Genomic DNA, 111,842 nt, shown 5'->3' on the forward strand with positions numbered 1-111,842 from the left:
TATGGCGGCCTGCGCTGGGAACAGATCAGCCAGCGCAGCGAGGGCGGCACGGCCTCGCTCGACAGTCGCAGCGCGGTATGGAGCCCGACCCTGCAGGGCGTGTGGCGCCTTGATGAAGGCAAGAAGGACCAGCTGCGCCTCGGCCTGTCGCGCACCTATCGCGCGCCGCGCCCGGCCGATCTGCTCGACCGGGTGGTGCTGGCAGAGAACAACGATGAATTCAGCCCCGATGTACGCGGCAACCCGGCCCTCAAGCCCGAGCTGTCCTGGGGCCTGGAGATGGCCTATGAACGCTATCTGAGCCAGAGCGGCATGCTGTCGGCCAATCTGTTTGCGCGCCAGATCGAGGACGTGATCCGTCGCGTCAAGCGCCTGGGCGCCGATGGACGCTGGCTCAGCCAGCCGATCAACCTCGATAGCGCGCGCGCCTATGGCGTGGAGCTGGAAGCCAAGTTCCAGCTGGCTGAGCTGATGGACGATGCGCCGCCGCTCGACTTCCGCGCCAATGTTGGCCGCTACTGGTCGGAAGTTAGCGGCGTGCCGGGGCCGGATAACCGCCTGGATGGACAGGCCGAGCTGAGCCTGAACCTGGGTGTCGATTACCGCCTGCGTGCGCTGCCGCTGACCGTGGGCGGGAATGTGAACTGGGTGCCCGAGTATGCAGTGCAGAGCACGGCCGAGGAGCGCAAACAGACCGGGCGCAAGCGGGTGATCGATCTGTATGCCTTGTGGCGCTTCAGCCCGGATGCGCGCCTGCGTGTGTCGGCCGGCAACCTAGGCCATCTGGACAGCTATTCGGCCAGCGAAAGCCGTTACAACGGCCGCGTGTCGAGCAGCGAAAGCTGGCAGCGCAGCTGGACCAGCTGGACCGCCACGCTGGAGCTCAAGTACTGATGAGTGTGCCCTCGCCCTGTGTAGGGCGCTGCGCACTGCGCCCCGACCGGCCCGAGTGCAGCGGCTGTGCACGCAGCCTCGATGAAATCAGCCGCTGGTCAGGCATGAGCGAGGCCGAGCAACTGGCGGTTTGGCGGCGCCTGGGGCGCGAGCCGGTTCAGCCCGCACCGCTTCCACCTGCTAATTGACCAGCTTGCCGTCGGCCGAGATCACCGCCATATCGCCATAGCGCGAGGCGCGCCGATTATCGCCATCCAGGCGTAGCGGCAGGCCGCCCAGATCGGTGCGCAGTTTTTCCAGCGCCGCGCGCAGGCCGCCTGGGCTGATGTCGCCCGCCTGCTCCAACGCGCTGACCAGCAGCTTGGCGGCGGCAAAGCCTTCCAGCGAGCTATGGCTGGGTGGTTCGTCGCGGTATTGCTTGAGCGTGGCGACGAATTCGCGCGCCAGCGGCGTGGTCGGGTTGTAGGGCGAGGGCACCAGCGCGCTGACCGCTACCCAGCGTGCTGCCTCGCCACCAAGGAATTCACGCAGGGTCTGCGGGTTGATACCGGCGACCGCATAGAAGGCGGTGCCCGGTTGCTGGCGCTGGTAGGCCTGAACGAAGGCGGCCGAGGCAATGGTGGGTGCGGCCAGCAGCACTGCCTGTGGCTGGGTGCGCAATAGGGTGGCAGCGGCCTGTTCCACATTGCTCGCCTCGCTATTCAGCACCGCCGTGCCGCTCAGGACCAGCTGATTGCTGCGCAGTCCGGTGGCAATCGCCTGTGCGGCTGCGCTGCCCTGTGCGTCGTCGCCCACTACCAGGGCGATGCGCTTGAAGCCGCTGCCGGCGGCGAAGCGAGCAATGCGTGCCATCTCGTCGGCCAGGCTGGCGCGCAGGTAAAAGACTGGGTCGGCATTCGCCAGCTCCACCCCCACCAGCGGCGCCACCATGGGCAGGCCCTCGCGGCGCAGGCTGGCGTCGGCCAGCACCGCACGCACATTCTCGGCACCGAAATAGGCAAACATCGCCACGGGTTTATGCTCGGTCACCAGCTTGCGACTCAGCGCCACGGTATTGGCCGGCTTGCCGGCATCGTCCGCCACGATCAGCTTGAGCGGACGGCCCCTTAGTCCACCGCGGCTATTGAGCTTGTCGAAATAGACCTGGGCGCCGGTCAGGAAGTCCTTGCCGGTATCGCCATTCGGGCCGGAGAGATCGAGCACCTGCACGATGGGAATCGGGGCGCCGGCCGCCAAGGTCAGCAAGGTGGCGGCGGCCAGGCCCAGGGAGGCCAGCCAGGAAGCAGTACGCATGATGTAGACCGCGGTCAGTTCAGAAGACCGCCAGCCTAGCGTTGGATTGTTATATGCGAATGAAGGCCGGTTCGAGGCTGCTCCGACGCGCCAGCCGGCGGCGCAGATAGCGATTGGCCGGCGTACCGATATGGCGCGCCACCAGCGCGGCCAAGAGGCAGCTGGCAAGCAGGAAGGCGAGCAGCAGACCAAGCTTGGCCTCCGGCGCCACCGTGCTGCGCGGCAAGGCTTCGCGCAGCAGGCCCAGCACGATGCAGTGGAATAAATAGAGCTCGTAGCTATGCCGGCCCAGCCAGCGCAGCGCACGCCCCGGCCAGCTGGCCAGACAGATGCCGGGCTGAGCCGCAACGGGCTTGAGCACCAGTAAGGCCGCGCAGGCCAGCGCCACCTGGCTGAAGCCGAACACTTCGTGTCCGCCTATGCCTATCAGGAAGCTGAACAGCAGCAGGGCGGCCGCCAGCCATTGCAGCAGCACGCGCGCCGTGCCGGACAGCCGGATATGCGGCGCCAGAATGGCGGCGGCCACTCCCAGGGCGATCGCATCGAAGCAGGCCCAGTAGCCATACATGAAGTAGAGCTCGCTATCGAGATGCTGGGCGCGATACCAGGGGCCGATGGCGATCAGCGCTGCGCAGGCCAGCAGCAGCCAGCGTCGTCGGCGCAAGAGCAGGCAGGCCAGCGGCAGGCACAGGTAGAACACCTCCTCGACCGACAGCGACCAGTACACATTGAGCGCGTAATTGAAGTAACCGAGCTGCTGCATCAGCACGTTGTGCCAGAAGCTGAGCACCGAGAAGGCGGCCCACCAGCTGAAGCTGGCCGGTAGGTCATGGCCGCCATCCACATTGGCGAAACTCGGGTGCCCGCTGTAGCCGAGCGCGATGATCAGCGCCAGGGCCAGTAGCAAGGGCGGCAGGATGCGGGCGAAGCGGCGCAGATAGAAGTCGCCCAGCGCCAGCTGTGCCAGCGGGCCGGGCTTTGCTAGCAGCGGGCCTGCAATCAGGAAGCCGGACAGGGTAAAGAACAGCGTGACCCCGTAATTGCCATTCCACAGCACGGCGTCGAGCAGCATGGGCGGCAGCCAGTTGGCCAGCGGGCTCTTGTGCAGGCCATAGCTGATGCTGAAGTGCAGCACCAGCACCAGCAGGATGGCCAGGCCACGCAGGGCATCGATGCGCGCATCGCGCGCGGGCAGGGTCTCAGGCAATCTGGAAATCCTCGGCCTGGCTGCGCAAGCGACGGTAATGATCGAGCAGGGCGCCGCGTTCGGGGCGGATCGTTTCATGCGCGAGTGCGCCGCTGCTGCGCAGCGCATCGAAATTGCCCTGCAGCGCGTTCAACATCCAGTCGCAACGGGCCAGCGTGCGCGGCGTGCAGGTCTGGCCACGGATATCGTCGTCGAGGTCGAGCCGATGCGAGCGCCAGCCTTCCTGCCAGTACAGCGCCTCGCCATCGCCACGCAAGGCCTGGCGCCACTGCTGGCCCAGTCCATCCAGCCAGCCCAGCACATCGCCATTGGCCCCATCGGCGCCCAGCTCGAGGCGCAGCTTGCGATAGGCCTCGATGGCGATCTCTTTCTCGAGGCGGAAGGCAGCCAGCGCAGAGTCCTGGCCGCGCGTCTGCTCCTGTTCCAGCAGCCAGGCAAAGTAGGCGCGCGTCTCGATGCGTTCGGCCAGATGGTGCTCGGGGACATCATTGCCCTGGCCGGCCGAGTTGAACTGCGTGAGCGGGTCGAAGCGGTACATATAGCCGAAGTCGAACAGCCAGAGCTGGCGGCCGTCATCGATCAGATTACCGGGACAGAAATCCCATTCGAACAGGCCGTGCCGACACAGCTCGGCCCCGCTGGCGAACAGCTGGATCAGCTTGCGCTCGTCCCAGTCCTGGAGGGTGCCGCCGCTGAGCCAGGGCGACAGGATGATGCCCTGGGCGAGCGAGCCGTACAGCGTGGGCACGATGCCGCTGAAGCCGCCATGCCGCTGGCGCAGTGCGTCAATCTCGGCACGTCTTTGCAGCTCGTTCAGGAAAGAGGTCTGCCCATCCAGGTTCTGCACCAGGCAGTTCGGGCGCGCCTTCTTCAGCGCATAGTCCGCGCCCGCCAGCTTGAGCTGGAATACCCGGGCGGTCAGCCCCGATTCGAGTACTGCGGTCACTTCGCTGGCGTGTTCGTCCAACTCGGCCAAGTGTTCGGGCGGCAGGGGGCAGGCATGCGCGTGACCGATGCGCAGCTCGGTTTTTTGGGCCAGGAAGGCGAGTTGCTGTTGCTGGCGTAGGTCATTCAGGCTAGGCGTGCTGGGCATGGGCGGTTGGCAATATCTTGGGGGTAAATAATTGTCAGTTTTCTGTAAGCGGCCTGGGCTGCGGCTTGGCACGCCTTCGCATTGCTATCTCATTCATTACTAACGGTTTCCCACAGTACTCAATCCATCTGGAATAAGGATAATCGCGCCCTTTTTCTTGGGGATATTCCAATGGAATGGATGCATTTGCGCGGCTGCGCCGTCTTGCTGGCGGGCCTGCTGAGTGTAACGGCAGCGGCCGATGGTGAGCCACTGTGCATGGCCGTTGCTGAGGGTAGCTCCGGTCAGTCCGATCTGGGCAAGGTGCGTGATAAATACCGTCCGCTGGCCGACGAGATTGCGCGCAGCGCCGGCCGTCCGGTCAAGATCAAGGTGCTGAGCTTCGGCGCGCTGCTGCAGACCATCAAGCAGGGCGACTGCGAGCTGGTGTACACGCGTACCAGCTATATCGCCGGCTGGGCGATCCGCGATATGCAATACAAGCTGCTGGCGGCCAACGAGGGCACCAAGCAGGTGGTATTCATCGCGCCCAGCGGCCGTCAGTACGGTTCGGTGCGCGATCTGCGCGGCCTGCGCCTGGCTATTCCCGAGCCACAGAGCGATCTGACCAAGGTGGCCTATGCCATGCTGCGCGACGCGGGCGTGAAGCCGGAAGAGCTGAAGCTGCAGCCGACCTCGCTGCAGGATTCGATCGTATTCGGTGTGGAAAGCCAGCTGAGCGACGCCGGCCTGTTGACCTCGAACTCGAAGGCGGCCAAGGAGTGGGAAAAGAAGGGCGGCGCCTGGGCGATCAAGAGCCGTCCGCTGCCGAACTGGTCCTTCCTGGCCAGCCCCAAGCTGGCCGCCAGCGAGGCAAACCGCCTGCAGAGCGCGCTGCTGGCCATCAGCCAGAGCAGTGTGGGCAAGAAGGCGCTGCAGGATGTGAACCTGGCCAATCTGGTCGCCGCCAAGCCGGCCGATTACACAGCCATCGTCGACTGGGTCGGCCCGCCGCAGGGCAGCTGATTCGGCTGGATGCCGCAATGCAAAACACCGCCCCTGGGCGGTGTTTTTTTATGCGTTTGAGTCAGCTGGCGTTACTCAGGGCTGCAGCTCGCGCAGATAAGCCTGTACCGCCGCCTCCCTGGCGACCTCGTCCAGCTCGACGCCCTGTTCCTTGGCAGCCTTGTCGATGGCAGCGCGCACCAGCGCCTCCTGCTTGACCGGGTCGGGCGAGGTCTCGATCTGCAGCGGCGCCTGCAGCCGTCCCGGTGCCTTGACGCTACTCGCCTCGGCCTCCTCCGGCTGCTCGGCCAGCAGGGTGGCGAGACTTAAGAGCGCATACAGCACGGCGCCAGCGATGATCCAGCCATGGTTCGGCCCATTGGGTGCGCCATGCTCATTCTCCCGCGCCTGGCCCGGCCACAGGCAGAGCAGCAGGCTGAGCAGGCTGATCAGGATATTCACCGCCATCTTCATACCCGGCAGTGGCACGGCCATCAACAGGCCGAGCAGTACCAGCAACCACAGCCAGTGGCCGCTCAGGCCAAGATCGTGCAGACGCAGCACCAGCACGCGCAGCAGCAGCCACACGCTGGCCGCACCGCCCACCAAGCCGATCACCCAGGCGGCCGCCACCGCGCCCAGCGAGACACTGAGGCTGACCAGCAGGACCAGGGCAAAGATAGGCAGCATGGCGAGCAGGCCATAGGCCATATAGCGCAGTCGATTCAGCCGACCTGTGTAGTCCCAGCCAAAGGGGGCGGGGTTGTGCGCGGGTTCGCTATCGGTATACCAGTGGCGCTGCTCGGGCTGCGGAACCTTGGCCGGGGTGGCGGACTCGGCCACCATCCTGGCTTCGGTCGGTACGCTGAACTGGGCCGCATCGGCGCTGTCGAGCATGCTAGCGGGCTTGAGCTCGGCCGGGGCCGGCTCGATAGCGGGCTGCGTTGGCGCATCTGGCCCCTGCACGCGTGTGCCGGCGCCTAGGCGGGCCAATGTCTGCTGGTATTGCGCGAGCTGGGCCAGGGGCAGGCTGCGCTTGATCAGGGTTTCCTGCCCGGCCAGCATGGCCTGGGCCTGGGTCTCGCTAATCTTGAGCAGACGCGCCAGTGCGATCGCGACCTCACCCGGCGCAAAGCCAGGCAGCACCTGGCCGCTGAGAAAGAGTTGAACCGTGTCGGACATGGGTGGGCCGGGGTGGAAAATGCAGCATCATCGCGCCCGCCACCGCCTGCTGCAAGCGGGCTGACGCACTGCAGCATGCGCCGAGCGGTGCTGGACAATCAATGCAAATGGCATATCATCGTCGACTTGTGCTGCTTGGCAGCCCAGCCCAGCTCGCCCTATAGTCGGGCTAGGCAAGATAAAACAAGCGCAGAGCGCTGACGGCAAGATAGCCGCTGCAGGAGGAAAACCCATGGATCAAACAGTTGCCTGGCCGCGTGCCAGCTGGCTTAGTCGCGTGCGGCTGCCTTGGCGGCTGGGCATTTTGCTGGCCTTGCTAAGCTTTCTGGTGCTGCACAGCATGGCCGCACTGCCACTGCCTACCTCGCGCGGGGTGGACAATCTCTCTTCCTATCTGATCGCCCAATTATTCGGTGGCCTGGCCAGCTGGCTGCAATATGTGCTGCCGCTGGCCCTGCTGGCGCTGACCGCCTTCACCTTCTGGCGTGAGCGCAGGCTGGGCCTGAATGCCCAGGCAGCCAACCCCACGCTGCACGCACTGGAAGGCATAGGCTGGGAGGAGTTCGAGCTGCTGATCGCCGCCGCCTTCCAGAAACTTGGCTATACCGTGCGCTCGCGCGGCGGACGCAATAGCGAGGGCGGCGTGGATGTGGTGCTGACCAAGGGGCGCGAAGTGTTCCTGGTACAGGGGCGGCAATGGCGCAAGGCCGTGGTCGGGGTGGAGTCGCTGCGCGAGCTGCATGCGGTGATGGCGGCGGCGCGTGCTGCGGGTGGCTTTGTGCTCAGTGCTGGCCAGTTCAGCCGCGAAGCGCAGTCGTTTGCCCAGGCCAGCGGCATCCAGTTGATCGCCGGCCCTGATCTGCTTGGCCTGATCCGCGGCCTGGATAACACCACCTGCATGCCCAGCCGCCTGCCGCCGCTCAAGCGCGCCAGTAGCCGCGCCACCGAGCGTGGCTGAGTGATTGTCGCACTTAGCCCACTATTACCGCTGGCGATGATTTATGCCTTTAGCATGGTCTCGCCGCGCGCCTAGCCCCCTAGGATCAGCGCCTTGGCGCGTCGTTCGCGGCACCCTGTCGCGCTAGCCCGTTTTATCCACAATCTGCACGCCACCACTGTGATCAACTGCATTGGCGCAGTGCTTTTTCCTCCCTATAGTCCGGCCATTCGGGTCATCCAGACCCTTGGGGCAGCATAGCCCGCTACCGGGAGGACGGCGATGGATCGCCGACGTAAACATCATGTCCAGGCTGCCTGGCGCAGCCTGATCGCCATGCCAGTCTGGCCGGCGCCAATGCTGGCCGCGCTGAGCTTCTTGCTCTGCAATGCGCTGGCCGACAGCCCCATGCTGGCTGCCTTGCCCGCCGCTCACTGGTTTGCCTGGCTGCAGTATCTGCTGCCAGCGCTATGGCTGGGTCTGGGCGGCTTGCTGCTGCTAGCTCGTCGGCGCGGCCTGGCGGCTTCGCAGCGTCAGCGCCGCCTGTTCGATGGCATGCGCCGTAGCCAGTTCGATGCGCTGCTGGTGGAGGCGCTGCGTCTGCGCGGCTATCAGCTGCTCGACCAGCGGCCGGCTGGCGAGCTACGGGTTGAGAAGGCTGGCCGTGTCTGGCTCGTGCATAGCCAGGCCTGGCGCAGCAACCGGGTGGGGCTGGCCAGCGTGCGCGATCTGTACTGGCTGATGCAGGCCGAGGGCGTGACGCAGGGCATGCTGGTCACTGCGGGTATGTTCTCCGCCCGAGCCGAGCAATTCGCGCTGGCGCGTGGCATCCGCCTGATCGACGGACCCGTGCTGCGTCGTCTGCTGCAGGGCGTCAGCCTGCCCAGCATCTCGGCCGAGCAGAGCCCACCGCCTGCCCCAGCTTGCCCGGGTTGCGGCGGGGATATGGTCTGGCGCGTGGCCCGCCAGGGCCAGCATGCCGGCAAGGCCTTTTGGGGCTGCATGGCTTATCCCGCCTGCTGCGGCGTGCAGGTGGCGGCCAAGGCCGACTAGATGCTGAACCGCGCGCAGTCTGAGGCCTGAAGCCGATCTCGATTTGCGCCAGATCAAAGCCTGCTACTGAACAAAAAAATCCGCCCGGTTGGCGGCGTACACTGATTACTCCGCTTCCCTATCGGAGTTCCGTCATGCATTCCCGTCGCCGTTTCCTTATCCAACTTGTCCCCGCCGCCGGCCTGCTGGCTGTTTCGCCCCGTCTGTTGGCTGCGGCAGAAAAAGCCAGTGAAAAAGACCCGACCGCCGCCGCGCTCGGCTACAAGCTCGACACCAGCAAGGTCGACAAGGCCAAGTTCCCCAAGCATGCGGCCACCCAGCAGTGCAGCAACTGCATGCTCTACCAGGGCAAGCCGGCCGATGCCTTTGCGCCTTGTCCGGCGCTGGGCAATAAGCTGGTGGCCGGCAAGGGCTGGTGCAGTGCCTGGGTGAAGAAGGCCTAAGCCAGCATGCCCAACCGGCTGCAGCCCAAGAAGTTGCTGCTTAGCAAATGGACGGCCGTCCAACCGCAACAGCGTGAAAAGCACTTCCTGGTCAGCAAGGTGATCCAGCCAGAGGACCCGCTCGCCGCGATCGAGTGGATAGCGCTGGAAGCCGTACTGACCAAGCGCGTGCAAATCCTGCGCTGGCAGGCGCTTAAAGATGAGGCGGTCTGGCGTACCGGCTGGCACTGAATGTCGCCCGGTATTGGCAAAACGGCACCTACGGGTGCCGTTTTTTCGTCTTGGGCCGGCAATTGGCAGCATTTGGTTTCTTGCCTGGCGGGCTTCGTGCTAAAAGAGCGCCTTGCTGCCGGCCAGGCCGGTGGCGCTGAAAACCATATTGATAAGCACCAAAGGGGAAAACGCCGTGGCCGGCAGCAGCTTGTTAACTCTGATTGATGACATCGCCACCATCCTGGATGACGTGGCGGTAATGACCAAGGTGGCGGCCAAGAAGACGGCGGGCGTGCTCGGCGATGATCTGGCGCTGAATGCCCAGCAGGTGTCCGGCGTGAAGGCCGAGCGTGAGCTGCCGGTGGTGTGGGCGGTGGCGGTCGGTTCGCTGAAGAACAAGGCCATCCTGGTGCCTGCCGCGCTCTTAATCAGCGCGCTGCTGCCCTGGGCGATCACCCCCTTGCTAATGTTGGGCGGCGCCTTTCTGTGCTTCGAAGGTTTCGAGAAGCTCGCGCATAAATTCCTGCACAGCGCGGCCGAGGACGAGGCGCATCATCAGGAACATCTGCAGGCCTTGGCCAACCCAGATGTGGACCTGGTGGCCATGGAGCAGGAAAAGATCAAGGGCGCCATCCGTACCGACTTCATCCTGTCGGCCGAGATCATCGTGATCTCGCTCGGCACAGTGGCCGCGGCCAGCTTTGCCAAGCAGGTGTCGGTGCTGGTTGGCATCGCCGCCATCATGACCGTGGGCGTGTATGGCCTGGTGGCCGGCATCGTCAAGCTTGATGACGCCGGGCTCTATCTGAGCCAGCGCGCCAGCCGTGCTGCCCAGGGTCTGGGCCGCCTGCTGCAGCTCGGCGCGCCGCATCTGATGAAGGCGCTGTCGGTGATCGGCACCGCCGCCATGTTCATGGTCGGCGGCGGCATCCTCAGCCACGGCATCCCGCCTCTGCACCACGGTATCGAGCAACTGGCGCAGGGCGTGGCCAGCGTGCCGGCCGTCGGTGGGGTGCTGGCTGTGCTGCTGCCGACCTTGCTCGATGCGCTGGTCGGCATCGTGGCTGGCGCGCTGGTGCTGGCCGGTCTGAAACTGATCTCGCCCCTGCTGCCCAAAAAAGCAGCCGATGCCTGATGCGGCCTAGACGGTAAGCATGAGATTCAATGGCATGGGCACTCGCGGCGCATGCCATTTTCTTTATCTGCGGGGTCGGCGCCCTGAGCCGGAAATCGGCTGCCAGCGCGGTCTTACGCCTATGTTAGGATTTATTCGCCCGGACGACGATCCGGGGACGAAATCCATTCTTGGGGGAGCAGGGTTGTGTCATTCAAAGACTTTTTGATCAAGGCCAAGCTGGTGGAACCGGACCCGGTCGAGGCCGAACTCGAGGGCGCATCCTCGGGGCCGGGCGAACTGATTATCGAGACCGTAGCCTTGTCGCCGAATGCGGATGCGGCCACTGAATCGGGTGGCATTGCCGAGAACACGCCGCTCGAGACCATCTATGCCGGCGCAGGCCTGCCGGCCAGCAATTTTCCTGCCGAACGTCTGCTCAAGGTGCTCGATGGCTTGCGCGCCATGGACGCCGTGCACCAGCGCGCGGCGGTGGCCGCCATGGATGCGGCCGACGATAGCTGGCAGATCGAGGATGTGCTGGCCGATGCCGCACGCAAGGTGAAGGCGCTGCATGTCCATGTCAGCCGCCTGGGCACGGCGCTCGCGGCGGTGCAAGAGCAGGAAAAGCGCCAGAAGGCCAAGCTCAACCAGGATTACGAGGCGCTGCGTCAGTCGATTGCCGAACAGATGGCGCAGCTGCAGGAAGCCGCCCAGCTGGCGGCCGGCGAGCACGCCAATGCGCTGAATGCGCTGGAGGCGAAGACCCTGGCCGCAGTGGGCGCCAGCCAGCGCGAGCAGCGCCGCCTGCAGCAGGAGATCGAGCGCCTGGAGGCGCTCGGTCGTCAGCTCGGCCAAGACCAACAAGCATAAACACAACCATTTGCGAAGGAGCAGGAAGAAATGAAGCTAACCCCGCTGTCCAAGGGCATCTTGTCGCTGATCGTGCTGGCCGGTGTCGGCTCGGTGGGCTGGAATCTGTACAAGCAGCAGGCGGCTGCACCCGCCGCCGATCCGGTCAACGTCGAGGCGCCAGCGCTGACCAATGGCAATCCGGTTGCGGCCCAGCCTGCCACGCCGGCCGCTGCTGCCCCAGTCAACGCCGCCCAGAGCGGTTTCAACAGCTATCAGAGCATCGTGGAGAAAGGCGTGGTGCGCGTCAGCGTACAGGCGCCGGCCAAGCCCTTCTACTGGCTGGAAGGCGGCGCGCCCAAGGGCTTCAATGTCGAGTTCATGAAGCTGCTGTTTGCCCAGTCCGAATTCACCCAGACCCATCCGAAGATCGTGCTCGACACCGAGCATGCAGTCGATACCTATCCGGCCGTACCCGAGCAGCTTTTGAAGACCGATAGCCGCGGCAAGCCGGTGGTCGATATCGCCATCGACGGCCTGACCTTCACCGACGAAGACCTGCCCGGCGTGGTCTACACCACGCCCTATGTGAGCGACTTTGGCTATGCCTTGATTACTGGCCCGAACAGCGCGGTGCGCGGCGTGGCCGATATGGCCGGCAAGAAGCTCGGTGTGCTGCAGGGCGACCCGGATGTGCAGGCCTATGCACGCCAGCAGTTCCCGAACAGCCAGTTCGTCGAGCTTAGCGATGCCAGCAGCACCGGTGAGCGCGACTGGATCAAGCGCGCGCTGCAGGCCGGCCAGGTCGACGCGATCATCTATGACTACCCGTTTGGCGTGGCCGAAATCGCCGGCAGCAATCTGGTGTTCGCGGTGGCTAAGCTGCCGCAGTCCGATGTGCGCTACAAGATCGGCGTGCGCAAGGGCGATACCCAGCTGCTGCAAAGCTTGAATGTGGCGATCAGCAAGGTGAAGGAAAGCCCGGCCTATCTGGATTTGCTGAAGAAATACTTCATCAGCAACAATCTGGCCCGCGTGACGGCCGCCAGCGGCAGCGAGACCGTGTATGTGGTCAAGACCGGCGATACGCTGTCCATCATCGCCACCCGCCTGCTCGGCAATAAGGCGCGCTATGCCGAGATCGAGGCACGCAACAACCTGCCCAACCCCGACCTGATCCAGGTTGGCCAGAAGCTGGTTATTCCCAAGGCCTGATGCACGTTATGGAAGATACTCAGCCTAATTACCTGACGGAATTCATCACTAGTCCACGCAATGTTTGGGTCATGCTGGCCGGTGCTGCATCCGCTTGGGTGCTTTACTCCTACCACGGTTTGCTCGGAGCTGCATTTCCCTTGCTTGCCATGGTGGGGGTCGAGTTGATTGCCTGCCTGTTCGTACCTGATATGCCGCGTTTTCGGCGCTGGGCAGATCATGAGCGCGCTAAGCGTGCCCATGAGAAACAGGGCAAGCGTTTACTCAGTGAAATCCAATCGCGCTGCGCTGGGGTGGAGCAGTTGAGAGAGTATCTGGTACAGCATCGCGCCCTGGTTAGACAGGTGGATAGTCTGAGTGAGCATGCGCGTGGCCGTATTGATATGCTGGACTTGGAAGACCGTGACCGCATCGCCGACGTGCCGAACGAGTTCCTGCGCCTGCATTTGTCGCTGATGGTGATGGAGGAGCGCGCCAGATCACTCGATCTGCGCGATGTGCAGCGCAAGCTGGCGCAGATCAACAGCCAGATCAGCCGGCCGCAGGACGGTATGGATCTGCCTCAGCTCGAGCGCGCGCGTGATGAATACGAGGCGCTGCTGGCGCGTCACCAGCGCATGCTCAGTAAGCGCACCGCCATCGAGGCGGCGATTCTGGCCTTGCCCGACCAGCTGGCCGAGGTCTACCAAATCATTATGGGCGAAGGCACCCAGGGCGATGGCGCGAGGTTGAGTGGTGCGATCGCCAATCTGCGCCAGCGCCAGGACATTGAATCGGAAATTGCCGAGGACCTCGCTGACGAGCTGCCGCTGGCGCCCCCGCGCGAGCAAGCCGCCCGACGCGCCCGTACCCGTAGCGCCAATTAAACCGTCAGCCCGTACCCATTCATACGAAGGAAAATCATGTCGGACATCAGTTTCTTCTCGCGCGTTGGCAATCTGTTCAAGGGCTTCATGTCGCTGTGGATTCAGGACGTGGAGAAAGAGCATCCGGAAATCGCCTACCAGAACCGCATCGATGCGATGGTCAGCAAGTACGCCAAACTCAAGGATGTGACCGCGGCCGTACTGCGCCGGCGCGAGGATATCGATGCGCGCCTCAATAAGCAGGGCGAAGAGCTCAAGCGCATCAGCGCCGATCTGGACGCAGCGATTGCCAGCAATCAGGACGATCTGGCCGTGGTGCTGATCCAAAAGAAGGAGGCGCTGGAAGCCTCGATTGCCAGCCTGTCGGTCGAGTTCGAACAGTCGCGCCGCGATGCCGAGGAGGCCAAGTCCTCGCTCAATAGCATCAAGGCCGAGATCGGCAAGCTCAAGGATGAGCGCGATGCGATGCTGGCCAAGTTGCACAGCGCCCAGGCGCGCATCCAGATCCAGGACCAGCTGGAAGGCTTGTCGGTGGAGGCCGATGTGCGTGCGCTGGACAATGTGCGCGAACACATCAATAACACCGCCGCGCGTGCCAAGCTGGGCGCCGAGCTGGCCGATTCCGACCTCGACAACAAGCTGGCCAAGCTGCGCGAAAGCAGCGGTGCGATCTCGGCGCGCGCCACGCTGGAGAAGCTCAAGCAAGCCCAGGCGGCCAAGGCTGCCGGCACGAAGACGCTGTGATGAGCGCGCCCACTGCAAGCAGCGAGGCCGCGGCACTGCCCGATTGGGCCGCGCAGCTGCGCGAGCGCTATCTGGCCGGTGAGGCGAATGTCTTCATCCTGCATGGCAATGTGTTCGACAGCTATCCGCTCGGCGATCAATACGCACAGCTGCCCGAGGTGCTGGCCGCGCTGCTGGCCAAGAAGGACTGCGTATTCGAGCTGAGCCTGGCGCAAGGTGTGCGCGTACAGCGCGATCAGGCGGCCCAGCCGCTGCCAGCCGGCCTGCAGGAAAAAGGCCTGGGCGGTGCGCTACAGTTTCTGGAAGGGCAGCTGCGCAGCCGCAGCAATACCGCCGTGCTGGTACCCTATGCCGAGACGATCTTCCCGGCTGCGGAAACCCATTTTCTGTCCTTTGAAGAGCGCGCCGCGGTCGCCACCCTGCATCGCTGGTCGCTCGACCAAGCCTTGCACCGTACTGATGCCATCATCGTGCTGGTGGCGGAAACCCTGAGCGCGCTGGCGCCTTCGCTGCTTAGCAACCCGAGCGTGGTGGCGATCGAGCTGCGCCTGCCTGACGCGGCCACGCGCCGCGCGGCTGTCGGCCAGTTTGCCAAGGGCATGGCCGATACGCAGCTGGCGCGTATTGCCGAGCAGACCGCCGGCCTGCGTCTGATCCAGATCGCCAGCATCGTCAGCGATAGCGGCCGGGCCGACAGCCTGGGCGAGGCTGAGCGCAGCCGTTTCATCCTGGGCCTATTGGGTAATGCGCCCGATGCCGCGGCCCGCGCCGAAGCATTTGCCCGTGTGACGGCCGGCATGAGCCAGGCCGCCATTCAGGCCTTGATCGCGCCCGAGCGCAGCCTGCCCGAAACCGAGGGGGACGAGGCGGTGCTGGCCATCATCCGCCAGCGCAAGCGCGAGATACTCGAGAAGGAATGCGCGGGGCTGATCGAATTCATCGAACCCAAGCATGGCCTGGCCGTAGTGGGCGGCAATGCGGCGATCAAGACCGAGTTGATGCGCGTGGCCCGTGCGCTGCGCGAAGGCGATGTACGCCGCGCGCCGATGGGCTTGCTGGCGGTTGGGCCGATGGGCTCGGGCAAGACCTTTGTGATCAAGGCCTTTCTGAAGGAGGCTGGCCTCAATGGCGTGATGCTGAAGAACTTCCGCTCGCAATGGGTGGGGGCGACCGAGTCCAATCTCGAGCGCGTGCTGGCCATGGTCAAGGTGATGGGGCCGGTGGCCCTGGTCATCGACGAGGGCGACCGCAGCTTTGGTTCGCGCAGCGAGGACAATGACGGCGGCACCAGCTCGCGGGTGATCGCGCGCCTGAAGGCCTTTATGTCCGAGCCGGAAAACCGCGGCCAGGTGCTGTTCACCATGATGACCAACCGCCCGGACAAGCTGGACATCGATATCAAGCGCCCCGGCCGGCTGGATGTGAAGCTGCCGTTCTTCTATGCGCAGAGTGCCGAGGAGCGGCTGGACATCGTGCGCGCGCTGTTCGGCCGCCACAGCCTGCAGTGGGAAGGCAGCGAGGACCAGCATCTGCTGGCCTGCGAGGCCCTGCATGGCTATTCGAATGCCGATCTGGAAGCGCTGGTGCTGCTGGCCGCGGCCAGCCAGAGCGAGCCAGGCAGCACGATCAGCGCGGCGCTGTTCGAGCAGGCGATTACCGATTTCATGCCACCGCAGGACCGCAATATGGTGCGCTATATGGAGCTGCTGGCGGCGCTGGAGTGCTCGCGCCGCTCCTGGTTGCCGCTGCATCTGCGCGAACTGAGTACCCAAGCACTGCAGGAGCAATTGCTGCAGTTACAACAAGTGATCGATTGAGGAGCTAGCCATGTTTGCCGATACCACCCTGTCCGCCTTCAGTGCCGAGCAGATCAAATCCGCCTGCTTCGCCATGCTGGAAGTGGCGCGCGCCCACGGCATCAGCGCGGCCGAGCATGCGCTGATCCAGACCTTCTGGCAGCAGGCCGAGCCCGCGCTGGGCGCTTTCGATGCCCATAGCCAGGAACGCTGCGCGACCGCGCTATTCGTGGAGGCTGGTCAGCAGCAGCTGCTGCTCGACCTGTGCCTAGCCTGTGCATTTGCTGATGGCCACTACAGCAGCGAGGAGAAGGCGGTGATTGCCGATCTCGCCACCCGCCTAGGCTTGGCCGAATCCGTGCTGGCTGAACGCACCGCCGAGGTACGCTCGGCCTTTCTCGGCGCCTTGGCCCATCTGCCCGATGCGGCCTCGGTGGCGGCGCTGGGCAAGCAGCTTGCCTAGCACAGGGCGCTGACCGCCCTCTGCGCTACTCAAGTCACGCCGCAAGGCGTGGCTTTTTGTTGGGCTGGCGCGCAAACATTCGTCACAAATCCGCCATCTGGCCTATACCGTGAGCAGACCCGGCCTGGCACCGGGCGGGAGACGTGGCATGGAAGCGCAACGCATTGCCATCATCGGCCTGGGGCGGGTCGGCGGGGCATTTCTGGAACAGTTGCTGGAGAAGCAGGCGCGCGGCATTGACCTGCTGGCGGTGGCAGAGCTACAGGACACGGCAGGGCGGCGGCGCGCCGAGGCGGCGGGGCTCAGGCTGTGCAGCCTGGACGAGATCGTGGCCCTGCGTGAGACAGTCGATACGATTTTCGAGCTGACCGGCCTGAAGAGCGTGCGGCGCGAGCTGCGTGAAAAGCTCAAGCTCAGCCACAATCTGCATACCGTAGTAGCGCCGGAGAGTACGGTGCGCATCATCTGGGCGCTGATGAGTGATGCTGAGCTGCCACCGGCCAGCGGGCCGGCGGTGGGTTATTAAGGACTCACTGGGGCAGCGAAGCCTGCGGCATGCGCTCGGGCAGCCAGCGCGCCAGCAGCTTGAACAACTCCTGCGGCTCGATCGGCTTGGCGATATGGTCGCTGATGCCGGCCGCCAGGCAGCGCTCCTTGTCACCAGCCATGGCATTCGCGGTCAGTGCCACCACTGGTAGGTGGGCGAAGCGGGGCTGGGCGCGGATCAGGCGGGTGGCGGTCAGCCCATCCATGACGGGCATCTGCAGGTCCATCAATACCAGCTGGTAATCGCGGTGCTTGAGCATATCCAGCGCCATCTGGCCATCGTTGGCCAGGTCCACCTCAATGCCGGCACGGCGCAGCAAATGGGCGCCGATTTCCTGATTGATTTCGTTATCGTCCACCAGCAGCACGCGCGTGCCTTGCAGCGCACCCAGCTCGGCCGGATTGGCCGGTCGAGTCTCGCTCTGGGCCGGGTTAGGCAGGCCAAAGCGGGCACTGAACCAGAAGGTGCTGCCCACGCCGGGAATGCTGCGCACGCCCACCTCGCCGCCCATCAGCCCGACCAGTTCCTTGGCAATCGCCAGCCCGAGGCCGGTGCCGCCGTAGCGGCGCGTGGTGGTTGCATCGGCCTGCTGGAAGCTCTGAAACAGCTGGGCCTGCTGGGCCGGGGTCATGCCGATGCCGCTGTCTTCTACCTCGAAATGCGCAAGCAGACCTTGCGCATCCTGGCTGGCCAGCCGTGCGCGCAGCACGATATCGCCATGCTCGGTGAACTTCACCGCGTTATTGGCGAAATTGATCAGCACCTGGCTCAGGCGTAGCGGATCGCCGGCCAGCTTGGCGGGCAGGGCGGGGTCGATCTCGAAATGCAGGCGCAGGCCCTTCTTCTGGCACGGCTCCTCGAGCAGATCGGCCAGGCTGTCCAGCACGGTGGCCAGCTCGAATTCCACGCTGTCCATCTGCAGCTTGCCGGCCTCCACCTTGGAGAAGTCGAGGATGTCATTGATGATGCCCAAGAGGTGCTTGGCCGAGCGCTGGATCTTCTGCACATAGTCGTGCTGCTTGGGATTGAGCTCGGTCTGCAGCGCCAGATGCGCCATGCCCAGAATGGCATTCATCGGGGTGCGGATCTCATGGCTCATATTGGCCAGGAAGAGCGATTTCATCTGCGAGGCCTGTTCGGCCTGGGCACGTGCGCTATCGAGTTCTCGCTCGTGCGCGAGCAGGGTGCTGTTCAGCGCGGCCAGTTCCTGGGTGCGGCTTTGCACACGCGCTTCCAGCACTTCCTCATTGCGCGCCAGCTCTTCCAATAGGCGCGCGTTTTGGCGTTCGCGCTCGGCCAGGGCGGCATTCATGGCATTGAAGGCCTGGGCCAATCGGGCGAATTCATCATTGCCGGCCACCTGCAGCTGGGCATGGTAGTCGCCCTGGCGCACGCGTTCGACCGCATCAGCCAGCCTGTGCACCGGGCGCGACAGCATGCGTGCCAGCCAGATGCTGCCCAACACGCCGAGCAGGAAGAAGGCGCCGCCGATGGCCAGTGACTGCTGCAGGGCCTTGGCCAGCTCGGTGCGCACGAAGCGGATGTCCACATCGGCCCCGACCACCATGTATTGGCCGGGCGCAGCTTCAATGCGCTGGAAGGCGGAGCGGAAGTAGCCGAAGCGGTCGCGATACTCGGCGAAGTTGCGCCGGCCCGTATGCAGGGTGTCCAGAATGGCCGGGTGGGGGGTGGTTTCGTACAGCTGGAAGTGGTGGCCGTAGTTCTGCGCGGCGATCTCGCGTTCATCGGCCGCATCGGCCACATAGACAAGCTTGCCCTCGGACTCGATGAACACATACAGATAGCGCACACCGGTCTGCTGGCTGTACTCGTTCAGCGAACGCACCAGGCGCAGATATTCGCCCTTGTCGATGGTGCCGGGCTGGCTGGCGCGGCGCAGGTAATCGTCGCCTATCATCTTCGGCGCTGCGCTCACGCCGGCGATCAGCCGCGCATCGATGGCCTCGCGCGCGCTGCTGGATTTCAGTTCCCAGACATAGAAGGTGTAGGCGGCCGCGGCGAGCAGATTGATGCCCAGCAGCACCCAGAGAATCTTGGTGCGCGCGGTCTTGGGCTGGAGCAGGGCGAACAGCTGTTTCACGACACTTTCCTCGGAGTGTGGCGAGTGACCGGCCTGGGTCCGGTCGGCTTGTTGATTAGAAAATTATGATTAGGCAAATCAACAAGTTTGGCGAATTGGCGGCGATTATGCATCAAGCCGCCAGCCGCGCGTTCGCTTCTTGCTCGGTGGCAGGCACAAGTAAAACGGCAGCCTAGGCTGCCGTGGGGTTTTTACTCAGTGATGTACTGTCAGCCATCCAGCTGCTGCAACAGATACAGGCGCTGGTAAATGCCGCCCTCCAAGGCCATCAGCGCCTCATGGTCGCCCAGCTCGGCAATCCGACCGTGATTGAGCACCACGATCTGGTCGGCCGCGCGGATGGTGGATAGGCGGTGCGCAATCGCCACCAAGGTGACCTTGCCGCGTAGCTCGTTCAGTGCCTGCTGCACGATCTGCTCAGTCTCCGAATCGATATGAGCGGTGGCCTCATCCAGAAACAGGATGCGCGGCTGCCCGGCCAGCGCGCGCGCAATCGCGATCAGCTGCTTCTGCCCGGTCGAGAGGCGCGCGCCGCCTTCGCCCAGCGGCGTGGCATAGCCTTGCTCGAGCGCCTGGATGAAGTCGTGGCAGCGCGCGGCGCGCGCGGCGGTTTCGATCTGCGCATCGCTCAAGTCACGCCCCATGGCGATGTTCTCGCGTGCGCTGGCCGCCAAGAGAAAGGGGTCTTGCGGCACCAGGCCAACGTCGGCGCGGAAATTGTCATCGCTGAACTGCGCCAAGGGCACGCCATCGATCTCGATACGGCCGGCCTGGGCGGTGTAAAAGCGCAGCAGCAGGCTGAGCAGGGTGGATTTGCCGCTGCCGGTGTGGCCGACGATGCCGAAGAAAGCGCCAGCCGGGATGTTCAGGCTCAGATCGTGGATGACCGGATTGTCGGCCGCATAGCCAAAGCTCAGGTCGCGGATGGCGATCTGGCCGTGGGCAATACGCCGTGCCGGCGCCTCCTCGCCCACATAGCGCGCGCCCTCCTCCTGCAGCAGCGTATTCACGCGTGCGGCCGAGACGACGGCCTGCTGCAGTTGGCTGAACTGCAGGGTGATCTGGATCAGCGGGTCGACTACCCGGCCGATATAGCTGACGAACGCATACAGGATGCCCACCTCGATGCCGCTTAGCTCGCGCAGACCGAAGCTGTAGATGACCACCACCAGCAGGATCACATTCAAGAGATCGAGCATGGGTCGCAGCAACCAGGCATTGGCGCGCAGCTCCATCAGGCGCGCGCCGTAATGCTGCTGATTGGTGGCCTTGAAGCGCGCGGCGAAGCGTGCCTCGGCATTGCTGGCCTGCAGCACCGCCATGCCGGCAATGCTCTCGGCCATCTGGGCATTGATCTCGCTGCGCAACTCGCGCGCGCGCGCCACCGCCGGGCCGCTCCAACGCTGGTAGAACCAGACGATGATGATGACGGCCGGCAGCATGACCGCCACGATCAGCATCAGGCGCCAATCCAGCCAGGCCATGGCCAGCATGGCGCCGAGTACCACGATGCTGCTGTCTAGCATCACGAACAGCACCTGCACATACAGGTTCTTCACCTGCTCGGTGTCATTGGTCACCCGGCTGACCAATTGGCCGGTGATCGCCTTGTCGAAGAAGGCCATCGGCAGGCGCATCACATGCCCATACACCTGCTCGCGCAGGCGTTTGACCGAGCGCATGGCCACGCCCGACAGGCGTGCCAGCTGCAGATAGCGCAGCAGGCTGGCTGCCCAGCCCACCAGCAGCACGCCGCCCAGCAGCATCACGATGGCGTTGAGGTCCAGCGTGCGCGGCAACAGGTATTGGTCGATGAAATGCTTGCCCAGCAAGGGGCCAAGCGCTTCCAGGCCGGCGGCGATCACCAGCCAGAACGTGCCCCACCACAGATGGCGGTGCTCGGGGGCGGCGGCGCTGCGCAGCAGGGCGATGGCCTGCGCGGTGTTCAGGCGCGCGGGCGGGGTCTTAGAGGGCGTCAAGGCTGGCCTCCAGTTGTTGGTAGCGCCATTGGCTGGCATACCAGCCATCGCGCGCCAGCAGTGCGGCGTGCTGGCCGGATTCCACGATGCGGCCTTCGCGCAGCACCAGGATCTGGTCGGCGTCCATCACCGCGCTGAGTCTATGGCTGACGATGATCACGGTGCGGTTCAGGCGCTGCTCGCGCAGATGGCTGAGGATGTCGGTTTCGGTCTGGGTATCGACGGCGGATAGCGCATCGTCGAGCAGCAGCAACGGCGCATCGGCCAGCAGCGCGCGCGCGATGGCCACGCGCTGGCGCTGGCCGCCCGACAAGGCCACGCCTTTCTCGCCCACCGGCGTCGCGTAGCCGAGCGGGAAGCGCAGGATGTCCTCGTGGATGGCCGCCAGCCTCGCGGCCTGCTCGATCTCGGCCGGCGTGGCATCGGCGCGGCTGAGGGCAATGTTCTCGGCAATGCTGGCCGAGAACAGGAAGGGTTCCTGCGGCACCCAGCTGATTGCGCCATGCAAGGCTTCCAGCTGGTAGTCGGACAGCGGCGTGTCGCCCCAGCGTATCTGCCCGTGCTGCTGTGCATACTGGCGCAGGATCAGCCGCACGATGCTGGACTTGCCGGCGCCGGTCGGGCCGACCAGGCCCAGGGTCTGGCCTTCGGGCAGGGTGAAACCGATGTCCTGCAGCGCCGCACTGCCCTGGTTCGGATAGCGCAAGCTGACCGCGTCGAAGTGCAGGGGCGCGGCGCGGATCGCGGTCACTGTGCCATGGTCGTCGATTGACAGCGGCGTGTTCAGCACCGGCCACAGGCGGCCCCAGGCGGCGCGGCCGCGCTCGATCAGGCTCATCACCCAGCCGGCGGCAAACATCGGCCAGATCAGCTGGCCCAGATACATGCTAAAGGCGGTCAGCGCACCGATGGTCAGTTGATCGTGCCAGACCAGATAGCCGCCCAGCGACAGGGTCAGCACGCTGGCGGCCACCAGGGTCAGGCCCACGGCCGGCTCGTAGGCGGCCTCCCAGCGCTGCGCGCGCAGGCTGGCTGCGGCCGCTTTTTCCGCCAGCTCGGAAAACTGCGCGGCCGAACGCGCTTCCAGGCCCAGCGCCCGCACGGTGCGCACCCCGGCCAGGGTTTCCTGCACATGGTCATTCAGGTCGCCAAAGCGGTCGAGCGAATCCTTGGAGGCGGCGTGAATCTGGTTCGAGATATACCAGAAGGCCAGCGCCATCAGCGGGAAGGGCGCCAGCGCAGCCAGGGCCAGATGCCAGTCGATGCCGATGGTCATCATCGCGATCACCAGCACCAGGGTCAGCGTGCCGTCAAAGCCGGCCAGCATCGCTTCGCCAGCGGCCATTTCCACCGCATCCACATCATTGGTGGCCAGTGCCATCAGGTCGCCGGTGCGCTGGCCCTGGTAGAAGCTCGGCCCCTGCAGGCTCAGGCGCTGGTAGAGCTGCGTGCGCAGCTGCACACCCAGCCGGTAGCTGGCCGCAAACAGCTGCAGGCGCCAGCCCACGCGCAAAAAATAGATGCCGAGGCCCGCCAGCAAAAGGCTGCCCAGCTGCCAGAACAGCGTGGTGCCACCGAGCTGGCCCGCCACCATCGCATCGACGATATGGCCGACCTGGCGCGGAATGAAGACGGTAAGCACCGCCACACCGGCCAGCATTAGGGCGGAGAGGAAGTAGGGGCGCCAATGTTGGCGTACGAAGCTGCCGATCAGGCCGGATAGGGTCATGCCAGTGCCTTACACCTTGTCAGTGCACGCCAGCGCCCGGGTAGGGCGCTGGCGCGGGAAGGGCACGATTCTACGGTGAAGCGGGCCAGCTGGCTTGTGGCTGCGATAGGCTGGTCTGTGTCGCGACGGATGGCGCACGGCGCAGCCGAACGGCAAAACGCCACCGCACTGAGTTGGGCGGTGGCGTTGGGGCTGGGGCGAGCAGCGGCTTAGCCTTGGTGGCCGCGCAGCGGCTTGCCGGCTTGTGCCTGCTTGGCGGCGGGCTGGGTGGCGGTACTGGTCTGGCTGTCGGCCGGGCGTTGTTCGCTGCTCACCGGGGTATTGAAACTGACCCGCTCGCGGGCAGTGCGGCTATTGGCGGGCTGATCGGCCATGACCGCGGTGGACAGCAGGGCCAGGCTGGTGGCGAGCAGGGTCGAGAAGCGGATAGCGGTGTTCATGTGGGTAGTCCTTGGCAGTGGGAACGCCGGATTGCGTTCAGTGCCGCCACTGTATTGCTAAGCAGTCTGTTGATAAATTGGCCTTTCCTTGATGGTTTATTGCATATTGGTACGTAATGAGACGGGAGGGCTGGGCATGGATACCTTGATCAGCATGCGGGTGTTTCGGCGCGTGGTGGAGCTGGGCAGCTTTGTCGCGGCGGCCGAGCAGCTGGGCCTGTCGGCCGCCATGGCCAGCCGGCATGTTGCACATCTGGAGCGCCATCTGGGTGTGCGCCTGCTCAATCGCAGCACGCGCCATCTGAGCCTGACCGATGGCGGCGCCCAGTATTTCGAACGCTGCCGCAGCCTGCTGGATGAGTTGCACGAGGCCGAGGCAGCCGTCAGCCAGAGCGCGCTGGCGCCGCAGGGCACTTTGCGCATCAGCGCGCCGGTGCCGTTTGGTGTGCGCCATCTGGGCCCGGCCATTGGCGACTATCTGGCTCGCTACCCGCAGGTGCTGCTCGATCTGAGTCTGAACGATCGCACCGTGGACCTCGCTGAGGAGGGCTTCGATCTGGCCATCCGGGTTGGCCAGAACCCGAACCCGGCCCTGATTGCACGTCGGCTCTGTTGCGTGCGGCTGGCCCTGGTCTGCTCGCCCGGCTATGCCGCACGCTATGGCCTGCCGCGTACGCCGGCCGATTTAAGCCAGCACCGCACGATTGCCTATGCCTATTCGGCCGAGGGCGAGCACTGGACCTTGCGTGGGCCGGACGGCTTGCACAGCTATCCGATCAAGCCGGTGCTGCGCGTGAACAATGGCGATCTGGCTGCGGCAGCGGCCATGGCCGATGTGGGCATTGGTTCTGAGCCGACCTTCCTAGTGGGCGATGATCTGCGCGCCGGGCGACTGATCAGCGTGCTGCCCGACTATCCGCAACCCGAGCTGACCCTGTATGCGGTCTACCTGAGCCGGCGCTTTCTCTCCGCTAAGGTGCGTACCTTCATCGACTTCCTGGCCGAGCGCTTTGGCCCCGAGCCCTACTGGGACCGCGACCTTTAAGCGCCGCCAAGCAGCCACGCTCGCGTCAGGCCGCGATGGCCAGCTCCAGCGTCGCCACATAGCCCTGGTTGGCGTTGCCGCTGACCGTGCACATCTGCAGGCTGGTGCCATCGCTGAACACATTGTCGCTGGCGAAGCTGATACGGCCGAGATTGCTCACGCTGCTGGCATAGCCACTGGCCGTATAGGCCTCGTTAATGCTGGCGAGCGGGAAAGTTAGCTGCGAGGTCTTGATCTGGTTGGCCGCGCTGCTGGCCTGCGCGAGGCTGGGGTAGATTTCGAAATGCACATGCGGCATGCGTCCGTCGTAGCAGCCGGGGAAGATGGTGTCGAAGCTCAGCTCGCCATTCGCATCGCTCTCCTGCACGCCGCGCAGGAAGTTCTCGTTCAGCACGCTGCTCGAATACATCGAGTACAGGCCCTCGCGCGTGCAATGCCATAGATAGACCGCGAAGCCCGCCAGGTTCGCGCAGCTGTTGGTGTTATTGCGCAGCTTGAGTGTGATGGTCAGTGGCACGCCCTCGGCCACGCCACTGGCGCCACCAACACTGCTGCGGATATCGCGCCGTACGATGCCGGACAGCTGCAGGGCATTGACAATACCGTTGCCATTGCTGTTCGAGCCATCACCCGGATAGGGGCCGGCCGTCTCTTCGGGTATCACCGCGCAGCTACCACTGGTGCCACTGCTGCCGCCGTCGCTGACGCTACCGGTGCTGCCCGAGTTATTGCCGCTGCTGGTCGCGCCACCATCGCAGCCGAGCAGCGGCAACGGCGCCATGCTGGCCACGGCCATCCAGCGCAAAGCCTGACGGCGCCCGGCCGTGCTGTGCAGCAAGCGCGCCAGATCGATGTGCAAACCCTGATCCTGTTCCTGCATGGTGCTCTCCTGTTCTTTGCCGCGGGCGGGAAGCGAACGCGTGGGCAAGTGTGTGAAACAGAAGCAAAGATAAGGGCGCAGGCTGGCTGAATGATGTCGAAACGGTAAAGGCCTGCGCCAAGGTGTAACTGAGTGGTAAATCCCGCCGCGCCAGGCACGGCGGGGCGGCTCAGTATTCCCAGAAGATGCGCTGCAGGTCCTGGCTGCTGCGTCCTTGCGCGAGGGCCACGCTGGCCAGGATGCGGGCTTTTTGCGGATTCAGGTCGTGGGCGACCACCCAGTCGTATTGATCATCCGGCTGCTCGGCATTGCGCAGCACAAAGCCACCCGCCACGCGCGCCGAGCGGATGATCTGCACGCCTTGCTGGCGCAGCTTCCGCAGCGTGGGCACGGCGCGGTCGGCCACCGAGCCATTGCCGGTGCCGGCATGAATGATGGCTTTCGCGCCGCCGGCCGCGGCGGCCTCGTACAGGCTGGCCGGCACATTGCCATAGCTGTAGACGATCTCGACCGGCGCCAGCTGGCTGATCTGCTCGACATCGAATTCGCTCTGCGCGGTATGGCGCTTGATCGGTGCGCGGAACCAGTAATTGCGGCCTTCCACCACCATGCCCAGTGCACCCCATTGGCTGCTGAAGGCATCGGTCTTGATATTGATCTGCTTGCTGACGTCGCGCCCGCTGTCGATCTGGTCGTTCAGGGTCACCAGCACGCCCTTGGCGCGCGCGTCAGGGCTGCCCGCCACCACGACGGCGTTGTACAGATTGAGCGCGCCGTCGGCGGATAGGGCAGTGCCTGGCCGCATCGAGCCGACCAGCACGATCGGCTTGTCGGTGCGTACGGTCAGATTGAGGAAATAGGCAGTCTCTTCCAGGGTATCGGTGCCATGGGTGACCACGATGCCGTCCACATCAGCCTGCTTGGCCAGCGCCGCCACCCGCTTGCCCAGCGCAAGCAGCTTGTCATTGGTAAAGCTTTCCGAGGCGATCTGAGACACTTGCTCGCCGCGCACCTGGGCGACCTTGGCCAGTTCCGGCACGCTGAGGATCAGCTTGTCGACCGGCACCTTGGCGGCCTGGTAGCTCGCGCTATTGAGCGTGCTAGCACCTGCGCCGGCAATGGTGCCGCCGGTGGCCAGGATCACCACATTGGGTTTATCGGCCGCCAGGGCGGCCAGGGTTGAGGCGGCCAGGGCCAGCAAGGCAAGGCGCTTGCGTAATGGGTTGAACATGATGGTCTCTTCCATGTGTTTGTCGCCAGCCGGCTGAATCGACCGTACTGGCGCCGCGGTCGATATGCCGCGACACGGGAGAGGCTAGTCTGGCCTCCTGCTGCGTCGTATTGGGGGAAGCCAGCTTGGGGTTAGCCCGCTTGGGGATTTCCTGACCAGCCTCGGCCCGGCGTGCACCGAATCGGCCCGCTGAGTGTTGGCGGTGCTTGGAAGACCTGCGGGAAACCCTAGTGGGAGAACGGCGTGCTTGTTGCGGTTTTGTCGTCTCGATCTTGCAAGGGGCTGGTTGGCGATTCGGCACGCATGCTCCAATCGCCCTCCATTCGCCAGCCACCGAGTCCGCCGATGTAAGCCGACACAAGACGCAAACTTTTCTGCTGACCCGCCGCCGCACTGGCCTGGGTCGTTTTGCGTTTTCTGAAGGACTCGATCTATGACGACTGTCAGTTCTGCGGCCACGCTGGCCGCTACGCCTCCGCTTGCCCATTCCGAGGAGTATTTCGGCGCCTACCGCAATTTCTGGTGGCATACCGACTTTCTGGCCCTGATGGCCCAGCGCCTGCAAACCCGACAGCTGCGGCACATGCTGGATGTTGGCTGCGGCCAATGTCACTGGAGCCGACTCTGGCTAGCCCATCTGGCGGCGCAGGCCGAGATCACCGCCTTGGACCGCGACCCGCGCTGGGCGGCCGGCGACGTGCGGCTTCAGGCACATTTTCCCGCCCAAGGCGCACGGTTGCGCTTTGTCCAAGGCGATGCGGCAAGGCTACCTTTTGCCGACGCCAGCTTTGATATGGTCACCTGCCAGACCTTGCTGATCCACGTGGCTGATCCGAGTCGGGTGCTGAGTGAGATGCGCCGTGTGCTGCGACCGGGTGGGCTGCTGTTGTGCAGCGAGCCGAGCAATCTGGCCAATGCAGCCATGGCGAATGCCCTGACTGTGCAAAGAGATAGTGCTGCGCAACTGGACGCCTTTCGCTATCGGCTGCTGTGCGAAGAGGCCAAACGCCTGGCGGGTGAGGGAGACTCATCGCTCGGTGATAAGCTGGCCTGGCTGCTGCAGGCGTGCGGCTTTCAGTCCATTCAAAGCTATCTGTCCGACAAGGCTACGCCCTTGCTCCCACCCTATGTGGGCCAGGAGGCGCAGGCGAATCTGAACGAGGTACAGGCCATGGCCGAGCCGTCACGGGTGTTGATCTGGCAGGCCCATGTGGCCCGCTGGGCCGCTGCCTTGCCCGACCCGGCCGAGCGCCAGTTCCTGCTCGACTATGCAGCTAGCGCGGTGCAAGCGGCCAAGCAGATCGTCGAGTTGGTCGCCGCCGGCCAGTACTGGGACAGCGGCGCGGCACTCATGTATCTGGTGGCCGGGCGTCGCTAAGCGCACCACATGCAAAAAAGCCCCCGCAGGCGCGGGGGCTTTTTTGATACGGACAACGATCAGCGTGCCTGCTTGGCCTTGGCGGCTAGGCGGCTGCGGTGCAGCACCGGCTCGGTATAGCCATTCGGCTGCTTGGCGCCTTCGAACACCAGCTCACAAGCGGCCTGGTAGGCGATGCTGGCGGCGAAGTCGGTGGCCATGGGCTGGTAGAGCGGGTCATTGGCGTTCTGGCTGTCCACGATCTTGGCCATGCGCTCCATTACCGCCTGCACCTGCGCGCGGCTGACAATGCCGTGGCGCAGCCAGTTGGCCACATGCTGGCTGGAGATGCGCAGCGTGGCACGGTCTTCCATCAGGCCGACGTTGTGGATGTCCAGTACCTTGGAGCAGCCGACGCCCTGATCCACCCAGCGCACCACATAGCCGAGGATGCCCTGGCAGTTATTCTCCAGCTCGGCATTGATCTCCTCGGCGGTCCAGTCGGTCTTGGGCGCGAGCGGAATGCTGAGGATGTCGTCGAGCGCCGCGCGTTGGCGTGCCTTCAGTTCCACCTGGCGCTGGGCCACATTGACCATGTGGTAGTGCAGCGCATGCAGAGTGGCGCCGGTGGGCGAGGGCACCCAGGCACAGTTGGCGCCGGCCTTGGGGTGGCCGAGCTTGCTGGCCAGCATTTCCGCCATCAGGTCGGGCTTAGGCCACATACCCTTGCCGATCTGGGCGCGGCCCGACAGGCCGCACAAGAGCCCCACGTCCACATTCCAGTTTTCGTAGGCGGCAATCCACTTCTCCGCCTTCATCGCTTCCTTGCGGACCACCGGGCCGGCTTCCATCGAGGTGTGGATCTCGTCGCCGGTGCGGTCCATGAAGCCGGTATTGATGAAGATGGTGCGCTCCTTGGCCTGGCGGATGCATTCCTTCAGATTGACCGTGGTGCGGCGCTCTTCATCCATGATGCCGATCTTGAGCGTATTGCGCTTGAGGCCCAGTGCGTCTTCCACGCGGCGGAACAGCTCGACCGCGAAGGCCACTTCTTCCGGGCCGTGCATCTTGGGCTTCACGATATACATCGAGCCGCTGCGGCTATTGCGAAGCTGGCCGAGGCCCAAGAGGTCGTGCTTGGCGATCAGGGCGGTGATGGCCGCATCCATGATGCCTTCGAACACATCCTGGCCGTCGAACTGGACGGCGGGATTGGTCATCAGATGGCCGACATTGCGCAGCAGCATCAAGGAACGGCCGTGCAGTTTCAGCTCGCCACCGTGGGCGGCGGTGAACACGCGGTCGGCGTTCATGCGTCGGGTGACTTGCTTGCCGCCCTTCTCGAAGGTGTCGCTCAGCGTGCCGCGCATCAGGCCCAGCCAGTTGCGGTAGACCTCGACCTTGTCTTCGGCATCCACGGCCGCGATCGAATCTTCGCAGTCCTGAATGGTGGTGACCGCGGCTTCCAGCACGATGTCCTTCACATGGGCCGGGTCGGTGGCGCCAATCGGGTGGCTGGCGTCGATCTGGATTTCGGCATGCAGGCCGTTGTGCTTGAGCAGCACGCTGGTCGGCGTGGCAGCAGGGCCGGCATAGCCGACGAAGGCAGCCGGGTCTTGCAGGCCGGTCGTCTCGCCACCCTTGAGGGCCACCAGCAAGCGGCCATTCGCCACGCTGTACAGCGTGACATCGGCGTGCGAGCCGACGGCCAGCGGGAAGGTGTCGTCCAGGAAGTGGCGGCCGAATTCGACCACCTTGGCGCCGCGCACCGGGTTGTAACCCTTGCCCTTGTCGGCGCCATTGGCCTCGGCAATCACATCGGTGCCGTACAGCGCGTCATACAGCGAACCCCAGCGCGCATTGGCGGCGTTCAGCGCATAGCGGGCGTTCTTTACCGGCACCACCAGCTGCGGGCCGGCCAGGGTGGCGATCTCGGCGTCGACATTCTCGGTCGTTACGCTGAAATCCTCGCCTTCGGGCAGCAGGTAGCCAATCTCGATCAGGAAGGCCTTGTAGGCGGCCGGATCAAAACTACGGTTGGCCTGATGCCAGGCATCGATTTGCGCCTGCAGCGCATCGCGCTTTGCCAGCAGGGCCACATTGGTCGGGGTCAGGTCGGCAACGATCTGTTCGAAGCTGGTCCAAAAGGCCGTGGCTTCGACGCCGGTGCCGGGAATCGCTTCATTGTTCACAAACTGGTACAGCGCGCTATCAATGGCGAGGCGGCCGTGCTGGATGCGGGTGCTCATGATCAGACTTCCTTCTTGAAGGGTGTCGGGGGGGCATCAAGCCTCAACCCAGATACATGCATTGGGATGGTGTTCTTTGATGGTCTCAACCGCGTCTTGGATTGATGCGCTGTCCGCGCGAGCGATTTCATGATTGAAAACAGTAACGTCGACTCCGTTTACACGTAGAGATTTGAGTTCCTCTTCGGTTATGACGTCGGCTGCAACCCAAAGGCTCGTGGGTTGCTCCTGTTTGATTGTGATCGATCGGTAGGTGTCAAATCCCTGGCGGGTTAGCGCAAAGAAAACCATGGCATGCCTATTAAGGTGACTAGAGCAAAACGCCGCCCGAACTCGGGCGAGCTGGGGCGGCGATTGTCGAGGTCAATGACGAGCGGCAGCGAGGCTCCTCGCCGGCGGGCGAGGCGGGGGAGTGGGGTTGAATCAGGGATTGATCTGATTCAACCACTGCAGGCTAATCCCGGCCGGCTTTGCCGGTCGCATGCAACCTGTTTTCCCGTGCTGCAGCTGGATCAATGGAATTGCTCTTCTTCGGTCGAACCGGTCAGCGCGGTCACCGAGGAACGGCCGCCCTGGATCACGGTGGTCACATCGTCGAAGTAACCGGTGCCGACTTCCTGCTGGTGCGACACGAAGCTGTAGCCACGGTCACGGGCAGCGAATTCCGGCTCCTGCACCTTCTCGACATAGGCCGACATGCCGCGGGCCACGTAGTCCTGGGCCAGATCGAACATGTTGTACCACATGCTGTGAATGCCAGCCAAAGTGATGAACTGGTACTTGTAGCCCATGGCACCGAGTTCGCGCTGGAACTTGGCGATGGTGGCGTCGTCGAGGTTCTTCTTCCAGTTGAAGGACGGCGAGCAGTTGTAGGCCAAGAGCTTGCCCGGATGCTTGGCATGCACGGCTTCGGCGAACTTGCGGGCGAATTCCAGATCCGGCGTGCCGGTTTCGCACCAGACCAGATCGGCGTATTCGGCATAGGCCACAGCGCGGCTGATGGCTTGCTCGATACCCTTCTTGGTCTTGTAGAAGCCTTCGGCGGTGCGCTCACCGGTCAGGAAAGGCTTGTCGTTCTCGTCGTAGTCGCTGGTCAACAGGTCAGCGGCTTCGGCATCGGTACGGGCGATCACCAGGGTCGGCACGCCGTACACGTCGGCGGCCATACGGGCAGCGATCAGCTTTTGCACGGCTTCCTGGGTCGGAACCAGCACCTTGCCGCCCATGTGGCCGCACTTCTTCACGCTGGCCAGCTGGTCTTCGAAGTGCACGCCACCGGCGCCAGCGCGGATCATGGCCTTCATCAGTTCGTAGGCGTTCAGCACGCCACCGAAACCGGCTTCGGCATCGGCCACGATGGGGGCGAAGTAGTCAATGAAGTCCTTGTCGCCACGCTCGATACCCTTGGAGTGCTGGATTTCGTCAGCGCGGGTGAAGGCGTTGTTGATGCGTTCCACGACCTTGGGCACCGAGTCCACCGGGTACAGCGACTGGTCCGGGTACATGGCCGAGTATTCGTTGTTGTCGGCAGCGACTTGCCAGCCGGACAGATAGATGGCCTTGATGCCAGCCTTGACCTGCTGCATGGCTTGGCCGCCGGTCAGGGCGCCCAGGCAGTTGATGTAGGGCTCGTTGTTGACGAGATTCCACAGCTTCTCGGCGCCGCGACGGGCCAGGCTGTATTCGTTCTGGACGGAGCCGCGCAGGCGCTCGACGTCAGCGGCGGTGTAACCGCGCTTGATACCCTTCCAGCGGGGGTTGGTATCCCAGTCATGTTGAATGGCGGCAATACGTTGTTCGCGGGTCGACATATCTTTTACCTCGTTGGGCTTGCGCACGGCGGACTTGGCCGGCCGTGACGCGAATTCATATGGGTAGCTTGGGAGGGCCGGCGGTTTGGCTGGCCTTCGCCCTGGCTGGATAGTGCTTGGGGCGACGATCCCCGATCTGGCTATGGATGGTGCCTGCCGGGGAATTCAATGTGTGTAGTCGATTATTGAGCAGTTTCATGTGCGATGCAGCAAATAAATCAAACAAGCGTATGACTAGCCGGAAATCCCCACATTTCTGTGGCTAGTCACCGACGCTGTGAGAAAAGGGCACAGGGCTTGAAATCGAAATAACCATCTCCATCTTAGGGCCTATCGTTTCTGGAGATCGCCTTATGCAACACGAAAACCAAGCAGAAAACCCACAAGATCAAGCACTTGAGCAGGCTGCTGAATTGCAGGCCGAAGCGGGCGACGCCACGGATGCCGTGGCGGCCGAAAGCCTGGAAGCCCAGGTCGCCGCCTTGGAGGCCAAGGTGGCCGAGCTGCAGACTGCCGTGCTGTATGCGAAGGCCGAAGGTGAGAACATCCGTCGCCGCGCCGCGGAAGATGTTGCTGCAGCGCACAAGTATTCGGTGGGTAAATTCGCCAGCGAACTGCTGATCGTGAAGGACTGCCTGGAGATGGCGCTCAAGGACAACTCGTCCGTTGAGAACATCAAGATGGGCGTGGACATGACCTTGCGCAATCTGGTCGGTGCCTTCGACAAGTTCCAGATCAAGGACATCGACCCGCAGGCCGGCGACAAGCTTGACCCGCACAAGCACCAGGCCATGAGCGCCGTGGATGCGGAGCAGGAACCGAATACCGTGGTGAGCGTGATGCAGAAGGGCTATCTGATCGCCGATCGCGTGCTGCGTCCTGCCATGGTCATCGTGGCCAAGGCCAAGAGCGAAAGCTGACTGCGACGGGCCTTGAAAGCCTGCAAGCGCATCCCCACTTAAGTCACATGGTTATTCAAACCGCCGCGGCCCGGCCTGCGGCGCTGAACTGAACAAAGTTAAGAGGATTTACAAAATGGCAAAGATCATCGGTATCGACCTGGGCACCACCAATAGCTGCGTGGCGGTTCTGGAAGGCGGCAGCGTGAAGGTTATCGAGAACGCCGAAGGCGCACGCACCACCCCGTCCATCATTGGCTACACCAATGACGACGAGATTCTGGTTGGCGCACCGGCCAAGCGTCAGGCCGTCACCAACCCGAAGAACACCCTGTACGCGGTCAAGCGCCTGATCGGTCGCAAGTTCGACGAGAAGGAAGTGCAGAAGGACATCGACCTGATGCCTTACACGATTGCCAAGGCCGACAATGGCGATGCCTGGGTGGAAGTGCGTGGCAAGAAGATGGCCCCGCCGCAAATCAGTGCTGAAGTGCTGCGCAAGATGAAGAAGACTGCCGAGGACTACCTGGGCGAGGAAGTGACCGAAGCGGTGATCACCGTGCCGGCCTACTTCAACGACAGCCAGCGCCAGGCTACCAAGGACGCCGGCCGTATTGCCGGTCTGGAAGTGAAGCGCATCATCAATGAGCCGACCGCTGCTGCACTGGCCTTCGGCATGGACAAGCTGGAAAAGGGCGACGCCAAGATTGCCGTGTATGACCTCGGCGGCGGTACCTTCGATATCTCCATCATCGAAATCGCTGATGTGGATGGCGACAAGCAGTTTGAAGTGCTGGCCACCAATGGCGACACCTTCCTGGGTGGTGAAGACTTCGACCAGCGCCTGATCGACTACATCGTGACCGAGTTCAAGAAGGAACAGGGCATCGATCTGAAAAACGATGTGATGGCCCTGCAGCGCCTGAAGGAAGCGGCCGAGAAAGCCAAGATCGAGCTGTCGAGCACCGCGCAGACCGAAATCAACCTGCCTTATGTGACCATGGACGCCACCGGCCCCAAGCACCTGGCGATGAAGATTTCGCGCGCCAAGTTCGAATCACTGGTGGAAGACCTGGTCGAGCGTTCGATTGAGCCTTGCCGTATTGCGCTGAAGGACGCCGGTCTGAAGATCACCGATATCGATGACGTGATCCTGGTCGGCGGTCAAACCCGCATGCCCAAGGTGATGGAAAAGGTGAAGGAGTTCTTCGGCAAGGAGGCGCGTCGCGATGTGAACCCGGACGAAGCCGTGGCTGTTGGCGCCGCCATTCAGGGCTCGGTGCTGTCGGGTGACCGCAAGGACGTGCTGCTCTTGGACGTGTCGCCGCTGTCGCTCGGTATCGAGACCATGGGCGGCGTGATGACCAAGCTGATCCACAAGAACACCACCATCCCGACCAAGGCGTCGCAAGTGTTTTCGACCGCCGAAGACAACCAGAGCGCCGTGACGATTCATGTGCTGCAAGGTGAGCGTGAGCGCGCCTCGGCCAACAAGTCGCTCGGCCAGTTCAATCTGGAAGGCATCCCGGCTGCGGCTCGCGGCACGCCACAGATCGAGGTCGAGTTCAATATCGACGCCAACGGCATCCTGCATGTGTCGGCCAAGGACAAGGCGACTGGCAAGGCCAATAACATCACCATCAAGGCTAACTCGGGCCTGAGCGAAGAAGAGATTCAACGCATGGTGAAGGACGCCGAGGCCAATGCCGAGGAAGACAAGAAGCTGACCGAGCTGGTCGGTGCACGTAACCAGCTGGAAGGCCTGATCCACTCGGTGAAGAAGTCGCTGACCGAATACGGTGACAAGATCGCCGCTGACGAGAAGAGCGCGATCGAAGCCGCCCTCGCCGATGCCGAAGGCGTGGTGAAGGGCGAGGACAAGGCTGCCATCGACGCCAAGTCCGAAGCGCTGATGTCCGCCTCGCACAAGCTGGCCGAGAAGATGTATGCCGACCAGCAAGCCAGCGAAGGCGCAGCCCCGGCTGGTGATGCCAAGCAGGATGATGGCAATGTGGTGGATGCCGAGTACACCGAAGTGAAGGACGAGAAGAAGTAAGTCCCTGACTTCCGGCCTTCGGCCGTCAGGCATAGCTACACCGTCGAAGGACGCAAAGGATGCAAAGGCTTCGCCCTTCGTATCCTTTGCGTCCTTCGCGGTTCGAAACAGTTGTCGATCTACTGCCTAACTGAGGCTAGAAACGCATGGCAAAAAGAGATTTTTACGAGATTCTGGGCTTGAACCGGGATGCCAGCGAGGACGAGATCAAGAAGTCCTATCGCAAGCTGGCCATGAAGTATCACCCGGACCGCAACCCGGATAGCAAGGATGCCGAGGAGAAATTCAAGGAGGCCAAGGAGGCCTACGAGATCCTCTCCGATGAGCAGAAACGTGCCGCCTACGACCAGTATGGCCACGCTGGCGTGGATCCGCAGGCTGGCATGGGCGGTGGTTTTGGCGGTGGCGGCGGCTTTGCCGATGCCTTCGGCGATATCTTCGGTGACATCTTTGGTGGCGGCGGCGGTCGTGGTGGACGCTCGAACGTCTATCGTGGTTCCGACCTGCGTTACAACCTGGAAGTGAGCCTGGAAGAAGCGGCGCGCGGCACCGAAACCAAGATCAAGATCCCGACGCACGAGGATTGCGATACCTGCCACGGGACGGGGGCCAAGCCTGGCACCCAGGCCAAGACTTGTGGTACCTGCGGCGGCCATGGCCAAGTGCGTGTACAGCAAGGCTTCTTCAGCCTGCAGCAGACCTGCCCGACCTGTCACGGCAGCGGCAAGGTGATTCCTGACCCCTGCCGCGCCTGTCATGGCCAGGGTCGGGTGAAGACCCACAAGACGCTGAATGTGAAGATTCCGGCCGGTGTGGACGAGGGTGATCGCATCCGTCTGTCGGGCGAGGGCGAGCCGGGTGTGAATGGCGGTCCAGCCGGCGATCTCTATGTGGTCATCCATCTCAAGCAGCACAGCGTGTTCGAGCGCGAGGGCAATGATCTGCATTGCGAAATGCCGATCAGCTTCGCGGTGGCGGCGCTGGGTGGCGAGATCGAGATCCCGACCCTGGATGGCGCGGTCAAGCTGAAGATCCCGGCCGAAACCCAGACCGGCGCGGTGTTCCGCCTGCGCGGCAAGGGCATCAAGGGTGTACGCTCGGCCATCACCGGCGACCTGATGTGCCATGTGGTGGTGGAGACGCCGGTCAAGCTGACTGACCGCCAGCGCGAGCTGCTGCGCGAGTTCGAGAACATCAGCCTGGAAGATGACGCCAAGCACAATCCGCGCGCCAATTCCTGGATGGACAAGGTGAAGGACTTCTTCAGCAATTAAGCGCTGGATTGGTCAAGAGAAGGGTGCCTGCGGGCACCCTTTTTTTATGGCGCTGTATGCTCAAACGCATAGAGCAAATATTCAGTTTTATTGTCTGAATACGTGATGCACTGATAGAAAATCGCCATGTCTTGCGTGTGTTTGAAATTATTGAGGGACGATGGCAACGCGACTGTTACAATCGCGCGCCCCGATGGTTGAATCGGGTTATTCGATAAAATTGATTGAGGATAAGTACATGAACAAGCTTTTCTCTGCACTGGCACTGGCTGCCGCGCTGAGCGCACCGGCCCTGGCTAATGATCTGTATATCGGCGCCGACATCGGCCGCAGCGATATCGAAGTGGATGCCGGCAATGGCTTCGCCGTCAGCAAGGACAGCACCAGCTTCGCCGTGTTCGGTGGCGTGCAGTTCCACAAGAATTTCGCCGCTGAACTGGCTTACCGCGATCTGGGCGAACTCAAAAGCGGCAATGCCAAGCTGAGCGCCTACGCACTGCAAGCCTCGCTGCTCGGCTCGCTGCCGGTCAGCAACGAGTTCAGCCTGCTGGGCCGTGTTGGTCTGGCCAGCATCAATGCTGAATACCGTGAAAGCGGCTTTGGCTACAGCTACTCGGAAGACAGCAGCGAAACCAAGCCCTTCTTCGGCGTGGGCGCACGCTATGCCGTGAACAAGCAACTGGGTATTCGTGCTGAATACAATCAGTACGCTGAAATCGACGACACCACCATCTCCACGCTGACCGTGGGTGTGGACTACCGCTTCTAAGCCCAGCTTGGAACAGCAAAAAGGCGCCCGTGGGCGCCTTTTTTGTTTGTGCTGTATCGGCCTAGCTAGCCAGGTGCGCGCGGTCGCGGCCGGCGCGTTTGGCTTCCAGCAGGGCGGCGTCGGCGCGGTTCAGGGTGGCGGAATAGCTTTCCTCAACACGGTGCTCGGCCAGCCCGGCGCTGATGGTGATGGCCAGCGTCTCAGTGCCCAGGCGCAGGGTCATGCGCCGTATGCTGTCGCGTACCCGTTCGACGATGGTGCTGGCGGTAGCCAGCTCGGTTTCCGGCAGCAGGATGAGGAATTCCTCGCCGCCCCAGCGGCCGCACAGATCGTACTCGCGCACCTCGGCCTCCATGACCCGTGCCGTCTCGATCAGTACGCTATCGCCGACCTCGTGGCCATGCTGGTCATTAACCTGTTTGAAGTGGTCGATATCGAGCATGGCCACGCAGAAGGTGTGCTGCAGGCGCGTGCTGCGCTCGACCTCGGCCTTCATGCGCTCGATCAGCGGGCGACGGTTGGCCAGCGTGGTAAGCGGGTCATGCGTGGACGCTTCCTTCAGCGCGAGATTGAGCTCGCGCATCATGCCTTGGTAGCGATCGGAGATGCGCGCGACCTTTTCCAGCTGGCGCAGCTGCTTGTCGAAACGCTCGGCCAGCGTCTGCTCGCGCTGGCGCGCCAGGCTCTGGTAGACATCGGACACCCGCGTGATGCGTTCCATGCGGTTGAGTAGTTCGCGGTACTGGTGCCAGAGCTGGCCCAGCGCGAAGCTGAGCGGGTTGTCGCGGTGCTCGGGGTCGGCCAGCAGGCGCTTGATCAGCTCTTCCAGTTCGGCGTGTTCGCGGGTCATGCGGGGCTCGCGCGGCTAGTCTCAGTCATGGCTGAGGATGGCAAAGGGAAAGCTGCAGTCTTCCTTGAATTCCTCGGCCAGTTCGGCCACCCGCTCATTGCGCGGGTCGTAGCGCCAGTTCACCGCCACCGGCTTGTGCTGGTGATGGGCTTCCTCGAGCAGGTCGAAGATATCCATCATGGCCTTGATGCTGCTGGTATTCAGGTAGAGCAGCTTGAGCTCCAGGGTCAGCGGGCGGCCAGCTTGCTTCAGGAAGCGCTCCACCCACTCGAATACCTGGTGGAACAGCTCATAGGAATTTTCCGGGTAGGAATCGCCCTGCATGGACAGGATGCCCTGGGCCCAGTCGCCCTGGATAGCGGGCGTGGATTGTGTACCGGGGATGGAGAAATCGTTCATCGTCTGGGTGCTCGGTAAAGGCTTTGAACAGGCGCTTAGATTTCGGCGCGCAGGCTCAGGAAGGCGCGGCCATCGGCCAGCTGGCGCAGATTGGCTTGCAGGGGGGCGCTGGACTTGCGCGCGATATCGATCAGGCCAAGGCCGGCGCCGCTGCTGGCATCGGCCTCACGCGGCTTGCGCAGCTGTTCCTTGTAGCGCGCCTTCAGCTCGGCCTTGTCGAGGCTGGCCAGCGCCTCGACGCGGGCCAGCATGGCTTCGCCATCCTGCGGGCGGATGATATTGCCGGCCGACACCACGTAATGGCCGGCCTCGTTGCGCGCCACCACCACGGTGGCACTGGCATCCTGCTCGGTCCAGCCCTGCTGCTGGGCATAGTGGCGGATATTCTGGGTCAGCTCGATATACACGCCGAACACATCCATGGCGGCTGAGGGATGGGCATGGTCGGCGGCCAGATAGTTGCGCAGCGCATTGCCGATCTCCTCGATCAGGCTGCGCGAGATCGGCCCATTGAAGCACAGCATGATCTGCTGGCGGTTGTAGCTCTCTCGCATGCTGAACAGGTCAAGCGGTTCCATTGCGGCTCCAGATAAGGTGGGCATCAGTCAAAGCGGAAACACAGCATCGTAATATCGTCGCGCTGGGCGTGCTCGCCCTGGTATTGCGCCAGCGTGCTGCTAAAGGCCTCGCCCTGCTCGCGCAAGGGCAGGCGTGCATGGGTGCGGATCATGTCGGCAAAGCGGCTGCTGCCAAAGCCAAAGCCCATCTCACCGCCGGCCTGGTCCAGGAAGCCGTCGGTGCTCATGTAGAAGGTCTGACCGGCCTGCAAGGGTAGCTGGGCATTGTGATACTGGCCAATGCGCTTGTCCCCAATAGCGCGCCGTGCGCCAGCCAGTTCGGCCACCTGCTCGCCATCGCTGTAATAGAGCGCGATCTTGGCGCCGGCAAAGGTCACCGTGCGGCCGTGCAGATCGACATAGGCAAGGCCGACATCCATATTGCTGGCCAGTGCCTGGCGGCCGCTCTCATCGTGCAGCATGCTGCGGATGATCTGGTCGCAGCGGCGCAGGATGCCGGCCGGGTCGGCCATACCGGCATCGGCAATCGCCTGGTCTATCGCCGCATGGGCGAGCATGGTCATCAGCGCGCCGGGCACGCCATGGCCGGCGCAATCGACCACCCCGAACAGGCAGCCCTGCTCGGCCGCGCGGTAGACATAGAAATCACCGCCCACCACATCGCGCGGGCGCCACAGGACCGCATGCTTTTCGCCTAGCGCCTGTACCAGGTGGCGGTCGGGCAGCATCGCGCGCTGGATCAGGCTCGCGTAGTCGATCGAATCGTCGATCTTCTTGTGCGCGGCGGCCATATCGCGATTGGCCTGCTCAAGCGCCTGGGTGCGTTCGCGCACGCGGTCCTCCAGCTCGCTGGTATGGCTGCGCACCTTGTGCGCCATCACCCCGAAGGCGGCGCTCAGCTGGCCGATCTCATCATCGCGTCCCTCGGGCAGCGCCACCTCGTACTGGCCCTGCGCCATCGCCTGGGCTGATTTCTGCAGATGGCTGATTGGGCGCAGCACCAGCTTGTCCACTGCATAGGCAAAGCCGAGTAGCAGGGCCAGCAGCAAGACGGCCAGCGCCACCAGCAGCGGCGTCAGCCACGGGCCTTCCATGACGCGCGCCGCATGCAGGTCGACCGCGGTCAGCACATGCCAGCCCAGTTCGGGAATAAAGCTCAGCGCCAGCAGCTGGCGCCGGCCATCCAGCTGCACCCAGGTGCTTGCCACGCTGCCTGGCTGGGCCTCGGCATCCTGCATGGCGCGCTGCAAGGCGCTGGCATCCTGTGCACCGCCCAGCAGCTGCTGGAGCTGGCCGCTGCCTAGTTCGCCGCGCTGGGTGGCCGAGTTGAGCGCGATCAGCGTCTTGTCCGGGTGGGCCTGGATGGCGCCCTTGCGGTCGAGAATCATCGGCGTCACGCCCGCTTCGCGGCTGACGATGAATTGTTCGAGAAAGGTGCTCAGATCAAGGCCGCTGCCGGCCAGACCGATCTTGCGCGCGCCATCGCGCACAATCACATTGATCCAGGCCTTGGTGACCTTGAGCTGGCTGTCGTAATTGACATTGATATTGAAGTGGGCGGTATCGCGCAGGGTATTGAAGTACCAGCTGTCGTCAGCCTTGTCGGCGCGCAGCTGATAGCGCGCCTGCTGGCTTAGCGCGGTCTTCGCATCGTTGAAGTAATACTGGCGGCTGCCTTCGCTGATCACGAAATAGGAATGGTCGCGGAAATCGCGCCGATAGCCCTCGGCTTCGCGAAAGAACAGTGCGCGCTTGGCAGGATTGTCCTCGTCCAGCAGCCATTGGCGGGTGACTTCCGAATCAGCTAGGCGCAGGGACAGCGCCAGCTCGCGCGACAGCGGGGCAAAGATCTGCTCGCGCTTGAGCAAGGTGGTGTTCCGTACGAAAGCCTGGCCGAAGTGGTTGCGTATGCTGTCCACCACCTGCCAGCCAATCAGGGCGGCCGGAATCAGCGCGATCAGGCAGGCCAGCAGCAGTGCCAGCAGTGATTTTCCTCGCAAACCCAATGCCGCCATGTCCCGCCCTTGTTTATCCGCGCCGATCGCGGCCAGATTGTGCCGTGCAGCATGCTATGTGGGCAATCATGCCGCGCAAGCCGGCGCTAATATTCCGATTTTGTGCGCAACAATATAAAAAGGGCGCCGTAGCGGGCGCCCTTGTTGCGCGCGATGTGCGCTCAGGCCAGTGCGGCCAGGAAGCGGCGCTCCCAGGGGGTGACCTCGGCCAGGAAGCTGTCCAGCTCCACTTCCTTCACCGCCACGAAGGCATCGACGAACTCATCGCCCAACAGGCTGCGCACGCGCGTGCTGTGGCGCATGGCCGCCAGCGCGCTTTCCAGCGTGCGCGGCAGCTCGGGGCCGCTGCCTTCCTGGTCGAACACCGTGCCGACGGCCTCGGCGCCCGGTTGCAGCTGTTGCTGCATGCCATACAGGCCGGCCGCCAGGCTGGCGGCCAGCGCCAGGTAAGGATTGGCATCGCAGCCGGGAATGCGGTTCTCCACCCGGCGCGCAGCGGGGCTGGAGCGCGGGATGCGGATGCCGACCGAGCGGTTGTCATAGCCCCAGCTCAGATTGACTGGTGCCGCCATATGCTTGGCAAAGCGCCGGTAGCTGTTCACATGCGGGCAGAGCAGCGGCATCAGCTCCGGAATCAGCTGCTGCTGGCCGGCGATGAAATGGGCGAACAGCGCGCTCGGCTGGCCCTCGGCCGTACTGAAGATATTGCGGCCCTGCGCGTCTACCACGCTCTGGTGGATATGCATCGAGCTGCCTGGCTGGCCGGCCAGCGGCTTGGCCATGAACACCACCTGCAGGCCGTGCTTGAAACCCACTTCACGCAAGGCGTACTTGAACAGGAAGGTCTGGTCGGCCAGTGCCAGCGCGTCGCCATGAATTAGGTTGATCTCGTACTGGCTGGGGCCAAGCTCATGCACGAAGGTATCGCCGACGATGCCCAGCATCTCCAGCGCGCTATACACCTCGTCCCAGAAGGCACCCAGATCATTGAGGCCACCGAGGCTAAAGCCCTGCTGGCCATCCTCGCGCCGCCCATTGCGCTTGTCGGGCGCTTCGAAAGGGTCGTTCGGGTCGAGATTGGGGGCAAACACATAGAACTCGAGCTCGGGCGCCACCACTGGTGACCAGCCGTGCTGCGCGTATTTTTCCAGCACACCCTTGAGCACATTGCGGCTGGCGATCGGGGTCGGGCTGCCATCCAGGTCCTCGCAGTCGTGCACGGCCAGCGCGCGCGGCTTGCCTGCCCAGGGCACTTGCTTGAGCGTCGAGTAAAGCGGCAGCAGCTTCATATCCGGGTCGCCCTCGCCCGAGAACTGGTAGTCGGCCCAGTCGCCCGTGGCGGTCTGGATGGCCACCGCGCGGCACAGGCGCAGTTCCTGGCCGGCGGCAAAGCTGCTGGCCGGCATGGCCTTGCCACGCGGAAAGCCGTTGATATCGGCCACCAGGCATTCCACTTCGCGTATGCCGGCGCTCTTCAGCCAGCTCAGATCATGTTGGTTTTGGGTCATCGCAGATTGCTCAAACGGGTTCTTGATAGGCGGCGCTGTGCTGGCCCAGCATCGGTGGCGCCGTGTCGTAGAGGATGGGAGTGGCGGAAAAGCGGATCGGGTTGGCCACCATCTTCACGCTGCCGGCCGGGTGGGGAATATCCACCACCGCGCCGCGCGCCAGTGCCTGCGGGTCGTCCAGCGCTTCGGGAATGGTATTGATCGGCCCGCCAGGAATGCCGAGGCTTTCCATCGCGCTAATCCAGTGCGCGCGCGGCTGGGTCTTCAGCGCGGTGCGGATCAGCGGCACCAGGGCCTCGCGGTTCATTACCCTGGCCTTGTTCGTGGCGAAGCGCGCATCCGTGGCCCATTCGGCATGGCCGCACAGCTCGGCAAAGCGCGCGAACTGGCTGTCATTGCCGACTGCCACGATCACATGGCCATCGCTGGCTTCGAACGCCTGGTAGGGCACGATATTGGCGTGGGCATTGCCATAGCGCGGCGGTTGCACGCCGCCGACCAGGTAGTTGCTGGCCACATTGGCCAGCATGGCCAGTTGGCAGTCGAACAGCGCGAGGTCGATATGCTGGCCTTCGCCGGTGCGGTCGCGATGACTGAGCGCGGCGAGTATGCCCACCGTGGCATACATGCCGGTGAACAGATCGGTGACCGCCACGCCCACCTTCTGCGGTTCACCCTCGGGCGCGCCGGTAATGCTCATCAGCCCGCCCAGGCCCTGAATCATGAAGTCGTAACCGGCCTGCTCGGCGCGTGGGCCGGCCTGACCGAAACCGGTGATCGAGCAGTAGACGAGGTCAGGCTTGAGCGCCTTCAGGCTGGCGTAATCGAGGCCGTACTTCTTCAAGCCACCGACCTTGAAGTTCTCCACCACCACATCACAGGTCTTGGCCAGCGCGCGGATCTGCGCCTGGCCTTCGGGCGTGGCCATATCGATGGCCACCGACTTCTTGCCGCGATTGGCGCAGATGAAATAGGCCGACTCACGTGTGGCTTGGCCCGCGCGGTCATGCAGGAAGGGCGGACCCCAGCCACGGGTGTCGTCCCCGCCCTCGGGCTTTTCGATCTTGATCACTTCGGCGCCCATATCGGCCAGCTGCTGGGTGGCCCAAGGGCCAGCCAGTACGCGCGACAGGTCGAGGATGCGCAGGTGTTTGAGGGCGGACACGGTCTGATTCTCCCGTACCGCCGCTCACGCTAGCGGTACTGTTGCAAATACTGTTTGAAGGCAGGCGAATGGCGCATGGTGCGTATCGCCTGCCAGTAGTGCTCGATCAGCTCGGGCTGGCGCGCATACAGCGGCCGCGCCACCAGCAGATAGAGCACCGTGCGGTCAAACGGTGGCTCGACCGCCTCGATCTTGCCGGCAAAGCGGCCCTGCAGCAGCCGGTGCGCCTCGTCTTCCAGGGTGACCACGCCAGCCAGGCGCCCGAGCAGCAATTTGTCGAAATTCTGCTCGGTTGAACTCGCGCCATCGTCCAGCGCGGCACCGCTGGCGCGCAGCTTGTCGACATGCACGAAGCCGCGCTGCACACCGATGGCCTTGCCATCCAGCTGCGTGAAGCCGCTGCCATCCCATTGGCTGCGGCTGCCCGGCAGCCGGTACAGCAGGAAGCGTGTGACAGCCAGGGCCTGGCTCTCGTCCAAGCGGCCTTCACGCAGCGGAAAGGCCGCATAAGCCTGCCGCTCGGGAGCGAAGGCTCCCACCACGCCTTCCGCCCGGCCGGCTTTCAAGTCTTCCAGGCAGCGCCGGCGCGGCGCGGTGTAGTTCTTGAACTGCAGGGGCAGGCCCTTGCTCGCCTCACGCAGCAGGTACTGCAGCTGGCCACTGCCATCCGGCATCGTGTACGGATAGAAGGGTTGGTCCAGCGTGCAGAGCCGAAAGCGCGTATCCGCTGCGGCCGTGGTGGCCAGCAGGCATAGCGCCAGCAGCAAGAGCAGGGGTGTGCGCATGGTGGGGGTGGCTAGATGGCTGTTCACCATTGTAGCCACGCGGCCGCGGCACGCCCCGTTCAGGCACCGAAGGCAGCAATGCCGGTCTGGGCGCGGCCGAGGATCAGCGCATGGACATCGTGCGTGCCCTCGTAGGTATTGACCGCTTCCAGATTCATCACATGACGGATCACGCCGTATTCATCGCTGATGCCGTTGCCGCCGTGCATATCGCGGCTGACGCGCGCGATATCGAGCGCCTTGCCGCAGTTGTTGCGCTTGATCAGGCTGATCATCTCGGGCGCGGCGCGCTCCTCGTCCATCAGGCGGCCCACTCTCAAGGCAGCCTGCAGTCCGAGCGTGATTTCGGTCTGCATATTGGCCAGCTTGAGCTGGATGAGCTGATTGGCGGCCAGCGGGCGGCCGAACTGGATGCGGTCCAGCGTGTACTGGCGTGCGCTATGCCAGCAGAACTCGGCGGCACCCATGGCGCCCCAGGCAATGCCATAACGTGCCTTGTTCAGGCAGCCGAATGGCCCCTTCAGCCCCTTCACTTCCGGGAACATGTTCTCGGCCGGTACGAACACCTCGTCCATGACGATCTCGCCGGTAATGCTGGCGCGCAGGCTGAACTTGCCTTCGATCTTGGGGGCGGACAGGCCCTTCATACCCTTTTCCAGCACGAAGCCGCGAATCTCGCCATCGTCTGTCTTAGCCCATACCACGAACACATCGGCAATTGGCGAGTTGGTAATCCACATCTTGGCGCCGCTCAGGCTGTAGCCACCATCGACCGAGCGTGCGCGGGTGATCATGCTGCCCGGGTCGGAACCGTGATTCGGTTCGGTCAGGCCAAAGCAGCCTACCCATTCGCCGGTGGCGAGCTTGGGCAGGTATTTCTGCTTCTGCGCTTCCGAGCCGTAGGCATAGATCGGATACATGACCAGCGAGGACTGCACGCTCATGGCCGAGCGGTAGCCGCTATCGACGCGTTCGACTTCGCGTGCCACCAGGCCGTAGGACACATAGCCGGCGCCGGCGCAGCCATAGCCGTGGATGGTGGAACCCAACAGACCGAGCTCGCCCAGCTCGTTCATGATTTCGCGGTCGAAGCGCTCATGGCGGTTCGCTTCCAGCACGCGCGGCAAGAGCTTGCCCTGGCAGTAGTCCCGCGCCGCATCGCGGATCATGCGTTCCTCATCTGTCAGCTGCTCGTCCAAGAGCAGGGCGTCATCCCATTGAAAGTGCGGCTTGGCCATGTCGATCTCCGTTCCGGTAAGGCCTGGTTACCTGCCGTTGTGGCGGCTTCCAGCTTGTTTAATTCCGCTATGCGGAACATAATTCTGCAATGCGAAACAGATTACCCAAGCCGCGCGCTGGTGTAAAGTCGCCACCCGGCTATCAAATTAGATTTTCCTGATGATTAAATCGCTCGCATCCGCCTGGTCCGCCTTATCGGGCAATACCCGCGGGGTCGGCTTCGTGATCCTGGCCATGGCCAGCTGGGCCCTGATGAATGCGGCCACCAAGGCCTTTGGCGCCTATGGCTACGATGCCGAGCAGCTGGTCTTTCTGCGCGCCAATATCGTCTTGCTGATGCTGTTGCCGGTCATGTTGTATAGCCGTGGCCGGCTGATCGTGACGCGCCATCCGCGCCTGCATCTGGTGCGCAGCGTGTTCATCGCTACCTCGTCCTACTGTGCCGCCTATGCGGTCACCCGCCTGCCGCTGGCCGAGACCAATGCCTATCTGATGACCGCCTCGCTGTTCATGCTGCCGCTTGGGGTATTCCTCTTGGGCGAAAAAGCGCATTGGCTGCGTTGGGCTGGCGTGGCGGTTGGCTTCTGCGGCGTGCTGGCCATTTTGCGCCCCGGCGCGGCTGCATTTCAGCCCGCTGCGCTGGTGGCGCTGCTGTGTGCGCTGTCCGAGGCCGGGCTGGGCGTGGTGCTGAAGAAGATGGGCAGCGCCGAGCCCTCCACCACCATCGTCTGGTGGAGCTATGTGACCAACTGGCTGGTCTTTGGCCTGTTGTGCGGCTTCAGCCTGCCCATGCCGCCGGCCGAGGCCTGGCCGCTGCTGCCTGTGCTGGGCCTGACTACCTTGGGTGTCTACTTCGCCTATATCCAGGCCTATAAGGTGGGCGATGCTAGCGCGGTGGAGGCTGGCAGCTTCTCGCTGCTGCTGTTCAGCCCGCTGGTGGGCTGGCTGTGGTTTGCCGAGGTACCCGAGCAGGCTTTCTGGCTGGGTGCGGGCCTCTTGGTGGCCGGCATCGCGCTGGTGATCATTGAACCGAAGGGCAGGGCGGCATGAACGCCGAGCACGAGAACGACCGCTTGTTTGTTACCGCGCTGGCGCGTGGGCTGGAAGTGCTGGCCGCCTTCAAGGCTGGCGACCGCGCGTTGGGCAATACCGAACTCGCGCAGCGCTGCCAGCTACCCAAGTCCACCGTCTCGCGCCTGACCTATACGCTGTGCCAGCTTGGCTATCTGAGCCAGGACGAGGCCGGGAAGTACCATCCGGCGCCGGCTGTGCTCACGCTGGGCTTTGCCGCGCTGGCCGGGCTGGACCTGCGCGAGCGAGCGCGCGACCCCATGCGCAAACTGTCGCAAGAGACCGGTCTGTCGGTCACGCTGGGCGTGCAGCAGGGCACGCGCGTCGTGTATGTGGAAACCTGCCGCGCGCCTACCCGGGTCGGCATCCGGCTTGAAGTGGGTTCCAGTGTGCCCTTGGCCAGCACCGCCATCGGCCGTGCCCTGTATATGGGCGTGCGCGGTGAGGCGCGCAGCGCGCTGGACGAGGCACTGGCCAGCCAGGCCGGTGCCGCCTGGCCGGGCTGGCAGGCGCGCCTGGCCGCCAGCGAGCGCGATTTTGCCCAGCAGGGTTTCTGTGCCTCGTTTGGTGAATTCGAGCCCGATATCTATGCGGTGGCCGTACCGATCGCCGGCAGCCAGCCTGCAATGGCGATCAACTGCAGCGGCCCGGCCTACCGGCTGGACGAGGCGAGCTGGCGCAACGAAATCGCCCCGCGCTTGTTGGCGCTGGCACGCGAGCTGGGGCGCTAGGCCTGCCAAGGCTGTACCACGCCACGCCCGCCACATCCACGCACATGGATTGACAAGCGTGGGGCCGCTGGCGACCATGCGCGCCCCTTCGCGAGCCGACCATGACCGATACCGCCCTGCCCACCCTGAATCTCAACGATAGCGTGACCCTGTGCCTGACCGGACACACCTTGCCCGGCCATGCGCCGGAGGCAGTGGCGGCGGGCCTGGCCAAGCTGCTCAAGCTGGATGAGGCGCGCGCACTCGCGCTATTGGCAGGGCAGGAAACCGTCATCAAGCGCGCGCTGCCGCGCGAGCAGCTAGCGCGTTATCAGCAGTTGCTGGCCGACGCGGGCGCCGAGACACGCGTGCGCGAAGAGGCCGCTGTGGCCGAGGTCAGCGCGCCAGCGGCGAAGCCCGCCACCCCAGCCGTGGCCGCAACGCAGCCAAGCACGGCCAGTCAGCCCGATCCCAGCGTGGCCCCGGTGGAAACCGTCACCTGCCCGGCCTGCCAGTGCGTGCAGCCGCGCCGCACGCTATGCCGCGACTGCGGTGTGGACATGCCGCGCATGCGTGCCGCACAAGCCGCTCCGCGCGAGGCCGAACGCGGTCCGGCCACCCAGGGTGCGCGGTCCAGTGCCGGTGCACGTCAGGCCGTGCCGCGTGAAGCGGGCGAGCGCGGCGGGCTGCCCTGGAAGCCGATAGCCGTCGGCGTGGTGCTCTGCGTGGCAGCTGCGCTGTTCTGGGTACAGCGCAGCAAGCTAACTGAAGAGCGTGTTTACGACTTCTACAACGAGGGCATGCGCGCCACCCTGAAGCGCGATCCGGATGCCCTGTGCGCGCAAATGGCCGATGATTTCCGCGGCAGCGGTTCCGCCAGCGCTGCTGGTGTTGATTTGGGTGCGCAAGAGGAAGTCAACAAGACACAGGCCTGTCATGCCATGCGTGAGCTCTACGCCAGTATCGAGAAAATCGGTGAGGCCATGGGTGGCGAGATGCATATCCAGTACAACCGCGATATCGAGCGCATCGATATCGCCGCCGATGGCCAGTCCGCGCAGGTTCAGTATTCCTATTTCCTTGGCGTGGGTGGATCGGTCATGCAGTTCCGTGGCGAGGCGACCGAGACCGTGGTGCGAAGTGGCACCAAAATCCTGCTGCAACGCGCCGAGAGCACGGTGAATATCAGCGGCGGCTAGCCCACTGAACAAGCGGCTGCGCTTTGACGCTGCCGAGTGGGCAGGGCTAGCATGAATCGCCCACCCACCTGGAGTTCGCTGCCATGTCCCGTCTTGCCGCCTGCCTGTTTGCCCTGCCGCTGCTGGCATGGGCCGATTGTCCGCCTCTGCTCAAGCATGAATTCAAGACCCTGCAGGGCCAGCCGCTCAATCTGTGCAGCATGGCTGGCAAGCCGATTCTGGTGGTGAATACCGCCAGCAAATGTGGTTACACGCGTCAGTTCGAGACCCTGGAAGCCATGTACAAGCAGTACAAGGCCCAGGGCCTGATGGTGGTCGGTTTCCCCAGCAATGACTTCAAGCAGGAGCTGGCCAGCAATAAGGAAATTGGCGACTTCTGCAAGCTCACCTATTTCATCGAGTTCCCGATGGCCGAGGCCAGCAGCGTGCGCGGTGAGGGTGCCAATCCCTTCTTCAAGGCCTTGGCCCAGGCCAGCGGCCAGGCGCCGAAATGGAATTTCCAGAAGTACTTGATCGCGCCGGACGGCAAGACCGTCTACCCTTTCTCTACGCCCACCGAGCCTGATGCGCCCGAGTTGCTGGCCAAGCTCAAGCCGATGTTGAAACCGACCAAGTGAGGTAGTGATGACGCCTTTGCATGTGCTGGATGTCGCCATCGTAGGAGCCGGCATGGCCGGGCTCAGTTGCGCGCGCGCCTTGGTGGAGGCCGGCCTGAAAGTGGCCGTGTTCGACAAGGCGCGCGGTGCGGGCGGGCGTATGGCCACCCGGCGCGGCGAGCTGGCCAGCTTCGATCATGGCGCACAGTACTTCACCGCCCGCAGCCCGGACTTTGCTGCCGCCCTGCAAAGCTGGCTTGCGGCCGGCGTGGTGGCACCCTGGCGCGGCCGCATCGTGGCCTGGGATGGCAGCAACTTCAGCGTGGCGGGCGAGGAAGCGCGCTATGTGGGCCAGCCCGGCATGAGCGGCCTGTGCCGCCACCTCTTGGGCGAGCTCGAGTGCGCATCCCAGCACAAGCTGAGCAGCTTCGAGCGCGATGGCGCCGGCTGGCGCCTCGACTTCGACAATGGTGAAACCGCCGCCTGCCGCAAGCTGGTGCTGGCCCTGCCCGCGCCGCAGGCGGCTGCCCTGCTGGAAGGGCAGCCGGATCTGCAGGCGCAGGCAGCCGGTGTGGTGATGAGCCCTTGCTGGGCCGGCATGCTGCGCTTTGCCGACCCGCTGGCGCTTGCGTTTGATGGCTGCTTCGTCAACCAGGGGCCGCTCAGCTGGGTGGCACGCAATAACAGCAAGCCCGGCCGCCCCAAGGGCGAGGCCTGGCTCTTGCATGCCAGCAGCGCCTGGTCGCAAGCGCATGTGAAAGATAAGGAAGATCAGGTTGGCCGTGCACTGCTGGCCGCCTTTGCCGAGCTGAGCGGCCTCACGCTTGATGCGCAGGAAGTCAGCACCCACCGCTGGCTGTATGCGCAGGCCGAAGCACCGCTCGAGGTTGGCTGTCTGTTCGATGCCAAGGCCGGCATCGGCCTGGCCGGCGACTGGCTGAATGGCTCGCGCGTCGAGGGCGCCTGGGATTCGGGCCGCCAGCTGGCTGCCAAGATCATCGCCGCATCCTAGTGCCGGGAGTTGTCATGCCGTTTGCCCATCGTTCTGCAACCCCGATTCCGCCTAGCGCGCTGTGGTTTGGCGCAGCCGGACTGATTCCCTTCTATGCCTGCCTGCTGGTGGCGGCGCTTGATCTGACCCATCACCCGCTGATCGCCCTGAATGCGCTCAGCATCTATGCTGCACTGATCCTCACCTTCACCGGCGCAATCTGGTGGGGGCTGGCGGTGCTGGCACCGGCGGGCAAGCCGGTCGGGCGCCTGTATGGTCTGTCCACCGTGGCGGCGCTGCTGGCCTGGGTGGCGCTGCTGCTGCCCACCAGCAAGGGCCTGGCGCTGCTGATGGCCGGCTTCATGGCGCAAAGCCTGGCCGATTACGGCCTCAGTTTCCGCCACCCCGATGTGTTTCCGCACTGGCTGTTGCGCCTGCGGCGCGGCCTGACCATCGGCGTGCTGATCGCCCTGGTGCTGGCCTCGGCCCTGCTGCCGCGCTAGCTCAGGGCTGGGCGAGTTTCGCGCTCAGCTCGGCCTGCATGGCGGCAATGCGGCGGCGTTTCTCTTCCACCTGGGCTATCTCGGCCGGCGCAATGCCGCCCTCGGCCCGTGCGCGCGCGAGGTCGGCGTCGAGGCGCGCCAGGGCCGGGCCGGCCGCGTGCACATAGTTCTGCCATAGGCGGCGCTGCTGGCGTTGCTCGTAAGCGGCATAACGAGCCGGGTCGGCGATTTCCCAGGCACTGGCCGCCTCGCCCGGCTCGGCATCGCGCAGCAGTGGTGGTTGGCGCGGGTCGCCCAGGCGGCGTGCCTCGTCCAGGCTGTGGGCGGCCGGCACGCTGGCTGCCAGTGGCAGTAACGGGCTGTCGATGTGTGCGGTGGGCTTGGCGACAGGGGGTGCCGCGGGCTGCGGTGGCCAGCGATCGGTGGTGCTGGGCCTGCTTGCCTTGGCCGACTGGGACTTGGGCGCAGCAGCCACTTCGGGTGCCGGCCAGTACAGATAGGCCGCCCCCAGCCCGATCAGCAGCGCAGCCAGCATGAAGTAACGGCCTGGCATCGCTCACACCCCCTGCAGCTCAGCACGGCCAAAGCCCAGTGCGGCCGGGTTCAGTTCAATATCGGCCTGCCGGTACAGGCGTGCGCGCAGGGCCTGGAACTGGGCGGCGGCCTTCTCGCGCGCCAGGGCCTGGCGGGCCTGGTAGCGCACACCCTCGCTGTCCAGCGGCTGCAGGCCCAGCTCGCGCGCCTCCACCAGCACGATCTCCCAGTCCGAGCGTCCATCCGGCCCGGGTGGGCTGCGCACCGGGCGCGAGGGCTGGCCGCTGGGCAGGGCAAAGGCCAGTTGCTGCAGCCAAGCAGCCTGTCCTGGCTGCACGGCCAGCCAGCCCAGCTGGCCACCGCTGGCTGCATCCTCGCTCTGCGACAGCTGGCGCGCCACGCTGGCGAACGCTTCGCCGCGGGCGAGCCGTGCGCTGGCCTGGTCGGCGCAGGCCTGGTCCGGGCAGCGGATATGCCGGGCGCGCACCCGCGTCACCTGCTGGAAGTCGGCGCGATGCTGGCGATAATAGCGGCGGATCTCGGCGGCACTCACGCTGGCGGCCAGCGCCTTCAGGTGTGCGCTGTCGTAATGCATATCGGCCTCCAGCCCAAGCAATTGCAGCAGGGCACCGCGTCGGTCGCGGTCGAGCAGCACCTGGCGCAAAGCGCCCAGCTCGGCCGGGCTGAGTTTGCCGGCCTCGACCACCCAATCGACGCTATAGCGGCCGGCCAAGAGCTGCATGGCCTGCTGGGCGAGATAGTCGACATCTCCGGCGCGCAGGCGCGCGCGACCTTGCACATTCTGGGCCTGCCACAGCTCGGCCAGGCGTAGCTGGCCGGCACCGCTGCCGGGCAGGCGGTAATCGAGCAGCACCCAGTCCTGCGCACGTGCGAGCTGGGCGGCGCTCAGGCTATCATCCAGCTGCACGCGCTCGCCCTGGCCGAGCAGGGCGAGCAGCGCATCGGCCTGCGGCAGGCGGCGCGCCTGCACCAGCTGGGCCAGCCCGCCGCGCGCCGCCAGGCTCGCTTCCAGCTCGGCGCGATAACGCTGGCGCAGCAGCGCCTGCAGCTGCTGCTCGAGCGCCACCTCGCGCGTGAAGGCAACGCGGGTATTGGGAAACAGCGCCGCATCGCCGTACTGGGCGCGCGCATGCTCGCCGAGCAGGCGGTTGTCGATCAGCGAGGCCAGCACCTTGCTCAGCGGCGGCGTGGCGCTGGGCTCGGCCGCGCTGGCCTGTAACAGCTGCAGCAGCCTGAGGCTGACCGGCTGGCCGTCGATGCGCGCCGCCAGGCCCGGCGTGCTCAGACTATCGCGGCTGGCGGCCTGGGCGGCCAGGCCCAGGACCAGCAGCAGGCTCAGGCCCAGCCACCTCATAGCCGCTCTGCCGCGCGATTCAGAATGTGCACGACCATGGCGATCGCATGCGGAATCACGATCTTGCCCACGCTCTTGCGGCTGGCATGGTCGGTGGCGGACAGCACGGCGCCGCCGCGCGCATAGGACAGCGCCCCGCCCTGGGTCAGCAGCGGGCGGATATCCACCGCATCGGCTGCCAGCGGGGTGAAGCTGGCCAGGGCGTTGCGCACCAGGGCCGGGTCGTTCAGCTGCTCGCTATCGTAGTAATCCTTGACCCAGCTCTCCCAGCCCGCATGGTTGAGTGCCGAGGTGGTCCAGGTATGGTGCGGCTGCAAGAGGTCGGTGGTGTGCATGACAAAGCCGAGCGACTGCGCGGTCGGGCGGCTGAGGAACTGCTGGAACCAGTACTGGCCGAGATGATCGATGGGCTGGAAGGGGATCTTCTCGAAGTCGGCATACATGGCCGGGGTCGAGTGGCCGCCCAGGCGGTAATTGGCCTCGGTCAGCCCATAGCTGTTGTACTTGCTACCATCGCCGAACCAGCCCTTCATGCCGCCCTTGCCGTCGTCGAGATGGTCGCCATACAGCCAGCTGGCGGCCAGATTGTCGATATCGCCCCATACGGTCAGCTTCTGGTAGTTGTAGCCGCCCAGGTCGTTGCCATGCGCATCGGGGCCGGCGGTGTGGTTCTGGAAATGCCAGTAGGTGGTGTATTTGACGATGCTGGCCCCGGCACCCCATACCGGTGCCTGCTGGCAATCGCCGGTGCTGGCGCCGCATAGATAGGTATCGGCGAAGTCGTCCACATCGTAGGCGCCCTGGCCCAGCGCGGCGGCGAACTGCTCGATGCTATAGCCGGCCCGCGTGGCGCCGGCCAGCAGCTTGGCGTAATTGGTACTGGCCGGGTTAGCCTGCATATAGCCGACCGCATCGAGCACGATGCGGCGGTGGGTTTCCTGGGTAAAGGCTTGCGCCGGGGCGATCAGGCCCAGCGCCAGTAGCGCGCCGGACAGCAGGGTAGTCAAATGCATAAGCAGGGCTCCACATCGTCGATACCGGCAGGGCCGGGGAAGTACGATTGTGGTCAGCCGCCATTGCGCTGCCATGACGATTGCATGACGCGCTCAGGCCGACCCCGCCTCCCCCAGCAGGCTGGCGATGCTGGCCGGGCTCAGGCCTGCCTCGCGCAGGATGGCGGCACTGTCGGCACCCAGTGCACCACCTGCCTGTTTATAGACGGCTTGCGCGCGAGAGAAACGAATCGGTTGCGCGGGCTGTTGCAACTCGCCCGCTGCGCTGGGTACGGCTACCACCCAGCCGCGTGCGCGCGCCAGCTCGCTGTCCAGCGCCTCGGGCAGGCTCAGCACCAGCTCCACGCAGGCATCCCGCTGTGCGAACACGCCACGCCAGTAATCGCCGCTTTCCTCGCCCAGCCGCGCAGCCAGGGCCTGCTTGGCTGCAGCCGGGTCGTGCGCGAACTGGGCCAGCAGCTGCGGCTGGCCAATGCCCTCGCACAGCGCGGCCAGAAAGGCCGGCTCCAGGCTGCCCACCGCCAGCCAGCGCCCATCGCGGCAGCGGTAGTAGTCGTAGTGGCTGCCACCGTTCAGCAAACCCTGCTCGGCTGCGATATCGGCACCCGCCAGGGCGGCGCTGGCGGCCAGCGCATTCAGATGGAATGCGCAGTCGCTCATGCTGATATCGATCTCTTGACCCCGCCCATCGCGCACGCGCTGTTGCAGCGCGGCCAGGATGCCGACCACCGCATGCAAGGAGCCGCCGGCCACGTCGGCCAGTTGCACGCCCAGCGCAGGCGGGCCGGCCTCACGCCGCCCGCTGCCGGCCGCCAGACCGCTCAGGGCCAGGTAGTTGATGTCATGCCCGGCGCGCTCGCGCAGCGGGCCATCCTGGCCGTAGCCGGTAATTGAGCAATAAATGAGGCGCGGGTTCAGCTCGGCCAGCTCGGCATAAGCCAGCCCCAGACGCGCCATCACGCCAGGGCGGAACTGCTCGACCAGCACATCTGCCCCGCGCACCAGCGCCAGCACCGCCTCGCGTGCGCCGGGGGCTTTCAGGTCGAGCGCCAGGCTTTCCTTATTGCGGTTCAGATAGGCATGGGCGGCCGATACACCATGCTGGAAGGGTGGCGTGTGGCGGATCAGATCGGGCCGGCTGGGTGCTTCGATGCGGATGACCCGCGCGCCGAGGTCGGCCAGCAAGCGGGTGGCGAAGGGGCCAGGCAGCAGGGGCGAGAAATCCAGCACGGTCAGGCCGTGCAGCGGGCTGGGCATGGTGAGACTCGAGCAAGAGGGAGCGGGCACGATAAAGCATGCGCGTCGCCTGGCGGAAAGCCCGCGGCCACGGCCGGCAGAAAAGCGACACTTGGCCTGATGTTGCATTGCAACTAAAACGGGAGAGCGGTCATTTAGCTGATATGCATCAAGCTCTTGCGCGCCAAACCGGTCCATACTGATCTGGCCGTATTGCACACACCCAGAACTCGTCCACCCAGGCTGGCTGCCGGGGCAGGGCGGAGCGATTTGCAGGAGGATTTCCATGCTCAATCTGTCTTCCATCAGCGTGCGCAGCAAGCTTGCCCTGCTGGTGGCGATTCCCCTGCTGGCCCTATTGCTGGCCGCCAGCCTGCTGGTGCTGGATGGCTGGCGCACCGCCAGTGCCATGCGCAGCACGCTGGCACTGACCGAGTTGCTCGCCCACACCAGCAATCTGGCCCTGACCCTGCAGGCCGAGCGCGGCACCAGTGCGGGCTTTCTGGCTGGCGGCGATGCCGCACCGGTACGCGCAGCGCGCGAGAAGACCGATGCCGCGCGCCAGACGCTGAATGACTATGTGCAGGGCAGCAGCCTGCCGGACGGGGTGAGCAGCGCCCTGCACGAGGCGGAACAGGCGCTGGCCGGCCTGGCCGCGCTGCGCGCCGAGGTGGATGGCAAGGCGGTGCCGCCGGCCAGCAGCTTCGACCGCTACAGCGCCTGGGTGGCGGCCTCGGTGCAGCTGGCGCAGACGATTGCCCGTGATACCGAACAGGCCGAGGTCATGCGCAGCGAGCAGTCGCTGGTGGCCCTGCTGTGCCTGATGGAACAGTCGGCGCGTGAACGCGGCCTCTTGAACGCCGTGTTTACCGCCGACCAGTTTACCGGCGGCAGCCTGGCCCGCGTGCAGGCGGCGCTGGGTGTGCAGCAAAGCTGCGAGCAGCAGTTCCTCGCTCTGGCCGACCTGGCCACCGTGGCCGAATACCGCCAACAGGGCCAGGGCGCCGTTTTCGCCGAAACCGCGCGCCTGCGCGAGCTGGCGCTGGGCAAGGCCGCCGAGGGCGGCTTTGGCGTGGCGCCCAAGCAATGGTTTGCCACCGCCAGCGAACGCCTGGATGGCTTGCGCACGGTGCGCGACGGGCAGCTGGCGCGCATACGTGCGCTGGCGCAGGCCAGTGAGTCGAGCGCCAGCCAGGTGCTGGCCTGGAGCCTGGGGCTGACCGCGGCCGTGCTGGCGCTGACCATTGTGCTGGCCTGGCGCATTGCGCGTGCGATTGCCGTGCCGGTCGCACAGATCGAGAGCCTGATGGGACGGCTGCGTGACAGCCTCGATTTGTCGCTGCGCGCCAATATCGCCGGCAAGGATGAGGTGGCCCGTATCGGCCATGCCTTCAATGCCCTGGTCGATACGCTGAATACGACTGTGCGCGAGGTCGAGCATTGCGCGGGGGCGGTATCGAGCGCGTCCGGCTCGCTGGCTGATACCACCGAGCAGGTGTCGGCCGCCACGCAAAGCCAGTCCGATTCGGTCAATGGCATCGCCGCCTCGGTCGAACAGGTCACGGTCAGCATCGCCACCATGGCCGCGGCCAGCCAGGACAGCGAGCTGAAGGCGAATGATGCGCAGCAGAGCTCGGCGCGCGGGCGCGAGATCGCCAATGCGGCGGCGGAGACCATGCAGCGGGTCGACGACACGGTGGGCGTGGCGGCCGACACCATCAGCCAGCTTGCCCAGCGCTCGGCCACCATCGATGGCATTGTCGGCACCATCCGCGAGATTGCCGACCAGACCAATCTGCTGGCCCTGAATGCGGCCATCGAGGCCGCGCGTGCCGGCGAAACCGGGCGCGGCTTTGCCGTAGTGGCGGACGAGGTGCGCAAGCTGGCCGAGCGGGCTGGCAGCGCCACGCGCGACATCAGCCAGCTGGTGGCCGCCATCCGCAGCGATACCGAGGCGGCCAGCCAGGCCATGCAGGAATCCAGCCAGCGCATGGAGCAGGGCGTGGGCTTGGTGCGCGAAGCCTCGGCCGCGCTCGGGCAGATCCATGCCGGCACGGCTGGCGCGATGGGCGCGGCACGCGAGATTGCCGTGGCGATGAATGAGCAGAAGGCGGCCAGCGAGATGGTGGCCCAGCAGATCGAGCGTATTGCGCAGATGACCGAGCAGAACAGCCGCGCGGTGTTCCAGACCGCCGAACTGGCTCAGGACCTGAACCAGTTGTCGGGGCAGCTGGCGCGCATCGTCGGGCGCTTCCGCCTGGCCTGAGCACGGGAAAACCATGTTCAAGCTGTGCTTTCGCAGCCGCCTGCGCTGGCTGGCCGGCCTGCCCATGCTGGCCCTCTTGCTGTTGATGGCCCTGTGGTTGTTCGAGCTGCAGGGCCGCCAGGCGGAGCTGGCCCGTACGCTGGCGCAAACCGGCAGCCTGCGCCATGCCAGTCAGCTCGTGCATGCGCTACAGGCCGAACGTGGCCTGAGCTTTGGCATGCAGATGGCCGGCCAGCGCAGCACCGCCAGTGTGCGGGCGGCCCGGGCGCACAGCGACGAGGCGCTGAGCCGCTTGGACGCTAGCCCCGCGGCGCGCGCGCTGGCCGAGCCGCTGCAGCGGCTGCGCGAGCAGATCGACGACGGCAGTGCGCCCGCTGCGCAGCACTTCGCCAGCTATAGCCAGCTGATCGCCACCCTGCTCGAACACACCACACTGGCGGCGCGTCAGGCGCAGCTGGCTTCCGTACTGCGCAGCGAGTTCGCCCTGCTGGGTTTGCTGTGTATGAAGGAGGCAGCTGCGCAGGAGCGTGGCCTCTTGAACGGGGTGCTCAGTGCCGGGCGCTTTGCCGCGGGCGAGCGCGATCGCCTGGTGGCGCTGGCCGCCGAGCAGGCCGCCTGCGAACGCGATCTGCTTGGCTTTGCCGCCCCCCCCTTGGTGGACGACTACCGCCAGCGCCTGGCGGCACACACCACGGCCGACTTCCGCCTGGCGCGTGATGCGCTGCTGGTCGAGCCGCCCCGCTTCGAGATCTCGCCCGAGCACTGGTTCGGGCTGGCCTCGCAGCGCCTGGCGCAGATGCAGGCGGTAGGGGAGGGCCTGCTGGCACAGATCGATGCCGAGGCAGCGGTGGCCCAGGCCAGGCTGCGTAGCTGGTTGTACTGGAGCTTGCTGGCCGGTGCTGGGCTTTTGCTTGGTCTATGGCTATTGCAGACCAGCATCCTGCGCGGCCTTGCGCACAGCCTGGGCGGCGAGCCCGAGCGGGTGGCCGAGATTGCCCAGGCGGTCGCCCGCGGCCAGCTCGCGCAGCAGATACCGCTGCGGCCGGGCGATGAGCACAGCGTGCTGGCGGCCATGCAGCACATGCTGCATGGGTTGTCGGCCACTGCCGTGGCCTTGCAGCAGGGCGCCAGCCAGCTATTGCACTCGGCCACCCAGGTGCAGCAGGCCTCGCAGCGCATGGCGCAATCCAGCAGCCAGCAGGCGGCCGGCCTCGAGGAAACCGCCAGCAGCGTGCAGGAGATCGCCGCCGCGGTTGCGCAGAACAGTGAGCATGCGCAGCTGACCGCCAGCATGGCCGAGCAGTCGAACCAGCAGGCGCATAGCGGCGGCAGCATGGTCAATGCGGCGGCCAGCGCCATGCAGGCGGTGGCCAAGCAGATTGCCGATGTGGACGAGATTGCTTACCAGACCAATCTACTGGCCCTGAATGCCGCCATCGAGGCGGCGCGGGCCGGCCCGCAGGGCAGGGGATTTGCCGTCGTGGCGGGCGAGGTGCGTAAGCTGGCCGAACATGCGGGTGAGGCGGCCAAGCGCGTGGGCAGCGTGGCCGCCCAGGGCGTGCACAGCACTGCGCAGGCGAGCCAGATGCTGGCCGAGATAGCACCGGCCGTGCAGCGCACTGCCGAGCTGGTGGCCGCCATCAGCGTGGCCTGCCAGGATCAGGCCGATGGCACGCGCCAGATCAATCTGGCGCTGGGCCATCTCTCCCAGGGGGTGCAGGAGAACGCCGCCACGGCCGAGCTGCTGGCGCAGATCGCCAGTGATATGCGCCAGCAGGCCGAGATCATGCATGGCCTGGTCGGCTTCTTTGCCCCAGGCGAGCTCAGGCCTGCGTAGCGGCCGCGCTGCGCTCCATCCAGTCGGCCAGCGCGGCGGAACGGCGATCGCCGCTGGCGCGCAGGCCGGCCAGCGTGCCGGCAATGTCGGCGGCCGGGCGGTTCTGGCTGAGCTTGAACTTGCCCTGCAGGCTGTCCAGCTCGATCTCGACACCCACGATGACCCGATATAGCTGCGCCAACCAGTCGGCCGGCGCTTCCTCCAGACGCCAGGGGCGTGCTTGGCCGGCTTCGAAGCGCGTGGTCAGCTCGGTCAGTAGCGCTGTCAGCCGGGCGGGGTCGCGATAGCAATGCAGGCGGCCGCGCGCTTCCACCACCGCATAGTTCCAGGTCGGCACCGCCTTGTGCTGCTCTGCCTTGCTCGGGTACCAGTTGGGTGACACATAGGCATCCGGCCCGTGGAACAGCACGCTCACCATCTGGCCATCGGCCTGGGCGAGCGGGTTGGGCCCGGCCAGATGGCCGATCAGCTTGCCCGGCGTGCCGGGGACCGCCTGCCAGAGCAGGGGCAGCAGATTGGCCTCTATACCCTGCGCACCGTGGTGTAGCACGGTGGCCAGCGGATAGGCGGCGATCAGCCCTGTCAGCAGCGCGGGCCGGTTTTCCTGGAAGTGACTGGGTTGGTACATGGTGGGCTCGCAAAATCAGGCCGGGCAGCTCGCCGTGGCCGGGTCGGGTATCGGGGTGCCGAAGCGGGTTTCCAGCGGCCACACGCCCGCCCAGACTGGCAGACCGAGATCAGCCACATCGTCCTCGGGCGGGCCGCTGCGCTGCTTGGCCACCGCCTCGCGTATCGTCAGCGCCAGCACGCTGGTGGCGGCGAACTCGTTCGCATCCGGCATGCGCACCAGTGCGCGCCGGCCGGCTTCCACCTTGTCCATGAAGGCCTCGAAGGACGCCCATTTCTCGGCCGCATCCTCCACCTTGCGAAAGCTGCCATACAGCATGGCGGAGCGATAGTTCATCGAGTGATTGAAAGCCGAGCGGGCCAGTACCAGGCCGTCCAGCAGGGTCACGTTCACGCAGGCCGGCGTGCCCTCGGCCAGGGCGCGCATCATGCGGCTGCCATTGCTGCCGTGGATATACAGCGTATCGCCCACGCGCCAGTGCGCGGTGGGTAGGCAGTGCGGCTGGCCGTCCACGCTGAAGGCCACCTGGCAGACCCAGCCGGCGTCCAGGATCGCCTCGACGGTGGCCTGCTGGTAGTCGGCTCGCTCGGCGGCGCGACGGACACGGGTTAGCGGGGTGGTGGCAAAGCTGCTCATGGGACGGGCTTTCTGGGCTTGACGAAAAGAGAGCTGCAGCGTAAATCGCGAGCAGTCCCTGATCGAGTACCAGAATGCGCACACTGGATGGAACCAATTTAACCGCCCTGGCCGAGCACCTGGCCCAGCAGCTGGTACGCGAGGCGCGCGAACCCCTGCACCGCCAGCTGTATCGGCAATTGCGCAGCGCGGTGCGCCAGGGCTGGCTGGCGCCGGGCAGTCCGCTGCCGGCCAGCCGCAGCCTGGCGCAGGAACTGGGTCTGGGCCGCAATACCGTGCTGCATGCCTACGAGCAGCTGTGCGCCGAGGGCTACTGCCAGGGTCGGCCCGGCGCGGGCACCTTTGTCAGCCTGGCCTCGCCCGACCAGGGCCCGGCGCCCGCGGCCGATGTCCCACCCACGGGCGCCGAACGTGGCCTGGCGCGCCGGGCCGAGGCGCTGCTCGAGCAGATCACCCTGCGCCCCGAGCACCCGGCCGCCGCCTTTCAGCCTGGCCTGCCCGATCTGGCCGCTTTTCCCTGGTCTTTATGGTGGAGGTTGCTGCATGCACAGCAAAAGGCCAGCACGCCGGCTGAGCTTGGCTACCGCAGCGACGGTGGTCATCCGGCCCTGCGCCAGGCGCTGGCCGACTATCTGCGCCTGTCGCGCGGGGTCAATTGCACGGCCGAGCAGATCCTGATCAGCGGCGGTATGCAGCAAAGCCTGGACCTGCTGGCACGCAGCCTGGCCGAGGCGGGCGAGACAGCCTGGATCGAGGAGCCCGGCTATAGCGGCGCGGCCCAGGCTTTCCAGGCGGCTGGTCTTGCCTGCCAGCCGGTGCCGCTCGATGCGGGGGGGCTGCACTGGCAGGGTGCCAGCCTGCCGCGCCCACGCCTGATCTATGTGACGCCCTCGCACCAGTACCCGCTCGGCTGCGTGATGCCGCTGGCGCGCCGCCATGCGCTGCTGGCCGAGGCGGCACGCCAGGATGCCTGGATCATCGAGGACGATTACGACAGCGAGTTTCGCCATACTGGCCAGCCGCTGGCCGCGCTGCAGGGCCTCGATCGCCAGGGGCGCGTGCTCTATCTGGGCACCTTCAGCAAGGTGATGTTTCCCGCCCTGCGCCTTGGCTATCTGGTGGTGCCACCGGCGCTGCTGGCGCCGCTGCGCAGCCTGCAGGCGCGCCTCTATCGCGAGAGCGATTACCCGACCCAAGCCGCGCTGGCCGACTTCATCCGTCTGGGCCACTTCGGCAGCCATCTGCGCCGCATGCGCGGCGTGTACGCGCGCCGCCAAGCCAAGCTGCGTGATGTGCTGCATGCCGAACTCGGTGATGCGCTGCAGCTTATGGGCGGCGAGGCCGGCATGCACATGACCGCCCGCCTGCCGCCAGGCAGCGACGACAGGGCGATCAGCGCGGCCCTGGCCAAGATCGGCCTCTGCGCTCCACCGCTGGCCGACTACTGCCTCGGCACGCCGCCTTTCCCTGGCCTGGTGCTCGGTTATGCCGGTGTGGCCGAGGATGCGCTGCTCCTGAACACAGTGCGCCTGGCCGCTGTGTTGCGCGGTTTCGGCATCGGCGCCTGAGGCCGGCGTGTGCGCTTGCTGCCGGTGGCGGATTTGGCTAGCCTGCCCGCCCTGCCGCGACCGTAGCGGCAGCAATAGGGGGAATAACACATGATCCAACACAAGAAGAATCTGCTTGGCCTTGCACTGTGTGCGGCCTGGCTCAGCGCCTGTGGCGGCGGTGGCGAGTCGCCATCCTGGGTGGGTAATGGCGGCAGTGTCAGCTCCAGCGGTGCTGGCGTGACTGCGCAGCGCTGCGCGCCGAATAACCCGTATCGCGCCCAGGCCAGCAGCCCCACCAGCCTCGGTACGCTGGCCGATGAGAAACGCTGGGTGCGCGACTATATGGAGCGCGCCTATTTGTGGTACCGCGACATCCCGGCCGTGAATGCGACGGCCAGCAATTTCAGCAATGAGCGTGATGTCTACGGCTCGCTCGATGCTTATTTCACCGCCCTGAAGAGCCCGCAGTTCACTGCCTCGGGCAAGCGCAAAGATGAGTTCAGCTTTACCTATCCGAGCCGCGAGTGGCAGGCCCTGTCGCAGTCGGGCAGCGTGCTCGGTTATGGCATCGAATGGCATTTCGATTCGCGCACTGCGCCGCGCGGCATCAAGGTCGCCTATGTGGAACCAAACTCGCCGGCCGCCCAACAGGGCGTGCAGCGTGGCGATCTGCTGCTCAGTGCTGATGGTCTGTCGGTCGATGTGACGGCCGAGAATGATGTCGATCTGCTCAATGCTGCGCTCTTCCCCAGTGCCGGCACCCATGGCTTTGTATTCAGCCGTGCCGGCGTGGTCCAGCCCACGTTGAACCTGACTGCCACCCAGGTCAGCAAGCAGCCGGTACTGGTCAGCAAGACCCTGGCGCTGGGTGGAGATAAGGTTGGCTATCTGCTGTTCAACGACCATATCGCCAGCGCGGAAACCCCGCTGATCAACGCCTTCAGCCAGTTCCAGGCCGAAGGCGTCAGCGATCTGGTGCTCGACCTGCGCTATAACGGCGGCGGCTATCTGTATCTGGCTGCCGAGGTCGCTTATATGATCGCCGGCCCTGCACGCACCCAGGGCAAGCTGTTCGAACAATTGCAGTACAACGACAAGCGCCAGGCCGATACCGCCAATGGCGCGACACCGTTCTACAACACTGCCTGCCTGCTGGACAGTCGCTATAACTGCACCTCCAGCCAACCCCTGCCCAGCCTGAACCTGCCGCGCGTGTATGTGCTGACCACCGACGCGACCTGTTCGGCCAGCGAGGCCATCATCAACGGCCTGCGTGGTGTGGATGTGGATGTGCAGATTATTGGCAGCACCAGCTGCGGCAAGCCCTATGGTTTCACCGCGCAGGACAACTGCGGCATCTCCTATTTCCCCATCGAGTTCGTCGGCAGCAATGCCAAGGGCTTTGGCGACTACGCCGATGGCTTCGCCCCAAGCTGCGTGAGTGGGGACGATTTCGCCAGCGCGCTGGGCGATAGCAATGAGGGCATGTTGGCCGCTGCGCTGTACAAGCGCACGCACGGGGTTTGCCAGCCGGTATCCGCGGCGCGCCGTATCGTGGGACCGGGGGCGGTAGAGGGCTTCCTGCTGCGTCCGCCTGTGCGCGAGAACCGCATTCTGTTGCCGCGTTAAGCGGCCTGCGCCAGCCAGTTGAAATGGGACCCATCCGGGTCCCTTTTTGCGTGTGCGCGGCTAGGGCGAGCTGCGTGGGTGTTTGGGCTTGCTGCGCCGCGCGGGGGCCAGCTCGCTGCTCAGGTCGTCCCACCAGAACGCTTCGTGGCGCGGCCCGCCTTGCTTGAGCAGCGGGTTGTCGATGCGGAATACCCGCCGCCCGCGCAGGTCGAGTCCGGCCAACACCTGGCGCTTGTAAGCGAGGTAGTGGCGCTGAAACGCACCGCTGCGTGCCAGGCTGCGCAAGCCGCTTTCGATGCGCCGCGCCATGCGCTCGCCCTCGGCCGTGCGTGGTACGAAGAAGTAGCGCGGCATCGGGTAGTGCAGCATCAGCCGCTGTTCTATCTGCAAGCCGGGCAGGATATGGCCCTGGGCCAGCCATTCGGCCTGGATCTCGTTCACCCCACGCGAGAACAGGTCGAAACGCCCGGCGCGCAGCATGGGGAACAGGTCGTTGTACTGGTCGCCCAACACTACCTTGAAGCCGGCCTGGCTCAGTATCTTGGCATCCACCCAGGTCTTACCCTGGCCGATGCTGAAGGCCTGCAGCTGCTCGAGCGTCTTGACCTGGTCGAGCTTGGCCTGCAGCTCGGGGCGGATCAGGAACAGGCGATAGCCGAGCAGGCCGCGGTCGAGCGGAATTGGAATCGCGCGCAACTGGCTTTCCAGCTCGGGGTTGCTGGCGCGGGTCAGGATGTTGATGCGCCCGGTGTCGCCGCTGGCCACCTCGGCCAGCGCGCGCTGCGAGCTCAGCGGCGTGGCATAGCTTTGCAGTGTGTAGGGGCCGTAGCTGGCGCTGCTGGCCTGCAGGGCGGCGTCCAGCAGCGTCCAGTAGTAGTGGAGGCGCTGGTCCTGCGGGTGCTCGGGCGGCGGGTAGATGAAGCGCATGCCCGCACCGGCCTGGGCGGGCAGGCTGAGCAATACACAGGCCAGGCAGAGAAGGCGAACCAGCAGGCGCACGGTCGGGCAGGGGAAGGAAAACAGGCCCCAGTATAAGCGCAGCCTGGCCCACTGGCTGACGGCTTGGCGCCGCTCAGGGCTGCTTGGCCGGCAATTGCTCGTACAGCGCGGTAATCGTGTTCATGGTTTCCAGGATGCGCTCGCTGGTGGTGGCCACATCGCGCCGGCCGGCCTCGTCGCTGCCTGCAGCTAGGGCCGCATCGAAGAACCACCATTGCTGGCGCGCCAGTTCTAGCTCGCGCTGGATGCGTGGGGTACTCAATGGCGCGCTTTCCAGGCGAGCAAGGCCCGCCAGAAATTCACTGCGTGCCTGACTCAACGCACGCTCCTCGGCCACGCCAGCCATGCCCCAGGCGCGGAACAGGTACAGCTTGGCCAGGCGCTGGCTGAGCATGCGCTGGCGGCCAGCCAGGTTGACCAGCTCGGCCTGTGGCGTGCCCGCCTGTTCTTGCCAGGCCACGGTGGCGGCATGGGCCACGCTCAAGAGCTCGTCCGACAACTGCAGCACCTGGCGACCATGTTCTGGCGTGGCCGGCTGGGCCAGGGTTTCGCGGTAGCGCAGCCATAGCCCATCCAGGCGGCCGTAATGGGCTTTGATCGCCGCGCTGGGTGCATGCGCCTGCAGGGTGCGCAGCTGCGTTTCAAAGGTGCGCACCGAGGCTGCCAGGATGCCCTGCGCCTGTGGGGTCTCGACCTTGAGCGCCAGCTGGGCGAAGGCCTTGGCCATGCGCTGGCTGAGCATGCGCTGACGGCCGGCCTGGTTGATCGCATCGGCATCGGAAATCGCGCCCTGTGCAGGCAGGGCCAAGAGCGTGGACAGAACAAGGGTGAGCAGGGCACGCATGGCGTCCTCCTTCTTGAATGGGATAGTGGCGGGAAAGGGCAGGCTGGGCCGGCCTGCCCTGGTGGCCTAGGCTGCCTGACGCATCTCGCGCCGGTACAGGAACTCCAGCACCGCCGTGCGCGCGGCGTGGTAGGCCGGGTCGCCGGCCAGCGCCAGGCGATCGCGTGGGCGTGGCAGGTCCACGGCCAGGATTTCGCCTATGGTGGCGGCCGGCCCATTGGTCATCATCACGATGCGGTCGCTCAGCAGTACGGCCTCGTCCACATCATGGGTCACCATCAGCGTGGTGGTGCGTGTCTGCGCAACGATCTTGATCAGCTCATCCTGCAGATGGGCGCGGGTCAACGCGTCGAGCGCACCGAACGGCTCATCGAGCAGCAGCACCTTCGGTTGCATGGCCAGCGCGCGCGCAATGCCCACACGTTGCTTCATGCCGCCGGAAATCTCGTGCGGATGCTTATGCTCGGCATGCGTAAGACCAACTAGGGCCATTGCCTCATGGGTGCGCTGCTTGAGCTTGGCGCGACCTTCCTTGGCGCCGAATACCCGCTCCACGGCCAAGTAGACATTCTCGAAGCAGCTGAGCCAGGGTAAGAGCGAATGGTTCTGGAACACCACGCCACGATCGGGGCCCGGGCCGGCGATCTGGCGGTTATTGCATAGCAGCACGCCCCCGGTGGGCTCCAGTAAACCGGCCACTAGGTTCAGTACCGTGGATTTGCCACAGCCCGAATGGCCAATCAGGGAAACGAATTCGCCCTCGGCCATATCGAGGTTCACATTACGCAAGGCCACGAAACGCCCTTGCTTGGTATCGAAGGCCATGCCCACGTCTTGCAGCTGTACGAACTTATCCATGCTTTGCTCCTTGATCGACGCAGGCGCAGCGCAGTTGGCGCGCCAGGCGTCGGTTGAAGAAGGGGTAGGGGGCGCCGCCTGAAGCTTCCCGGCTGCCATGACAGCACCCCCGCCCTATTGCCTGCTCTGTTGAACGCGGTGCAGTGCAAGCCCGCTGAGTGGCCGAGGCGCGGCCCGGCCCGGCGCGGCGCGGCGCGAAGCCGCAGCAGGCACGCACTGCTGACCTCACACCTGCTCAGTACTCGAAGCGCCTGGCCAGCAGCACCAGTGCCTGTTCGAGCAGCAGGCCGACAATGCCGACCACGAAGATGGCGATCAGGATGTGTTCCACGTTCAGGTTGTTCCACTCGTCCCAGACCCAGAAACCGAGGCCTATGCCACCGGTCAGCATCTCGGCCGCCACGATGACTAGCCAGGCCACGCCGATGGCGAGGCGGATGCCGGTGATCATGTGCGGCAGCACGGCCGGGAACAGGATCTTGGTGAACACCTTGGACTCGGGCAGGTTCAGCACGCGCGCCACATTCAGATAGTCCTTGGGCACTTGCGAGACGCCGGCGGCGGTGTTGAGGATCATCGGCCAGATGCTGGAAATGAAGATCACCCAGATCGAGGCCGGTCCTGCCGCCTTGAACACCATCAGGCCAATGGGCAACCAGGCCAGTGGCGATACCGGGCGCAACAGGCTGATGATGGGCGCGGCCATCTTGCCGATAAAGGCAAAGCGGCCAATGACGAAACCGGCCGGAATGCCAAGCAGGGCGGCCATGCCGAAACCGAGGCCCACCCGCTCGAGCGAATGCAGGATGTTCCAGCCTATGCCCTGGTCGTTCGGACCCTTGTCATAGAAGGGGTCGGCAAACAGCTCCACGGCCGCCGCCCAGGTCTTGGCCGGGCCGGGCAGGCCGTCGCTATATAGCGATACCGCCTGCCAGAGCAGGATGAATAGGGCGAGGCCGAGCAGGGGCGGAACGGCTTCGAAGGCGAACCAGCGCAATGTGCGGTTCAGCCGGCTGGGCCCGGCCGGCAGCGCGCCAGCCTGCTGCAGGGCGGGCTTGGCGCGGGCCGGCTTGAAGCGATCAGCATGCGGTGCCGGCGCGGCCTCGGCCGGCGGCGTGGTGGGCGATAGCGGTAGGGCTTGCATAGGGTTCTCCTGGCTGCAACACGGGGCAGAAATCGGCGCCGGGTGACCGCCTGCCTAGGCGGCCCCCACGCTCGTTTTTCGCTGGGTGAGGCGGACTGCGTTCAGATGCGGGATTGGCGCGGACTGCTCAGGCGCGGATCTTGAAGCCGGCCGCATAGGCCGCCGGGTTCTTGCCGTCCCAGACCGTGCCGTCCAGCAGCGTGGTCTTGCGCAGCGGGTCCTTGGGCACGGCCACACCTAGCGCGCGCGCGGCATCGCTATAGAGGTCGATGCGGTTGACCGCCTTGGCCACGGCCAGATAGTCGGGGTCGGCCTTCAATAGGCCCCAACGCTTGTGCTGGGTCAGGAACCACATGCCGTCCGACAGATAGGGGAAGGTCACCTTGCCGTCGTTGAAGAACTTCATGTAGTTGGGGTCTTGCCAGTTGCGGCCATTACCGCTCACATACTTGCCTTCCAGCCGCTGGTCGATGATGTCCACCGGGCAGTTCACATAGCTCTTGTCGGCGATCGTCTCGGCCACCTTCTGGCGGTTGGCCATCACATCGATCCAGCGTGAGGCATCCAGTACGGCCATCACCAGCGCGCGCGCGGTGTTCGGGTACTTGGCGCTGAATTCGGCCGTGGTGCCCAGTACCTTCTCTGGGTGATCGGTCCAGATCTCCTGCGTGGTGGCGGCGGTGAAGCCGATATTGTCGGCCACTGCGCGGTTATTCCACGGTTCACCCACGCAATAGCCGTCCATATTGCCCACGCGCATATTGGCCACCATCTGCGGCGGCGGCACCACGATGGTCTTCACATCCTTGAGCGGGTCAATGCCCTGGCTGGCCAGCCAGTAGTACAGCCACATCGCATGGGTGCCGGTCGGGAAGGTCTGCGCAAACGTGTATTCGCGCGGCTCGGCCTTCACCAGCTTGGCCAGGCTCGCCCCATCCTTGACGCCCTTGTCCTTTAGCTGATTGGACAGGGTGATCGCCTGGCCATTGTGGTTGAGCGTCATCAGGATATTCATATCCTTCTTCGGCCCGCCCACGCCCAGCTGCACGCCATAGATCAGCCCGTACAGCACATGGGCGGCATGCAGCTCGCCATTGACCAGCTTGTCGCGCACGCCGGCCCAGCTGGCTTCCTTGCTGGGAATGATCTTGATGCCGTACTTCTTGTCGAAGCCGAGCACGGCCGCCATCACGATGGAGGCGCAGTCGGTGAGCGGGATGAAGCCGACCTTGACCTCGGTCAGCTCGGGGGCGCCATTGCCGCTATTGGCGGCGGCGCGTACGCCGGGCGGCAGCATGCCCAATAGCGAGGCGCCACTGGCAAGGCTCAGGGTCTTCATGAAATCGCGCCGGCTGTGCGAGGCGGGCGTCGGGTCGAGCGGGGAGGTGTGTGGCTGTTTCATTGCGTTTCCTGGCGGTGAGAACAAGCAATAAAAAACGGCGCACTTCGCAGGGTGGCAAAACCATGCAAAGGACGCCGTTGTCCGTGGGCCGGCCGCATCGCTGCGCCGCCCGGCACGCGCACCTGGGTTCCGGTGCAAGTGCCTGATTCAACTCATCTACGAGTTAATTCGCCACCCCGGCTCGCCGTTGAGCGGGGCTACGCCTGTTGCATTGCAGCAAGCGTGCCAGCATTGCGGCTTGACAATATATTTTTATTAAATTATTGAAAATAAAAGAAATTTTTTGAATTGAAAAAGTTATCCACAATTTTTCGAGTTGAAAGAGGCTAGCGTCTTGCACCATCAAGGCACGCGTAGATGGCGCCATGCCTCGTGTTGGCGCTGTGTGCTGTCTTGGGTGCGCCGCAATATGTAAGGAAATTCTTACATTAGCCTGTATGAATGTGGAATAAGTCCATGTGAAACAGTGACTTATTTACATGGCATTACTTATGCATGTGCTCGTAGTGCTTGAATCGAGCCAACCGAGGTCACTGCCATGCTTACCTTACGCCGCCTACCGTCCCTGCTCTGCCTGGCCGGCCTGCTCCATGCCCAAGCCGCCCCGCTGTCGCTGGATATTCCCAACTACCTGACTTATGGGAATGTGAATTCCTATTCCATGCCCATCCTGGCCGGCATTTACGCCGAGGCCAATCCCTTGGTGCCCAAGAACAAGAATCCGTATGTGGTGGCTTCCACCCCCGGGGAGATCAAGGACAAGCTGGTCATCTACACCGGTGCAAACGGGGTGGATGTGACCACCAATGCGGCAGGCTTTGACGATGCCTACTTGACCCCGAATGGTTCCAGCCCCGAGTACGCGAGCATGAATGGTGCGGTCAATGTGACGGCACCGACCCCGAAGGGCGGTATCGCCAACGCAACCGGCAATACCTGGGATGCGAATCTGCTCAGCCTGAAGGGCTTTCTGGGTGGTGGCAGCGCGGCCTTTATGTTCAATAACAATGACACCAACCAGGACCAGAGCCTGGCGGTGTGGGCCAAGCTGTGGCTGACCGATGGCAATAATCAGGTCTATCAGAACCGCTATCTGTACGCGAGCAATGAGGGTGCCGTGTACGAGAACGGTGGCACCTTCCAGGGCGATGCCAGCCTGTACGACCCCGGCAATGTCGAACCGGGCGTCGATTACCTGACGCGCGAGACCGACTATATCCGCTCGGGCGGCGAGGTCTGTCTGAGCGCTGCCTGGGTGCCGCAGGCCTGCGACGGCAGCGAAGCGCACAAGATCAACCACAATCTGGGTGCCGACCATGTTGCCTATGCCGGCGTGTTCCCGGTGCTGGATGGCTGGCTGAACGATCTGTTCCAGAACGAGACCGACGATGTGCTCGACGACTACACGCTGCACTTCGACTTCCGTCTGGGCTGCGCGGCCGGCTGGAATAATCCGAATAACCCGACCCGCATCGACGATTGCAAAGATGTGCGCATCGACAATGGTTACGAGCAACTCTTCCTGGTGGCGGTCAATCAGCCGCCCGGTGAGGAAGTCCCCGAGCCGGGCACGCTGGTGCTGCTGGGCATAGGCCTGCTCAGCCTCGCGCTCAGTCGCCGTCCGCTATGGCATGCAGTACGTGTGCGTGGTGGGCGATATGGTCGGCCATGAAGCTGCTGATGAAGTAATAGCCATGGTCGTAGCCGGCGTGGCGGCGCAGCGTCAGCGGCTGCTGCGCCAGCGCGCAGGCCGCTTCAAAGCGCTCGGGTAACAGCTGCTGAGCCAGGAATGGGTCGTTCAGGCCCTGGTCGATCAAGATGCCGTCCGGGAAAGGGCAGTGCGCCTTGCGCATCAGCGCGCTCGCGTCATGGGCAAGCCAGTCGGCGAGGTCTGTCCCCAGATAGCCGGCGAAGGCCTTCTCGCCCCATGGGCATTCGCTGGCTGCGGCGATAGGCGCAAACGCCGAGAGCGAGCGGAAGCGCCCTGGATGACGCAGGGCGAGCGTCAAAGCGCCATGCCCACCCATTGAGTGACCGAAGATGCCCAGCCGGCTGGACAGGATGGGCAGCTCGGTACAGACACGGTCGAGCAATTCCTGCATCAGCCAGCTTTCCATCCGGTAGTGGCTGGACCATGGCGCTGCCGTGGCATCCAGATAGAAGCCCGCCCCCACACCAAAATCCCAGCTCTCGCTGTCGCCGGGCAGATTGGCGCCGCGTGGACTGGTATCAGGCGCGATCAGCGCGAGGCCATGCTCGGCTGCGTAACGCTGCGCACCGGCCTTGATCATGAAGGTCTCTTCGGTGCAGGTGAGCCCGGCCAGATACAGCAGTCCCGGCACCGGCCCTTGCTGGGCCTGCGGCGGCAGATAGACCGAGAAACGCATGTCCAGGCCGATCTCACGCGCGGCATGCTGGTAGAAGCGCTGCACGCCGCCGAAGCAGGCGTGTTCGCTGCGCAGTTCGAATGTTTCGCTCATCGGCTTTCCTGTTGTATTGCGTCGATGCGGGCGGCATGCGCCACCCGCCCTGAGCAGGTCTAGTAAATCACCACCGAACGAATCGACTCGCCGGCCTTCATCAGGTCGAAGCCCTCATTGATGCGCTCCAGCGGCAGGCGGTGGGTGATCAGGTCGTCGATATTCAGCTTGCCCTCCATATACCAGTCGACAATCTTCGGCACATCGGTGCGGCCACGCGCGCCGCCGAAGGCGCTGCCTTCCCATTTGCGTCCGGTCACCAGCTGGAAGGGGCGAGTGCTGATCTCGGCGCCGGCTTCGGCCACGCCAATGATGATGGAGCGGCCCCAGCCCTTGTGCGTGCATTCCAGCGCGTCGCGCATCACCTTGGTATTGCCGATGCATTCGAAGCTGTAATCGGCGCCGCCGTCGGTCAGCTGCACCACCGCGTCGACCACATTCGGCACGTCCTTCGGGTTGATGAAGTGGGTCATGCCGAACTGGCGTGCCATCGCCTCGCGCTTGGGGTTGATGTCCACGCCGATGATCTTGTCCGCACCGACCATCTTGGCAGCCTGGATCACATTCAGGCCGATGCCGCCAAGGCCGAACACCACCACATTCGCGCCGGCTTCCACCTTGGCGCTGAACAGCACCGCACCCACGCCAGTGGTCACGCCGCAGCCGATATAGCAGACCTTGTCGAAGGGGGCGTCCGGGCGGATCTTGGCCAGGGCGATCTCGGGCACCACGATATGGTTGGCGAAGGTGGAGGTGCCCATATAGTGGAAGATGGGCTCACCGTTCAGGCTGAAGCGCGAGCTGCCGTCCGGCATCAGGCCCTTGCCCTGCGTGCTGCGGATGGCCTGGCAGAGATTGGTCTTGCGCGACAGGCAGAATTTGCATTGGCGGCATTCCGGCGTGTAGAGCGGAATCACATGGTCGCCCGGCTTGAGCGAGCTGACTCCGGCGCCCACTTCCAGCACCACGCCTGCGCCTTCGTGGCCAAGAATGGCCGGGAAGATACCTTCCGGATCGGCGCCAGACAGCGTGTAGTAATCGGTATGGCAGATGCCGGTGGCCTTGATCTCGACCAGCACTTCGCCGGCGCGCGGTCCGGCCAGATCGACTTCTTCAATGCTCAGGGGCTGGCCGGCTTGCCAGGCGATGGCGGCTTTGGTCTTCATGCGGGTAACTCCAGACGGAAAGGCGGGTTAGAGAGACGGCCGCAGCGTCGGTTCGCGCTGCGGCTACCAGACAAGGGTAGTCAGCCGGGGCGCGATTGTCCGCCTAGTCGCTGCCCACCGGTAGGCGGGTTTGCCGAAGCAGGGTGAAGCGGCCGCCCGGCAGGCAGTCCCATTGCTCGACCAGACAGCCCTGGTCATCGGCTGCCGCGCCACAGCGGATCAGATTGACCGAATTGGGCGCGCCGGCTCGTACACGGCGCGACAGGCCGGTGCCGGCCTGTGCTACCCAGCTGCCACCGGGCAGCGCGCGCACATAGGGCAGGTGGATATGCCCGCCCAGGAAGAGCTGGGCGCCGGCCGCGGTCCAGCTGGCCAGCGCCTCGGCATGCCCGCGCAGCAGATTGCGCCGGTCGCGCGCGGCAATCACATGCAAAGGCTGGTGGGTGACCACCACGCAGAGCTGGCCGCGGCGCGCCTGCTGCAGGCGCTGCGCAACCGCCGCGATCTGCTCGGCCGATACCTCGCCATGCTTGTGGCGCCAGGGCCGGGTGGTGTTCACCCCGATCAGCAGCAGGTCATCGCGCTCCAGCACCGGCTCGAGTTCCGGCCCGAAGGCACCCAGATAGTTCGCATACGGCCAGCACAGGCGCGCCAGCGGGTTGAATAGCGGGATGTCGTGGTTGCCGGGCAGGGCCAGGCAGTGCGGAATGTTCAGGCTATCGACCAGTGCGCGCGCCGCGGCGAACTGCGCGCGGCGCGCACGCTGGGTGATATCGCCGCTCAGCAGCAGCACATCGGGGCGCTGGCTGGCCACCAGCGCGTGCAGCGCCTCGATCAGGGCCGGCTGCTCGGTGCCGAAATGCGGGTCGGACAGCTGCAGCAGCACGCTCATGCCGGCGTCTCCATCGTGGCCGGACAGAGCAGCAGCAACGGCTGGGGCGCCACGGCAAACACCAGCGGCGAACTCATCCAGCCCACCTCACCATCGGTTGCCACCTTGATGCGCCGCCGTCCATAAGGCAGGCGCGGACGTACGCTGATGCGCTGGAAGGTGAAGTGCAGCACCTTGTCCGCGGTATGCAGCTGCCCAATGGCGCCACGCAGCAGCAGGAGCAGTACGGTGAACAGACCGGTTCGGCGCAGCGCCAGCGCGGCTAGCGCCCCCTGTTCCACCTGCTGCGCACTGGGCAGGCCAAGCTGGGCCAGCTGCAGCGCGTTATTGCCCACGAACAGCATGCTGGTGCGCAGCTTGCTGCGCTGGCCGTCGTGCTCGAGCACGATGCGTAGTCGTCCACGCGCACGCCACAGCGTGACCAGACCAGCCCAGAGCGCCACCAGGCGGCTGCGTCCGTACTGGGCCTTATAGGCTTCGCGGTCTTCCAGCAGGGTGGGGTAGAGGCCCAGGCTGGCATTGACCAGAAAAATCCGTTCATTGAGCAGCCCCACTTGCACGGGCTGAATGCGCGCACTGAGCAAGGCCTCGGTGGCGGCTTTAATGTCCTCCGGCATGCCATGGGCGCGCGCGAAGTAGTTGAAGGTGCCCAAGGGTAAGACGCCAAACGGCAGACTATGCGGCAGCACGGCCTGCGCCACGGTATTGAGCGTGCCATCGCCGCCGGCCGCAATCACCGCACCGCCCTCGGCCAGTGCCTGCTGCACGGCCAGCGCAGCCTGCTGCGGTAGTGCACTACCGCTGTCGGCCAGGAAGAACTGGTAGGCGCGCCCGTGGGCATCGAGCACCGCACGTATGGCGGCGCGGCTGGCCTCGGCCTGGCTATGGCCGGCGCCGGCATTCATCACGATCAGCAAACGGCCTGTGGTCATCGCGTGGTCCTGCATGGGGGAAAGGGTCTGAGGGCCTGGCGCGCATGAAGTTCGCCGCCTCAGTCTAGGGCGGCTGGCGCGGCTTGTCTTGGCGCCGAACCTTCCCCTTGCCGGATCGCGCTAGCGTGTCACTGGCTGGGCGAGCGCCGCAGTAATCGCCGCGAAGCTGGGCCGTAGCTGCGGCTCGGGCTGCTGGCAGGCCCCGGCCAGCGCGTCTAGGGCGATGAGTTCGTCTGCCTCGTGGCAGTGCGCGAGTAGCTCGGCCAGCAGGCAGCCGAAGGCGCTCGCCTCCAGGCGCTGCATCGCCAGGGCCTGCTCCGGTGGCAGCGCGGCCAGCGGGCTGGCGGCGCCGAAGTCGCTGAGCAATGCCTCGCCATCGCCGCGCCAGAGCAGATTGTGCGCATACAGATCGCCATGGCTGAGCCCGCGCGCATGCAGCTGCTGCATGGCGGCGGCCACGCCTTGGGCGATGCGGCGCAGCTGCGCGGCACTCAGGCTCAGCTCGGCCGGGTAGCAGTCGCGGCTGCAGCTGGCCAGGCTGGGTGGGCCGGCCAGATTGCGGAAGTCGGACGGGATCAGCGCCATTAGCAGGCCATGGCGACCATCCGGGTGGCCGTGCAGCTCGCCCAGCACCTCGGGCAGATTGGCCTGACGACCGGCCTGCAGACAGGCGGCCAGCTCGCTCTGCGGCAGGCCATCACTGGTCAGCGCGCCCTTGAATAGCTTGAGGGCGACCGTGCGGTTCGTGCCATCTGGCTGGCGCCAATCGGCGCGGAAGATCTGGCCGGACGCGCCTTCGCCCAGCTGCTCGTGCAACTGCAGCGCCGCCCAGGGCACGCTGGGCTGGCTGCTGAGCAGATCGGGGCAGCAAGGGTTGCCGGCAATCGCCAGCCAGCGCAGCTGCGGCAGGGTGAAGAGCCAGTCGGGTAGGGCGTTGAACTGGTTGGCGGCGATGCGCAGCAATTCCAGGCGCTGGCACTGCGCGAGCTCGGCCGGCAGGCTGCGCAGCGCATTGCCGGCCAGCATCAGCTTTTGCAGGTCACGGCATTGGCCGATCTCGGCTGGCAGCGCTGCCAGGCGGTTATCGGTCAGGATCAGCCAGCGCAGGCTGGGCGCCAGTGCGCCGGGGGCAATGTGGTGGATGCGGTTGGCCTTCAGGCCAAGCATCGTGAGATTCGGGCAGCGTCCGAGCACAGCGGGCAGCTGTTCGAACTGGTTATCGGACAGGAACAGGATGCGCAGCTTGTGCAGCTGCGGCAGCGTGTCGGGCAGGTGGCTGAGCTGGTTACCGCTCAGATTCAGGACTTCCAGCGTATCGGCCAGCTGGAAGATCTCGGGCGGGAATTCGCGCAGGCCTTCGGCCAGATCGAGGCGACGCAGGCCGGCCAGCTGGCCGGCGCGTAATTGGGCCAGGGTATGCATAGTGGGGTGGGGCAGCGGAACAGGCCGCCATTGTAAGCGTGCTGGCGGCAGGCAAAGCGGCTGCGCTGTGCCATAAATCAGGCATCCGCATCCGCTTTCATCGTCATGCCCCATTCCGTCAAGCATCTGCTCCCGCAACGCTATCTGCGCCTGGGCCTTTTGCTGGCCATGTGCTTGCTAGTGTTCACTGCCCTCGCACCCATTATGTCGGCCAACTGGGTGGAGGAAGCCAATCTGCAGCAGCAGGAGACGCGCGAGCGCCTGGATGATCTGCAGCAGCTGCTCTCGGGCCTGAAGGATGCCGAAACCGGCACGCGCGGCTTTCTAATTACCGGCCGGCAGGAATATCTACAGCCCTACTACCAGGGCAATGAGCATGCGCTGCTGCTCTTGCGCCAGCTCAGGCAGGACTTTCGCGCCGAGGCCGAGACAAGCCTGCGCCTGCAGGCGATTAGCAAGCAGATCGATCTGCTGCACCAGTATCAGTCGCGCGCGGTGGAAATGCGCCGTCAGGTGAATGGTGGGGTCGATGCGCCGCAGGATATCTCGCCCGGCAAGCTAGGCATGGACAGGCTGCGTGTCAGCGTGGCCGAGCTGAGCAGCCAGCTCCAGGCCCAGCAGGCCGTGCAGTACAACGAATATCAGAACCGCCGCCGCCTGGTGAACTTGGTGGTGGTACTGGTGGCCGTGATGGATGCACTGTTGTTTGGTCTGCTGCTCTGGCAGATGCTGCGCAGCATGCGTGAACGCCTGCGTGCCAGCATGGCCTTGCGCGAAGTGAGCGAGCGCATGCAGGCTGGTGCGCTCGATTTGGAAGAGCGCAATCGCCAGATGGCGCTGCTGTCGCGCATGTCCAGTGCGCTGCAGGTCTGCCTCGATACGGCCGAGTTCTTCGAGGTGGCGGGCAAGTATGCGCAACAGCTGTTCGGCCAGCATGCGGGCGCGCTGTATGCGTACCACCCCTCGCGCGATCTGCTCGAGCGCATGACGGCCTGGGGCGTGCTGCGCAGCGAGACCGGCCTGTTCGAACCCCATCAGTGCTGGGCGATACGGCGCGGCCAGCCGCACCAGGTCAATGATCTGCGCCAGGAACCGGTCTGCCAGCACCTCGGCAATGCACAACCCGAAGCCTATCTATGCCTGCCCTTGATGGCCGGCGGTGAGCCGGTTGGGGTGCTCTATCTGGAAGCTAGTGCGGACTTGGGCGAGCACAGCTTCCCCAGCGCCTTGCGCCAGGTGGCTAATACCCTGACCGAGCAGGTGGCGTTGGCACTGACCAATATGAATCTGCGCGAAAACCTGCGCCGCCAGTCCATCATCGATGCGCTGACCGGTCTGTATAACCGGCGCTTTCTGGACGAAACACTGGCGCGCGAGCTGATTCGTGCCAATCGGCAGGGCAGCACGCTGAGCCTGGTGATGCTGGATGTCGATCACTTCAAGCGCTTCAACGACAATCATGGTCACGAGGCGGGCGACCAGGTGCTGCGCCATATCGCCCAGCTACTGCGCAAATCGCTGCGTGGCAGCGATCTGGCCTGCCGCTTTGGCGGTGAGGAGCTGACCCTGATCATGCCCGAGACCAGTCTTGAGGATGCGCGTGCCAAGTGCGAAGCACTACGTGAGCAGATTGCCGAGCTGACCGTGCGGGTTGGGGGCGCGGTGCTGCCCGCGGTGACGGTATCGATGGGCCTGGCTGCCTTTCCCCTGCACGGCGAGCAGGCCGAAACCCTGATCCAGCAGGCCGATGCGGCGCTATACCGTGCCAAGCATGCGGGGCGTAACCGGGTGGAGCTGGCGCAGGGCTAGCGATGGAGTTGGGCAGCAAAAAGCCGCTCAGCGGCGGCTAGTGTCGGGTTTGGTTGCTGCGCCGGTAGCTAGTCGGCCACCTGCCGCTTGAGCGCGGCGCGCTGTGCCGCGTAGTCGAGCCGATGTTGCTTGCGCAGCTCGGCCTCCTGCCAGCGCCGCCGCGCTTCCTCATTGTGCGGCTGCAAGCTGGGCACCGGCAGCGGCTTGCCGTCCTCGCCCACCGCCACCATGGTAAAGAAACAGCTATTGGTGTGCCGCACGCTGCCCTGGCGTACATGCTCGGCCACCACCTTGATGCCGATCTCCATCGAGCTGCGCCCGGTGTAATTGACGCTGGCGAGGAAGGTGACCAGCTCGCCGACATGGATGGGCTGGGCAAAGGTCACCTGGTCGACCGACAGGGTGACCACATAGCTGCCGGCGTAGCGGCTGGCACAGGCATAGGCGACCTGGTCGAGCAATTTGAGGATGGCGCCGCCGTGCACATTGCCGGAGAAATTGGCCATGTCCGGGGTCATCAGCACGGTCATGCTCAGCTCGTGCGCGAGGGGTTTGGCTTGGCTCATGGGCGTTGTTGCAGCTGACCGATGAATGCGTCGATACCGCTGCGCAGATTGTCCAGCGAGGGCAGATTGATCAGGAAGGCGAGAAAGCCCTCGATGCGGCGATGCTCGAGGGTGAACTGGATATGCAGGAAGAGCACCGGGTCCTCGGGATGATGGCTGCGCTGGGCCAACACATCCACGCTGCGCCCGCTGCTCAGATTCGGAATATCGAAGTGGAATTCCTCGCCCATGATGTCGGCCAGCGCAGACAGACAGGCATTGAGCAGCAGATTGCCGATCTCGACCAGCGCATCGCTGGCCAGCTCGTCCATATTCACCGGCTGCTTGAGGCCGGCTAGCATCAGCCGCACCACCTCCATGCCGTCGTCGTCGGGGAACATCAGCAGCGCATCACCTTCGAAGCTGCCCTTGAAGCTTTGCGAGATCGCATCGACACGCTGCCATTCGCCCATGCCCATCTTTTCCGACAGGGCATCGATCGAGCAAAAGCGCATGGCTGGCACCGAGAGCGTGACTTCTTCGCCCACCAGGCCGCTCATCGCGGCTGCCGCGCGGCCCACGCTGATATTGAAGACCTCGCACAGCGCATCGTGCTGCAGGGGGCTCAGATAGTGCTTCATGTGCCCTCCACCAGCTCCAGCAGCCGAGCGATCGTGCTTTCGGTAATCGGCTTTTGCAGGAACTGCATGCCCAGCGATTCGGCGCGCTGGCGCACGCTGCTTTGCACATTCGCGCTCAGCACCACCACCTGGGCCTTGGGGCGCAGGCGCAAAATCTGCTCGCCGGCCGCCAGGCCCGACATGCCGGGCATGTTCACATCCAGGGTGACCAGCTCGATCGCCTCCTTCTGCACCAGGGCAATCGCATCCTCGCCGCAGGACGCTTCGAAGAACTGCCAGTCGGGACGGCTTTCTTCCAGATAGGCACGCGCCAGCATGCGCGATACGCGGCTGTCATCCACGATCAAGACCTGTTTACTCACACGCAGTCCTTTTCTTGTCCACGGCTAGGCTGTCCTGCTCTGGCAGTCTGTTCACCTATCCAGCTGGCCCTGTGCCAGCACGAGGGCGGCAGCCTGGCCGCCCCCGCTGCCATGATAGTCCAAGCCGGCCGCCGTGCAGTGACTGGCCGCTGGCTTTTCTTGGCCGATTCGGCATCTTTTCCGCCCGGAAGGCACTAAAAAGGAAGCTGGTTCTCCATGGGTTTTCTATTGTGCCTAAGCTGCTCACCGCTCTCTTGCTGGCAGTTGGCCTGCCTGCCCAGGCGCAGGGCACGCTTTCGGTCTGTTACGACGACTGGGCGCCCTATGTCACCTACAACAGCCGCAGCGGGCATAGTGGGTTGAGCTTTGACCTGCTCAACGAGATCTTCGGCGTGATGCATTACAAGCTGCGTTTCCAATCAGCCACCCAGGAGCGCTGTCTGGCTGCCGCGCTTGCCGGCAAGGTCGACATCATGCTGTTTGCCGATGCGGAAATGCTGCCCAAATGGCAGCTGAGCCGCGTGCCAATGGAATTCTGGCTGCTGGCGGCCTGGGTGCCCAAGGACGCTCCGCCCAGCCGCTTCGCATCGCTCGCGCAGTTCCACGGCCAGCGCGTCGGCTGGGTGCGCGACTATATCTACCCGGAGCCGGTGCAGCAGTTCAACGGCTGGCAGAAGGTACCGATTGGCGATGCGATAGATGGCCTGCGCCAGCTGTCGGCCCGGCGCGTGGATGTGATGTTCGAGGATGTGTTCTGGACCGAACGTATGCGCCGTCAGCACAAGCTGCAGATCCGCATGCTGACGCCCCTGGTGGCGGCTCAGCCGCAATTCCTGGCGCTACGCCCTGGCTTGGCCAAATTGGCCGAAGTGCTCGACAGCGAGCTCAATGCGCGCATCCGCAGCGGCGAGATGGACCTGCGCTACCGGGCGGTGCTTGGGGTCAGCTATGACGCCGTGCGGCGCGGTGACTATGCGCGCGCTCTGGTCGCCGAGACCGTGACACCCTGAGCGCGTGCAGGTCCCACCCAATTCCCTATCCATCGTGCTTCGCGGCTCGGGCAGCTGCGCTGCGCCTCCCCCGTAACAGTCCATCCACGTGTCTTGCAGGAGTGCCTCATGTCCACCCACCGTCAGGAAAGCGATTCCATGGGCAGCATCGCGGTCGAGGCAAGCGCCTATTGGGGCGCGCAGACCGAGCGTTCGATCCATCATTTCCCGATCGGGGTGGCGCGCTTTCGCTGGCAGCGCCCGCTGATCCACGCGCTCGGCGTGCTAAAGCGCGCGGCAGCCAGCGCGAATGCCGAGTTGGGTGAGCTGGACGCGCCGTTGGCTGCGCTGATCATCCATGCTGCCGACGAGGTGATTGCCGGCCAGCTTGATGCGCATTTTCCGCTGGTGGTGTTTCAGACCGGCTCGGGCACCCAGTCGAATATGAATGCGAATGAGGTGATCGCCAACCGTGCGATTGAACTCGCTGGCGGCGTAATGGGCAGCAAGGTGCCGGTGCACCCTAACGACCATGTCAACCGCGGCCAGTCCTCGAACGACACCTTCCCCACCGCCATGCATATCGCCGTGGTGATGGAGCTACAGCAGCGCCTGTTCCCGGCTCTTATGCAGCTGCGTGACACGCTGGCGGGCAAGGCCACCGAGTACGCTGCTGTGGTCAAGACCGGGCGCACCCATCTGCAGGATGCCACGCCGATCACCCTGGGCCAGGAGATCGGCGCCTGGGTCTCGCAACTGGAATTTGGCCTGCAGACGATCCGTGCCACGCTGCCCGGCTTATACGATTTGGCGATTGGTGGCACCGCCGTCGGCACTGGCCTCAATGCCCATCCGCAGTTTGGCGAGCGCGCCGCTGCCTATATCGCAGCGCTGACCGGCCAGCCCTTTCGCAGCGCCGACGACAAATTCTTTGCGCTGGCCGCGCACGATGGGCTGGTCAATACCTCGGCCGCCCTGCGTACCTTGGCTGGCGGACTGCTCAAGCTGGCCAACGATGTGCGCTGGCTGGCCAGTGGGCCGCGTTGTGGCATCGGCGAGCTGCGCATTCCCGAGAACGAGCCGGGCTCGTCCATCATGCCGGGCAAGGTCAACCCGACCCAGTGCGAGGCGCTGAGCATGGTGTGTGTGCAGGTGTTCGGCAACGATGCCGCAGTGGCGTTTGCCGGCAGCCAGGGCAATTTCCAGCTCAATGTCTACAAGCCGATCATGCTGCACAATGTGCTGGAAAGCATCGCTCTGTTGGCTGATGCCTGCCTCGCCTTCGACCAATTCTGCGCGCGCGGCATTGCGCCTGAGCTTGCGCGCATTGCTGAGCATCTGGACCGGAATCTGATGCTGGTCACCGCGCTGAACCGCCATATCGGTTACGACCGCGCGGCCGAAATCGCCAAGAAGGCCCACCAGGAGGGCAGCACGCTGAAGGCCGCTGCACTGGCCCTCGGTTATGTGAGCGAGGCGCAGTTCGCGGCCTGGATGGTGCCTTTGGAGATGACCCACCCGAGCGCCGACTAGGTGGGCAGGCGTAAAAAAGCCGCCTCTTGGGGCGGCTTTTTCTTTGCCGATGCTTACTCGCTCTCGGCCCGGTAGTCGTCGAAGTTCTCGATGTAATCGTCGAAATTCTCTTCCAGCATGGCGCCGAACTGCTTCATGAAGAAGGCCATGCTCTTGATCTTGGCGGCCTGCATGGCCTTGGCCGATTCGAACTCCTGCGAGCTGAGCCAGGCCGTATAGCGCGCGAACGCATACATGAAGGAAGCGCTCACATCGGCGAGCTCCGCATGTTCAAACTGGCTATTGGCGAGCTCGATATAGGCATCGGCGCGGTCGTAGAACTTGTCGTCGTTTTCCTGCGTCATCGCGCTATTCCTTATGGGATGGATGGGGAGGGCGGCCAGTGGGCGCGAGTATAACCGGCCGCAAGGGCGCTAAACACAACGGCCACCCGCAGGTGGCCGTGCTTGCTGCAAGCCTGCGCTGCGTTTACACGCCGGCGTCGTGTGCCTGCTGATCGGCGTGGTAGCTCGAACGCACCATGGCGCCCACGGCCGCGTGCTTGAAGCCCATCTTATAGGCCTCGGCCTCGAAGAACTTGAACTGCTCGGGCGTCACATAGCGCAGCACCGGCAGGTGCGAGCTGGACGGCGCCAGGTACTGGCCGATGGTGATCATGTCGATATCGTGCGCGCGCATATCGCGCATCACTTCGAGGATCTCCTCATCGGTTTCACCCAGGCCAACCATGATGCCGGACTTGGTGGCCACATTCGGGTTACGCGCCTTGTAGTCCTTCAAGAGCTTGAGCGAATGCAGGTAATCGGAACCGGGGCGAGCCTGCTTGTAGAGGCGCGGAGCGGTTTCCAGATTGTGGTTCATCACATCGGGCGGCGTGGCGCTGAGGATGTCGATGGCGATATCGAGGCGGCCGCGGAAATCGGGCACCAATACTTCAATCTGGGTCGCAGGCGATAGCTCGCGGCTCAGGCGGATGCAATCGGCAAAATGGCCGGCGCCACCATCGCGCAGATCATCGCGGTCCACCGAGGTGATCACCACATACTTGAGGCGCAGCGCCGCAATCGTCTCGGCCAAATGCTTGGGCTCGTTCTCGTCAAGCGGATTCGGGCGGCCATGGCCGACATCGCAGAACGGGCAACGGCGCGTGCAGATATCGCCCATGATCATGAAGGTGGCCGTACCCTTGCCGAAGCACTCGCCAATATTCGGGCAGCTGGCTTCCTCGCACACCGTATGCAGCTTCTGCTCGCGCAGGATGTTCTTGATCTCGTAGAAGCGGCTGCCGCTTGGTGCCTTGACGCGGATCCAGTCCGGCTTTTCCAGCGGCTTGTCGAGCGGGACGATCTTGATCGGGATACGGGCAGTCTTGGCCTCGCCCTTCAGTTTGACGCCTTGTTCGGCTTTGACGGGCGGGGTGGTGACGACGGGCGAGGACATGCTTGGGTTCTTTCGTTTGTGCAACCAGCTCAGACGGTGGCCGGCTTGGTGGCGAGCGCATAGTCGGCCACCGAGGCGGACCCTTCCTGCGCGAGCAAGGCGTTGATTTTAGCGGCCAATTGCGGCGCGAGCGAGGCCGGCGTGCTGTCCACGCCCAAATCCTTGAGCTGGGTCACCGCCAGGCCCGCATAGCCGCAGGGGTTGATATAGCTGAACGGGGTCAGGTCCATGGCCACATTCAGCGCCAGGCCATGGTAGCTCTTGCCATTGCGGATGCGCAGGCCCAGCGAGGCAATCTTGGCCTCCACGCCCGCGGTGTTCACATACACACCCGGTGCATCGACCTTGCCATAGGCAGTGATACCGAGATCAGCCAAGAGATCAATCAGGCTCTGTTCGATGCGGCGCACGAACTCGCGCACCCCGAGTTTGCGCCGGCTCAGGTCCACCATCAGATAGCCGACCAGCTGGCCGGGGCCGTGATAGGTAACCTGGCCGCCGCGATCGATCGGCACGATGGGGATGTCGGTGACTTGCAGCACATGCTCGGGCTTGCCGGCCTGGCCCTGGGTGAACACTGGTGGGTGCTCCAGGAGCCACAGCTCATCGGGCGTGTCGGCACCGCGCGCATCGGTCAGCGCCTGCATCGCGCGCCAGGTGGGTTCGTACTCGACCAAGCCGAGTTGTTTGACGACGAGTTCCACGCTTACAGCACGTACTTGACCATCGGGTGAGCGGTCACCGCGCGGTAAATGGCGTCGAGCTGTTCCTGTGAGATGGCGGTCACCGTCACGGTCAGCGACACATAGTTGCCGCCCGAACTCACGCGCAGCTCGATATCCTCGGCGGTCAGGTCAGCCGCGTGGATGCGGATCACCTCGAAGATGGTCTGCGAGAAATCATCGTGGCGCTGCCCCATCACCTTGATGGGAAAACGGGTGGGGAATTCGATAATCGCTTCTTTGGGTTCGCTCATGGCGATACCTCCTTACCGGGTGCGCAGATCGAGCACCAGCTGGGTTTCATCATAGGACCGGCCATCCACACGCAGCGCATCGGGCTGGCAGCCCCAGGCCACAAAGCCGCACTGCTGATACAGCGCAAGGGCAGCCTGATTGCTACTGACCACCGAGAGCTGCAGCCAGTCGGCCGCCAGTTCCTGGCGCGCGCTGTGGATGACCGCATCGACCAGACGCCGGGCAATGCCCTGGCGGCGCGCGGTCGGTTTGACATACATGGCGAACAGATTGGTGCGATGGGCCGATTTTGCAAACCCCTCGCGCCGCGCCGTGGCAGTGCCCAGCAGTACGCCGTCCTGCTCGGCCACCCAGATGCGATTCAGTGGGTCGCTCAGACGCGCTTGCACGGTGCTGAGCGGCATATCGCGTTCCTCGGCATAGCTGCTGCCAAACGCCTCGGGCTGGGCCTGCAGGGCCTCTAGGCGCAGTGCGAACCAGGCCGGGGCATCAAGCGGCGTCGCCAGACGGATCAGCATGCGGCGCCTCCACGCATCACGGTCTGTTTGAATTCCTGGTAGTGGGCATCCATGCGCTGGGCCAGCGGGCCGACCTGGCCCTTGCCAACTGGCTGGCCATCCAGTTCCACAATCGCGAGGATTTCCTTGGTCGAGCTGGTCATCCACAGCTCATCGGCGGCACGGGTTTCCGCCTCGCTGATGCGGCGCACTTCCAGCGGTAGACCATGCTGCTTAGCGAGTTCCAGTACCAGGTCATAGGTGATGCCGGGCAGGATCAGATGATCCTTGGGCGGCACCGCAATCACCCCATCCTTGACCACAAAGATATTGCTGGCCGCGCCTTCACTCAGCCAGCCATCGCGGAACATCAGGCATTCGGCGCAGCCAGCACGCTTGGCCGCTTCGCGCAGCAGCACGGTGGGCAGCAGATTCAGTGATTTGATGTCGCAGCGCAGCCAGCGGAAATCGGCATGGCTGATGGCGCGCACGCCACGCGCTTTTTGCTCATGGCTGGGCGTGACCAGCGGCGCCGGGTTGATCAGCACCGTGGGCTCCACATCCTGGGGAAACGGAAAGTCGCGCTCGCTGGCGCTGCCACGCGTGACATGCAGATAGACCGACTGATCGTCGTAGTCCTGGCGCGCAATCACCGCCTGCACCAGTTCCATCCACTCGGCGGCGCTATGCGGGTTGGGCAGCGCAATGCTGGCCAGGCTCGCATCCAGCCGGTGCACATGCTCGGCGAGGCGAAAAGGCTGGCGCGAATAGACCGGAATCACCTCGTAGACACCATCGCCAAACAGGCAGCCGCGGTCCAGCGCGCTGATCTTGGCGTCTTCGGGGCGGAGAAACTGACCGTTCAGGTAGAGCATGGGGGTGATCCTTGCCGTGGGTGCTTTGCTTACAGATTCTTCACCAGCGCCAGCTGGGTCTTGCTGACGCGAAATCCCAGCTGCTGATAAAAGCGGTGGGCATCTTCTCGCTGCACATTGCTGCGCAAGCGCAGAACCATGACTCCGTGCTGGCTGGCCCAGTCTTGCAGCGCGAGGATCAGCCTACGCCCGACGCCCTGGCCACGCCAGTCAGCTGCCACGACCAGGCCGGCGATCTCCACCGAAGGGACTGATGCAAGCGAGATGCGTTGATAGGCATGCAAGAAAGCGATCGCCCTGTCTTCGGCATCGCAGGCCACCAGCAGACAGTGCTCGGGCCGCGTGACGATTTGCAGCAGGTTGGCGCTGATGATGGCTGGGGCAAGCGGATAGCCGAGCTCGCCAGCCAGGCTGGCCAGCTCGGTGAGATCACGCTCGTGCGCCGCTCTTAGTTGAACCACAGCTTGAGGCTATCGATGCTGCGGCCGAAGAAGCCGGCTTCCGGCACGGCGGCCAGGGCCTTCAGCGGCAGCTCGCCTAGCGGCTTGCCATCCAGGCTCAGCTTCACGCTGCCCACCTGCTCGCCGGCTTTCAGCGGCGCCACCAGGGCGGGCTTGAGTACGATCTGCTTCTGCACGCGCGCGCCAGCACCCTTGACCACGGTCACATACTGGTCGCGGTCGAAACCAGCGGCCACACTGTCCTGCGCGCCCTTGAACACGCGGGCCTGGGCCACGGCCGTGCGCGCGGCGAACAGGCGCGGCGTATCGAAGAACTGCATGCCGTAGCCAAGCAGACGGGCGCTCTCATCCGCGCGGGTCTTGTCCGAGTCGGTGCCCAGAATCACGCTCAGCACGCGGCGATCGGCGCTCTTCTTGCTGGCCACCAGGCAGTAGCCGGCGCTCTCGGTGTGGCCGGTCTTCATGCCATCCACCTGCGGGTCGCGGTACAGCAGCTGGTTGCGGTTAGGCTGGCTGATGTTGTTGTAGCGGAATTCCTTTAGCGCATAGATCGGGTAGTACTGCGGGAAGTCGCGAATGATGGCTGCGGCCAGGATGCCCAGGTCGCGCGCGGTGGTGTAGTGCTGCGGATGGGGCAGGCCGGTGGAATTCATGAAGTGGCTGCCCTTCATGCCCAGCTTGAGCGCCTGCTGGTTCATCATGCCGGCGAAGGTTTCCTCGCTGCCGGCAATCGCCTCGGCCAGGGTCACGCAGGCATCGTTACCGCTTTGCACGATCATGCCGCGGATCATGTCATCCACGCTGGCCGGCTTCTTTGGGTCGAGGAACATGCGCGAGCCCTCGGTCTTCCAACCTTTTTCCGACACGGTGAATTGCTGGCTGCCTTGCAGACGGCCTTCCTTCAGCGCCTGGAAGGTCAGGTAGGCGGTCATCAGCTTGGTCAACGAGGCCGGCTCGATGCGGGTGTCGGGGTTCTTGGCGGCCAGGGTGCTGCCACTATTGAAGTCGAGCAGCAGATAGGCGCGCGCGGACAAATCGGGGGCCGCGGGCACTGGCAGGGCGGCGGCAGCGTGCAGCGACAGCGCTGCAGCCAGGGCAATCAGGGTGGCTTTCATGGGCGGGCGTAACCGTGGTGAGGCGGGAAGGCCCGGATTATAAAGCAAGGCCGGTCGCGCACCCAGGCGACCGGCATCAGGACAAAGGGTTCCGCGCCTGCCGTGCGCGGGCGAAAACCCCGCGTGGCGACTAGACCTGGAAGCGATTGACCGCCGCGCGCAGCTGCTCGGTCAGCCCGTGCATGCGCCCGGTGATCTCGGCCGCGGTGCGTGCCGAGCTGGCATTGCTGTCGGCGCTGCTGGAAATGCGGTCGACCTGCTGCGAGACCAGATTATTGGCATGGGTCTGCTCCTTCAGCGCCACCGAGATGTCTTCGACCACGCCGACCACCCGCCCGGCGCTTTCCTCGATGCGCCTGACCGCCTCGCCGCCCTGGCCGGCCAGCTCCACCCCGCTTTCCACCCGCTGCACCGCCATCTCCATGGTGGACTTGGATTCCTGCGAGCTTTGCTGGATATCGCTGATCATGGCGGCGATCTCGCGCGTGGCCGTGCTGGTGCGCTCAGCCAGCTTGCGCACCTCGTCCGCCACCACCGCGAAGCCGCGCCCCTGCTCGCCGGCACGCGCTGCCTCGATAGCGGCGTTCAGAGCGAGCAGATTGGTCTGGTCGGCCACATCGTGGATCACGTTCACGATGCTGGTAATGGTCTGGGTCTTGTCGGCCAGGGTGTCGATCACGCCCGAGGTCTGGTGTACGGCCTCGCTGATGCGGTTCATCTCGCCCATCGCGCGGCTGATGACCTCGCTGCCCTCGCGCGATAGCTGGCCCGATTCGAGCGAGAGCTGGTTGGCGCGGTCGGCGCTATCGGCAATCTGATGGATGCTCTCGGTCATCTCGGTCACCGCGGCTGCCATGGCGGCGGCCGCGTCGCTCTGGCTGACCGAGCCGTTTGATACCTCGCTTGAGCGTGCCGACACCGTCTCGGCCATCTCGCCGATCGAATCGGCGCTCTCACGTATCTGGGCGATCAGCTCGCGCAGCTGGCGCTGCATCTCGGCCACGCGCACCAGTAGGCTGTTCGGGTCCTGGCCGTCGAGCCTGATCGGGGTATTGAGCTGGCCGGCGGCGATCTTCTGCACCACATCCACCGTATAGGCCGGCTCGCCGCCTAGCTGGCGCAGCACGCTGCGGTCGACCAGCACGCATATCAGCGCTACCAGGCCAAGCGGAAACAGCGCGATCAGCAGTTGCTGCAGCAGCTGCTCGCGGAACTCGGTCTCTACATCGTCGAGGTAGATGCCAGTGCCTATCATCCAGTTCCACGGCTCGAAGCGATGCACGAACTGCAACTTGGGCGCGTCTTCCTTGCTGCCCGGGCGCGGGAAGGAGGTCATCACGAACGCTTCCTGCGCGCCGCCGGCCAGGCCGCCCAGCATCTTCTTCAGGATGAACTCGCCCTTGCTGTCCTTCATCTCCATGCGATTGGTGCCCTCGAACTCGGGGCGCACCGGGTGCATGACGCTGATGCCTTCCATGGTGTAAGCGTAAAAATACTCGCTCTTACCATTCTCGCCGCCATAGCGCGCCGCACGCAGCATGTCCTTGGCGCGCGCCTGCGCTTCCTCGCGCGTGAGCTTGCCGCTGGCTTCCTGCTGCTGCAGATGGACGAGCTGATTGATCATGGCCTGGGTGCCATTGCGCACCAGCGCCTTGCGGCCTTCCAGCAGGTCGCCGCGCATGGTCAATGCAGCCATCAGCACCAGCGCGGCCATGCCGGCCAGTGCCACGATGACGACGATAGTCAGCCTGGCCCTAAGCGAGAGCGTAGAGAACATGATGTGCGTCCCTTCCATTTTGGTGGTTAGCCGGCCTGGCGCCGATCTTGTCCAACCAGCATAGCAAGGGATGCGCGGCTTGCTGGGCCAGCCCGCGCCGCGCCGTCAAGCGCGCTCGGCGAGGGCGGGATGGCCGTTTAGCCGGCCGCCTGGAAGGCAACCTCGATGGCCGCGTCGGCCGATTCGAGGCGCAGCCACCAGTCGCGTCGGCCTTGCACGCAATAGGGCAGCACGATGTTGGCCGCCGCGCTGCCGTCGGCCTGCTTGGGTAAGGGGAAGGCAATCGGGCCCATTTCCATGCCCTGCATGCCAAAGCGCACGCTGAGCGTATCGGGCGGTGTGGTGCCACGCAGGCTGAGCCGGAATGGCCGCAGTGCAGACGGCGCGCTGGCCGCCTGCAGCTGATAGCGCTGGCCGGCCAGCTCGACCGGGCAGGGCTGGGTCAGGTCGGTGCATTGATAACGCTGCACGGGCGCCGCCGTGCGCGGCTGCAGCAGATAGCCGGCACTTAGCAGGGCGGCTAGCCCGGCTACGGCGAGCCCAGCTTGCCAAGCCGGCTTCATCGCCAGGCCGCGCGCAAGATGGCCACGCCCTGGGCACCAGCGGCCTGGGCGGCGTCGAGGTCGGCCGCGCTCAGCCCACCTATGCCATACACGGGGAAAGGCCAGCCCTGGCCGACCAGCGCACTGAAGCCATCCCAGCCCAGCGTGGCGCCGCCTGGGTGGCTCTGACTGGCGGCAACGGTGCCCAGCACCACGTAATCGAGGCCGAGCTCGGCTGCCTTGGCCAGCTCGGCCGCGTTATGCACCGAGGCGCCACACCAGCCGCCCGGCCGGGTCGTGGTCTGCATGAGTTGGCGGGCGGGTAGGTGCACACCGGCTGCGCCCAGTACCTCGGCCAGCTCGGGCTGACCATGCAGCAGCACCTGGCAGCCATGCTCTTGCGCCAGGGCCAGGGTCTGGCGCGCCAGCGCCGCATAGCTGTCTGCATCCAGCTGCGGCTCGCGCAGCACCAGCCAGCGCAGGCCCTGTGCGAGCTGGGTCTGTAGGGTGGCTAGCCAGGCGGTCTCGCCCAGTTCGGCCACATTCGAAAAGGCCAGCACGGCCGGCAGCTGCAGGCCACGCAAAATCGGCGTATTGGCCGGTAGCACCGGCTCCACATTCAGCCTGCCCGGCGTCTGCCAGGCGAATTGCTGACCCTCATGCGGGTGCAGCTCGCCTTCCCAGCCGCTGACCTTGAAGAAATTCAGCCGTACATGGGCATGTGGGTAGACAAAGGTCTGCACCAGCCAGGGCTGCGCTGCCGTCACGCGTATGCCCATTTCCTCCTGCAGCTCGCGCGTGAGCGCCTGCAGCGCGGTCTCGCCGCTTTCCAGCTTGCCGCCGGGAAACTCCCACCAGCCCGCATAGGGCTTGCCGGCCGGGCGCGAACCGAGCAGGAATTGGCCGTCGGCCCGAATCAGGATGCCGGCGGCGACGTGGGTGATCTTGGTTTCGCTCATGAGCTTGCTCTAGGTTGGCGTACAGGCCGGGCTGGGTTTGGTGGCTTGAAGGGTGATTAGTTGATGGTTTGGGCTATGCCCAAGTCTTGGAACTGCCCGTCGGCCAGCGCCTTGGCCAGCATCGCGCGCAGCTCGGCCTGTAGCCTCTGCTCGGCGGTGCGCTGCGCCTGATCTGCCTGCCACCATTGCTGGGCCTGTGCCTGGCTCAGTCCGCTCTGCTGGGCGGCACGTAGAAAGTCGGTCTCGCGCACCTTGGTCGGGCCTGGCAGACAGTTATCGTACTGGCGACGCTGACAGTGCAGAAAGCGCCCCATCGAGTCGGGGCCGAGATCGTAACCGAGGCGGGTCGCATGCTCGACCAATACGCCGCGTAAGGCCTCCTGGGCGCCGATTTTCTCCACTACCGCCTCCAGCGGCTGACTGGAGGCCGGGGCGGCGGCGTACAGACCGGGGAAAAGGTCGGCCAGCTGCGTCTCGCGCTGCTGGCGCTCGGCTTGCAGCTTGGCGTAATCGAGCGCGGGTACAAAGCGGCTAGGGCCATCGGCCAACGCCCATACGGCCAGTGGGTCGGCGCTGCGCAGCGCCCGCGCGACCAGCTGCGCTTGCTGTGCCTGCCATTGCGCGAATTTTTCCGGCTCGCGCCGCGCATGGGGCGGGCGCGATAGATAGAGCTGGGCTGGCAAGGAGCCCAACGCCGCCGCGCGCTGCAGGATGTCCTGGCGCACCTTGCCCGGCTCGTTCAGCTCGACAAAGCGTTGGCAGCGCGCGATATGCGTGCTGCGCATGCGCTCCAGTGCAGCCTGGGCGGCCGCATCCTCACGGGCCGGGCCATCCGGCTGGGCCGAGCGGCGCAAGGCTTCGGCCGATTTGCCCTCACGCAGTGCCGTGCCAATGTCCCGGCAGGCATCCAGCGCACGCCAGGCTGCATACAGCTCATCGACCTGCGTGCTATCGCGGTAGCGCAGGAACAGCACATACAGATCATCGGCATGAAAAAAGGCCTGCACGGCAGCTGGCAGGGCCGAGGGCTTGGTCGCCGCAACCGTGTCCGCTGGAGCTGGGTTTGCGGCCTCGATAGCCGGCAAGGCTGGCTGCTCGCTGCTCGCACTGCTGGGGTGGGCGGGCAGGACGGCCGGATCGCGCAGCGCGTACAGCCCGAGTAGCAGTAGGCCCAGTGCGATGCTGGTGCCTAGACCCAAACCGACTACGCGCACCGGCTAGCCCTGCCGGCCGGCGCGGTCGCGCGCGAACTGCCAGGCCACCCGCCCCGAGCGCGAGCCGCGCCCCAGCGCCCAATTCAAAGCCTCGCGCTCCAGCGTCTCGTCCCAATGGCGCAGGCCGAACTCGGCCAGCCAGTGGCGGGCGGCGGCCAGGTACTCGTCCTGGCTGAAGGGGTAGAATCTCAGCCACAGGCCAAAGCGCTCGGACAGGCTGATCTTTTCCTCCACCGCGTCAGCCGGGTGGATTTCGCCATCCACGTGGCGCGTCTGCAGGTTCTCGTCGAAGTACTCGGGCAGCAGGTGACGGCGGTTCGAGGTGGCATAGATCAGCACATTGCTGCTCTGCGCAGCCACGCTGCCATCCAGCACCGATTTGAGCGCCTTGTAACCGCCTTCGCCTTCCTCAAAGCTCAGATCGTCGCAAAACACGATAAAACGCTCGGGGCGCGGCGCCAGCAGGGCGACGATATCGGCCAGATCGCACAGATCGTCCTTGTCGACCTCCACGAGGCGCAGGCCCTCTGCGGCGAATTGATGCAGCACCGCCTTCACCAGCGAGGACTTGCCGGTACCGCGTGCGCCGGTCAGCAATACATTATTGGCCAGGCGGCCCTGCACGAACTGGCGCGTATTGCGTTCGATCTCGGCCTTTTGCGGACCGACGTTCTGCAGATCATCGAGGCGGATGCGATGCGGTTGATGGATGGCCTCCAGCCAGCCCACGCTGGTGCCCAGTGCCACCTTTTTGCGCCAGCGAAACGCGGGGGCCGACCAGTCGAGTTCGGCATGCGGTGGTGGCAGCAGGTGTTCGAAGCGCTTGAGCAGGCTTTCCAGATTAAGCATGGTGGTGTCCTTTGCGGCGCAGCAGCAGGGTCAGGCTGGCGCTGGCCAGCAGCAGACCACCGGCCATGCCGCATAGCCCGACCGCCGGGTTGCGTTGCATGAGTGGCGGCACTGGCAAGCCGGCCACGCCATCGCGGCACACGCCGCGCAGATAGTCGAAAGCGCCGCCGCGATCCTGGCAAAGATCGGCCGCGATCGCCTCGGTGCCATAGAGCAGCAGGGCCGCGAGGCAAAGCATGCCGCCCAGGCCAAGTACGATAAACGGGGCAATGCTGCGTTCACGCATGATGGTTACCGTTTGAATGCCAGGGCGGCCATGCCGCGCTGGCGAATCAGAGATGGGTGCGCTCAGTCTTCCGTCAGCTCGGCGTGGATGCCTTCGGTGAGCAAGGCGGCCAGGATGGCCCCGGCCAGCTTGCGACAGACAGCGCGCGCATCGCGGCCCTGGAGGCGCTGCTTGAGCGAGCGCTGGGCTTTGACAAAAATCCGCCAATCCACCGGCTGAGCCAGATAGCCCTCGCCCTCCTCTGCCACGGCGGCACAGCCAACCATGCACTCGAACTCGTCCTCGAAGTATTCGATAAACCAGCCCCAATCTTCGCCGAGCGGATAACTGGTCACGATGCCGGCCTGCATGAGCGTCTGCGACAACCATTGCGCGAGCTCGAAGCCATAGGCGCCAGGGTTGACCTGGCTGGCCTCGGGCAGATAGGGCAGGAAGCGCGTGGTGCGGAAGTGCAGCTGCAACATGACCTTTAGCGACTCAGGACCGGTAGTCGGCGTTGATCTTCACATAGTCGTAGCTGAAGTCGCAGGTCCACACGGTGGCGGCGACCGGGCCGCGGTTCAGCACCACGCGGATCAGGATTTCGGCCTTGTTCATCACGCGCTGGCCGTCTTCCTCGCGGTAGGCCGGGTTGCGGCCGCCCTGGGTGGCGACCAGCACATCGTCCAAATACAGATCGAGCTTGTCGACATCGAGATCCTCGATGCCGGCATAGCCGATGGCGGCCAGGATGCGGCCAAGGTTGGGGTCGGAGGCGAAGAAGGCGGTCTTCACCAGCGGCGAGCGGCCAATGGCATAACCAACCGCCTTGCACTCGCTCTCGTCGCGGCCGCCTTCCACCAGCACGGTCATGAACTTGGTGGCGCCTTCGCCATCGCGCACGATGGCCTGTGCCAGGGTCTGCGCCACGGCGGTGATGGCATCGCGCAGCGCGGCGAATTCAGCGCTGGCGGCATCCACGATCTCGGTGCCGGTCTGGCCGGTGGCGATCAGCATAAAGCTGTCATTGGTCGAGGTATCGCCATCGATGGTGATGCAGTTGAAGCTGCGATCGGCCGCATGCTTGACCAGCTGCTGCAAGAGCGGCTGGGCCACTTTGGCGTCGCAAGCCACATAGCCGAGCATGGTGGCCATATTCGGGTGGATCATGCCGGCGCCCTTGGCGATGCCGGTGATGGTGATGGTCTGGCCGCCAATCTGCACCTTGGCACTGGCTGCCTTGGACACCACATCGGTGGTCATGATGGCCTCGGCCGCTTCCGCCCAGTTGGCCGGCGCCAGATTGGCCACGGCGGTGGGCAGGGCGGTGATGATCTTCTCCACTGGCAGCGGTTCCAGAATCACCCCGGTGGAAAACGGCAGAATCGCCTCGCGTGCCACGCCCAGTTGCGCGGCCAGCGCCTCGCAGACTTGCAACGCGCGGGCGCGCCCATCCAGGCCGGTGCCGGCATTAGCGTTGCCGGTATTCACTACCAGCGCGCGCGGCGTGGCGGCGGCCAGGTGTTCGCGGCACAGCTGCACCGGGGCGGCGCAGAAACGGTTCTTGGTGAACACGCCCGCCACCCTTGCCTCGTCAGCCAGCTTCATCACCAGCACATCCTTGCGCCCCACCTTCTTGATGCCGGCCGAGCCGATACCCAGGGTGATGCCGGGCACGGCGTGCAGGGAGGCGGGATCGGGAGCGACGAGATTCACGGGCATGGCGGCGGGGTCCTTGTTGTTGCGCTGCGGGAAAACGCGATTCTAATACTTTGCAGCGGCAATCTCGTTAACGGGTTTTCCAGGCCGTGCTAGCCCAGCTGCTTGTGGGGCTGAAGTGATGGCGGCTGCTGCAAAAAAACAAGGCCGCCCCAGTGGGCGACCTCGTCGCTTAGCCAGGCAAGCCGCTTTGCTTGCCCCAAGCTGGCCTAGGCGATATTGAGTCGCTTGGCGCCCTGGGCCTGAGTCCGCTTGGGCAGTACCAAGGTCAGCACACCGTTTTCGCACTTGGCCACGGCGGTCGCGTCGTTCACCTCCTGGGGCAGGCGGATGCTGCGCGCCACCGAACCGTAATAGCGTTCGCTACGCAGCAGGCGCTCGTCCTGCTTGTGGCTGTCGTGCTGGCGTACCTCCGCGCGTATGGATACCACCGCACCGTCAATTGTGACGTGGATGTCCTCCTTGGCCACGCCCGGCAATTCGGCGTGCAGGGTGTAGGCCTCATCGCTTTCCTTGATATCCAGGGTGATTTCATTCGGCAGGGCATCGCCATGCAGGGGCTTGATGAAGAAGCCTGGGCTGAGGTCACGGAAGAAATCCTCAAACAGACGGCTTCGGCTGGGCAGCATAGTCATTCGATCCTCCATTACGCGAGGCGACCAAACCACTTGGGCGCTAAGAGGAGCATAAGTACCTGGTTTGTAAGTTTTTTTGACCTTGATCAAACCACGGTGCGCCGCTCGTCGCCCACCTTGCCTTGCTCTGCGGCAGTATCATCCGGGCTTGATACTCAGGAAGCCCACCATGTTTGCTGCCACGACCTACGCCGCCCGCCGCCACGCCCTTGCTCAGCAAGTGGGCAGTGGCTTGATCCTGCTCTTGGGCAATACCGACAGCCCGATGAACTATGCGGATAATATCTATCCATTTCGCCAGGATTCGAGCTTTCTGTACTGCTTTGGCCTTGATCTGCCAGGCCTCGCTGGTCTGATCGATATCGACGCCGACCGTGTCACCCTGTTCGGCAACGATGGCGACCTCGACAGCATTGTGTGGACCGGCCCGCTGGCCAGCCTGGCCGAGCAGGGCCAAGCCGTGGCGGTCAGCCACACCCAGCCGCTCGCCCAGCTCGAGGCGGTGCTGGCCCAGGCGCGTACTGCCGGCCGCGCTATTCATTACCTGCCGCCCTACCGCGCCGAACAGCGCCTGTGGCTCTCTGAACTGCTGGGCCAGCCGGTGGGAGCGCTGGATGCAGGCGTGTCCGAGCCACTGACCCAGGCCATGATTGCGCTGCGTTCGATCAAGAGCGCCGAGGAAATCGCCCAGATGGAGAATGCGCTCGAGGTGGCCGCGCGCATGCACACCCTGGCCCTACGGGCCAGCAAGCCCGGCGTGCGCGAACAGGAAGTGGTCGGCCTGATGAGCGGCCTGGCCCAAAGCCAGGGCCGCCAGCTTGCCTATCCGATCATCTTCAGCCGCGATGGCCATGTGTTGCACAACCATGGCCATGGCTACACCCTGCAGGCGGGCGATCTGGTGGTGAACGATGCGGGCGCGGAAAGCCCGCTACATTACGCCAGCGATATCACCCGCACGATTCCGGTCGGCGGCCGTTTCGACGAGCGCCAGCGCGTGGTCTACCAGGCGGTGCTCGATGCCCAGCTGGCCGCCATCGCCGCCATGCAGCCCGGCATCAGCTATCGCGAAGTGCACGACCATGCCGCACGCGTGCTGGTGGCTGGTGTGGCCCCGTTGGCTCTGTTCAAGGCCAGCGCGGAAGAAGTGGTGCATAGTGGCGCCTATGCGCTGCTGTTCCCGCATGGTCTCGGCCACCATATCGGACTGGATGTGCACGATATGGAAGCGCTGGGCGAGGACCGGGTCGGCTATGGCGAAGGCGTGGTGCGCAGCCAGGACTTCGGCCGCCGCTCGCTGCGCCTGGGCAAGCCACTGCGCGCGGGTAATGTGGTCACCGTGGAACCTGGCGCCTACTTCATTCCGGCCCTGATCGAGCGCTGGGAAGCCGAGGACAAGTTCCGCGGCCTGATCAACTACGCGTCCTTCAAGGCCTGCCAAGAGTTCGGTGGCATCCGCATCGAAGACGATGTGTTGGTCACCGCCGAGGGCGCACGCGTACTCGGCACGCCGATTGCCAAGACGGTGGCGGAGGTGGAGGCGTTGGGGGTTTGAGTTCGGATTTGGTACGAACAGAAAGCTAGAACGATGGGCAGTGTTTGCCCATCGTTTGCTTTAAGAAACCTCTTCCCTCGAGCACATGCGTCCTGCCGTATCCCCGAACTGGTTGGCGACTTCACGCAGTCTGGCGCTTTGCATTTAAGTCGCTCGGGGCCGTCGAATTCAGTTTTATATTCTTCCCGTAGATAAAAAATCACGCAGTTGCATGAGGCATTTCCTATGCTGCTATCGAGCCAAAATACTTGGCCGATAGAGTTGTTTCGATGCATAGAGGGGAAGAGATGGAATTCATGCAAAAGCTGAGCAATCTTGCCATCAAGATTCAGACACAGAAAGCCGCCATTCAGACCGAGGAAGCGACCAAGAATGCATTTGTCATGCCTTTTATCAATGCTGTACTTGGCTATGACGTATTTGATCCTACCGAGGTGATCCCAGAATTCGTTTGTGATGTTGGTACCAAGAAAGGGGAGAAAATCGACTATGCCATCTTGAAAGATGGTGAGGTTCAGATTCTCGTTGAATGTAAGAAGATTGGTGAGCAGTTGAATGTGAATCATGCTTCGCAACTTTTCCGCTACTTCCATGTGACTAATGCGAGGATATCCATCCTTACCAATGGTCAGGTGTATAAGTTTTTCACTGATCTTGATGCGCCAAATAAAATGGATGAGAAGCCATTTCTGGAGCTGAATTTACTCGACATTGATGAGCATGTTGTGCCGGAATTAATCAAATTGACCAAGTCGGCATTTGATATTGGGTCAATCATCAATGCGGCTGGAGAGCTGAAGTACGTTAGTCAGATAAAGAAAATCATCGGTGAGCAGTTTGCCAAGCCAGATGATGATTTTGTCAAATTCTTTGCGGCGCGTGTTTACGATGGCACGATTACCCAGAAGGTAAGGGAGCAGTTCTCTGAGCTGACGCGTAAAGCTGCACTGCAGTTTTTGAGCGATCAAATTAATGATCGCTTGAAGTCTGCTATGAGCGGTGTGGTCGCGCCGTCAATTATCGCACCGGCATCTACTACTTCTGGTGAAAGTGAGGCATCTCAAGAGGATAAGGTCATCACAACTCTAGAGGAGTTGGAAGGCTTTCATATTGTCAAGGCGATTGTCCGAACTGTGGTGGATGCAAAGCGAATTATTCAGCGCGATACGCAGAGTTACTTCGGCGTACTTCTGGACGACAATAACAGGAAGCCAATTTGTCGGCTTCATTTCAATCGAAGTCAGAAATATATTGAGATTTTTGATCAAGAGAAAAACGGAACGCGACATCCGATTGAATCACTGGATGAGATTTATGGATTCGCCGATCAGCTCAAGGCTACGGTTGGGTTTTATAAAGATTAGTTTTGGTGCTGTTGTGGCGTGTGCTGGACGGGGCGAGCGAGATAATGCTCGTCCTGTCTGTAGAGTCAAATTGTCCGCGCATCGCGGATGGCCTGTTCTAGGCACTGACCGAACTTGTATTTATTCAATCGTGGCGTGTGCTGTTCTGCCTTGGTGATGCTTCTATTTTCTCTTCAAATTCATTTAATCTGTCTGTGATGCTTTGATTGTTTTGATATTTAGATTTCATTCTATGGAGTTGTTTGTCTGTACCTTTGCAGGCACGCTGAATATCTCGCTCCAACGTTTTGGATATGGTTTGCCCATCGACCTCCCCGCGCCAGTGATCACATTGCTCACGTTTTTCTATAAGCGCACTCACATCCTTGGGTAATGCAGGTATTGCGGCTATTGCAAGGGTAGGGAAAAGCAATATGGAAAGTGTCGCGAATTTTTTTGTCATCATTTCGGCCTGTGTGATCGGGGGGCATCTAAAGCACGTGCTTGTGCCGATAGCAATTGGATGTGGTTCGCCGTCTAGGAGAACCCTGACGCGCAAAGATCAATCTGGCCAGGACAAACTTAGCAGCACGCAGTGCTTACGGGGTGCGAATGAGTCTATCTTGTTGCAGCCGATCAGGCGTTGTCCATCAGGCGAAAGATGAGCGTCGGATGTATTGAACTTGGCGTTGAATGTGAAAAATTCGGGGCCCTCTGTGTCCGCATCATGTGGCTTTAGCCTCACAGGCGCTATGTGGTACCAGATCCCGCTAGCTTGCTGGAATAGCAGTGCTCCACTGTAGTCCGGGTGTACGTAGAGATGCAGCGAGGCCTGTGGCGCCTTGGCTGCCAGCTTCCAAGCATTGGGGGTGAGATAGCTCAATTCCTTGGGTAGTGGCGGGGGAGCTGGCACTAACTGGGTACCTGCCACCGAGTCCGTTGATTGAGCATTTTGAAAGACTTTCAATGCTTGTGGGCTGGCGGGATGCTGCAGCACCAGCCTACCCGCGTCCCAGCCTAAGCGAGCTTGCTGGACAGGCAGCCGCTGAAAACGGTCTTGTGATACTGGGTGGGCCTCGACCAGCTGGCCATTGCCCTCTGCGTCGAAGGTGTAAATCGACACCTGATAACCCAGATTGAGCTGCCTGCTGCTTGCTTGCGGACGTCGATCTGCACTGAACACGGCAAGACGGCGGCTTGCCTGGTCGAAGTCGGCGTCGAGCGTCCAGCCCGGCTGGTGTAAATCGGCGATCAATCTACAGGTTCCATCAGCGCCAGGTGTGAATACAAGGACGTTTCTGCCTAGCGCTTTCCAGTGCGGTAGCGGCGGCTGATCTGAGCCAGGTGCACTGATATTCAGAAAACTCAAGAGGCTGAGCTTGTCGCTGCTCAGGCGAGCTTCGCCCAGGAGTTGGCAGCGGCGCTCATTGGTCACGCTGGCTTTGCGCTGTGCGGACAGCAATTTAGGCTGGATGCCGGTTTGGTCTAGCCACCAAGCCTGGCCTCGTTCGTCAAAGTAACCAGCGATATTTTGAGTCAAATTCTGTGCTGCGACGTGTTCCTCCAGCACGGCGGGCAGCATCACCAGACCAAAGCTAGGCAGAGGGCGTGGCAGCTCTCCCGCCCGGCAGGCGCGCGTAGACTCCAGCCAGCGCCAGCCAAAACGGCCGGTTCGCAGCGTTGAGCACACGACTAAGCCTTGGCTATGTAGCGCCTCGGGTACCAGGTGTCTGCGCAGCCTCATCGCTTGGCTGGGCCTGAGTGGATGGCTGAGAGCAATCCACTCATGCGTGGAGGGCCGACCCTTGACAGACGTGGTGGTGGTGTAGACCGCCCGTACCAAACTAGGCTGCAGTACGCTGTTTTGAATTTGCTGTGAGTTGAAACTTGCCCAGAGATCATCACTGATGGAGAGAACGACTAAGGACGGGAGAACCCCCAGTGGCAATGCAAGTAGCGCCCCGAAGCCAAGAACTTGTTTCCAGACCTTGCACAGCAAGCACCAAAGCGTGATGAGTCCCAGCGCATAAGCGAGGCATAACCAGCCCGCCCAAGGTGGGGGATCTAGCAGCGACATGCCTTGACTCGCCCTTAGGGAGAAGACCCACAGCATGGGCGCGATCCATGCCACGACGAATAGTCCGGTGATTACCATGCGCGTTAGCCAACAGCTTGTCCGCTTTAGCTTGGTGGCCAGCATTTGAAGGATAGATTGGGTCACTTTTCCCGGTTTCCGCAGGCTGAGCTTGCCAGTTTACTTCGCCCCTCCCGCGGAGAATGAAAAGCCTATCGCGCAATACACGAACAAAGTTCGTGATGGCTCGCGGATAAGGTGGTAGAGAGAATGGCCTGTAATTTTTAGGTGGCTTACTGGCTGTACGGCTCACCGCTTGGCAAGCCTCATCCATCGGCGTTATCCTGCGCGCCGGTCGGCAGTTCACCTAGGCGTCGCCGGTTCGTCTTGAACCACGCTAAACCTGCTTGGCAATACACCCTCCCGGGTTGCTTCGGCGTATGGCGCTGTGCGGTGATCCAGCTTGGCTCGAAACCTGACTGTGCCAAGCCATAACGGCGACCGATGGCGTACCCCTGGCGGGTAGGCACGACGACAAGGAATCGACCATGTCTCGTCCCGTTTTTCCCTTTCACGCCCCCGATATCTCGGCCCTGGCCCGTTCGCTCAGCACGCAGCTGGCCAAGCAGTGGGCGGAACACGCCCAGCCGCCCAGCCATGTGCAGCTGTTGAATATGCTGGCGCGCGCCGTTGGCCAGCAGAATTTCCAGCAGTTCCGCGCCCAGGCTCAGGCCGCGCCTGTCCCCGTTCTCCCGACTATCGCAGCCGACCCGGCGGCCAAGCGCGCCGCCCAAGTGCAGCTGCCGGCGGCTGATGTGTTGCGCCTCTTGCGGCATTTCGATGCTCAGGGCCGCCTGCTGCGCTGGCCGGGTAAGTTTTCCGAACAGCTGCCCTGCTTATGGGTGGTGTGCAGGCAGATTCCCACCCAGCGCGAAATGAGTGAGCGCGCCATCAATGAATACATCAAGCGTGCGGAGTGCTTTGGCGACCATGTGCTGCTGCGTCGCGAGCTGGTCAATTACGGTCTGCTGACCCGCACGCCGGATGGCAAGGTGTATCGCCGCATCGAGCAGGCGGTACCCGAGGCGATTCAGGCCTTGCTCGCGGCCGTGCAGTGCAGGGAGGCATGATGCCTATCAGCATCTTTACCTTGGGCTGCCGTGCCGCGCACGGCGAGGTGGGTAGCGCGAGTGCGCGGGCTGCGCTGCACCTGGGGCCCTTGGACCTGGCCGCACTGCCCGCCGTGCAGGCGCTGTATGCACAGCTACTGGCCCCGGCCGCGGCGCCCGATCTGGCTAGCACGCTGCAGGATGCCGCACGTGGCCATGGTCGCCAGGTGCTGCTGGCCTGGCGTGCCGGGCAGCCGGTGGGCTGCGCGGGTTGGGTTAGCTTGGGCATTGCCCGTGACGGCCAGTGTTTTGCTGCCCCACTGTTCGCCGCCGATGCCGATGCGGCCAGCGCTCTGCTGGCCAGCGTCAGCCGCGAGGCCCGCCGCTTGGGCGCGCGCAGCCTGCGCGTCAGCGCCTGGGCTGGCGAGGATGCCAAGCTGCAGGCGCTGCGCGCGGCTGGTTTTCAATATTGCTTCGACTGGGTGCAGTTTGCCTGCGCCACGGCAGGCGCCCGTGCCGTGGACTTCGCGGCGGCCGGCTGGCAGCGCGTGGCGCCGGCCGACTTCGACTGGCCACAGCTAGCGGCCCTGTATGCCAGCACCTTTCGCGCGGTGCCGAACGCGCCGCCGGTCGATCTCGCCACCTTCCAGGCCGAGTGGACGCCTGCCGACTGGGATGCTGGCTGCGTACTGGCCGATGCCACCGGCCGCTATCGCGCCTTTTGCCTGATCGAAGGCGGCGCAGTCGAAGCCGTGGGTGTGGATGAGGCCTTGCGCGGCCAGGGCCTGGCGCGCCTGCTCTACCAGCATGCATGCGAGCGCCTGGCCTTGCGCGGCATCACCACCTTGAGCGCCCTGGTGGCCAGTAGCAATCACGCCTCGCTGGGCCTGCACCAGGGGCTGGGCTTTTACGAGGCCCAGCCGCGTGGTGCGGTGTATGAGCTGGCGCTGTAGCGATCTGCCGATGCTAGGCCTGGGGTGGGGGCGTGCCTAGCTGGCCGCGCCAAATAGATCAGCCTGCTTGACCTTCATCTGCAAGAGCTTGCGCACCGGGGTGGGGATGCCAGCTTTCAGAGCCTCGCTGCGCTGGAACCATTGGGTTTCGGTCTCGTGTACCTGGTTCAGGCTGGCGCTTACCCGCAGCACTTGCGGTGTGATGCTCAGGCGGAAGTGGGTGAATACATGCAGGAGCGTGGGCAGGGTGTCGCCGCTTTCCACTTCCAGGCCAAAGCGTGCGCGGCAAAGCGTGGCAATGGCGGTGGGGGAGTCGGCTTCCGGCAGGCTCCACAAGCCGCCCCAGATGCCGCTGGGCGGGCGCTTTTCCAGCAGGATGCGGCCCTCATGCTTGATCAGCAGCATCACGGTGCTGCGTTCAGGCACGGCCTTCTTGGGCTTGCGCGTGGGCAGCTCGGCCGTGCGGCCTTCGATATGGGCGCGGCAGTCGGCGCGCAGTGGGCAGGCTGCGCATTGCGGCTTGCTGCGGCTGCACAGGCTGGCGCCCAGGTCCATCATGCCCTGGGTGAAGGCGGGCATATCGCTGCTGCTACGCGGCAGCAGGGCCTCGGCCAGTGTCCAGAGCTGGTTCTCGATCTTCTTCTCGCCGGGAAAGCCGTCCACGCCTGCCCAGCGCGTCAGCACCCGCTTCACATTCCCATCCAGAATCGGCGTCAGCTCACCAAAGCAAAAGCCCGCAATGGCGGCCGCGGTGGAGCGCCCTATGCCGGGCAGCGTGGCCATCTGTGCTGCGGTGCGCGGAAACGCGCCACCGAAGTCGCGCACCACCGCCTGGGCGGCCTTATGCAGATTGCGCGCCCGCGTGTAGTAGCCGAGGCCGGCCCAGTGCGCGAGCACGGCATCGAGCGGCGCGGCGGCCAGGTCAGCCACGGTCGGGAAGGATGTCGTGAAACGCTGGTAATAGGGGATGACGGTGGCCACCTGGGTCTGCTGCAGCATGATCTCGGACAGCCAGACACGGTAAGGGTCGTCGGTCTGCCAGGGCAGGTCGTGGCGGCCATGGGCGCGTTGCCAGCGGGTCAGACGGTCGGCGAAGGCGGGAAGCGGGTTTGTCATCTGGGCGTGCAATCGGGAAGCGGCGCCTGCGTGATACGCTGGCCGGCACAACACGTCAACAGGAGGACGAATACGATGCCTAAACAGATCAAGCCGCACGCGGTGCGTCTGGAGTTTGCGCCCGGTGCGCTGGTGCACTGCAATCTATCCGGCGCGGCGTTCAGCGGCAGCGACTGGCTGTGGGTGGCGGGCGATGAGGCCTGCGGCCTGGACCGCCTGCAGCGCCTGACGCCCGAGGGCGAGGAGCAGCTGCGCTTCGGTGCGCCGGTGAACTTCCCGCTGGCAGAACTGCTCGATCTGCCCGGTGGTGCCGAAGATGAGGCCGATCTGGAGGGCCTGGCCCTGGCGGAGGGTTATCTATGGGTGGTCGGCTCGCATGGCATCAAGCGCAAGAACGCCAAGCCAGGCAAGTATGCGAGCGAGAACGCCCGCCGCCTGGCCAAGCTGGCACTGGACCCGAACCGGCGCTTGATTGCGCGCATTCCGGTGGAAGCTGATGCGGCCGGCCAGCCGGTGCTGCGCAGCAGAACGCTGGATGGGCGTAGCGCGCTGCGCCTGAAGGGCGATGCACTCGATAATGAGCTGACCCGCCTGCTGGCCGACGATCCGCATCTGGCGCCTTTCCTGGCCATTCCCGGCAAGGACAATGGCCTGGATATCGAGGGTCTGGCGGTGATGGGCTCGCGTTTGCTGCTTGGCCTGCGTGGCCCGGTATTGCGCGGCTGGAGCGGCCTCCTGGAAATCGCCTTGGAAGAACGTGGCGGCCAGCTGCGCCTGGCCGCGCTGGACAAGGATGGCACCAAGCTGCGCAAGCATTTCCTGCAGCTGAACGGGCTTGGGGTGCGCGATCTGCATTTCTCTGGCGATGATCTCTACATTCTGGCTGGGCCGACCATGGTGCTGGATGGTGCGATCCGTATCTTCCGCTGGGCTGATGCGCGCAGCCAGCTGGCGGCCAACCGCGAAGCATGCAGCTTCCAGGAAACGCTGAGCCTGCATCTGGAGCTACCGCATGGCCAGGGCTGCAACCGTGCCGAGGCGCTGTGCGAGCTGCCGCCCGAACTGGCCGGCGCGCAGCGCCACTGGCTGGCCCTGTATGACGCACCGGGTCCTGAGCGTTGCGAGGGCGAGTACACAGTGTTTGGCGACTTGCTGGCCTGATTCGGCGCTGGGTGTGCTGCGCTGTTGTCTGCATGCCAGCACGGTCCTGGCCGGTTTGCGGCCGGGGCTGGGCCAATGCTAGGCTGGACTCGATGCACGGTGCTTTACGGATGCAATCTGACAGCAGGCATGGATGGGGCAATGGCGATCAGCAAGCAGGCTACCTTGGACGGTTTTATCGAGCTGCTGCTCGATGCGATCTGTGCCGTCGATGCCGCCGGGCATTTCGTCTTTCTCAGCCCGGCCTGCGAGGCGGTGTTCGGCTACCGGCCCGAGGAGATGATAGGGCGCAATATGCTCGATTTCATCCTGCCCGAAGACCGTGAGCGCACCTTGCAGGCGGCCAGCCAAATCATGTCCGGCCAGTCGCAGCCGCATTTCGAGAACCGCTATCGGCGCAAGGACGGGCGCACTGTCCATATCATGTGGTCGGCGCGCTGGTCGGAGGTCGACCAGCTGCGTATTGCCGTGGCGCGCGATGTGACGGCACTCAAGCGCGCCGAGGCCACCCAGGCCGCGCTGTATGCGATTTCCGAGGCGGCTCATGCGGCCGGCGACCTCGCGCAGCTGTTCGAGCAGATTCACCGCATTGTCGATCGCCTGCTGCCGGCGCCGAACTTCTCGGTGGTGTTCCACGATGAGAAGCTGGGCCGCTTGGCCGTGCCCTACCAGGTGGATGCCCAGCCAGCCAGCGCCAATGAGGCGGCCGACTGTGCGCTATGTGCAGCGGTGATACGTAGTGGCCAGCCGCTGCTGTTGACGCCGAATACCCTGGGCGGCCAACCCGCGCCGTGGCGCGCGGCCTTCCGCCCCGACTGGCAGTGCTGGCTCGGTATTCCGCTCAATGCCCAGCGCGGCACCATCGGCGCGCTAATCCTCAAGCGCTATAGCGGGGAGGCCGCCTATGCCGAGCAGGACCGCGAACTACTCCATTACGTGTCCACCCAGATCGCCACTGCCATCGAGCGCAAGCAGCTGTACGCGCGCCTGCAATACCTGTCGCAGTACGACGAGCTGACCCGTCTGCCCAACCGTGTGCTGCTGGCCGACCGCATGGCCACCGCCTTGGCGCGTGCGCGGCGCGAGCAGGGCCGGCTGGCGCTGCTGTTTCTCGATCTCGATCATTTCAAACAGGTCAACGACACGCTCGGCCACACCACTGGCGATGTATTGCTGCGCGAGGTGGCGCAGCGTATCCAGCACTGCCTGCGCGAGACCGATACGGTGGCGCGCATCGGCGGCGATGAATTCGTGGTGCTGCTGGAAGCGATACCCGGCCCCGAGCAGCTGGCGGCCCTGGTCGACAAGCTGCGGGGCGAGGTCAGTCTGCCACTGCAGCTGGATGGGCATCTGTTGTCGGTGCAGCCGAGCATCGGCATCGCGCTCTACCCCGAGCACGGCCAGAACGAGGCGCAGCTATTACGCTATGCCGATGAGGCGATGTACGCGGCCAAGCAGGCAGGCCGCCAGCCCAGCTTGCGCATCAGCGCGATTGCCGACGGCGGCTGAGCGCCTAGCGTCGCTCAAGCGGCACCGGGCGCCTCGAACAGGAAGTTGCCGGCTGCATCCAGATAACCACCCGGGTTCCACGCCACCTCCCAGAGATAGCCGTCCGGGTCGGCGAAATAGCCATTACGCCCACCCCAGAACGCATCCTCGGCCGGCTTGGTGATGGTGGCGCCTTGGGTGGTCAGCCTGGCCAGCAAGGCATCAACTTGCTCGCGTTCGGCCACGTTATAGGCCAGCGCAATCGGCTTGAAACCGCCGGCCAACTGCTCGGGCGCCAGGCCCGCATCACGCGCGAGGCCGGCGGCGGGGAACAGGGCCAGCACAAAGCCATTCAGTTGGAAGAAAGCCACCCCTTCCTGGCTCTTGGGTGACAGCGGCCAGCCCAGCACTTCGGCGTAGAAGGCCCGCGCACGGGCGAGGTCGGCAACCCCCAGGGTCAGGAAACTCAGACGTGGCTGCATGATGGTGGTCCTTATCGGTGGCGCTGCGCCCATTATCGGCGCAATCGGCCCGGCCAGAAAAAACGGCGACCCGTGGGTCGCCGTTATCGTGTGAGGCCGAGCTTACTTGACCGTCACATTCTCGAAGTTGTTATTGGTGAACGGGCTGGGCTTGAAGCCGACCACATTCTTCTGGAAGGCCACCGTGGTCAGCGGCTCCACCAGCGTGGCCCAAGGCATCTCGTCGATGAAGATCTTCTGCGAGGCCTCATACAGCTTGGTGCGCTCCTTGATATCGGTGGTGCGCTTGGCCTTGGTGATCAGCTCGTCGAAGGCCTTATTGCACCAGCGCGAACGGTTCTCGCCCGACTCGGCGGCCGAGCAGCTAAGGTTGGGGGTCAGGAAGTTGTCCGGATCACCGTTGTCGCCCGCCCAGCCATAGATGGTCACATCATGCTCGCCGGCCTTGGTGCGCTTTTGCAGCTCCACCCATTCCATCACCGTGACCTTCACATTCACGCCGATCTTCTTCCAGTCGGCCTGCAGCATTTCGGCTGCCAGCTTGGGGTTGGGGTTGGAACCACTGCTGCCATTACGCACCAGGATATTGATGTCGAAGCCCTTCTCGAAGCCGGCTTCCTTCAGCAGTTTCTTGGCCTTGTCCAGATCAGGCTTATAGGCCGGAATGCTCTTGTTGTAGCCCCACATCTTGGACGGCAGCGGCAGGTGGGCCGGCGAGGCATTGCCCTGCCAGATCGCCTTGATCATGGCCGGCTTGTCGATGGCGTACGCGAGGGCCTGGCGCACGCGCTTGTCCTTCAGCTGCGGCTTTTGCGCATTGAAGGCCACATAGGTGAGCAAGAGGGCCGAGCTTTGCAGCACGGTCAGCTTGGGGTCGGCCTTCAGGCCAGGGATATCGGCCGGGTTCGGATAAACCATGAAGCTGCACTCGCCGCCCTTGAGCTTCTGGGTACGTACCGCGCCATCCGGGGCAATCGAGAAGATCAGCTTGTCGCTGCCCGGCTTGCCGCGCCAGTAGTTGGGGTTGGCGTCGTAGCGGATCTGCTGGCCCTTGTCATAGCGCTTGAACACATAGGGGCCGGTGCCGACCGGCTTGAGGCTGATATCGCCGGGGCGGCCGGCTTTTTCCAGCTGCAGCGCGTACTCTGCCGACACGATGTCGGTAAAGCCCATGCCCAGATTGGCGATAAACGGTGCTTCCGGATGTGCGAGGGTGAACTTGACCTTATAGGGGTCGAGCTTCTCGATCTTCTTCACCAGCTCGGGGAAGCCCATATCGCTTGCATAGGGCCAGCCCTGCAAGCTGGCCTTGGCGCCCGGATGCTTGGGATCGATCATGCGCTGGAAGGTCCACAGCACATCGTCGGCATTGAAGTCGCGCGTTGGCTTGAACCACTCGGTCGTGTGGAATTTCACGCCCTTGCGCAAATGGAAGGTGTACTCGAGGCCGTCCTTGCTCACTTCCCACTTTTCTGCCAGCGCCGGCAGCACCTTGGTGCCGCCCTTTTCGAATTCGACCAGGCGGTTGTAGATGGCCTCGGTGGACGCATCGTGGGTGGCGGCGGCGGTGAACATGCCGCCATCGAAGCCTTCCGGTGCGGCTTCCGAGCAGAACACCAGGGGCTTGGCCTGTGCGGTGGCGGCCAGGGCCAGGGCGATGGCCGTGTATTTGATCAGTTTCATGAATGCATCTCGCTAGAACGAAGCGCGGCGTGCAGCCGCCAGGAAAGACTTACGCAAAAAAGGACAGGCATGCCTGTCCTTTTCCGCATCGGGCGCTCGCTTACTTCACCGACACGCCGTAGAAAGCCATCAGACCGAAGGGGCTGATCTTGAAGTTGCTGACCTTCTTGCTCATCGGCACCGTGACGGTGGAGTGGGCAACGGTGGTCCAGGGCAGTTCCTTTTTGAAGATTTCCTGTGCCTTCATATACATCTCGGTGCGCTTCTTCACATCGCTGGTGCGCTTGGCGGCCATCACCAGGCTGTCGAAGGACTTGTCGCACCATTGGGCGTAGTTGTTGCCGCCTACGGCATCGCAGCTCAGGTTGGTGCCCAGCCAGTTGTCAGGATCACCATTGTCGCCGGTCCAGCCGACCAGGATGGTGTCCGGCTCGCCTGCCTTGGCGCGCTTCAGGTACTCGCCCCATTCATAGGTGGTGATCACGCCCTTCACGCCGATCTTGGCCCAGTCGGCCTGGATCATTTCGGCCATCTGCTTGCCGTTCGGGTTGTAGGGGCGCACCACCGGCATGGCCCACAGGGTCACGCTCAGGTCCTTCACGCCGGCCTTGGCCAGCATGGCCTTGGCCATTTCCGGGTTGTAAGGCGCGTCCTTCAGGTTCTTGTTGTACGACCATTGGGTCGGCGGCATCGGGTTGGTGGCCGGCTGGCCAGCGCCCTGGTAGACGGCGTCGATGATGGCCTTCTTGTTGATGGCCATATCGAGCGCGCGACGCACGACCACATTGTCGAGCGGCTTGTGCTTGACGTTGTAGCCGAGGTAGCCGAGGTTGAAGCCGGCCTGGCTCATCACATTGATCTTCGGATCAGCCTTCAGCACCACGGTATCCGCCGGCTTGGTCTGGAAGGCGATATCGCATTCGCCGCTCTTGAGCTTCTGGGCGCGCACGGTGCTGTCGGTGGTGATGGCGAAGATCAGGTTGTCGACCTTCACTTCACCCTTCTTCCAGTAGTCCTTGTTCGCGGTGTAGCGAATCACGGCGTCCTTCTGGTAGCTCTTGAATACGAAGGGGCCGGTACCAATCGGGGCGGTATTGATCAGGGTCGGCTTGCCGGCCTTGAGCAGGCTGTCGGCGTATTCGGCCGAGTGCACCGAGGCGAAGGACATGGCCAGGTTCTGGATGAAGGCGGCGTCAACATTCTTCAGGGTGAACTTGACGGTATAGGCGTCGAGCTTTTCGACCTTGGTGATGTTCTCGTCCATGCCCATATCGGTCGCATACGGGAACTCGGTCGGGTAAGCCTTACGGTAAGGATGGTTCTTGTCGACGATGCGCGAGAAGGTGAACACCACGTCGTCGGCATTGAATTCGCGGGTCGGCTTGAACGACTCGTTGCTGTGGAACTTGACGCCCTTGCGCAGATTGAAGGTGTAGCTCAGGCCATCGTCACTGACGCTCCACTTTTCAGCCAGACCCGGAATGACCTTGGTCGCGCCACGTTCGAATTCCACCAGGCGGTTGTAGATGGTCTCGGCCGAGGCATCGAAGTCGGTGCCGGCGGTGAACTGGCCCGGATCGAAACCAGCCGGGCTACCTTCCGAACAATACTTGAGCGTGGTCGCAGCAGAGGCGCCGGCAGCGGCAAACACCGAAGCCAGGGCGAAGGACAGCACGGTAAGTCGCTTCATGGAATTCATCCTTGTGGGTTGATGATGTTCGTTCAAAAACCTGCCTGGTGGCCGGCTGAGCAAGCTGCGGGGTCCCGCATGGCGCAAGACGGTAACACAGGCGTAATCGTGAAAACAGCCGCGCGGGGCGGCTGTGGTCATGACTGCTTCCTTACTACAACGGCCTGCTCAGCATAGCTGCTGGGCCGCTGTTTGCCTTGGCGGGCGCAAGCCGGTGATCAGACAGGTAAATCCGGGCAGGGCCAGGCCAGGCGGGCCGCCGCCTGCGCGTGGCGCAGCACGGCCCTGTTAGGGTTTACCCCTGTTTCTTTAGCACCACGCTACCCACCGAGTAACCCGCGCCAAAGCTGGAGATCACGCCGATTTCGCCCGCGGCCAGATTGCCGTGCAGATGGAAGGCGATGATGGAGCCGGCGCTCGAGGTGTTCGCATACTGGTCGAGGATGACCGGTGCTTCTTCCACGCTGGCATCGCGCTCGAGCAGGCGACGCGCGATCAGCTGGTTCATGCTCAGATTGGCCTGGTGCAGCCAGAAGCGCTTCACGCTACTGGGCTGCAGGTCGAGGCTACCCAGATGGCTGGCGATATGCTCGGCCACCATCGGGCAGACTTCCTTGAAGACCTTGCGGCCTTCCTGCACGAACAGCTTGTCGCGCAGATCGCCGGTCTTGTCCTCGGCGCGGTTCAGGAAGCCGGCGTTATTGCGGATATTGTTGGAGAACACCGTGGCGAGCTTGGTGCCGAGGATTTCCCAACCCTTGACCGTGGCGCTGGCCGGGCTTTCGATCACTACAGCCGTGCACACATCGCCGAAGATGAAATGGCAGTCGCGGTCGCGCCATTCGAGGTGGGCCGAGCAGATTTCCGGATTGATCATCAGCACCGCGCGCGCGCTGCCATTCTTCACCGCATTGGCCGCCTGTTCGATGCCGAAGGTGGCGCTCGAGCAGGCCACATTCATGTCGAAGCCCCAGCCAGCGATGCCGAGCGCGTTCTGCACCTCGATGGACAGCGCCGGATAGGCGCGCGGCATATTGCTGGCCGCACAGATCACCCCGTCGATATCGGCGGCGGTCTTGCCGGCGGCGGCCAGGGCCTGGCGGGCGGCGGCCACGGCCATTTCCGCCATCAGCGACAATTCCTCATTGGCACGCGGGGCAATGCGCGGGCACATGCGCTCCGGGTCGAGAATGCCTTCCTTGTCCACCACATAGCGCTGCTTGATGCCGGAGGCCTTTTCGATGAATTCCACCGAGGACTCGGCGCGCGCTTCCACTTCGCCCTTGGCGATGGCGTCGGCATGGCTGGCATTCCAGCGGCGAATGTATTCATTGAAGCTGGCAACCAGCTCTTCATTGCTGATGGCGTGCGGCGGGGTGTAGAGGCCGGTGCCGGTGATGAGTGCGTTCTGCATAGAGACCCTTGATCTGACGTTGGGCGGCCCAAGTGCGGGACTGTCTGCCCTATTTTCTTGAGATGCGTTGCGCTGCAACCCGGAGGGAACCGGGCGCAAGCCATGCCACTCGTTGTTGCACGCCTTGCCCAGACGGCCAGTCTGGGCTTCATCGCGCGCCTAGATTGGCATGGCTTGCGCCCAGTTCGCACTCAAGAAAATAGGGCGGACAGTCCCTAGCAAGCGGCCGGTGGGCAAAAGTGGCCGGATGATAACAGATGGCTAAGGCGCTGCTTTTTCGGGCGGCCTGGTGGCTTCATCGAGCTGGGCGAAGATCAGTGCCGCCAGCGCGCCCAGAAGGCCGACACAGACAAACGTAGCCCGGAATACCGCCAAAGTCTGCCCTGCGCCGAAATGCTGCTGGAAGGCGGACAGCATGGCGGCCGCGCTGGCCACTCCGAGGCTGATCGACAGCTGCATGGTCATCGACAAGAGGCCATTGCCGCCGCTGGCGCCGCGCCCTTCCAGGTCCTTCAGGGTCAGGGTATTCATGGCGGTGAACTGGATGGAATTGACCGCGCCGAATAGGGCCAGCTGGATGGCCAGCCACCAGGTTGGTGTGCTCTGGCCTAGCAGGGCGAAGCTGGCAATCATCAGCCCGACCAGCACGGTATTGACCGTCAACAGGCGCTGGTAGCCAAAGCGGTTCAGCAGCTGCTCGACAATGGTCTTGCTGGCCATGGCAGCCAGCGCCACCGGCATCATGGCCAGGCCCGCCGCCAGCGGCGAGTAGCCAAGCGCCAGTTGCAACATCAGCGGCAGCAGGAAGGGCATGGCGCCGCTGCCCAGGCGGGCGAACAGATTGCCGAGCAGGCCGACCGCGAAGCTCTGGGTCTGGAACAGGCTCAGCGCGAACAAGGGGTGGGGCGTGCGCGCCGCGTGCAACCAATAGGACACCATGCCAGCCAGGCCGCCCAGCATCAACAGACCAGCGGCCGCGCCACCCATGCCGAGCTCGCCAAAGCCCTGCAGGCCGAGCGAGAGCATGACCATGCCGCCACCGAGCAGTAGAAAGCCGACCCAGTCGAAACCGGGCTGGCCGGGCTCGCGGAAGTCGGGCATATAGCGGCGTACCGCCCAGGCGCCGAGCAGGCCGATGGGCAAATTGAGCAGGAATATCCAGTGCCAGGAAGCATATTCGACCAGCCAGCCGCCGAGCACCGGGCCCAGCATCGGCCCGATCAGGCCGGGCATGACTACGAAGCTCATGGCGCCCAGCAGCTGCGGGCCTGGAAAGCTGCGCAGCACGGCTAGGCGGCCCACCGGCATCAGGAAGGCGCCGCCTATGCCCTGCAGCACGCGCGCCAGCACCAGCTGCCACAGGGTGCGCGATTCGGCGCAGGCCAATGAGCCGAGCGCAAAC

105 protein-coding genes (2 of these 105 cut by a window edge) are annotated in these 111,842 nt (G+C 64.2%); 41 read left to right on the forward strand and 64 right to left on the reverse strand.

The features are described from left to right. Both BT173_RS09830 and BT173_RS20060 read left to right on the forward strand, forming a co-directional pair. Positions 1–894: the end of a TonB-dependent receptor plug domain-containing protein gene (locus BT173_RS09830; RefSeq protein ID WP_139256112.1), read on the forward strand. It extends 1,332 nt beyond the left edge of the window; 894 of the gene's 2,226 nt are visible here — the last part of the coding sequence; the start codon falls outside the window, past its left edge; the stop codon is at positions 892–894. Continuing rightward, positions 894–1,082 carry a DUF1289 domain-containing protein gene (locus tag BT173_RS20060; RefSeq protein ID WP_175545586.1) on the forward strand — a complete coding sequence of 63 codons (189 nt, stop codon included), beginning with the start codon at positions 894–896 and terminating at the stop codon, positions 1,080–1,082. The genes BT173_RS09830 and BT173_RS20060 overlap by 1 nt, the downstream gene beginning before the upstream one ends. On the opposite strand, the gene BT173_RS09840 is transcribed toward BT173_RS20060, so the two are convergent. From BT173_RS09840 to BT173_RS09850, 3 genes are read right to left on the reverse strand one after another with little or no spacing between them, the layout of a single operon-like run. Continuing rightward, entirely contained in the window at positions 1,075–2,187 is a 1,113-nt protein-coding gene (locus BT173_RS09840; protein ID WP_072428479.1) for an ABC transporter substrate-binding protein, read from the reverse strand. The genes BT173_RS20060 and BT173_RS09840 overlap by 8 nt on opposite strands. Before the next feature lie 49 nt (positions 2,188–2,236). Beyond that, the gene (locus BT173_RS09845) at positions 2,237–3,394 is read right to left on the reverse strand and encodes an acyltransferase family protein (protein WP_245794160.1); all 1,158 of its coding nucleotides are present in this window, start codon (positions 3,392–3,394) and stop codon (positions 2,237–2,239) included. Beyond that, complete coding sequence (locus BT173_RS09850; protein WP_072428480.1) at positions 3,387–4,487, reverse strand: protein kinase family protein; 1,101 nt, start codon at positions 4,485–4,487, stop codon at positions 3,387–3,389. Before BT173_RS09850 ends, BT173_RS09845 begins: the two co-directional genes overlap by 8 nt. A 171-nt stretch (positions 4,488–4,658) precedes the next feature. Here BT173_RS09850 and BT173_RS09855 point away from each other — a divergent pair, with 171 nt between their 5' ends. Continuing rightward, positions 4,659–5,492, forward strand: coding sequence for a phosphate/phosphite/phosphonate ABC transporter substrate-binding protein (locus tag BT173_RS09855; RefSeq protein WP_072428481.1), 834 nt, complete (start codon positions 4,659–4,661; stop codon positions 5,490–5,492). Positions 5,493–5,567: 75 nt separating this feature from the next. Here BT173_RS09855 and BT173_RS09860 read toward each other — a convergent pair whose 3' ends face one another. Further along, the gene (locus BT173_RS09860; protein ID WP_072428482.1) at positions 5,568–6,653 is read right to left on the reverse strand and encodes a DUF805 domain-containing protein; all 1,086 of its coding nucleotides are present in this window, start codon (positions 6,651–6,653) and stop codon (positions 5,568–5,570) included. A gap of 232 nt (positions 6,654–6,885) precedes the next feature. Here BT173_RS09860 and BT173_RS09865 point away from each other — a divergent pair, with 232 nt between their 5' ends. From BT173_RS09865 to BT173_RS09920, 12 genes are all read left to right on the forward strand, one after another. Further along, positions 6,886–7,611 (forward strand): restriction endonuclease, encoded by a 726-nt coding sequence (locus tag BT173_RS09865; protein ID WP_072428483.1) that lies wholly within the window; start codon positions 6,886–6,888, stop codon positions 7,609–7,611. A 261-nt stretch (positions 7,612–7,872) separates the two neighbouring features. Further along, complete coding sequence (locus tag BT173_RS09870; protein ID WP_072428484.1) at positions 7,873–8,643, forward strand: restriction endonuclease; 771 nt, start codon at positions 7,873–7,875, stop codon at positions 8,641–8,643. A gap of 134 nt (positions 8,644–8,777) precedes the next feature. Further along, a complete protein-coding gene (locus tag BT173_RS09875) occupies positions 8,778–9,086 on the forward strand; it encodes a high-potential iron-sulfur protein (RefSeq protein WP_072428485.1) in 309 nt (102 codons plus the stop codon). Positions 9,087–9,092: 6 nt separating this feature from the next. Beyond that, positions 9,093–9,317, forward strand: coding sequence for a TIGR02450 family Trp-rich protein (locus BT173_RS09880; RefSeq protein ID WP_072428486.1), 225 nt, complete (start codon positions 9,093–9,095; stop codon positions 9,315–9,317). 175 nt (positions 9,318–9,492) lie between these two features. Further along, complete coding sequence (locus BT173_RS09885) at positions 9,493–10,434, forward strand: DUF808 domain-containing protein (RefSeq protein WP_072428633.1); 942 nt, start codon at positions 9,493–9,495, stop codon at positions 10,432–10,434. A 186-nt stretch (positions 10,435–10,620) separates the two neighbouring features. After that, complete coding sequence (locus tag BT173_RS09890) at positions 10,621–11,286, forward strand: hypothetical protein (protein ID WP_139256113.1); 666 nt, start codon at positions 10,621–10,623, stop codon at positions 11,284–11,286. A gap of 30 nt (positions 11,287–11,316) precedes the next feature. Beyond that, positions 11,317–12,480 (forward strand): transporter substrate-binding and LysM peptidoglycan-binding domain-containing protein, encoded by a 1,164-nt coding sequence (locus BT173_RS19760; RefSeq protein ID WP_072428488.1) that lies wholly within the window; start codon positions 11,317–11,319, stop codon positions 12,478–12,480. 140 nt (positions 12,481–12,620) lie between these two features. Continuing rightward, entirely contained in the window at positions 12,621–13,346 is a 726-nt protein-coding gene (locus tag BT173_RS09900) for a hypothetical protein (protein ID WP_139256114.1), read from the forward strand. Between the two features lie 36 nt (positions 13,347–13,382). After that, positions 13,383–14,090 (forward strand): PspA/IM30 family protein, encoded by a 708-nt coding sequence (locus tag BT173_RS09905; protein ID WP_072428490.1) that lies wholly within the window; start codon positions 13,383–13,385, stop codon positions 14,088–14,090. After that, complete coding sequence (locus BT173_RS09910; protein ID WP_072428491.1) at positions 14,090–15,907, forward strand: ATP-binding protein; 1,818 nt, start codon at positions 14,090–14,092, stop codon at positions 15,905–15,907. Before BT173_RS09905 ends, BT173_RS09910 begins: the two co-directional genes overlap by 1 nt. Before the next feature lie 10 nt (positions 15,908–15,917). Continuing rightward, complete coding sequence (locus BT173_RS09915) at positions 15,918–16,349, forward strand: TerB family tellurite resistance protein (protein WP_072428492.1); 432 nt, start codon at positions 15,918–15,920, stop codon at positions 16,347–16,349. 148 nt (positions 16,350–16,497) lie between these two features. Next, positions 16,498–16,875, forward strand: coding sequence for a Rossmann-fold NAD(P)-binding domain-containing protein (locus BT173_RS09920; RefSeq protein WP_072428493.1), 378 nt, complete (start codon positions 16,498–16,500; stop codon positions 16,873–16,875). Positions 16,876–16,879: 4 nt separating this feature from the next. Here the strand turns inward: BT173_RS09920 and BT173_RS19640 are convergent, their stop codons facing one another. The 4 genes from BT173_RS19640 to BT173_RS09940 form a co-directional block, all read right to left on the reverse strand. After that, a complete protein-coding gene (locus BT173_RS19640; RefSeq protein WP_072428494.1) occupies positions 16,880–18,997 on the reverse strand; it encodes a response regulator in 2,118 nt (705 codons plus the stop codon). A gap of 209 nt (positions 18,998–19,206) precedes the next feature. Next, on the reverse strand, positions 19,207–20,976 hold the full coding sequence (locus BT173_RS09930; RefSeq protein ID WP_245794161.1) for an ABC transporter ATP-binding protein: 1,770 nt from the start codon (positions 20,974–20,976) through the stop codon (positions 19,207–19,209). Next, positions 20,963–22,705, reverse strand: a complete 1,743-nt coding sequence (locus BT173_RS09935; protein WP_072428495.1) for an ABC transporter transmembrane domain-containing protein — start codon at positions 22,703–22,705, stop codon at positions 20,963–20,965. Before BT173_RS09935 ends, BT173_RS09930 begins: the two co-directional genes overlap by 14 nt. A 209-nt stretch (positions 22,706–22,914) precedes the next feature. Continuing rightward, positions 22,915–23,145 (reverse strand): hypothetical protein, encoded by a 231-nt coding sequence (locus BT173_RS09940; RefSeq protein WP_072428496.1) that lies wholly within the window; start codon positions 23,143–23,145, stop codon positions 22,915–22,917. A 136-nt stretch (positions 23,146–23,281) separates the two neighbouring features. On the opposite strand from BT173_RS09940, the gene BT173_RS09945 reads away from it, so the two are divergent. Next, positions 23,282–24,190 carry a LysR family transcriptional regulator gene (locus tag BT173_RS09945; protein WP_072428497.1) on the forward strand — a complete coding sequence of 303 codons (909 nt, stop codon included), beginning with the start codon at positions 23,282–23,284 and terminating at the stop codon, positions 24,188–24,190. A 25-nt stretch (positions 24,191–24,215) separates the two neighbouring features. On the opposite strand, the gene BT173_RS09950 is transcribed toward BT173_RS09945, so the two are convergent. Together BT173_RS09950 and BT173_RS09955 are read right to left on the reverse strand one after the other, a co-directional pair. Continuing rightward, the gene (locus BT173_RS09950; RefSeq protein WP_072428498.1) at positions 24,216–25,070 is read right to left on the reverse strand and encodes a peptidase associated/transthyretin-like domain-containing protein; all 855 of its coding nucleotides are present in this window, start codon (positions 25,068–25,070) and stop codon (positions 24,216–24,218) included. Positions 25,071–25,239: 169 nt separating this feature from the next. Beyond that, a complete protein-coding gene (locus BT173_RS09955) occupies positions 25,240–26,316 on the reverse strand; it encodes a type II asparaginase (RefSeq protein ID WP_308417574.1) in 1,077 nt (358 codons plus the stop codon). A 418-nt stretch (positions 26,317–26,734) separates the two neighbouring features. Between BT173_RS09955 and BT173_RS09960 the strand changes: the two genes are divergently transcribed. After that, positions 26,735–27,679, forward strand: a complete 945-nt coding sequence (locus BT173_RS09960; RefSeq protein WP_072428499.1) for a class I SAM-dependent methyltransferase — start codon at positions 26,735–26,737, stop codon at positions 27,677–27,679. 59 nt (positions 27,680–27,738) lie between these two features. Here the strand turns inward: BT173_RS09960 and BT173_RS09965 are convergent, their stop codons facing one another. Together BT173_RS09965 and aceA are read right to left on the reverse strand one after the other, a co-directional pair. After that, on the reverse strand, positions 27,739–29,907 hold the full coding sequence (locus tag BT173_RS09965) for a malate synthase G (RefSeq protein ID WP_072428500.1): 2,169 nt from the start codon (positions 29,905–29,907) through the stop codon (positions 27,739–27,741). 512 nt (positions 29,908–30,419) lie between these two features. Beyond that, entirely contained in the window at positions 30,420–31,718 is a 1,299-nt protein-coding gene (gene aceA / locus BT173_RS09975; RefSeq protein WP_072428636.1) for an isocitrate lyase, read from the reverse strand. Between the two features lie 353 nt (positions 31,719–32,071). Here aceA and grpE point away from each other — a divergent pair, with 353 nt between their 5' ends. The 4 genes from grpE (at position 32,072) to BT173_RS09995 (ending at position 36,716) form a co-directional block, all read left to right on the forward strand. Further along, entirely contained in the window at positions 32,072–32,638 is a 567-nt protein-coding gene (gene grpE / locus BT173_RS09980; RefSeq protein WP_072428502.1) for a nucleotide exchange factor GrpE, read from the forward strand. Between the two features lie 115 nt (positions 32,639–32,753). Next, positions 32,754–34,673 (forward strand): molecular chaperone DnaK, encoded by a 1,920-nt coding sequence (gene dnaK, locus BT173_RS09985; protein ID WP_072428503.1) that lies wholly within the window; start codon positions 32,754–32,756, stop codon positions 34,671–34,673. 146 nt (positions 34,674–34,819) lie between these two features. Further along, positions 34,820–35,947, forward strand: coding sequence for a molecular chaperone DnaJ (gene dnaJ, locus BT173_RS09990; RefSeq protein WP_072428504.1), 1,128 nt, complete (start codon positions 34,820–34,822; stop codon positions 35,945–35,947). Between the two features lie 238 nt (positions 35,948–36,185). Then, entirely contained in the window at positions 36,186–36,716 is a 531-nt protein-coding gene (locus BT173_RS09995; RefSeq protein WP_072428505.1) for an outer membrane beta-barrel protein, read from the forward strand. A 61-nt stretch (positions 36,717–36,777) separates the two neighbouring features. On the opposite strand, the gene siaD is transcribed toward BT173_RS09995, so the two are convergent. From siaD to BT173_RS10035, 8 genes are all read right to left on the reverse strand, one after another. Continuing rightward, on the reverse strand, positions 36,778–37,566 hold the full coding sequence (gene siaD / locus BT173_RS10000) for a biofilm regulation diguanylate cyclase SiaD (RefSeq protein WP_072428506.1): 789 nt from the start codon (positions 37,564–37,566) through the stop codon (positions 36,778–36,780). Positions 37,567–37,587: 21 nt separating this feature from the next. Then, positions 37,588–37,965, reverse strand: a complete 378-nt coding sequence (siaC, locus tag BT173_RS10005) for a biofilm regulation phosphoprotein SiaC (protein WP_072428507.1) — start codon at positions 37,963–37,965, stop codon at positions 37,588–37,590. Positions 37,966–38,000: 35 nt separating this feature from the next. Then, on the reverse strand, positions 38,001–38,543 hold the full coding sequence (siaB, locus tag BT173_RS10010) for a biofilm regulation protein kinase SiaB (protein ID WP_072428508.1): 543 nt from the start codon (positions 38,541–38,543) through the stop codon (positions 38,001–38,003). 23 nt (positions 38,544–38,566) lie between these two features. Next, a complete protein-coding gene (gene siaA, locus BT173_RS10015; RefSeq protein ID WP_072428509.1) occupies positions 38,567–40,558 on the reverse strand; it encodes a biofilm regulation protein phosphatase SiaA in 1,992 nt (663 codons plus the stop codon). Between the two features lie 161 nt (positions 40,559–40,719). Beyond that, positions 40,720–42,066, reverse strand: coding sequence for a glutamine synthetase family protein (locus tag BT173_RS10020; RefSeq protein WP_072428510.1), 1,347 nt, complete (start codon positions 42,064–42,066; stop codon positions 40,720–40,722). Positions 42,067–42,076: 10 nt separating this feature from the next. Beyond that, entirely contained in the window at positions 42,077–43,231 is a 1,155-nt protein-coding gene (locus BT173_RS10025) for a CaiB/BaiF CoA transferase family protein (protein WP_072428511.1), read from the reverse strand. Positions 43,232–43,260: 29 nt separating this feature from the next. After that, positions 43,261–44,016 (reverse strand): substrate-binding periplasmic protein, encoded by a 756-nt coding sequence (locus BT173_RS10030; protein ID WP_139256115.1) that lies wholly within the window; start codon positions 44,014–44,016, stop codon positions 43,261–43,263. Between the two features lie 59 nt (positions 44,017–44,075). After that, positions 44,076–45,254 (reverse strand): acyl-CoA dehydrogenase, encoded by a 1,179-nt coding sequence (locus BT173_RS10035; protein WP_072428513.1) that lies wholly within the window; start codon positions 45,252–45,254, stop codon positions 44,076–44,078. Positions 45,255–45,414: 160 nt separating this feature from the next. Here BT173_RS10035 and BT173_RS10040 point away from each other — a divergent pair, with 160 nt between their 5' ends. From BT173_RS10040 to BT173_RS10065, 6 genes are all read left to right on the forward strand, one after another. Then, positions 45,415–46,305, forward strand: a complete 891-nt coding sequence (locus BT173_RS10040) for a DMT family transporter (RefSeq protein ID WP_072428514.1) — start codon at positions 45,415–45,417, stop codon at positions 46,303–46,305. Next, entirely contained in the window at positions 46,302–47,057 is a 756-nt protein-coding gene (locus tag BT173_RS10045; protein ID WP_072428515.1) for an IclR family transcriptional regulator, read from the forward strand. The genes BT173_RS10040 and BT173_RS10045 overlap by 4 nt, the downstream gene beginning before the upstream one ends. 101 nt (positions 47,058–47,158) lie before the next feature. Then, positions 47,159–48,235 carry a hypothetical protein gene (locus tag BT173_RS10050; protein WP_072428516.1) on the forward strand — a complete coding sequence of 359 codons (1,077 nt, stop codon included), beginning with the start codon at positions 47,159–47,161 and terminating at the stop codon, positions 48,233–48,235. 83 nt (positions 48,236–48,318) lie between these two features. Then, complete coding sequence (locus tag BT173_RS10055) at positions 48,319–48,852, forward strand: glutathione peroxidase (protein ID WP_072428517.1); 534 nt, start codon at positions 48,319–48,321, stop codon at positions 48,850–48,852. Between the two features lie 7 nt (positions 48,853–48,859). After that, the gene (locus tag BT173_RS10060) at positions 48,860–49,843 is read left to right on the forward strand and encodes an NAD(P)/FAD-dependent oxidoreductase (protein ID WP_072428518.1); all 984 of its coding nucleotides are present in this window, start codon (positions 48,860–48,862) and stop codon (positions 49,841–49,843) included. Between the two features lie 14 nt (positions 49,844–49,857). Next, a complete protein-coding gene (locus BT173_RS10065; RefSeq protein WP_072428519.1) occupies positions 49,858–50,325 on the forward strand; it encodes a DUF3429 domain-containing protein in 468 nt (155 codons plus the stop codon). Between the two features lies 1 nt (position 50,326). Here the strand turns inward: BT173_RS10065 and BT173_RS10070 are convergent, their stop codons facing one another. The 4 genes from BT173_RS10070 to BT173_RS10085 all read right to left on the reverse strand — a co-directional run bounded on the left by BT173_RS10070 (position 50,327) and on the right by BT173_RS10085 (position 54,504). Next, complete coding sequence (locus BT173_RS10070) at positions 50,327–50,878, reverse strand: hypothetical protein (protein WP_072428520.1); 552 nt, start codon at positions 50,876–50,878, stop codon at positions 50,327–50,329. A gap of 3 nt (positions 50,879–50,881) precedes the next feature. Further along, positions 50,882–52,234 (reverse strand): peptidylprolyl isomerase, encoded by a 1,353-nt coding sequence (locus tag BT173_RS10075; protein WP_084658402.1) that lies wholly within the window; start codon positions 52,232–52,234, stop codon positions 50,882–50,884. Further along, positions 52,231–53,247 (reverse strand): phospholipase, encoded by a 1,017-nt coding sequence (locus tag BT173_RS10080; RefSeq protein WP_072428521.1) that lies wholly within the window; start codon positions 53,245–53,247, stop codon positions 52,231–52,233. The genes BT173_RS10075 and BT173_RS10080 overlap by 4 nt, the downstream gene beginning before the upstream one ends. Before the next feature lie 93 nt (positions 53,248–53,340). Next, positions 53,341–54,504, reverse strand: a complete 1,164-nt coding sequence (locus tag BT173_RS10085) for a CaiB/BaiF CoA transferase family protein (protein ID WP_072428522.1) — start codon at positions 54,502–54,504, stop codon at positions 53,341–53,343. A gap of 265 nt (positions 54,505–54,769) precedes the next feature. Between BT173_RS10085 and BT173_RS10090 the strand changes: the two genes are divergently transcribed. Together BT173_RS10090 and BT173_RS19015 are read left to right on the forward strand one after the other, a co-directional pair. Continuing rightward, positions 54,770–56,749: a methyl-accepting chemotaxis protein gene (locus BT173_RS10090; RefSeq protein WP_072428523.1), complete on the forward strand. Its 1,980-nt coding sequence runs from the start codon at positions 54,770–54,772 to the stop codon at positions 56,747–56,749. Positions 56,750–56,762: 13 nt separating this feature from the next. Then, on the forward strand, positions 56,763–58,586 hold the full coding sequence (locus tag BT173_RS19015; RefSeq protein WP_084658404.1) for a methyl-accepting chemotaxis protein: 1,824 nt from the start codon (positions 56,763–56,765) through the stop codon (positions 58,584–58,586). Here BT173_RS19015 and BT173_RS10105 read toward each other — a convergent pair. Together BT173_RS10105 and BT173_RS10110 are read right to left on the reverse strand one after the other, a co-directional pair. Continuing rightward, positions 58,573–59,214 carry an FMN-binding negative transcriptional regulator gene (locus BT173_RS10105; protein ID WP_072428524.1) on the reverse strand — a complete coding sequence of 214 codons (642 nt, stop codon included), beginning with the start codon at positions 59,212–59,214 and terminating at the stop codon, positions 58,573–58,575. The genes BT173_RS19015 and BT173_RS10105 overlap by 14 nt on opposite strands. 15 nt (positions 59,215–59,229) lie before the next feature. Then, entirely contained in the window at positions 59,230–59,850 is a 621-nt protein-coding gene (locus BT173_RS10110) for a pyridoxamine 5'-phosphate oxidase family protein (protein WP_072428525.1), read from the reverse strand. Positions 59,851–59,924: 74 nt separating this feature from the next. On the opposite strand from BT173_RS10110, the gene pdxR reads away from it, so the two are divergent. After that, positions 59,925–61,418, forward strand: a complete 1,494-nt coding sequence (gene pdxR / locus BT173_RS10115) for a MocR-like pyridoxine biosynthesis transcription factor PdxR (protein ID WP_072428526.1) — start codon at positions 59,925–59,927, stop codon at positions 61,416–61,418. Positions 61,419–61,508: 90 nt separating this feature from the next. Continuing rightward, positions 61,509–63,029 carry a S41 family peptidase gene (locus BT173_RS10120; protein WP_072428527.1) on the forward strand — a complete coding sequence of 507 codons (1,521 nt, stop codon included), beginning with the start codon at positions 61,509–61,511 and terminating at the stop codon, positions 63,027–63,029. A 60-nt stretch (positions 63,030–63,089) separates the two neighbouring features. On the opposite strand, the gene BT173_RS10125 is transcribed toward BT173_RS10120, so the two are convergent. The 5 genes from BT173_RS10125 to BT173_RS10145 form a co-directional block, all read right to left on the reverse strand. Beyond that, on the reverse strand, positions 63,090–64,028 hold the full coding sequence (locus BT173_RS10125) for a transporter substrate-binding domain-containing protein (RefSeq protein WP_072428528.1): 939 nt from the start codon (positions 64,026–64,028) through the stop codon (positions 63,090–63,092). Positions 64,029–64,101: 73 nt separating this feature from the next. Next, positions 64,102–64,872 carry a type IV pili methyl-accepting chemotaxis transducer N-terminal domain-containing protein gene (locus BT173_RS10130; RefSeq protein ID WP_072428529.1) on the reverse strand — a complete coding sequence of 257 codons (771 nt, stop codon included), beginning with the start codon at positions 64,870–64,872 and terminating at the stop codon, positions 64,102–64,104. Positions 64,873–64,938: 66 nt separating this feature from the next. Further along, entirely contained in the window at positions 64,939–65,730 is a 792-nt protein-coding gene (locus BT173_RS10135) for an ABC transporter ATP-binding protein (protein ID WP_072428530.1), read from the reverse strand. A 235-nt stretch (positions 65,731–65,965) separates the two neighbouring features. Continuing rightward, complete coding sequence (ntrB, locus tag BT173_RS10140; protein ID WP_084658406.1) at positions 65,966–66,874, reverse strand: nitrate ABC transporter permease; 909 nt, start codon at positions 66,872–66,874, stop codon at positions 65,966–65,968. Positions 66,875–67,001: 127 nt separating this feature from the next. Beyond that, positions 67,002–68,276, reverse strand: coding sequence for a CmpA/NrtA family ABC transporter substrate-binding protein (locus tag BT173_RS10145; protein WP_072428531.1), 1,275 nt, complete (start codon positions 68,274–68,276; stop codon positions 67,002–67,004). Between the two features lie 538 nt (positions 68,277–68,814). Between BT173_RS10145 and BT173_RS10150 the strand changes: the two genes are divergently transcribed. After that, positions 68,815–69,948, forward strand: coding sequence for a PEP-CTERM sorting domain-containing protein (locus BT173_RS10150; protein ID WP_072428532.1), 1,134 nt, complete (start codon positions 68,815–68,817; stop codon positions 69,946–69,948). On the opposite strand, the gene fghA is transcribed toward BT173_RS10150, so the two are convergent. From fghA to BT173_RS10175, 5 genes are all read right to left on the reverse strand, one after another. Continuing rightward, positions 69,887–70,756 carry an S-formylglutathione hydrolase gene (fghA, locus tag BT173_RS10155; protein WP_072428533.1) on the reverse strand — a complete coding sequence of 290 codons (870 nt, stop codon included), beginning with the start codon at positions 70,754–70,756 and terminating at the stop codon, positions 69,887–69,889. The two genes, BT173_RS10150 and fghA, sit on opposite strands and share 62 nt — an antisense overlap. A 59-nt stretch (positions 70,757–70,815) precedes the next feature. Continuing rightward, positions 70,816–71,922, reverse strand: coding sequence for an S-(hydroxymethyl)glutathione dehydrogenase/class III alcohol dehydrogenase (locus BT173_RS10160; protein ID WP_072428534.1), 1,107 nt, complete (start codon positions 71,920–71,922; stop codon positions 70,816–70,818). A gap of 103 nt (positions 71,923–72,025) precedes the next feature. Then, on the reverse strand, positions 72,026–72,814 hold the full coding sequence (locus BT173_RS10165) for a metallophosphoesterase family protein (RefSeq protein ID WP_072428535.1): 789 nt from the start codon (positions 72,812–72,814) through the stop codon (positions 72,026–72,028). Next, entirely contained in the window at positions 72,811–73,746 is a 936-nt protein-coding gene (locus BT173_RS10170) for a diacylglycerol/lipid kinase family protein (RefSeq protein WP_084658408.1), read from the reverse strand. Before BT173_RS10170 ends, BT173_RS10165 begins: the two co-directional genes overlap by 4 nt. A 120-nt stretch (positions 73,747–73,866) precedes the next feature. Continuing rightward, positions 73,867–75,168 (reverse strand): leucine-rich repeat-containing protein kinase family protein, encoded by a 1,302-nt coding sequence (locus BT173_RS10175; RefSeq protein ID WP_072428537.1) that lies wholly within the window; start codon positions 75,166–75,168, stop codon positions 73,867–73,869. 105 nt (positions 75,169–75,273) lie between these two features. Between BT173_RS10175 and BT173_RS10180 the strand changes: the two genes are divergently transcribed. Beyond that, positions 75,274–76,977: a diguanylate cyclase gene (locus BT173_RS10180; protein ID WP_072428538.1), complete on the forward strand. Its 1,704-nt coding sequence runs from the start codon at positions 75,274–75,276 to the stop codon at positions 76,975–76,977. Positions 76,978–77,045: 68 nt separating this feature from the next. On the opposite strand, the gene BT173_RS10185 is transcribed toward BT173_RS10180, so the two are convergent. Genes BT173_RS10185 through BT173_RS10195 form a run of 3 tightly spaced genes read right to left on the reverse strand, consistent with a single transcriptional unit; the run spans position 77,046 to position 78,525 of the window. Then, positions 77,046–77,543, reverse strand: coding sequence for an acyl-CoA thioesterase (locus BT173_RS10185; RefSeq protein WP_072428539.1), 498 nt, complete (start codon positions 77,541–77,543; stop codon positions 77,046–77,048). Continuing rightward, positions 77,540–78,163, reverse strand: a complete 624-nt coding sequence (locus tag BT173_RS10190; RefSeq protein ID WP_072428540.1) for a chemotaxis protein CheX — start codon at positions 78,161–78,163, stop codon at positions 77,540–77,542. Before BT173_RS10190 ends, BT173_RS10185 begins: the two co-directional genes overlap by 4 nt. Further along, the gene (locus tag BT173_RS10195; protein ID WP_072428541.1) at positions 78,160–78,525 is read right to left on the reverse strand and encodes a response regulator transcription factor; all 366 of its coding nucleotides are present in this window, start codon (positions 78,523–78,525) and stop codon (positions 78,160–78,162) included. The genes BT173_RS10190 and BT173_RS10195 overlap by 4 nt, the downstream gene beginning before the upstream one ends. Before the next feature lie 230 nt (positions 78,526–78,755). Between BT173_RS10195 and BT173_RS10200 the strand changes: the two genes are divergently transcribed. Beyond that, on the forward strand, positions 78,756–79,535 hold the full coding sequence (locus BT173_RS10200; protein WP_072428542.1) for a substrate-binding periplasmic protein: 780 nt from the start codon (positions 78,756–78,758) through the stop codon (positions 79,533–79,535). 108 nt (positions 79,536–79,643) lie between these two features. Next, on the forward strand, positions 79,644–81,047 hold the full coding sequence (gene fumC, locus BT173_RS10205; RefSeq protein ID WP_072428543.1) for a class II fumarate hydratase: 1,404 nt from the start codon (positions 79,644–79,646) through the stop codon (positions 81,045–81,047). Positions 81,048–81,100: 53 nt separating this feature from the next. Here the strand turns inward: fumC and BT173_RS10210 are convergent, their stop codons facing one another. The 17 genes from BT173_RS10210 to BT173_RS10290 form a co-directional block, all read right to left on the reverse strand. Beyond that, positions 81,101–81,391, reverse strand: coding sequence for a DUF3144 domain-containing protein (locus tag BT173_RS10210; protein WP_072428544.1), 291 nt, complete (start codon positions 81,389–81,391; stop codon positions 81,101–81,103). Positions 81,392–81,515: 124 nt separating this feature from the next. Then, positions 81,516–82,487: a lipoyl synthase gene (gene lipA, locus BT173_RS10215; protein WP_072428545.1), complete on the reverse strand. Its 972-nt coding sequence runs from the start codon at positions 82,485–82,487 to the stop codon at positions 81,516–81,518. Positions 82,488–82,516: 29 nt separating this feature from the next. Then, positions 82,517–83,191 (reverse strand): lipoyl(octanoyl) transferase LipB, encoded by a 675-nt coding sequence (gene lipB, locus BT173_RS10220; protein ID WP_072428546.1) that lies wholly within the window; start codon positions 83,189–83,191, stop codon positions 82,517–82,519. A 2-nt stretch (positions 83,192–83,193) separates the two neighbouring features. Beyond that, positions 83,194–83,463 (reverse strand): HP0495 family protein, encoded by a 270-nt coding sequence (locus BT173_RS10225; RefSeq protein WP_072428547.1) that lies wholly within the window; start codon positions 83,461–83,463, stop codon positions 83,194–83,196. Between the two features lie 12 nt (positions 83,464–83,475). After that, a complete protein-coding gene (locus tag BT173_RS10230) occupies positions 83,476–83,982 on the reverse strand; it encodes a GNAT family N-acetyltransferase (RefSeq protein WP_072428548.1) in 507 nt (168 codons plus the stop codon). Beyond that, positions 83,976–84,836, reverse strand: coding sequence for a D-amino acid aminotransferase (locus BT173_RS10235; RefSeq protein ID WP_072428549.1), 861 nt, complete (start codon positions 84,834–84,836; stop codon positions 83,976–83,978). Before BT173_RS10235 ends, BT173_RS10230 begins: the two co-directional genes overlap by 7 nt. A 29-nt stretch (positions 84,837–84,865) precedes the next feature. Continuing rightward, complete coding sequence (locus BT173_RS10240) at positions 84,866–85,297, reverse strand: GNAT family N-acetyltransferase (protein ID WP_072428550.1); 432 nt, start codon at positions 85,295–85,297, stop codon at positions 84,866–84,868. Then, positions 85,285–86,412 carry a D-alanyl-D-alanine carboxypeptidase family protein gene (locus tag BT173_RS10245; protein WP_072428551.1) on the reverse strand — a complete coding sequence of 376 codons (1,128 nt, stop codon included), beginning with the start codon at positions 86,410–86,412 and terminating at the stop codon, positions 85,285–85,287. Before BT173_RS10245 ends, BT173_RS10240 begins: the two co-directional genes overlap by 13 nt. 130 nt (positions 86,413–86,542) lie before the next feature. After that, positions 86,543–88,189 carry a methyl-accepting chemotaxis protein gene (locus BT173_RS10250; RefSeq protein ID WP_072428552.1) on the reverse strand — a complete coding sequence of 549 codons (1,647 nt, stop codon included), beginning with the start codon at positions 88,187–88,189 and terminating at the stop codon, positions 86,543–86,545. Between the two features lie 137 nt (positions 88,190–88,326). Then, the gene (locus tag BT173_RS10255) at positions 88,327–88,752 is read right to left on the reverse strand and encodes a hypothetical protein (RefSeq protein WP_072428553.1); all 426 of its coding nucleotides are present in this window, start codon (positions 88,750–88,752) and stop codon (positions 88,327–88,329) included. Continuing rightward, positions 88,749–89,690: a Nudix family hydrolase gene (locus BT173_RS10260; RefSeq protein WP_072428554.1), complete on the reverse strand. Its 942-nt coding sequence runs from the start codon at positions 89,688–89,690 to the stop codon at positions 88,749–88,751. Before BT173_RS10260 ends, BT173_RS10255 begins: the two co-directional genes overlap by 4 nt. A 56-nt stretch (positions 89,691–89,746) precedes the next feature. After that, on the reverse strand, positions 89,747–90,889 hold the full coding sequence (locus BT173_RS10265) for a hypothetical protein (protein WP_072428555.1): 1,143 nt from the start codon (positions 90,887–90,889) through the stop codon (positions 89,747–89,749). 18 nt (positions 90,890–90,907) lie between these two features. Continuing rightward, positions 90,908–91,753: an ATP-binding protein gene (locus BT173_RS10270; RefSeq protein ID WP_072428556.1), complete on the reverse strand. Its 846-nt coding sequence runs from the start codon at positions 91,751–91,753 to the stop codon at positions 90,908–90,910. After that, positions 91,746–92,039: a hypothetical protein gene (locus BT173_RS10275; RefSeq protein ID WP_072428557.1), complete on the reverse strand. Its 294-nt coding sequence runs from the start codon at positions 92,037–92,039 to the stop codon at positions 91,746–91,748. Before BT173_RS10275 ends, BT173_RS10270 begins: the two co-directional genes overlap by 8 nt. Positions 92,040–92,101: 62 nt before the next feature. Then, positions 92,102–92,503, reverse strand: a complete 402-nt coding sequence (locus BT173_RS10280) for a hypothetical protein (RefSeq protein WP_072428558.1) — start codon at positions 92,501–92,503, stop codon at positions 92,102–92,104. A 13-nt stretch (positions 92,504–92,516) separates the two neighbouring features. Further along, on the reverse strand, positions 92,517–93,740 hold the full coding sequence (gene argJ / locus BT173_RS10285; protein ID WP_072428559.1) for a bifunctional glutamate N-acetyltransferase/amino-acid acetyltransferase ArgJ: 1,224 nt from the start codon (positions 93,738–93,740) through the stop codon (positions 92,517–92,519). Between the two features lie 206 nt (positions 93,741–93,946). Further along, complete coding sequence (locus BT173_RS10290) at positions 93,947–94,366, reverse strand: Hsp20/alpha crystallin family protein (RefSeq protein WP_308417575.1); 420 nt, start codon at positions 94,364–94,366, stop codon at positions 93,947–93,949. A gap of 175 nt (positions 94,367–94,541) precedes the next feature. On the opposite strand from BT173_RS10290, the gene BT173_RS10295 reads away from it, so the two are divergent. Next, positions 94,542–95,927, forward strand: coding sequence for an aminopeptidase P family protein (locus tag BT173_RS10295; protein ID WP_072428561.1), 1,386 nt, complete (start codon positions 94,542–94,544; stop codon positions 95,925–95,927). Positions 95,928–96,223: 296 nt separating this feature from the next. Next, positions 96,224–97,291: a type I restriction endonuclease gene (locus tag BT173_RS10300; protein ID WP_245794162.1), complete on the forward strand. Its 1,068-nt coding sequence runs from the start codon at positions 96,224–96,226 to the stop codon at positions 97,289–97,291. 124 nt (positions 97,292–97,415) lie between these two features. On the opposite strand, the gene BT173_RS19305 is transcribed toward BT173_RS10300, so the two are convergent. Beyond that, positions 97,416–97,736 (reverse strand): hypothetical protein, encoded by a 321-nt coding sequence (locus BT173_RS19305; protein WP_072428562.1) that lies wholly within the window; start codon positions 97,734–97,736, stop codon positions 97,416–97,418. Between the two features lie 96 nt (positions 97,737–97,832). Beyond that, positions 97,833–99,383 carry a hypothetical protein gene (locus tag BT173_RS10310; protein ID WP_139256117.1) on the reverse strand — a complete coding sequence of 517 codons (1,551 nt, stop codon included), beginning with the start codon at positions 99,381–99,383 and terminating at the stop codon, positions 97,833–97,835. 509 nt (positions 99,384–99,892) lie between these two features. Here BT173_RS10310 and BT173_RS10315 point away from each other — a divergent pair. Together BT173_RS10315 and BT173_RS10320 are read left to right on the forward strand one after the other, a co-directional pair. Further along, on the forward strand, positions 99,893–100,474 hold the full coding sequence (locus tag BT173_RS10315) for a DUF2087 domain-containing protein (protein ID WP_072428564.1): 582 nt from the start codon (positions 99,893–99,895) through the stop codon (positions 100,472–100,474). After that, positions 100,471–101,406 carry a GNAT family N-acetyltransferase gene (locus BT173_RS10320; protein ID WP_072428565.1) on the forward strand — a complete coding sequence of 312 codons (936 nt, stop codon included), beginning with the start codon at positions 100,471–100,473 and terminating at the stop codon, positions 101,404–101,406. The genes BT173_RS10315 and BT173_RS10320 overlap by 4 nt, the downstream gene beginning before the upstream one ends. Positions 101,407–101,442: 36 nt before the next feature. Here the strand turns inward: BT173_RS10320 and mutY are convergent, their stop codons facing one another. Further along, complete coding sequence (gene mutY / locus BT173_RS10325) at positions 101,443–102,522, reverse strand: A/G-specific adenine glycosylase (RefSeq protein WP_072428566.1); 1,080 nt, start codon at positions 102,520–102,522, stop codon at positions 101,443–101,445. Between the two features lie 75 nt (positions 102,523–102,597). Between mutY and BT173_RS10330 the strand changes: the two genes are divergently transcribed. Continuing rightward, positions 102,598–103,683: a DUF3616 domain-containing protein gene (locus tag BT173_RS10330; RefSeq protein ID WP_072428567.1), complete on the forward strand. Its 1,086-nt coding sequence runs from the start codon at positions 102,598–102,600 to the stop codon at positions 103,681–103,683. 141 nt (positions 103,684–103,824) lie between these two features. Then, complete coding sequence (locus BT173_RS10335) at positions 103,825–105,192, forward strand: sensor domain-containing protein (RefSeq protein WP_072428568.1); 1,368 nt, start codon at positions 103,825–103,827, stop codon at positions 105,190–105,192. 14 nt (positions 105,193–105,206) lie between these two features. Here the strand turns inward: BT173_RS10335 and BT173_RS10340 are convergent, their stop codons facing one another. From BT173_RS10340 to mdtD, 5 genes are all read right to left on the reverse strand, one after another. Further along, positions 105,207–105,653: a VOC family protein gene (locus BT173_RS10340; protein WP_072428569.1), complete on the reverse strand. Its 447-nt coding sequence runs from the start codon at positions 105,651–105,653 to the stop codon at positions 105,207–105,209. Positions 105,654–105,755: 102 nt separating this feature from the next. Then, entirely contained in the window at positions 105,756–107,336 is a 1,581-nt protein-coding gene (locus BT173_RS10345; RefSeq protein ID WP_072428570.1) for an ABC transporter substrate-binding protein, read from the reverse strand. Between the two features lie 100 nt (positions 107,337–107,436). Then, the gene (locus tag BT173_RS10350; RefSeq protein WP_072428571.1) at positions 107,437–109,035 is read right to left on the reverse strand and encodes an ABC transporter substrate-binding protein; all 1,599 of its coding nucleotides are present in this window, start codon (positions 109,033–109,035) and stop codon (positions 107,437–107,439) included. A 286-nt stretch (positions 109,036–109,321) separates the two neighbouring features. Then, positions 109,322–110,440 carry a beta-ketoacyl-ACP synthase III gene (locus tag BT173_RS10355; RefSeq protein ID WP_072428572.1) on the reverse strand — a complete coding sequence of 373 codons (1,119 nt, stop codon included), beginning with the start codon at positions 110,438–110,440 and terminating at the stop codon, positions 109,322–109,324. Between the two features lie 261 nt (positions 110,441–110,701). After that, positions 110,702–111,842 carry the 3' portion of a multidrug transporter subunit MdtD gene (gene mdtD / locus BT173_RS10360; RefSeq protein WP_217651445.1) on the reverse strand. Its footprint extends 248 nt past the window's final position, so 1,141 of the gene's 1,389 nt are visible here — the last part of the coding sequence; its start codon lies beyond the right edge, outside the window; it ends in the stop codon at positions 110,702–110,704.

The organism is Chitinimonas taiwanensis DSM 18899, from assembly GCF_900119825.1.
Classification (GTDB): Bacteria; Pseudomonadota; Gammaproteobacteria; order Burkholderiales; family Chitinimonadaceae; genus Chitinimonas; species Chitinimonas taiwanensis.

Excerpts from the sequence above, each read along its gene's own strand:
- BT173_RS10060 (WP_072428518.1), top strand. The coding sequence starts at position 48,860 with ATGACGCCTTTGCATGTGCTGGATGTCGCCATCGTAGGAGCCGGCATG.
- BT173_RS09860 (WP_072428482.1), bottom strand. The coding sequence starts at position 6,653 with ATGTCCGACACGGTTCAACTCTTTCTCAGCGGCCAGGTGCTGCCTGGC.
- BT173_RS10295 (WP_072428561.1), top strand. The coding sequence starts at position 94,542 with ATGTTTGCTGCCACGACCTACGCCGCCCGCCGCCACGCCCTTGCTCAG.
- mutY (WP_072428566.1), bottom strand. The coding sequence starts at position 102,522 with ATGACAAACCCGCTTCCCGCCTTCGCCGACCGTCTGACCCGCTGGCAA.
- BT173_RS09875 (WP_072428485.1), top strand. The coding sequence starts at position 8,778 with ATGCATTCCCGTCGCCGTTTCCTTATCCAACTTGTCCCCGCCGCCGGC.
- BT173_RS10175 (WP_072428537.1), bottom strand. The coding sequence starts at position 75,168 with ATGCATACCCTGGCCCAATTACGCGCCGGCCAGCTGGCCGGCCTGCGT.
- aceA (WP_072428636.1), bottom strand. The coding sequence starts at position 31,718 with ATGTCGACCCGCGAACAACGTATTGCCGCCATTCAACATGACTGGGAT.
- BT173_RS09935 (WP_072428495.1), bottom strand. The coding sequence starts at position 22,705 with ATGACCCTATCCGGCCTGATCGGCAGCTTCGTACGCCAACATTGGCGC.
- BT173_RS10110 (WP_072428525.1), bottom strand. The coding sequence starts at position 59,850 with ATGAGCAGCTTTGCCACCACCCCGCTAACCCGTGTCCGTCGCGCCGCC.
- ntrB (WP_084658406.1), bottom strand. The coding sequence starts at position 66,874 with ATGCAAGCCCTACCGCTATCGCCCACCACGCCGCCGGCCGAGGCCGCG.
- BT173_RS10130 (WP_072428529.1), bottom strand. The coding sequence starts at position 64,872 with ATGCGTGCCCTGCTCACCCTTGTTCTGTCCACGCTCTTGGCCCTGCCT.
- BT173_RS19760 (WP_072428488.1), top strand. The coding sequence starts at position 11,317 with ATGAAGCTAACCCCGCTGTCCAAGGGCATCTTGTCGCTGATCGTGCTG.
- BT173_RS10065 (WP_072428519.1), top strand. The coding sequence starts at position 49,858 with ATGCCGTTTGCCCATCGTTCTGCAACCCCGATTCCGCCTAGCGCGCTG.
- BT173_RS09940 (WP_072428496.1), bottom strand. The coding sequence starts at position 23,145 with ATGAACACCGCTATCCGCTTCTCGACCCTGCTCGCCACCAGCCTGGCC.
- BT173_RS10030 (WP_139256115.1), bottom strand. The coding sequence starts at position 44,016 with ATGCGCACACCCCTGCTCTTGCTGCTGGCGCTATGCCTGCTGGCCACC.
- BT173_RS09995 (WP_072428505.1), top strand. The coding sequence starts at position 36,186 with ATGAACAAGCTTTTCTCTGCACTGGCACTGGCTGCCGCGCTGAGCGCA.
- BT173_RS09945 (WP_072428497.1), top strand. The coding sequence starts at position 23,282 with ATGGATACCTTGATCAGCATGCGGGTGTTTCGGCGCGTGGTGGAGCTG.
- BT173_RS10280 (WP_072428558.1), bottom strand. The coding sequence starts at position 92,503 with ATGTTGCAGCTGCACTTCCGCACCACGCGCTTCCTGCCCTATCTGCCC.
- BT173_RS10275 (WP_072428557.1), bottom strand. The coding sequence starts at position 92,039 with ATGCGTGAACGCAGCATTGCCCCGTTTATCGTACTTGGCCTGGGCGGC.
- BT173_RS10330 (WP_072428567.1), top strand. The coding sequence starts at position 102,598 with ATGCCTAAACAGATCAAGCCGCACGCGGTGCGTCTGGAGTTTGCGCCC.
- BT173_RS10230 (WP_072428548.1), bottom strand. The coding sequence starts at position 83,982 with ATGCTGATCCGTCTGGCGACGCCGCTTGATGCCCCGGCCTGGTTCGCA.
- BT173_RS10180 (WP_072428538.1), top strand. The coding sequence starts at position 75,274 with ATGCCCCATTCCGTCAAGCATCTGCTCCCGCAACGCTATCTGCGCCTG.
- BT173_RS09920 (WP_072428493.1), top strand. The coding sequence starts at position 16,498 with ATGGAAGCGCAACGCATTGCCATCATCGGCCTGGGGCGGGTCGGCGGG.
- BT173_RS10300 (WP_245794162.1), top strand. The coding sequence starts at position 96,224 with ATGCAAAAGCTGAGCAATCTTGCCATCAAGATTCAGACACAGAAAGCC.
- BT173_RS09855 (WP_072428481.1), top strand. The coding sequence starts at position 4,659 with ATGGAATGGATGCATTTGCGCGGCTGCGCCGTCTTGCTGGCGGGCCTG.
- pdxR (WP_072428526.1), top strand. The coding sequence starts at position 59,925 with ATGCGCACACTGGATGGAACCAATTTAACCGCCCTGGCCGAGCACCTG.
- BT173_RS10050 (WP_072428516.1), top strand. The coding sequence starts at position 47,159 with ATGACCGATACCGCCCTGCCCACCCTGAATCTCAACGATAGCGTGACC.
- BT173_RS10185 (WP_072428539.1), bottom strand. The coding sequence starts at position 77,543 with ATGAGCCAAGCCAAACCCCTCGCGCACGAGCTGAGCATGACCGTGCTG.
- BT173_RS09880 (WP_072428486.1), top strand. The coding sequence starts at position 9,093 with ATGCCCAACCGGCTGCAGCCCAAGAAGTTGCTGCTTAGCAAATGGACG.
- BT173_RS10165 (WP_072428535.1), bottom strand. The coding sequence starts at position 72,814 with ATGAGCGTGCTGCTGCAGCTGTCCGACCCGCATTTCGGCACCGAGCAG.
- dnaJ (WP_072428504.1), top strand. The coding sequence starts at position 34,820 with ATGGCAAAAAGAGATTTTTACGAGATTCTGGGCTTGAACCGGGATGCC.
- BT173_RS10190 (WP_072428540.1), bottom strand. The coding sequence starts at position 78,163 with ATGAAGCACTATCTGAGCCCCCTGCAGCACGATGCGCTGTGCGAGGTC.
- BT173_RS09960 (WP_072428499.1), top strand. The coding sequence starts at position 26,735 with ATGACGACTGTCAGTTCTGCGGCCACGCTGGCCGCTACGCCTCCGCTT.
- BT173_RS09865 (WP_072428483.1), top strand. The coding sequence starts at position 6,886 with ATGGATCAAACAGTTGCCTGGCCGCGTGCCAGCTGGCTTAGTCGCGTG.
- BT173_RS10345 (WP_072428570.1), bottom strand. The coding sequence starts at position 107,336 with ATGAAACTGATCAAATACACGGCCATCGCCCTGGCCCTGGCCGCCACC.
- BT173_RS10120 (WP_072428527.1), top strand. The coding sequence starts at position 61,509 with ATGATCCAACACAAGAAGAATCTGCTTGGCCTTGCACTGTGTGCGGCC.
- BT173_RS10080 (WP_072428521.1), bottom strand. The coding sequence starts at position 53,247 with ATGCATTTGACTACCCTGCTGTCCGGCGCGCTACTGGCGCTGGGCCTG.
- BT173_RS09955 (WP_308417574.1), bottom strand. The coding sequence starts at position 26,316 with ATGGAAGAGACCATCATGTTCAACCCATTACGCAAGCGCCTTGCCTTG.
- BT173_RS10085 (WP_072428522.1), bottom strand. The coding sequence starts at position 54,504 with ATGCCCAGCCCGCTGCACGGCCTGACCGTGCTGGATTTCTCGCCCCTG.
- BT173_RS10260 (WP_072428554.1), bottom strand. The coding sequence starts at position 89,690 with ATGAGCGAAACCAAGATCACCCACGTCGCCGCCGGCATCCTGATTCGG.
- BT173_RS10135 (WP_072428530.1), bottom strand. The coding sequence starts at position 65,730 with ATGGATAAGTTCGTACAGCTGCAAGACGTGGGCATGGCCTTCGATACC.
- BT173_RS10210 (WP_072428544.1), bottom strand. The coding sequence starts at position 81,391 with ATGACGCAGGAAAACGACGACAAGTTCTACGACCGCGCCGATGCCTAT.
- BT173_RS10150 (WP_072428532.1), top strand. The coding sequence starts at position 68,815 with ATGCTTACCTTACGCCGCCTACCGTCCCTGCTCTGCCTGGCCGGCCTG.
- BT173_RS10340 (WP_072428569.1), bottom strand. The coding sequence starts at position 105,653 with ATGCAGCCACGTCTGAGTTTCCTGACCCTGGGGGTTGCCGACCTCGCC.
- BT173_RS09950 (WP_072428498.1), bottom strand. The coding sequence starts at position 25,070 with ATGCAGGAACAGGATCAGGGTTTGCACATCGATCTGGCGCGCTTGCTG.
- BT173_RS19305 (WP_072428562.1), bottom strand. The coding sequence starts at position 97,736 with ATGATGACAAAAAAATTCGCGACACTTTCCATATTGCTTTTCCCTACC.
- BT173_RS10270 (WP_072428556.1), bottom strand. The coding sequence starts at position 91,753 with ATGCTTAATCTGGAAAGCCTGCTCAAGCGCTTCGAACACCTGCTGCCA.
- BT173_RS10310 (WP_139256117.1), bottom strand. The coding sequence starts at position 99,383 with ATGCTGTGGGTCTTCTCCCTAAGGGCGAGTCAAGGCATGTCGCTGCTA.
- BT173_RS10335 (WP_072428568.1), top strand. The coding sequence starts at position 103,825 with ATGGCGATCAGCAAGCAGGCTACCTTGGACGGTTTTATCGAGCTGCTG.
- BT173_RS19015 (WP_084658404.1), top strand. The coding sequence starts at position 56,763 with ATGTTCAAGCTGTGCTTTCGCAGCCGCCTGCGCTGGCTGGCCGGCCTG.
- siaA (WP_072428509.1), bottom strand. The coding sequence starts at position 40,558 with ATGGCGGCATTGGGTTTGCGAGGAAAATCACTGCTGGCACTGCTGCTG.
- BT173_RS10055 (WP_072428517.1), top strand. The coding sequence starts at position 48,319 with ATGTCCCGTCTTGCCGCCTGCCTGTTTGCCCTGCCGCTGCTGGCATGG.
- BT173_RS10090 (WP_072428523.1), top strand. The coding sequence starts at position 54,770 with ATGCTCAATCTGTCTTCCATCAGCGTGCGCAGCAAGCTTGCCCTGCTG.
- BT173_RS10350 (WP_072428571.1), bottom strand. The coding sequence starts at position 109,035 with ATGAATTCCATGAAGCGACTTACCGTGCTGTCCTTCGCCCTGGCTTCG.
- BT173_RS10075 (WP_084658402.1), bottom strand. The coding sequence starts at position 52,234 with ATGAGGTGGCTGGGCCTGAGCCTGCTGCTGGTCCTGGGCCTGGCCGCC.
- BT173_RS10355 (WP_072428572.1), bottom strand. The coding sequence starts at position 110,440 with ATGCAGAACGCACTCATCACCGGCACCGGCCTCTACACCCCGCCGCAC.
- BT173_RS10145 (WP_072428531.1), bottom strand. The coding sequence starts at position 68,276 with ATGAAACAGCCACACACCTCCCCGCTCGACCCGACGCCCGCCTCGCAC.
- BT173_RS10035 (WP_072428513.1), bottom strand. The coding sequence starts at position 45,254 with ATGGCCAAGCCGCACTTTCAATGGGATGACGCCCTGCTCTTGGACGAG.
- BT173_RS10045 (WP_072428515.1), top strand. The coding sequence starts at position 46,302 with ATGAACGCCGAGCACGAGAACGACCGCTTGTTTGTTACCGCGCTGGCG.
- BT173_RS10320 (WP_072428565.1), top strand. The coding sequence starts at position 100,471 with ATGATGCCTATCAGCATCTTTACCTTGGGCTGCCGTGCCGCGCACGGC.
- BT173_RS09850 (WP_072428480.1), bottom strand. The coding sequence starts at position 4,487 with ATGCCCAGCACGCCTAGCCTGAATGACCTACGCCAGCAACAGCAACTC.
- grpE (WP_072428502.1), top strand. The coding sequence starts at position 32,072 with ATGCAACACGAAAACCAAGCAGAAAACCCACAAGATCAAGCACTTGAG.
- BT173_RS10170 (WP_084658408.1), bottom strand. The coding sequence starts at position 73,746 with ATGACCACAGGCCGTTTGCTGATCGTGATGAATGCCGGCGCCGGCCAT.
- BT173_RS10020 (WP_072428510.1), bottom strand. The coding sequence starts at position 42,066 with ATGACCCAAAACCAACATGATCTGAGCTGGCTGAAGAGCGCCGGCATA.
- BT173_RS10160 (WP_072428534.1), bottom strand. The coding sequence starts at position 71,922 with ATGAAGACCAAAGCCGCCATCGCCTGGCAAGCCGGCCAGCCCCTGAGC.
- BT173_RS09905 (WP_072428490.1), top strand. The coding sequence starts at position 13,383 with ATGTCGGACATCAGTTTCTTCTCGCGCGTTGGCAATCTGTTCAAGGGC.
- BT173_RS10105 (WP_072428524.1), bottom strand. The coding sequence starts at position 59,214 with ATGTACCAACCCAGTCACTTCCAGGAAAACCGGCCCGCGCTGCTGACA.
- BT173_RS09910 (WP_072428491.1), top strand. The coding sequence starts at position 14,090 with ATGAGCGCGCCCACTGCAAGCAGCGAGGCCGCGGCACTGCCCGATTGG.
- BT173_RS10070 (WP_072428520.1), bottom strand. The coding sequence starts at position 50,878 with ATGCCAGGCCGTTACTTCATGCTGGCTGCGCTGCTGATCGGGCTGGGG.
- siaC (WP_072428507.1), bottom strand. The coding sequence starts at position 37,965 with ATGAACGATTTCTCCATCCCCGGTACACAATCCACGCCCGCTATCCAG.
- BT173_RS10315 (WP_072428564.1), top strand. The coding sequence starts at position 99,893 with ATGTCTCGTCCCGTTTTTCCCTTTCACGCCCCCGATATCTCGGCCCTG.
- fghA (WP_072428533.1), bottom strand. The coding sequence starts at position 70,756 with ATGAGCGAAACATTCGAACTGCGCAGCGAACACGCCTGCTTCGGCGGC.
- BT173_RS10225 (WP_072428547.1), bottom strand. The coding sequence starts at position 83,463 with ATGAGCGAACCCAAAGAAGCGATTATCGAATTCCCCACCCGTTTTCCC.
- siaD (WP_072428506.1), bottom strand. The coding sequence starts at position 37,566 with ATGACCCGCGAACACGCCGAACTGGAAGAGCTGATCAAGCGCCTGCTG.
- BT173_RS09870 (WP_072428484.1), top strand. The coding sequence starts at position 7,873 with ATGGATCGCCGACGTAAACATCATGTCCAGGCTGCCTGGCGCAGCCTG.
- argJ (WP_072428559.1), bottom strand. The coding sequence starts at position 93,740 with ATGCCCGTGAATCTCGTCGCTCCCGATCCCGCCTCCCTGCACGCCGTG.
- lipA (WP_072428545.1), bottom strand. The coding sequence starts at position 82,487 with ATGTCCTCGCCCGTCGTCACCACCCCGCCCGTCAAAGCCGAACAAGGC.
- BT173_RS09840 (WP_072428479.1), bottom strand. The coding sequence starts at position 2,187 with ATGCGTACTGCTTCCTGGCTGGCCTCCCTGGGCCTGGCCGCCGCCACC.
- BT173_RS10040 (WP_072428514.1), top strand. The coding sequence starts at position 45,415 with ATGATTAAATCGCTCGCATCCGCCTGGTCCGCCTTATCGGGCAATACC.
- BT173_RS10235 (WP_072428549.1), bottom strand. The coding sequence starts at position 84,836 with ATGCTCTACCTGAACGGTCAGTTTCTCCGCCCCGAAGACGCCAAGATC.
- BT173_RS10250 (WP_072428552.1), bottom strand. The coding sequence starts at position 88,189 with ATGTTCTCTACGCTCTCGCTTAGGGCCAGGCTGACTATCGTCGTCATC.
- fumC (WP_072428543.1), top strand. The coding sequence starts at position 79,644 with ATGTCCACCCACCGTCAGGAAAGCGATTCCATGGGCAGCATCGCGGTC.
- BT173_RS09965 (WP_072428500.1), bottom strand. The coding sequence starts at position 29,907 with ATGAGCACCCGCATCCAGCACGGCCGCCTCGCCATTGATAGCGCGCTG.
- dnaK (WP_072428503.1), top strand. The coding sequence starts at position 32,754 with ATGGCAAAGATCATCGGTATCGACCTGGGCACCACCAATAGCTGCGTG.
- BT173_RS10255 (WP_072428553.1), bottom strand. The coding sequence starts at position 88,752 with ATGAAGCCGGCTTGGCAAGCTGGGCTCGCCGTAGCCGGGCTAGCCGCC.
- siaB (WP_072428508.1), bottom strand. The coding sequence starts at position 38,543 with ATGGAACCGCTTGACCTGTTCAGCATGCGAGAGAGCTACAACCGCCAG.
- BT173_RS09915 (WP_072428492.1), top strand. The coding sequence starts at position 15,918 with ATGTTTGCCGATACCACCCTGTCCGCCTTCAGTGCCGAGCAGATCAAA.
- BT173_RS10290 (WP_308417575.1), bottom strand. The coding sequence starts at position 94,366 with ATGCTGCCCAGCCGAAGCCGTCTGTTTGAGGATTTCTTCCGTGACCTC.
- BT173_RS20060 (WP_175545586.1), top strand. The coding sequence starts at position 894 with ATGAGTGTGCCCTCGCCCTGTGTAGGGCGCTGCGCACTGCGCCCCGAC.
- BT173_RS10245 (WP_072428551.1), bottom strand. The coding sequence starts at position 86,412 with ATGAAAGCCACCCTGATTGCCCTGGCTGCAGCGCTGTCGCTGCACGCT.